This window comes from Aeromonas sp. R5-1 (assembly GCF_040908265.1).
GTDB classification, from domain to species: Bacteria; Pseudomonadota; Gammaproteobacteria; order Enterobacterales; family Aeromonadaceae; genus Aeromonas; species Aeromonas caviae.
Map to the genome: position 1 here is coordinate 1 of NZ_JBFODJ010000010.1, position 113593 is coordinate 113593.

A 113593-nucleotide genomic window follows, 5' to 3' on the forward strand; every position below is an offset into this window, starting at 1 on the left:
TGAAGCAGGAACCCGGTACTGCGCGAGCAGCTATCACCCAGTAATGGGAATCCCCCTCCTGTGACGCGAAGCGCTAAGGTGGGGGAGGATGTCAATGATTGAGATGACGGGTACGAGTGGCTGGGTTCATCGACGCTTCCTCTGGATTGACGGCCGCGAAGTCTACCTAAAAGTGGGGTTATTTGCAGCAAAGGGGGAACTGAATGCTGCTAATATCGTCAATCTGGCCACCCGGGAGCGGGAAAAGAGGTCAGACACAGGGGGGAGGGGCTAGGTCCTGCTGCCGCTCTGGGGTAACATGCGCGCCTGCATGACATAAATCGGCCCCGTCCTCTCTCATCCGACGGCGGCGATGCACCTCTATATGACGGGTCTTCCATGAGATGGGCCCATCCGGATATTGAAAGAAGAGATCACCATGTTACAGATTGGCAAGATGAACACCCTGACCGTCGTCGAGATCGAGGAGCGCGGCGCCTGGCTGGCGGCGGGGGAATACGGCGAGCTGCTGCTGCCCAGGCGCCAGTTGCCGGAAGGCGTCGCCGAGGAGAGCGAGGTGTCCGTCTTCCTCTATCTGGATGCGGATTGCGAGCCGGTGATCACCACCGACAAGCCCTTCGCCATGGTGGGGGACATCGTCGGTCTCAAGGTGGTCAACGCCAACAAGATTGGTGCCTTCCTCGACTGGGGCATGAAAAAGGATCTCTTCGTACCAAGCCGCGAGCAGAACAAGCCGATGCAGGTGGGCCATGTCTATCTGGTGCACCTGATGCTGGACAACGAAGGGCGCATGGTCGGCACCAGCCGTCTGGAGCGCTTCCTGCGCATCGACCCCCCTTTCAAGAGCGGTGACGAGGTGACGGTGCTGCCGGGGGAGCACACCCCCCTTGGCATCAAGGCCGTGGTCAATGGCCAGTACGCCGGCATGCTGTTCAAGAACGAGGTGTTCGGCCGCGTGATGACGGGCCGACCGCTGACCGCCTGGGTCAAGCAGGTGCGCGAAGATGGCAAGCTGGACCTGACCCTGCAAAAGCCGGGGCTGGCCCGGATGGATGACGCCGGTGCGCGCATCCTGCTGCGCCTGCAAAAGCAGGGGGGCAGCCTTGCGGTGGGAGACAAAAGCGATCCTGACGTCATCTACAAGATGTTCAGCATGAGCAAGGGCACCTTCAAGAAAGCGATCGGCGGCCTCTACAAGCAGGGCAAGATCGTCATCGAGGAGCACAGCATCCGCCTCGTGGGCTCCGACACGCCAGCAGGGGACGAATAAGGTGCCGAGTCCCTGCATCGGTGACTGCCGGGCCAAAGAGGGGCTCTGCCTCGGTTGTGGCCGCACCCTGACCGAGATAGGCCAGTGGTCCACCATGGACAGCGAGGCCCAGCTGGCCCGTATGGCCGAGCTCGATGGCTCGAAGAGCACCCATGCCTGCCCGGGCTGCGGCGAGCCGGCGTTCTGCGCCGTGTCGGCGGGGGAACCCATCGAGCGCTGTTGGTGCAACCAGCTTCCCGCGTTGCCCATGAGCGATGCCAGCGCCTGCTGGTGTCGCCGCTGTCTGGCCAAGGCCATCGCGGCACGCCCCTGACTCGGGCAGCGCAAAAAACGAAAAAGGCGCCTGGGGCGCCTTTTCTTATGCCTGTTGCTGGCGGTGCCAGCGGATATGCACGTCGTGCTCGCTCTGATCCCGGGGGAGCAGGAAGGTGGCGTAGATCACCTCGAACTCGTCCTGATGATCCAGCAAGCCGACCCAGACCTCGGCCCAACGTGCCATGTCCACCGGCTCGCCGAGTTCGGTTGACCAGTCGGCATTGGGCAGGGTTGCCTCCACCGCGCCACGTTGCTCGAACTCGAGGGTGATGTCGACGATTTGTTCGGGGGCCAGCATGTCGGCGGCCTGCTCCAGAAACTGATCATAGGCCCACTCGACCAGCTGATCCGGGCTACGTTGTTCCATGAAATCACTCCAGATACGTCCAGGTTCGCCACTTTAACAAGTATTGGGATGGGCAGCCAGCCCGGGGGCGGTGACGCCGTGCTGTCAAATGGCGGGATCAGGGGATAAGGTTAACAGAGCCGCCAGCAGGGGCGGCGTGACGGGGCGGCCTGGCAAGATGAAGCGACGACAGTACCGAAGGCAGATCAAGCGGCGGCGCGAAACCTGGTGGTGGCACTATCTGCCCCTTCATCGGGAAACCGTCGGCGGCCATCTGGGGCCCGCCTCTGATCCGCAGGATGGCGCTACTCTGTGCCGTGAACCCGGTTCAGGGTGACTTGCCCGAGTTGACCCATCTGACGACGGATCCAGGCCGAGCGCTGCTGCACATAGGGTGAGGGGGGCTTGACCCGATAACGCCAGGGATTGGGCAGGGCGGCGGCGAGCAGGGAGGCCTCGTAGCGGGTGAGGCGTATCGCCGGTTTGCCGAAGTAGTGCCTGGCGGCCGCCTCGGCGCCATAGATGCCGGGTCCGAACTCCACGATGTTGAGATAGACCTCGAGAATGCGGGACTTGTCCCAGCCCAGCTCCATCAACAGGGTGAACCAGGCCTCTATCCCCTTGCGCAGGAAGCTGCGATCGCTCCACATGAAGAGGTTCTTGGCGGTCTGCTGGCTGAGGGTGCTGGCACCGCGCACCCGCCCGCTTTGCTGGTTGTGCCTGAGGGCCGAGCTGATGGCGTCCATGTCAAAGCCGTGATGTTCGGCAAAGCGCTGATCCTCGGCGGCGATCACCGCCAGTTGCAGCTCCCGGGAAATCTGCTCAAGCGGCACCCAGTCGTGCTTCACCTCGGCCATCTTGGCAGGGGGAAACAGGGCGCGTTCGAGGCGCCAGGTCCACATGGGAGGGTCGATGAAGCGCAGCAGCGCGACCGAGACGATGGTGCTCGCAAAGGCGGCCAGCAGCAGCTTGCCGAGCCAGCCCAGCAGTCGCCGTTTGCGCGAAGGCCTCACGGGCGCGGGCCCGCCGTCCCAGTCATAGTGGCCAGGATCATCGGGATCCGGAATTATTGGGGCAGCCATTCGATGTGGCAGAACTTCTCGTCGACGCGGCGGGAGAGCAGCATGCGGGCAAACAGGTGCTCGTACTCTTCTTGTTCGTTGCCAAGGCCGACCCAGATCTCGGCATAGTCGGCGTCGCTCACCTCGAATCCCACGTCGGCCGCCCAGTCGTCGGCGGGATCGGTCTCCGCCAGCAGGCCGCGGTCGTTGAACTCCTGATTGAAGCGGACGATCTCCTGCTCGGGCAGGTTGTCGGAGGCCAGCTCCATGAAGAGTTCGAGGGCGGTGTCGAGCAGTTCCTCGACGCTGTGCATTTCGTCATTCAAAGACATAAGAGCCGTGTTCCAGATAAGGGGGGAGGGAAAGCCCGTCGGCAGCGCCTCGGGGTGCGCGGTATTCTAGCTGGCCCTGATGCCCTTGGCGAGATGCCGGGACGCCAGGCATTAAAAAACCGGATCCTGGGAAAGGATCCGGTCTTCATTGGGGGAAGGGGTCGCGCATGGTGCGTCAGCTCATCCCTTCTTCTGGTCGTCGGCAAAGGTGATGTTGAGCTCCAGCACCGACAACTCGTCACTCTTCTGATCAAGCTGGACGGTGATCTTGTCCGGGTCGATCTGCACGTATTTGCGGATCACGTCGAGGATGTCCTGCTTGAGCTGGGGCAGGTAATCCGGCCCCCCTCTGGATGAACGCTCGTGAGCCACGATGATCTGCAACCGCTCTTTGGCCAGTTGTGCGGTGTTCTGTTTCTTGTTGGAACGAAAATAATCCAATAATGACATGCTTAACTCCCGAACAGTCGGCTAAAGAAGCCCTTCTTCTCTTCTTCCAGAAAACGGAAATCCTTGGTGTCACCCAAGAGGCGGGCGACGGCGTCCTCGTAGGCCTGACCGGCATCGGATTCCTTGTCCAGAATGACCGGCTCGCCGGAGTTGGAGGCGCGCAGCACCGCCTGGGACTCCGGGATCACCCCGAGCAGTTTGATGGCCAGGATCTCCTGTACGTCCTGCACGCTCAGCATGTCGCCGCGGTTGACGCGGGTCGGGCAGTAGCGGGTCAGCAGCAGGTGCTCCTTGATGGGATCCTCACCGCGCTCGGCACGGCGGGACTTGGAGGCCAGGATACCGAGGATGCGATCCGAGTCACGCACGGAAGAGACTTCCGGGTTGGTGGTGACGATGGCCTCGTCGGCGAAATAGAGCGCCATCAGGGCGCCGGATTCGATACCGGCGGGGGAGTCGCAGACGATGTAGTCAAACTGCATCTCCGCCAGCTGATCCAGGATCTTCTCCACCCCTTCACGGGTCAGGGCATCCTTGTCCCGGGTCTGGGAGGCGGGCAGGATGAACAGGTTTTCGCAACGCTTGTCCTTGATGAGGGCCTGGTTGAGGTTGGCTTCCCCGTTGATGACGTTGACGAAGTCATAGACCACGCGCCGCTCGCAACCCATGATGAGGTCCAGGTTTCTCAGACCAATGTCAAAATCGATGACCACGGTCTTGTGGCCACGCTGGGCCAGACCGGTGCTCAGTGCCGCGCTGGTTGTCGTCTTGCCAACGCCACCCTTGCCCGATGTAACGACTATGATTCGCGCCATTCTCGCTTCCTTGTAACTCTATTTGATTCGGTCTATACGAAGTTGTTCATTGTCGAGCCGGATATGGACCGGCTCTTGTATCACGCCTGCAGGCAATGCATCGCTGAGCTGGAAGGTGCCCGCGATGGAGAGCAGCTCGGCCTGCAATTGCTGGCAATAAATGCGGGCCTTGGGATTGCCCTTGGCCCCTGCGATGGCTCGGCCACGCAGGGCACCATAAACATGGATGCTGTCATCGGCGATGACTTCGGCGCCAGGGCTCACCGAACCCAGCACCACCAACGAGGTGCCGGCTGCATAGATCTGCTGACCGGAGCGCACCGGGCCCACGTGGACCTTGCTTGCCTCCACGGGCGCTGGCACCGGGGGAACCGGTGCGGCCTCCACTGGCTTGGGCTCAGGCACTGGCGGCGTCGGCTCAGGTTCTGCCTTGCGGCTCTTGCCTGACACCATGACGGCGAGGCCTGCCGCCTTGGCGGCCGTCTTCATCGCCTCGTCCCGCGCCCCCGTGATCCCGACCAGCACGAAGTCTTCCGACTCGACCAGCTCCCTGAGCTGTTCGAAATCGGGGATCGCTTCGAGGCGTTCCACATTGAGGACGAGGGGGGCACAATTAAAAAACTGGGGGGCCTGCGCGACCTTGGCCTCCAGCAGTTGTCGGATCCGGGCCGGATTGCCATCGCTGAGATGCAACACAGAAATAGTGAAGGTGGTCCCTTTCAATTCGTTATCGCGTTCAACCATGAATCTTCCCCGAACCGAGACGGTAATACGTTATTGTTATTCAATTCCTGATGTTATAGTTTGCCACCACCAGAGGCAATAAACCCGTCGGATTATATCAATTTCCATGTTGTGTGCAGTCTATAAAAGTCGCAAAAAAGCCGAGACCTATCTCTTTATTGAACGAAGAGAGGACTTTTCCCGCGTTCCCGAGGTGCTGATGAGTACCTTCGGGCGTCCCGAACTGGTCCTGATGACCAAACTGGACCCGGCCAAGCCCCTGGGGCTGGCCTCCACGGAGCGGGTGATGGCCGCCCTGAAGAGCCAGGGCTTTTATCTGCAGGTGCCACCGCCACCGGAAAACCTGCTGGAGCAGCACAAGGCGCAATTAAAGGGCGCACGATGAGGGCGGGGCGGCTGGCACTGCTGTTGTCAGGCGCCCTGTCGGGATCGCCGGTGCAGGCTGGCCCCGATTTTGACCAGTACGTGGCGAGCCTCAAAGAGCAGGCGCTGGCGGCGGGCATGTTGCCCGAGACGGTGAGTGCGGCCTTTGCGGATGTACATCTTGTCGATGCCGCCATCAGGCACGACAAAAATCAGCCGGAATTCAAACTGACCCTGGACACATATATTCCCCGGGCGGTGCCGGAATGGAAAGTCAAGCAAGCTCAAACCTTATATCGCCAGCATTTGCCGCTGCTCACAAAAATAGGCCGGGAATATGGGGTACAGCCCCGCTTTATTGTTGCCTTGTGGGGAATTGAAACCAATTTCGGCAAAATAACCGGCCATTATCCCCTTATCTCTTCTCTCTCGACCCTGGCCTGGGACGGTCGCCGTGAAGCCTTCTTCAAAGGCGAGTTGTTCGATGCCCTGCGCATTCTGGAGCAGGGACATGTGAACCCCGCCAACTTCAAGGGATCCTGGGCGGGGGCCATGGGACAGGTGCAGTTCATGCCCTCGTCATTCCTGCGATACGCGGTGGATCAGGACGGGGACGGCAAGAAGGATCTCTGGGGCAATCTGGCGGATGTATTTGGATCGGCTGCCAATTATCTGAGCCAGAACGGCTGGCGCGAAGACCAGACCTGGGGACGGCGGGTGAGGGTGCCAGAACGCCTGGACCCCGCCTTGCTGGGGCTTGATACCCGCAAGTCCCTGGCGACCTGGCAGGCCCTCGGGGTTCGCCAGCAGGACGGCTCACCTCTGCCTGTGGTCGACATGCAGGCCTCCCTCATCCGCCCCGACGATATTCACGGGCGAAGCTACCTTGCCTATGACAATTACCGGGTACTGCGTCACTGGAATCGCTCCCCCTATTTCGTGGTGGCCGTCGGCACCCTGGCCGATCGCATCGTGAAATAGCTCTCCCCCATTCTCCTGTCACGGCGAACGGGTGGAGGTGATATGCCCGTCTCTTTTTATCCCTTGTCGGCCTCCCTTTATTCAGGAACGTCGCCCTTTAAATCGCGACCAAAAAAAAGCGGGAATATATCCCGCTTTTTTCATGTCATCGCGACTCGGCGTTAGTCGCAGGCAACCTGCATCACCTTGATGGCCAGGCCACCGCGGGAGGTCTCGCGGTACTTGGAGTCCATGTCCTTGCCGGTGATGTACATGGTCTCGATCACCTTGTCCAGCGACACGCGCGGCTTGGAGGTGCGACGCAGGGCCATGCGGGAGGCGTTGACCGCCTTCATGGCGGCGATGGCGTTGCGCTCGATGCAGGGTACCTGTACCTGGCCGGCCACCGGGTCGCAGGTCAGACCCAGGTTGTGTTCCATGCCGATCTCTGCGGCTTCACAGACGTGCTCGGGGCTGCCGCCCATCAGTTCGGTCAGGCCGGCGGCGGCCATGGAGCAGGAGACGCCCACTTCACCCTGGCAGCCCACTTCGGCGCCGGAGATGGACGCGTTCATCTTGTAGAGCATGCCGACGGCGGCAGCGGCCAGATAGAAGCGGGTGTACTCGTCGCGGCCCACCGGCTGGATGAACTTGTCGTAGTAGGCCAGCACGGCCGGGATGATCCCGGCGGCGCCGTTGGTCGGTGCGGTGACGACGCGGCCACCGGCGGCGTTCTCTTCACTCACCGCCAGGGCGAACATGTTGACCCAGTCCACGATGTTCATGGGATCGTTGGAGAGGTTCTCGTTGGTGGTCAGCTGGCGGTAGAGCGGCGCGGCGCGGCGCGGTACGCGCAGCGGGCCGGAGAGGACGCCCTCGGTGCGGCAGCCGCGCTCGATCCCTTCCCGCATGGTGGTCCAGATCTTGCCGAGCTTCTTGTAGATCTCTTCCGGGGTGTTGAAGCACTTCTCGTTTTCCATCATCAGGGCGGAGATGGAGAGACCGCTCTGGCTGCAGTGGGCGATGAGCTCGGCGGCACTCTTGAAGGGATAGCTGACGGACATGTCGCCGCTGTCACCCTTGCCAAAGTTCTCTTCGTCGACGATGAAGCCACCGCCAATGGAGTAGTAGGTCTTGCTGTAGACGGCGTCATCTTCGATGAAGGCGGTCAACCTCATGCCGTTTTCGTGCAGGGGCAAGGCCTCGTCATGGAAGATCATGGCGCCCTTGGGGAAGCTGACGGTGTGGCAGTGCAGGCCGATGGGCAGACGACCGGTCTGCTCCACGCGGGAAATGAATTCGGGGATGGCGTCGATGTCGACGTTCTCCGGCAGGTTGCCCGCCAGACCCATGATGATGGCGGTATCCGTGTGGTGGCCTTTGCCGGTCCAGGAGAGGGAGCCATAGACATCGACCTGGATCCGGGTGATGTCACGGATCTTGCCGCCAGCACGCAGTTCATCCACGAACTGTTTGGCTGCCTTCATGGGGCCGACAGTGTGGGAAGAGGAGGGGCCAACACCGATTTTGAAGATATCAAAAACGCTGATCATGTAACAATTACCTCAGGGTAGAAGGGGGCGCCATGCCCACTCGCAGAAAAGGGATCCATGGGACGGGTCTGTCGTCACAAAGGCCAGGGAACCGGATAACCACAGTGTAACGGTTCAATGCCTAAAAAAAGTTGAAACAGATCTATTTTTGTTGAATTCGTGGCGCGAGTATAAAATTTATTTTGATGGTTATCCATTTTGTTAAGCGCCAGACAAACGTTTTGCAAAAAAATACCCGGCGATGCCGGGTATTCGAGTGCCATATGCGGCTTTATCACAGCGGCTTAACACTCGGTGATGTTGACGGCAAGGCCGCCCCGGGCGGTCTCCTTGTACTTGGTCTTCATGTCGTTGCCGGTTTCCCACATGGTTCTGATCACCTTGTCCAGCGACACCTTGTGCTCGCCGGTGCCACGCAGGGCGAGGCGGGCAGCATTGATCGCCTTGACCGCGCCCATGGCGTTGCGCTCGATGCAGGGCACCTGCACCAGACCACCGACGGGATCACAGGTCAGCCCGAGATTGTGCTCCATGCCGATTTCGGCGGCGTTCTCGACGATGGCGGGGCTGGCGCCCAGCAGCTCGGCCAGGGCACCAGCGGCCATGGAGCAGGCCACGCCGACCTCGCCCTGACAGCCGACCTCGGCCCCCGAGAGGGAGGCATTCTTCTTGTAGAGGATGCCGATGGCGGCGGCGGTGAGGAAGTACTGCATCAGCAGCTCGTCATCCACCTTGCGCACGAAGCGATCGTAATAGTGCAACACCGCGGGGATGATGCCGGCGGCGCCGTTGGTCGGCGCCGTCACCACGCGGCCCCCGGCGGCGTTCTCCTCGTTGACGGCCAGCGCAAAGAGATCCACCCACTCCATCACCATCAGCGGATCCTTGTTGAAATTGGTCTCGCCACAGAGCTGGCGATAGAGGGCGGGAGCCCGGCGCTTGACCTTGAGACCGCCTGGCAGCACCCCCTCGCTCTTGCAGCCACGCTCCACACACCCCTGCATCGCCTGCCAGATCTTGCGAAGCCCGGCCTTGATCTCCGCTTCCGAGCGAAACACCTTCTCGTTGGCCAGCATCAGCCCCGGGATGGAGAGGCCGCTCTCCTGGCACTGGGCCAGCAGTTCGGCGCCGCTCTCGAAGGGATAGGGGATGGGGTGGGCGGCATCGAAGCGGGCCGCCTCTTCCCGGGCGTTGGCGAAGTGACTCTCCTCGATGATGAAACCGCCCCCGATGGAGTAGTAGGTCTGCTCGAACACAAGGGTGTCACCCTCATAGGCGCGCAGTGTCATGCCGTTGGAGTGGGCGGGAAGGGTCTTGCGTCGATTGAAGAGGATGGCGCCGATGCGGGGAAATTCGCTGGGTTGCTCGCCGCCAAGGCAGAGGGTCTGGGTCTGCTCTACCTGGGCGAGGAAGGAGGGAATGGCCTCGATGTCCACGGATTCGGGTTCAAATCCGGCCAATCCCAGGATGATGGCCTTGCCGGTGCCGTGCCCCTTGCCGGTCTGGCCCAGTGAGCCGTAGCACTCGACGACGACGCGTCCGGTACGGGAGAGGAGTGCGTTCGCTTTGAGGGTCTGGATGAAGGCGCAGGCGGCCCGCATCGGTCCCACGGTATGGGAGGAGGAGGGGCCTATCCCGATGGAAAACATGTCGAAGACACTGATCATGACGTACTCCAATTATGGATTTCGTCTAAACATTGTAAATTTTTTGTAGTCGTTGAAAAGGGGGGAGATAGCGGGGTGTGATGGCGGTAGGGAAATGGGCGCGGGAGAGACGCGCCATGGGGGAACCGCTCGGCATCCCATGGCGCCCGTGATACATCAGTCGAGGAACTCGCACAGATAGGCGGAGGCGATCTTCACTTCCAGCTTGAAGGAGGAGTGACCGGCCACGTCGAAGGATTCTCCCTGCTGGTAGGTGTGCCACTCATCTTCGTCGGCCAGCTGGATGGTGAGGGCGCCCTTGATCACCGTCATGCGCTCCGGGGCGGCGGTATTGAACAGGTACTCGCCCGCTTCCATCACACCAACGGTAGCTTTCTCACCTTTTTGCTCGAAACCGATGGATTTAACATTTCCGTCAAAATACTCGTTAACTTTCAGCATCTTTTCTTCCCTGTATGCACGTTTGCAGAGCCAACGTAGCACACTGTTTTGGATGTTGTCATGGTAAAAGGAGCAAAAACAGCCGTGTCTATTTTGAGGCTTTACTTTCTCATAAAGTTATCAATGCATTTCGTTAACGGATTCTGATGTAAAACGGGGAGCAAATATGAGATAAAGCGCACCGCCAGAGCAATGGAGAGGATTTGACGCTCTGGGTGGTCATTTACGCTGTAAAAGTGTGAGTAATTGCTAAATAAAGGAACATTCTGTGTTAACAAAAGGATTAATCAAAAACATCGGCTTCCAGGTAGTGGTGGCCATGGTGCTGGGCGCGCTGGTCGGGGCGCTCATGGGAGAGCAAGCCACGGTGTTTGCGCCGCTCGGCACCCTGTTTATCCAGCTGATCAAGATGCTGGTGATCCCGCTGGTGGCGGTGGCCATCCTGTCCGGGGCCGCCAACCTGGGGGCCAGCCCCGCTGCTGGCAAGATTGGCGTCACCACGCTCGCCTTCTTCCTCGGCACCTCCGCACTGGCGGTGTTCCTGGCGCTGGTGATGGGTCAGGTGTTCAAACCCGGTGTGGGCGTTGACTTTGGCGCCACCGCGGCCATGTTCTCCGGCGACTACGCCGACAAGGGTGCACTGCCCGATGCGGTGGCCACCCTGCTTGGCATGATCCCGACCAACGTGTTCAGCGCCTTGAACGAGGCCAACATCCTGCAGATCCTGGTGTTCTGCATGTTCCTCGGCATCGCCCTGGCCAAGCAGCCCCGCGAGCGCGCCAAGCCGCTGGTGGACGGGCTCAACACCCTGGTGGACGCCTTCGTCTGGATGATCAACAAGGTGATGCTGATCGCCCCCATCGGCGTCTTCGGCCTGATGGCCGACGCCATCGGCACCTACGGCTTCGACGTGCTGACCCTGGTGCTCAAGCTGTTCGTCGTCTATGTCGCCGCCATCCTCATCTTCGGCTTCGTGGTCTATCCGCTGCTGATCGCGTTCTTCTCCAACACACCGGTACGCAAGTACTTCTCCGCGATGAAGAAGCCGCAGATCGTGGCCTTCTCCACCGCCTCTTCCATGGCGACCCTGCCGGTCAACATGGAGACCTGCGAGCGCGATCTGAAGGTGACCAACGCCACCGCTTCCTTCGTGCTGCCGCTGGGCGCCACCATCAACATGAGCGGCAATGCCATCTATTACGGCCTGGTCGCCATCTTCTTCGCCCAGGTCTATAACATCGATCTTTCCATGGGTGCCTGGGCGGCGATCATCGTCACCTCCACCCTGGGTGCCATCGGTCAGGCCGGTGTACCGGGCCCGAGCTTCCTGGTGGTTGCCGTGCTGCTGGCGGCCGGGATTCCCATCGAGGGTCTGCCGCTGCTGTTCGCGCTGGATCGTCTGTTCGACATGATCCGCACCGCGCTGAACATCACCGGCGATGCGGCCTGTGCCATCATCGTCGATCGCTACAGCCCGGATTACGATCCGAACCGCTGGAGCAAGGAGGCCTGATATCGGTCGTCCACCATGCATGACAAGAGGGAGGCTTCAAGCCTCCCTCTTTCATTTGTGTCTATTTGCTGGCGGTGTTCCCCGCTCGCCTCGCCCGTCTGCGTGCCTCAGGGGGAGAGGTGTGCCAGGGCCTGGCGGCAGCGCTGTTCGGCCGCCTCCAGCTCCAGCAGGACCATCTGGATATCTTCCAGCTGTTGCTGCAGGGTCTCCCGCTTGTCGGCTACCAGCCCCAGCATGGTCTGCAACTGGGAGCGGCTGCTCTTGTCCGCATCGTAGAGATCGAACAGCTCCCGGATCTCTGCGAGGCTGAAGCCCAGACGCTTGCCACGCAGGGTCAGCTTGAGCCGCACCCTGTCCTGACGGCTGTAGATCCTGTGCTGTCCCTGGCGGGTCGGGTTGAGCAGGCCCTGATCCTCGTAGAAGCGGATGCTGCGGGTGGTCACATCGAACTCGCGAGCCAGTTCGCTGATGCTGAAGGTGCGGGTGTCGTCCCTGGATTTGGTCATGGGGCTGTCTTGGCTGCCATCTGGTTGTCAATGCAGGCTGGCACCTTACCCAAACGTCAACTTCCCCGCAAGTCTTGTTCCTGTCGCGGTCGCGGCATATGTTATCCCGATGTAACAAGGAGAGTGCTATCGATGGATATCGTGATTGTGGCGGCCAAACGTACCCCCATGGGGGCTTTCCAGGGGGCCCTGAGTGTGCTCGGGGCCCCCGAGCTTGGCGCCTGCGCCATCCGCGCCGCGCTGGCGCAGGCCGGGATGACGGGGGAGCAGGTCAATGAGGTCTATATGGGCAACGTGCTGAGCGCAGGGGCCGGCCAGGCGCCAGCCCGCCAGGCGGCGCTCAAGGGGGGGCTGCCGGACAGCGTGCCCTGCACCACCATCAACAAGGTATGCGGCTCCGGCATGAAGGCAGTGATGCTGGCGGCGGACAGCCTGCGTCTGGGGGAGGCCGAGGTCGTGGTGGCGGGGGGCATGGAGAGCATGAGCCGCGCCCCCTATCTGCTGGACAAGGCGCGCAGCGGTTTTCGCATGGGGCACCAGAGCGTGCTCGATCACATGTTCCTGGACGGCTTGCAGGATGCCTACGAAGGCCATCTCATGGGGCATTACGCCCAGTTGAGTGCTGATCGCAGCGGACTGATCCGGGCCGATATGGATGCCTTTGCCATCGCCTCCCTGGAGCGGGCGCTGACGGCGCAGCGCAGCGGTGCCTTTGCCGCGGAACTGGCTCCCGTCATGACCTCTGAGGATACCCTGCTGCTGGCCGAGGATGAGCAACCGGGCAAAGCCAGGCCCGACAAGATCCCCGGCCTCAAGCCGGCCTTCAGCAAGCACGGCACCATCACGGCGGCCAATGCCAGTTCCATCTCGGACGGGGCGGCAGCCCTGGTGCTGATGCGGGGGGAGACCGCTGCCCAGCTCGGATTGCCGGTGCTGGCCAGGGTAGTGGGTTACCAGAGTCACGCCGCCTTGCCGGCGGAGTTTACCAGTGCCCCCGTCGGCGCCATTGACAAGTTGCTGGCCCGGGTGGGCTGGTCGGTGGAGGAGGTGGACCTGTTCGAGGTGAACGAGGCATTCGCCATGGTGAGCATGCTGGCCATGGCCGGGTGCGGCATTCCCCATCACAAGTTGAACGTGAACGGCGGGGCCTGTGCGCTGGGGCACCCTCTTGGCGCCAGTGGCGCCCGCATCCTGGTGACCCTGATCCATGCCCTGCGTGCCCGCGGGCTCAGACGAGGGGTGGCGAGCCTGTGCATCGGGGGAGGGGAGGCAACGGCCATCGCCATCGAGGCAGGCTGAATGCGTGGGTGAGATTGCTGCGGGTTGATGAAATGACAACGTCCCTTCAAGAGGGACGTTGTCATGTCTGGCGGGAGTGGACCGGTTGCTCTTCCATGGCCTGAAGCTGCTGGTTGACCCAGGCGGTGGCGCTCAGATAGAGGTGGCTGACCTTCTCTTCGTTGAGGCCGAGCCGGACGGTGTTGGCGGCGACCCGCTGCCAGTCGGCTTTCTCGAAATCTTCACAGAACGCCAGGTAGAACCCGAGCTTGCCCTTGCGGGTGAGCAGGGCGGCACGAATGTCGTCGGTCAGGGGAATGGAGCCGAGCAGCTGATCCAGCGGTTCACCCATGAGCACGTCCAGCAGGGAGAAGAGGCCGGTGACAAAGGCTTGCTGTGCCTGCTCTGCGGGCGCATGGGTCTGGGCCAGCAGTTCGCAGAACCGGGCTCTGATGAGGGACATCTGGTGGAGTTCGGCGCTCTTTTCACTTCCCGCACTGGTGGCGGCGATCAGGGCGACGAAGCGCTTGAGCTGGGCGTGCCCCAGGGAACTTGCGGCCTGGCGAAACGAGGCGATGGGCTGGGGGAAACGCTTGAGGTGGTTGATGTAGCGCAGCAGCTTGAGGGAGAGGGTGAGATCCTGGTTGAGCAGTTTCTCAATCTTGTCCAGATCCGGTTCGGTCTGATTGACCACCTCGAGCAGCTGCATCACCACCAGCTGGGCCGGCGGTATGGTGGGCTGTTGCACCATCTGGGGGCGGCTGAAGAAAAATCCCTGGAACAGGGTGACGCCGAGCTGCTTCATCCGCTCGAACTCGGCCTGATCCTCGACTTTCTCGGCCAGATAGGTGAGGGGCAGGTGGCGATGATTCGCCATGAAGTGCTCTATGCAGGGTTGCGGCGTGCTGCGCAGGTCGAACTTGATGATATGGATGTAGGGGAGGAACCTGTCCCAGTCTGAGACCATGGTGAAGTCATCCAGCGCCAACCGATAGCCCAGCCCATAGAGCTGGATCACTTTTTCCAGCAGCGCATCGTCGGGCTCGGCATCCTCCAGGATCTCGATCACCACCTTGTCACGGGGGAGGCATTCGGCCAATCCATCCAGCAACAGGGAGTGGGGGAAATTGATGTAGCAGGGGTGATCTCCGATGAGATGGTCGATGTTCTGCTGCAAGAACTGCTCGGCAACCAGCCTGGAAGTGGCCTGCTGTGCGGAGACGGAGGGAAATACATTGTCCAGGCTGTCGCGAAACAGCAGCTCATAGGCTTGGGTGTTCAACTCCCGATCCAGAATGGGCTGCCTTGCTACATAGGAATACATGCGTCTCTCCACCATGGTTACAGGCTTGATTCTATGGTGAAGCGGATCACTATGCCAGTGCCGACCGGTCGGGAAGGTCAACAACTGGCATACTATTTGTCAGGAAACCCGGGGTGTCAGAACAGGTAGTTGAGCTGCAGGCCGGCGAGCCAGGCATCCCCTTCCGAGGTGCCATTGAAAGTGGAGGTGGTCTGGGGGATGCCGGGCCTGAGCTGCATGGTTTCGCTCACGTCCACCTTCTTGCCGTCGATCAGGGTCAGCCCCAGATCCAGCGAGAGGTGACGGTCAATCTGGTAGCCCACGCCAGCGCTGTACCAGACCCGATCCGAGTCGGGGATGGAGATGGTGCGGCGATCCGCCGGGACCGGGCTGCGGTCGTAGGCGATACCGGAGCGCAGTTGCCACTGGGGGGCCAGCTGGTAGGTCATCCCCAGCGCATAGCGCCAGCTGTCTTCCCAGTGCTCCTCTTTGATGTGCATGGTGCCGTGGTGGTCGAGCTCGGATTCGAGCTGCACGAACTTGCTCCAGTTGGTCCAGTTGATGCTCGAATGCAGCGCCAGGGCCGGGGTGAGTTGATGGAACAGGGCCAGCTCGGCGGTGGCGGGCAGAGGCAGATCCAAGCTGCCGGTATCGGTGAAGGGCTGGCCCTTCTGATCGATGCCGATGGCGTCACCAGAGAGGGTCAGGGTCACGTCGTGGCGATAGGAGAGACCGATGCGGGTTGCTTGCGACAACTCAAGCAGGGTGCCCAGGTTCCAGCCCATGGCCCAGCCATCCCCTTTCAGGTGCTTGGCTATCTGGTTGTTGGAGGGGAAAGTGCCGCCCACTTCCCCTTCCCCCTGAATGGCGGAGAGACCGGCCCCGACGGACCAGATGCGGTTGATGCGATAGGCCAGGGAGGCCCCCAGATCCATGGTCTTGATGTCGGAGACGTTGCCGAAGTGACCGGCGTTGTAGTTGTCCGGCATCTTGACCCCGAGTCCGTAATAGGAGGTGGCGGCAAGTCCGAGGCGCCATTGTTCGTTGAGGGGCACGATGAGATAGGCGTTGGGCACCCAGGCGTCACCCGCAATGTCGTGGGCTCCGGCATCCAGGCTGACCGGCCCCTGGGGGGTAGGCACCCGGGTGGTGCCCTCGATGTTGACGTCGGGGTGCACGTGGATGACGCCGCCGGAGAAGGCCAGGCTATCGAATCGGGTCATGGCGGCGGCATTGCGGGAGAGCACGCTGGCATTGTCGGCGATGGCGGCTTCACCCGCGAAGGCTCGCCCCATGCCGGTGGCGGATTGCTCCGCGAGCTGGAAGCCGGCAGCCTGCACCTGGCTCGACAGCAGCAAGAGGGCTATGAGGGAGGGTTTGATGGTCGGATGCATGGTCTTTCCTCGGGATGAACTGGGTGTTCATTCTGTTATTCGGTTGGGGCCGGGATTTTATATGGTATGACCAGCAAGGCAACGGGGAGAGGGGAACGTGCGGCAAAACGGGATTAAATGCTGGAAGAAATACCCATAACAGCTTGATAAAAAAAGAAAAGAGTACAGCTGTTTACTACAACTGTGCGCTCAGTTGGTGAAATTGGATAAAAAAAGAGCGCCCTGGGGCGCTCTCGATGATGATATGAAAATCAGAATTTCATGTTGAACTGGGCGGAAGCCAGCAGGGCGTTGCCGTGGGAGGTGCCCTTCCAGCGCAGGGCTTCATTTTTCTCGACCAGCTTCTCGTTGACGTCCACTTCCTTGCCGTCCAGGTAGGCCATGCCAAAATCGACGCTCATGTCCTGGTCGATGTGGTAGGTGGCACCGGCGCTGTACCAGACGCGGTCGGAGTCGGGGATGCTCAGGCTGCGGTATTCCGGCTCGATGGGGCTGTTGTCGTAGGCGAAGCCGATACGGGCTTCCCAGGACGGGTTGACGTACCAGGTGCCGCCGAGTGCATAGCGCATTGAGTCCTTGAACTTCTCTGGCTTGTTCAGGCATTGGCCTGGTGTTCCATCGTTACAGGCATTACCAGTAGCTTTTAGCTCCTGGAAGGCGCTCCAGTCGGTCCAGTTCACTGAGTAGTGCACCGCAAACTGCGGGTTCAGACGGTGGTAACCGGCGAATTCGGCCTGGGCCGGCAGATCCAGCTTCAGATTGCCGTCGACGGTCTGGAATGAAGAGGCAATGCCTTTGAAGTCACCGTCAAAACTCAAATCCACCTGGGAGCGGTAGGTCAGGGCGAGGCGGTGGTTCTCGTTGATCTCGTACAGGGTGCCGACGTTCCAGCCAAAGCCCCAGGTGTCGCCCTTGAGGTGGGCAATTGGGGTATCACTGTTAAGAGGTGCGCTGAATGCCAAGGCGCCAGCATAGCGGTTCAGTTCGGCCTGGGCATAGACGGCGTTGATACCGGCGCCGACGCTGAAGTTGGAGTTGATGCGATAGGCGATGTTGGGGTTGATGTTCAGGGTGACCAGCTCGGTGTCACCGGCAATCGGGCCTGCTAAGTTAGTGTGGGAGTACTCAGTGGAGAGACCGTAGTTGGAGAAGAGGCCGATACCCCAGGCCCACTGATCGTTCAGGGGCTGGATGAAGTAGCTGGCCGGCACGAAGGCATCGGGGGCGATGTCGCTCTCGCTAGCCGGAATAGCACCTGCAATTTTCCCCTCCACGTCCACGTCGGGCTTGATGTAGGTGCCGGATACAGACAGTGCCATCTTGTCAAAGGTGGTCATGGCCGCCGGGTTGCGGGACAGCACGGCCGCGTTGTCGGCGATGGCTGCTTCACCTGCGTAGGCGCGCCCCAGACCGGAGGCCGAGTGCTCGTTCAGCTGGAACGCGGCGGCGAAGGTCTGGGTGCTGGCCAGGGTCACGGCCGCAGCGATCAGGCTTTTCTTGAAAAAGGCAGTTGTCATAGTGTTCTCTCTTTGTAAGCAGATTTTCTGTCGACATCGCGGCTCTTTGGCGGCTATTGACGACATGATCTGTTGTTATGTCAGCTTCTTCCCATTCATTGCTGGCGTGATTCTATGGATCTGGTAGGAGGTAAGAAATCAGACCAGTGACAGCAGAATACATAAAAGTTTCCATTGTGTTAATCATTTGTTTTAACTTGCCGTTTTATTAGGCTGATTTATCTATTATTGGATAAATAAAGCACAAGTGGTGCCATTTGCGTCATTTAAAATAAATGGTAGAAATGTGACTTCGCGCAGGCAATAGGCGGGAACATGCGGGGATGTGGGGATGAACAGGCAGACAATGAGGATGTCTGCCTGTGATGTGGCTGAGGCGGAGGACGAGTCAGCCTGGATCAAGGTCTGTTAAATGGACCAGTGCAGACGTGACTCAAGCTGGCGGGCAACCGGGGCGAGGGGCTCCTGCATGTCTCCGATGAGCACCATGTTGGCCCCCTTGAGCGGCAGTATCTCCCCCTTGAGGGTCCCGTCTGCAAAATCGGACTGGATCGTCAGTGGCAGGTGCTTGGGGACGAGGAACAGGGTGACCGGTCCCATCTTGCCCTGCAGCACCATGTGCAGGGCCGGTCCCTGGTAGAAGGCGCAGTGGTTGACATAGGTTACCTTCATGCCCGGCATCTCGCTCAGGGTGGCGCCATATTTCTCCATTTTCGCGTTGATGGTGTGCAGGCTGACCCGCTCATCCACCGCATGAATGAAGGGCTCTTCCCCATAAACGTGGGACATGGCGACCTGAGCCAGCGACAGGGTGTCCGGTGCCACAGGCCAGCTGATCCAGCGGGTGCTCATGCCGAGCAGGAAGGCGACCGAGGCTGCGATAGCCAGAGCGCGCCATTGCGTGCGTGCAGGAGTGACGGGCAGCGGGACCACCTGCTCCTCTTCGGCTGCCATCGCCTGCCTGAGCAGGATCCGCTCCGCAAGACCGGCCGGTACGTCCACTTCCAGAGTGCTGCGCACCTGGCGCTCGAGCTGCTGCATCTCGTCCAGATGCTTGCGATTGGCCGGTGACGCCTCGGCGGCTTTCAGGAAGGCGGGATCCCTGTCCGAGGGGTGAGTGATGGCCCGGCGGCGAAATTCAAGCTCATCCATTGGTGTGTCCTCTCTGTTGTTTCGCAGACTCCATGGCCTCTTTTATCTGGTTGCGGGCGCGAAACAGCCTTGTCATGACGGTGTTCTTGTTCAGGCCGAGTTGCTCGGCGATCTCCTCCCCGCTGAATCCCCCCAGTACCTGCAGCAGCAGCGGCTCCTGATATTCGGCAGGCAGGCGGGCGATGTGGCGCCTGAGCCATTCGTGCTCCATCTCCTGCTCGCTTGGCAGGACACCCTGATCCCGCAGGGGGTGCTCGTCGAGGTCGACGAGATCGAACTGCTTTCGCTCAAAGCGGCGGGCATTCTCCCGCCGCAATATGGTGATGAGCCACGCCTTGGCAGCCTTGTCGTCCAGCAGGGTATCTATCGCCTTCCAGGCGCGCAGGAAAGTCTCCTGCACCAGATCCTCGGCGATTTGCGGATCCCGGCACAGCCAGTAGGCGTAGCGGTAGATGTCCCCGTGCAGGGCGTGCACCAGGGCTTCGTACTTGGTTTGTTTATCTGCCATCTCCCCATAGACCGGAGAAGCGCAGGGATCCTTTCCCGTGTCGGCCCTTTTTCTTCTGAAAAAACCTAACGCCATAAAGGGGTGTCCTGTTTCATGAGGGGCGCATCATGCACGCATCCACGCCAGTATTCGAAGACCATAGGCTATCGCAAAGCTCTCCCAGGTGCACAACTCCCTGGCGAGCGCCTGTCTGGGCAGGTGTTCGCCAGGGACTCGCTTGGGGGAAAAACAGGCCCGATCCAGGTCGTCCAGCAGCGCCCCCATGGCGGGGTCGCGGTGACAGGGCAGCCTGGCCAGATGAAGACAGGGGGTGTCCCAGCGCAGGACGGCCCAGGTCAGCAGGGTTTCCCTGGCCTCGTCAGGAGAGCCCGTGGCGAGGGCCCGTTGCAGGCGATAGAAGGCGCGCCAGCGCGGCCAGCGGCGCATGAATGCCCGCAGCAGGATGGCCAGGAGCACCCAATAGAGATACTGGACCCCTGGTGCGGGGGAGGCGGGAGTGGCGCTCTCCCTTGCCGTGAACACCAGAGGATGTGCGGGCAGGCGCGCCTCCTCGATGCGACCGCTCTGGGTGTTGAACCAGCGCAGGGTCTGGGGGGGCAGCACATAGCGCCCCGCCTCGTCGGCGGTCAGGGCCTGGCGCCACTGGCGCTCGAAGCGTAGCGCCCCCTCGGCCACGAATCGCTCCTGTTGCTGCTCGCCGTCCGGCTTCATGGAGAGGCCGGCGGGCAGGGGCGGGGCCGGCAAGGGGGGCAGGCGGTTGCCATCCCCCCCTTCCATCACCAGGGTGAGGGTGCGGATCACCGGCTCACCCACCCTGGCCTGGGCCGGGCTGAACTGCTGGCGCAACACCAGGCTGCTCGCCACCGGCTCCAGGGGGGCCTTGTCCACCTTGATGAAGAGGGTCGCCGCCCTGGCGGACAGCAGATCCCCCGCGTTGCCCGGCGCGGTCGCACCGGCCTGGTCCTGGGGCGGCAACCGCCCCTGAAAGCGGGGGGATTCGACGGGATGGAGCCCGGGTCCTTTGGCCTGCAGCAGCCATTTTCGCGTGAGACGCCCGGGCAGGCCGGGGCTGGTGGGAGAGTCCCAGCGGTCCTCGCCAAGGCGGCGAATGGTAAAGGCCGGGGTGATGGGCTCGCCGAGGTTGGGGGCCTCCAGGTTGGCAGGCAGCCAGAGGGTCAGCTCATAGATGAAGGGCTGGCCGGGGTAGAGATTCCCCTCATGGAGCACCCGGGCCTGCAGCTCGACCGGAGAGAATACCGGGTCTTGTGTCGGCATCAGGGTGCCGTCCAGGGAACGTGTCGGCACCGCCAGGGAGGGGGTGAGATCGGCGCCAAGGGGCAGGGAGGGCACCTGGCGCGGGCTGGTATCGAGCAGGTGCAGGGGGATCTGCCAGCGAGTCAGGCTGCGGCTCTGGGCACTGACCCGCTGGATGCTGACCCGCCCGACCGCAAACTGGCGCAGCAGCGGTTGCAGGTTGAGATCCTCATCGCGGTGCAGCCCGTCGGCCTCGATGATGAGCAGCCAGTCGCGCTCGCTCACCCCCGGCAACAGCTCGGCCTCGACAGGAGCGGCCTGCACCCGCATGGCGCACAGGGCGAGCAGCAGCCAGCAGCCGATCCGGGGGGAGAGTAAGCGCAGCACGAGGATCACCAGGGCTCCTCCACCTTGAGCAGGGGGCGGCGCAGGGCCTCCTTGCGAAGGCGCTGCTCCAGCAGCAGCACGGGGGGCGCCGGGGGGCGGGGAGCCTCTGAGGCGCGGGCGGGGTCGGGAGTGTCGGCCTGCGCCGGGGCATTTGCCGAGGGCGCCGACTGTGGCGGGTTGGCCCGCAGCAGGGCCAGGTTGTGCAAGGCATCCCTGTGCCCAGGTTCAAGGCGAAGGGCGCTCAGATAGGCCTGCTCCGCGGCGGCAAGATCCCCGAGCCAGACCAGGGCATTGCCCCTGTTGTAGTGGGCGGTGACGCTGTTTGCCCTGCCATAGGCGGCGACGGCCCTGGCGTAATCCCCGGATCTATACCAGGCGTTGCCTTGCCAGACCGGATCCTGGAAGGCGTTGGCCGCTTCCCGATAGTGTCCCTGGCGATAAGCCTGCCAGCCTGCTTCATCTTGTCGGGAGGCCGCCTGCAGGGAAGGGGGCGCGACGCCAATGACGAGGATCACCAGCAGCCAGTGGGCGCCGATCCGCGCCAGCAGCGCCAGGGGGAGCAAGGGGATGAGCAGCCAGGGGCCGAGATCCCGGGATTGCCCCTGCGTCAGGGCCTGGCCCATGGGCAGGGGGGCAAAGCGGGGCAGGCCGGAATCAAGCCAGGCCAGCCTGCCTCCGGTACTGGCGGCAAGGGCGGCCATGGCCTCCTCGTCGGGCGCCGGCAAGGTGTGGCCGATCGGGCTGCCGAGCTGCCAGCGCTCGGCAGCCACGCCGGGCAGCCGGGTCTCCTTGCCCCCGCTGGCCAGCAAGATGTCGAGCCGCGGGGCCGAGCCTGCCTTGCAGAACAGGTCGTTGAGGCAGGGCCAGAGGGCGGCGATGCGATCGCGCACTATCCCGGAGAGGCCGTCGGTCACGAGCAGCAGACGGGCGGACTGGCCTGGCGGGATCAGGGTGAGGGCCAGGGCCACGGCGCGCTCGGGGGCGCTGCCCTGGACAGGCATGATGGCCGGGCGCAGGTCCGGCAGCAGCAGGGCGATGGCCTGATGATCCCGGGTGGGAGGCATGGCGAGGTAGGCATCCCCGGCAAACAGGATGAGGGCGATGGGATGGGCCGCGTCCTGCCGCGCTATGTCGGCCAGCATCTCCTGCAATCCCAGCCTCACCCGGGTTGCCCGGTCCGGTGCCAGATCCTGTGCCAGCATGGAGTCGGATAGATCCAGCAGCCAGATATCGAGGGCCGGGCTCGGCATGGGGAGACTCTGCTGGCGCAGGGCGGGGCCCGAGAGCGCCAGGATCACCGGCAGACAGGCAAGCCAGCGCCAGGGGATGGCCCGATGGCGGCTCGGCAGCAGATAGGCCTGCATGGCCGGGGAGAGCAAGCCGGGATCGCGGCGGCGGCGCCACCCCTGCCACAGCCAGGGGAGCAGGGCCAGCAACCAGAGGGGGCGCAGCAAGATCAGCTCCATGGTGCCACCGTCATGACCTGCCTACTCATGGGATGGCCTGTGTGACAGGGGGATGTGCCAGCGGGCTGGCCAGCAGAGCAGCAGCCAGGCCAGGGCCAGTGGCCAGGGGTAGAGCTCCTGGTGGGGCCGGGAGAGGATCTGGGGCCGGGCGAGGGGCTCCAGGGTGTCGATGGCCTGGTTGATGGTGGCGAGATCGCCCCGGTTGCGGGCGCGAAAATAGCGGCCTCCTCCCAGCGTCGCCAGCTGCTGCAACAGGGCTTCATCCAGTTCGGCACTGGGATCGGCGTCCCCAGCGGGCCCGGCGAAGGTGTCGGGGTCGGCGCCCACCCCCAGGGTATAGAGACGGATGCCGGCTTTGGCGGCGAGCCTGGCCTCGGTCAGGGGATCCGCATTGCCCGAGGTATTGCGCCCGTCCGTCACCAGCAGCAGGGCGGTGGGGCGGGTGGGGTCGGCGTGCTGGCGTGCCAGCAGGATGGCTTCCCCCAGGGCCGTGGTGCGCCCCACCAGATCGAAGTCGAGCTCCCTGGCCAGGGTGAGCAGGGCCCCGGTCTCCTGGGTGAGGGGGGAGAGCAGATAGGCGTGATCGGCAAAGACGACGAGGGCGATGCGATCCCCCGGGCGGGAGGCGACAAGGTTGCTTATCTGCTGGCGCACCGCGGCAAGCCTGTCCGTTTGCTCTCCGTCATCCAGCATGTCCTGGGTGCGCATGCTGTCGGAGAGATCCACCGCCAGGATGAGGTCCCGGCTGCTCTGGTAGTGAATGATCGGGGGCTCCTGCCACTGGGGGCGGCACAGGGCCAGTACCAGGGCGCACCAGCAGATCATCATGCGCCACAAGGGCTGCCCCGCCTGGGGCTGGAGCAGGGGAAAACCTCCGTGAACGAGCCGGTTTCCTCCCTTGCGCCCCTTCATGGGAGGCAGGCCGAAGCGCACCAGCAGCGGCAAGGCGAGGGCGAGGGAAAACCAGGGCCAGGCGAGGATCATCGCGTACCCTCCGGGGGAGGTGCCCCTCGCTTGCTTGCCGGGAATCGCGGCGCACTGACGCAGCGTCGCCCCCAGGCGAGATAGGCGAGACGCAATCTTTTGCGCTGCGCCTCATCGGGCACGCTGCCCCCATAGAGCCAGAGTGGCCACTGGGCGGCAAACCGGGAAAAATCGCTCCCCCCCTTGCTGTCCAGCCAGGCGAGCCAGGCCTCCCCTTGCAGGGGGGCCGCCTCGGGCCAGCGGGCCATGGCCGCTTCTCGCAGGGCATCCTGCAGCCTGGGGACGAGATCGTCTGCCTGCCAGTCTATCCGGTGCGCCCAGCGGCGCTGGCGCAACAGGGTGAGGGCCGTCGTGGCGATCAGGCAAGCGGCGATCGCCGCGATCAGCAGCCCCCCGAGGGCCATCAGGCGAGGATCCTGTGCAGGCTCGAGAGCGGGGCCTTGGTGGATGTCACGCAGCTCGGCACGGATGGCTTGCAAGGACTCGCTGGACGAGGGCTGGCGATATGCATCCGGTGCGGGCACGCCCTGCTCCCCCCTCAAAACAGACGGCATCCGCCCTCCTGCCACTGGCGTTGCAGGGTGGCGCCGTTGTCGAGGCGATAGAGGCGCGTCACCAGGGGCAGCAACTGCTGGCGACAGGCCTCGGCCTGTTCGTCGGCCGCCCTCTGATAGCGGGCGCGAAAGCGGGGATCTTCTCCCGCGAGCCAACCGCTGTGTCTGCCTGCCTGCACTGCCAGCTGCCCCTGCTCGGGCAGGGCGGCTTCCAGGGGATCGCGGATTTGCCAGTAGTGGATATCGTGGCGCGGGCGAAGGCGTTGCAACTGCTGGCAGAGGGCCTTGTCCGGTGCCTGGTGATGGCTTATCAGGGTCAATCTGGCCCCGTGGGGCAGGGTGAGTCGTGCCAGGGTCTGGGCCAGCGTCCAGGGCGGGGGGGCGCGATCCAGCCCAGCCTCGTAATGGCGGCAGAGCGCTTCCAGCAGAGGCATGAGAGAGCCGCGCTGGTGCTCTGTGTGGGGGACTGCGCCTTGGCAGATCAAGGTATTGGCCTGTTTCTCCCCCTGCCAGAGCAGGGCGGCGGCCAGCTCGCAGCCAAGGCGGGCCTTGAGCTGGGCGCGGGAGCCAAAGTACATGGCGGGTGAGAGATCCAGCAGCAACCAGTGGGCCTGATCCTGCTCTTCCCCGTAGAGGCGGGTGTGGGGGCGGCCGAGGCGGGCGGTGACCCGCCAGTCGATGTGGCGTACCTCGTCACCGGCCTGATAGAGGCGAAGCTCCCTGAAATGGAGCCCGGGTTGGCGCCCGATACGCCCCTGGGCCGCCTGATGAATGCGGGCACGCTCGCCCTGGCGGGTCCAGAGGCGCACCGCCAGCAGCCGCTCGAGGGGGAGGGCGATGTCGGGGTGATCCCGGGGCTCGGCGACGGGGGTCATGGCGACAGGGCTGCCTGTGGGGGTCGGCTCAGGGGCATGGGATGGCATTCAGCAGCAGGGTGATGAGCGCCTCGCTATCGAGGTTGTCCGCCAGCGCCTGATAACTCGGGATGAGGCGGTGGCGCAGCACGGCAGGCGCCAGTTGCTGGATGTCTTCGGGCAGCACGAAGTCGCGCCCGACGAGCCAGGCCCGGGCCCGTGCGGCTCTTGCGAGGCCGATGCTGGCTCTGGGACTGGCCCCCACCGCGACCAGGGGGTCTAGCTCGGGGCACAGGCCGCTGCCGGGGCGGGTAGCGCACACCAGCTGCACCAGATAGTGCTCGAGGCGCCCCTGCATCTGTACCCCTTGAACGGCGGTGCGGGCTTCCAGCAGGTCGGACTGGCTGAGGGTGACCGGCGGCGTTGGCAGGGCGTCGCCGCGGGCGTTGAGCTGGAGGATGGCCAGCTCCATGGCGGGGCTGGGGTAATCCACCAGCAGCTTGAGCAAGAAGCGATCGAGCTGGGCCTCCGGCAGGGGATAGGTCCCTTCCTGCTCGATGGGGTTCTGGGTGGCGGCAACCATGAAGAGGGAGGGCAGGCGCCAGCTCTTCTTGCCCACGGTGATCTGGTGCTCGGCCATGGCCTCCAAGAGGGCGGATTGCACCTTGGCCGGCGACCGGTTGATCTCGTCCGCCAGCACCAGGTGATTGAACAGGGGGCCGGGTTGAAACACGAAACTCGCATCCTGGGGATGGAAGACCTCGCTGCCGGTGAGATCGGCAGGGAGCAGATCCGGGGTGAACTGGATACGGGCAAAGCGCCCCTCCACGGCACCGGCCAGCGCCTTGACCGCCCGGGTCTTGGCAAGACCGGGGGCCCCCTCGATCAGCACATGTCCTTCACATAACAGGGCGATCAGCAGCCCCTCGATGAGGGGGCCCTGTCCCAGGATCTGGCTGCCCAGATAGTCTCCAAGTGCTCTGAACTCGGCCGCTGCCATGCGATAAACCCGTTGTTTTTATGGAAGTTGATCTTTTTATACCCCAGTTGGCTCACAAGGGCGAGGGAGGGTGGCAAGATGGGGACAATTTAGTTTCAATCAGCCGTATGAAAGTTGTGATTGGATTGTTAAGATGTGGCGCAATGAGGTCAGACCTCTGCCTTTTTAACCCAAGGAGCCAGGATGAAACAGCCATTGAAACTGACGACTCGCCAGGGCGAACGGATAGCCGTCGTGGCGGGTCTGCGCACCCCCTTTGCCAAGCAGGCCACCGCTTTTCACGGCGTGCCTGCGGTGGATCTGGGCAAACTGGTGGTGAGCGAGATGCTCGCCCGCACCGATCTCGACCCCAAGCTCATCGACCAGCTGGTGTTCGGCCAGGTGGTGCAGATGCCGGAAGCGCCAAACATCGCCCGGGAGATCGTGCTTGGCACTGGCATGAGCGTCAGCACCGATGCCTATAGCGTGTCGCGCGCCTGCGCCACCAGTTTCCAGGCGGTGGCCAATGTCACCGAATCCATCATGGCCGGCACGGTGGACATCGCCATCGCCGGCGGTGCCGACTCCTCTTCCGTGCTGCCCATCGGGGTCAGCAAGTCTCTGGCCCGCGCCCTGGTGGATCTCAACAAGGCGCGCAACCTCCAGCAGCGTTTCAATATTCTGCGCCGTCTGCGCCTGAAGGACCTGCTGCCGGTGCCCCCGGCCGTGGCCGAGTACTCCACCGGTCTCTCCATGGGGCAGACCGCCGAGCAGATGGCCAAGACCCACCAGATCAGCCGCGAGGCGCAAGATGCGCTGGCCCACCGCTCCCACACCCTGGCGGCCGAAGCCTGGGCCCAGGGCAAATTGAGTGGCGAGGTGTTCACCGCCCACGTGCCCCCCTACAAGTCGCCGCTGGAACGGGACAACAACATCCGCGAAAGCTCCGATCTGGCGAGTTACGCCAAGCTCAAACCGGTGTTTGACCGGGCTCACGGCTCGGTGACCGCCGCCAACGCCACCCCGCTCACCGACGGCGCCGCCGCCGTGCTGATGATGCGTGAAGGGCGGGCCCGCGAGCTCGGTCTGGAACCGCTGGGTTACATCCGCAGCTTCGCGTTTTCCGCCATCGATGTCTGGCAGGACATGCTGATGGGCCCCTCCTATGCCACGCCGCTGGCGCTGGACCGTGCCGGCATCACCCTTGGGGATCTCACCCTCATCGACATGCACGAAGCTTTTGCTGCCCAGACGCTCGCCAACCTCAAGATGTTTGCAAGCGCCGAATTTGCCCGTGACAAGCTGGGCCGGGATCAGGCCATCGGCGAGGTGGACATGGAGAAGTTCAACGTGCTCGGCGGCTCGCTGGCCTTTGGTCACCCCTTTGCCGCCACCGGGGCGCGCATGATCACCCAGACCCTGCATGAACTGCGGCGCCGGGGTGGGGGATTGGGGCTCAACACCGCCTGTGCGGCGGGTGGGCTGGGTGTGGCCATGGTGCTGGAGGTGGAATGATGAGTGCCAAGACTTTTTCTCTGGATATTCGCAAAGACGGCATCGGCATCCTCACCATGGATGTGCCCGGTGAGAGCATGAACACCCTGAAGGCCTCCTTTGCGGACGAGATCCGCACTCTGCTGGCCGAGGTAAAGGGGAACGGGGATCTGATCGGTCTGGTGATCGTCTCGGGCAAGAAGGACTCCTTCGTTGCCGGGGCCGACATCGCCATGCTGGCGGCCTGCACCAGCGCCCAGGATGCCGAAGCGCTGTCCCGGGCCGGACAGGACGTGTTCGCCGAGATCGAAACCCTGGGGATCCCGGTGATCGCCGCCATTCACGGCCCCTGCCTTGGCGGCGGGCTGGAGCTGGCGCTCGCCTGTCATGGCCGGGTGGTGACCGATCACGGTAAAACCGTGCTGGGCCTGCCGGAAGTGCAGCTCGGCCTGCTGCCGGGCTCCGGCGGTACCCAGCGCCTGCCGCGCCTCATCGGGGTGGCCAAGGCACTGGATCTGATGCTGACCGGCAAGCAGGTGCGGGCCAAACAGGCCAGGAAGCTCGGGCTGGTGGATGACATGGTGCCCCCGTCCATTTTGCTGGAAGCCGCCATCAAGCTTGCCAAGAAGGGCAAGCCGCGCCACCACCTGAAACGGGATCTGCAGGGCAAGGTGCTGGAGACCAACAAATTTGGTCGCAAGGTGCTGTTCGATCAGGCCCGCAAGGGGGTCAAGGCCAAGACCCGGGGCAACTACCCGGCGCCGGAGCGCATCATCGAGGTGGTGCGCATCGGCGTGGAGGAGGGGATGCAGGCCGGCCTGCAGGCCGAGGCTCGCCACTTCGGCGAGCTGGTGATGACGCCGGAATCCGCCGCCCTGCGCTCCCTCTTCTTCGCCACCACGGAGATGAAAAAAGAGGTGAGCTATCAGGGGGCCGAGCCACGCAAGGTGGGTCATGCCGCCGTGCTGGGGGGCGGCCTGATGGGGGGCGGCATCGCCTTCGTCACCGCCACCAAGGCGGGGGTACCGGTGCGGATCAAGGATGTGGCGAACGCCGGCATCGGCAATGCCATGCGTTACAGCTACGACCTTCTCGCGAGGAAGCTCAAGCGTCGCCAACTGCTGCGCAGCGAGCTGGAGAAACAGATGAGCCTGCTCACCGGCACCCTGGACTATTCCGGTTTCCACCGGGTGGACATGGTGGTGGAAGCGGTATTCGAGGAGATCAACCTCAAGCACCAGATGGTGCAGGACGTGGAGCGCGAGTGCAGCGAGCACACCGTGTTTGCCTCCAACACCTCCTCCCTGCCCATCCACCAGATCGCCTCGGCGGCGACGCATCCGGAGCGGGTGGTAGGGCTGCACTACTTCAGCCCGGTGGACAAGATGCCGCTCGCCGAGATCATTCCCCACGCGGGTACCAGCGCCGAGACGGTGGCCACCACCCTGGCCTTCGCCCGGGCCCAGGGCAAGACCCCCATCGTGGTGAAGGACGAGGCGGGCTTCTACGTCAACCGCATCCTGGCGCCCTACATGAACGAGGCGGCGCGCCTGGTGCTGGAAGGGGAGCCGGTGGAGGTACTGGACGGCGCTCTGCTCGACTTCGGTTTCCCGGTCGGCCCCATCACCCTGCTGGACGAGGTGGGGATCGACGTGGGGGCCAAGATCTCCCCCATCCTCGAAAAAGAGCTGGGTGGCGAGCAGTTCCAGGCGCCCAAGGCCTTTGACAAGCTGCTGGAAGACGATCGCAAGGGGCGCAAGAACGGCAAGGGCTTCTACCTCTATGGCAAGGCTGCCCCGCGCAACAAGCTCACCGGCAAGGAGGGCAAGAAGACGGTGGACGCGAGCGTCTACGACGTGCTGGGCGTCAAGCCCCAGGCCAAGCTGGCCAGGCAGGAGATCGCCGAGCGCTGCGTGCTGCTGATGCTCAACGAAGCTGCCATGGCCCTGGATGGCGGCGTGGTGGCCTCGGCCCGGGATGGCGACATCGGCGCCATCTTCGGTATCGGCTTCCCCCCCTTCCTGGGCGGTCCGTTCCGCTACATGGACAGCCTCGGCATCGACTATCTGGTGGGGCGTCTTGAGCACCATCAGAAGCGCTTTGGCGACCGCTTCGCCCCCTGTGCGCGGCTGAAAGCGATGGCGGCGGAGCAGCAGACCTTCTACTGATGGCTCTCGACGGCATACATCGAGCGAGGCGACCCCAAGGTCGCCTCGCTTTTTGTTGGGCATACCTTTCCGGTTTGGGGCGGGGGCGCGAAGAAAAACGGGGCGGAGAGGGGTAAAACCTTGATCTGGCGCAAACAGGTGCCCCATTTATTACTTTGGTGGCATAGGACTCAGGCGCGGGTTGAGGTCAAATAGTCTTATCAGGAACGGGGGCGACCCCGTCACGAAAGGGACACCCATTTCACTGGATGAAGGACACACTATGAGTCTGCTTGAACACACCATCTGGACTGTATTGGGGTATGGGGCCATGCCCTTTATCTTCCTGAGCGGGTTCGTGGCAGTGGCAGTGACCTGCTGCCTGCTGCTCAATGCCTTCGGGGTCAAGTCCGCCGAGAAGTGAGTCACTCTCGTTCATGCCGCCAAATGCCAGTCTCACGACTGGCATTTGTTTTTTGTGTCTTCTGAAGCACTTGCCCGCCCCTGATGGGGTAAAGGGAGCGCAAGACGGTCGAACCCGGCGGCCATTTTGATTACACTGACGCCCGGCATGTCCGCCCCCTTCTCTTTTATCAGGTATTCACGACTTCTATGGCGCTCAAGGCAACCATCTTCAAGGCCCAGATCAGCTTGTCTGACATGGATCGCAATCTCTATCAGGACTTCTCCCTCACCCTGGCCCGTCACCCCTCCGAGACCGACGAGCGCATGATGATCCGCCTAGCGGCCTTCGCCTGGCATGCCGCCGAGCGGCTGGAGTTCACCAAGGGGCTCTCTGCCGACGACGAGCCCGAGCTCTGGTGCAAGAACTATTCCGATGAGATTGAACTCTGGATTGAGCTGGGTCAGCCGGACGAGCGCCGCCTCAAGAAGGCATGCAACCGCTCTCGCCAGGTGGTGCTCTACCTCTATGGCGGTCGTGGCACCAGCGTCTGGTGGAAGCAGAACCAGGGCAAGCTCGGTCTGCACGACAACCTGAGCGTCATCGAACTCTCCGACAGCCAGACCCTGCCCCTGGCGGCCATGGTGGAGCGCACCATGCAGCTCACCTGCACCATCTCCGACGGCCAGCTCTGGGTCAGCAACGGCAGCCAGGAGGTGACGCTGGACCCCGTGGTGCTGATGGGACGCCCGGCCCGCGAACTGTAAACGGGATACCCATGTTCAGCGCCCTGCTCAATATCGTCATTCCCGTGTTTGCGGTGGTGGGCCTTGGCGCCCTCTATGGACGGCTGCGACCGGGCGGGGCCCTGGGTTATGTCAACCGGGCCAATATCGAGCTCTTTACCCCGGCGCTGGTCTTCTCAGCCCTGGTGAAATACCCCCTGGATCTGGCGGCGCACCTGCCCCTTGTGGGGGCCGGTGCCCTGGTGATCCTGCTTCCCGGCTCGCTGCTCTCCCTGCTCAAACTCAAGGAGATAGAGCGGGCCGCACTGATCCTGCCCGCCATGTTTCGCAACACCGGCAACCTCGGCATTCCGCTGATGGTGCTCGCCTTTGGCGAGCAGCAGCTCGGCGCCATCGTCATCCTCTTTGTGCTCTCCAACCTGCTCCACTTCTCGGTGGGGATGTTCATCCTCTCCGCCAGCAGCTCCCGCTGGCTCTGGCTGAGAAGCCCCGTGCTCTGGGCCGCCTTCGCCGGGCTGCTGGTGGCCAACCTGCATATCCCGCTGCCGGAATACCTGGTGACCAGCGCCGCTCTGCTCGGCCAGATAGCGGTGCCCCTGATGCTGTTTGCCTTAGGCATCCGGCTGATGGAAGGGGAGCTGGATCATCTGGGGCTGGCCATCAAGTGCAACCTGCTCTACCTGTTGGCGGGGGGCCTCTCCCTGGGGCTCGCCGTCTGGCTGCTGCCCCTCGAACCTGACTGGATACCACTCCTGATGCTGTCGGTGGCGCTGCCCCCGGCGGTATTGAATTACATCCTGTGCGAGCAGTACCAGTGTCAGCCCGACAAGGTGGCCAGTATTGTGCTCGGCGGCAATGCGCTCTCGGTGGTGGTGATCCCGCTGGCGGTCTGGTTGGCGCTGCATCTGGGGAGTTGACCCTGCTCTGTCTTCCTCTTCAAGGACGCCCGATGGCGTCCTTTTTATTGCTATCGTGCATGTCCGATGTTGTTTTGCTCATCGAGTACAGCCGAGCTTGCTCGCGTATCTGACAAGGTTTTGAAGCCGGTTTAGCCGGATAAGGCAGAGAGTGGAAGGGGGAGAAAGGGAATAAAACCGGGCGGCCTTGGCCGCCCTGTTTATTGATGGGGAGCAGGCTGAACCTGGCCATCCTTGCGCAGTTGGGTATAGAGACCAAACCCCGCCAGCAGGCCGGCGAGGGCCAGCAGCCACCAGATGGCGGTGGCGGGGCGGCTGCCCGCATCCCCCAGCATAAAGCCGATGAGCAGGTTGCCAAAGAGCGCCATGCAGCCCCCGGCGCTGGCATAGAAGCCGTAGTAGCTGCCGAGCTGCTCAGGGGGCGCGTAGCGGGGCAGCTGGGCGGCGAAGAGCGGGAAGCAGAGGATGGAGCCCAGGGAAAGCAGGGCCACCTGCGTCAACACGCCTGCCGTCGGCCAGGGTGCCAGCAGGGGCAGGGCGAGATAGCTCAGGCCCATCATGCCTATCCCCAGCCCCATGGCGAGCGGTACTCCCAGGCGGCGCTCCACCAGGCGCGATGCCGGCAGCTGGAGCAGAACGCCGATCACCGCCGAGAGGGTGAAGACGCCGCCGAGCAGGTGGGTGGCGTCCGGCAGGCTCTGGATATGGGCGGGGAGGGCGAGGTAGAGCTGGTGGAACAGGATCTGGTAGCTGCCTGCCAGCAGGGTGAACCCCATGAAGGGGCGCTGGCGCACTATCTCCCCCCATTGGCGCAAGATGGCGCCAATGGGGCTCGGGTTGCTCACCGGGCGTTTAGGCAGCACCCGGTATTGCAGCACTCCGAGCAGGGCGAAGAGGCTCGCCGCCAGGATCCCCGTCAGGGTATAGCTCTGCTGGGTCAAGGTGAGGCCGACCAGGGGGCCGAGCAGCATGCCCGCCTCGCTGGCCAGATTGTGCAGGGCGAAGGCGCGCTGACGCTGGCTCGGGTTGTGGCATTCGCTGGCAAGGTAGGCCTGGGCGCAGGGGGTGAACAGAGCCCCCGCAAAGCCGGTGAGGGCGGCGGCCAGCAGCAGGATGGGCAGGGACTCGGCCCAGCCCAGCAGCACGAAGCCTAAAGATCGTACCAGGCAGCCCCAGACGATGGCGGGATGGTAGCCGATGCGATCCCCAAGGGTGCCGCCCAGCAGGAAGAGCCCCTGCTGGCTGAAGACCCGCATCCCCATGACGAGGCCACAGGCCCAGCCGGCCAGGCCGAGCCCGCTGCCCATGTGCTGGGCGAGGAAGGGCATCATCATGTAGAAGCCGAGGTTGAAGGCGAGCCCATTGGTGATGAGCAGGCGGGCGGCCGGGCTCATGCCCTGCCAGTCCCGCCAGTAGGAGGCGCCGTTCATGGTCGCCTCCCGCCAGTGCGTGGGGAGGTGGTCGCCGGGGTGGCGCAGGACTGTGTCATGATGTCTTTCGCAGGGTTCTGAGGAAGGGGATGCCGTGCTGATCGTGGCTTATCTCCACCGGCACCTGGTAGAGGCGCTCGATGAGGGCCGCGTCGAGCACCCGGGCGGGGGGGCCGAAGGCCTGCAGATCTCCCCCTGCCAGCACGATCAGCTGATCGGCAAACTGGGCGGCCAGGTTGAGATCGTGCAGCACCACCAGGGTGATCCACTGCTGCTCCCGGGTCTGCTGGCACAGGTGCTCCATCAGTTGCATCTGGTGGTGCAGGTCCAGGGCGCTGACCGGCTCGTCCAGCATCATGATGCGGGGGTCGCGCAGCAGCACCTGGGCGAAGAGCACCATCTGCCGCTGGCCGCCGCTCAAAGAGTAGAGGGGGCGATCCGCCAGATGGGCGATGCCAAGCGCCTGCAGGGCACGGCCGGCGGCCAGGATGTCCTCGTCCGCGAGGCGCATGGAGAGGCTGTCGAGGCGCCCCAGCACCACCACCTCGATGACGCTGAGATCCAGCTCCAGCTGGATGTTCTGGGGCATGTAGCCAAACTGCTGGCGCCACCTGGCCTGCGTCATCTGGCGGGCACTCTGGTCCCCGAGGCGAATGTCGCCACTGTCCGGGGTCAGTTCACCAAAGAGGGTGCGCATCAAGGAGGTCTTGCCGGTCCCGTTCGGGCCGATGATCACATGGACCTGACCCGGATGCAGAGTGAGGCTGAGATCCCGCAGCAAGGTCTGCTGGCCGAGGGAGAGGGAGAGTCGGGATATTTCAAGCACGTTTACGCCCCCTGCCGAGGATCAACCAGATGAAGAAGGGCACGCCAATGAGTGCGGTGACGATGCCGATGGGGAAGAGGGCCCCCGGAATGATGGACTTGGAGAGCACCGAGGCCGCCGAGAGCATGCAGGCGCCGCACAGGGCGGAGAGGGGGATCAAAAAGCGCTGATCTTCCCCCACCAGCATGCGGGCGATATGGGGGGCCACCAGGCCGACGAAGCCGATCACGCCGACGAAGCTGGTGGCGGTGGCGGTGAGCAGGGCGACCAGCACCAGGGTCTTCATGCGCAGTCTGTCGACATTGACCCCGAGGCTGCGGGCGCGGGCTTCCCCGAGGCGCAGGCTGGTGAGGGCCCAGGCATCCCGGTAGATGAGCAGGGTGCAGATCAGGGTGACGACGGCGGTGATGATCAGGGAGTCCCAGGTGGTGCGCATCAGGCTGCCAAACAGCCAGAACAGGATCTGCTGGTTGAGTTCGGGGGAGGAGAGGAACTGCAGCAGGGAGAGCAGGGACTGGAACAGGAACAGCAGGGCGATGCCCGCCAGGATCAGGGTCTGGCTGCTGACATGGCGCATCATGGCCAGACCAAACAGCAGGCAGGCGGCAAACATGCACACAATGAAGGCACCGGCCGGGATGGCCACCAGGGGAGGAAGCCCGAGGCCGCCGGTGTAGAGGGCCAGCGCCGCGCCCAGGCCCGCCGCCGCCGCGAGCCCGAGGGTATAGGGACTGGCGAGGGGGTTGTCCAGCAGGGTCTGCATCTGCACGCCGCCAAGACCGAGGGAGGCGCCGACCACCAGGGCCATGAGGGCGATGGGCAGGCGCATGTCGTGGACGATGGTGCGGGTCATGGGATCGGCCTGGGCGGGGGAAACCAGGGCATCGATCACGTCGTGCAGGGCCAGCAGGGAGGGGCCGGTGGCGATGTCGAGCACCAGGGTAATGCACAGGACCAGGGCGAGCAGCAGGAGCCAGTGCCAGCGACGGCGCTCCCGTTGCCGCTGCCGGGCGAGGGTCTGCTGCAGGGCAGCCAAATCATTCATGATGTCAATCCTGAAACGGGCGCCGCAAGAGGCGCCCACACAATCCAAGAGGGTTGCTGAAGAGGGGGTGGCCGAGGTGGGCCGCACCCGAAGTGCCGGGATTAGCTTGCGTCATCCTGCTTGATGCCCAGCATGAAGGTGCCCTGGGGACGGATGGGCAGGTAGTGCTGGTAGAACGCCTGATAGGTGGCCAGGGGGTCGAGATCCTGGAAGAGGTCCGGATAGAGGGCCTTGGCCATGAACTCGATGAGGGCGGCATCCATGATGCTGCGGGTGGCGCCGTGATAGACCGCGTAGAGGCGACCCTGCTTCACCGCAGGCAACTCGCGCCAGCCCGGACGGGCGGCAAAGCCCTGCAGGCGCTGGCGCACGGTCTTGGCCGACACATCCTGGCCCACCTGCATGGCGACAGCACTGCTCACGCTCTCGTAGCCCGCCATCAGGATCACCTCGGGCTTGCTCGCCAGCAGTTGTTCCGGGTGGATGGGGCCCCAGCGATCGACGAAGGGGGCGGCCACGTTCTCACCGCCCGCCAGCAGGGCCATAGCGCCCCACATGTCCTTGCCATAGGTGTAGCTGTACTCGGCCGGGCCCTTGTCACCCAGCTCGATGTAGACCCGGGGCGGCTTGCGCTTCGCGGCGGCGATGCGCGAGGTGATGGTGTCAATCTTGGCCTTGTACTCGTCGGCCATCTTCCGGGCACGGGCCTCCTGGCCGGTCAGCTTGCCAAGCAGCAGGGTGCTCGCCATGTGCTGTGCCAGGGTCTGGGCGTTGTAGTCGATGACCACCACCGGGATCCCCGCCTGCTCGAGGCGCGGCAGGTCCGCGGCCAGGGCCTCGTATTGCCACTTCGCCAGGATCACCAGATCGGGCTTGACCGCCAGGGTCTTCTCGATGGAGAAGCTCTGATCCTGCACGTTGCCAAGGTCCGGCACTTTGGCCAGTTGTGGCTGGCTGGCCACGTAGAGAGACCAGATGGCGGGACGGGACTTCATGAACCAGCTCAGGGACATGCCCACCAGGCGCTCGGCGCCGCCTTCACCGGCCACGGCCAGGTAATCTTCGGGATAGAAACCGAGCACGATGCGGCTGGCCGGAAGGCTCAGGGAGACCTTGCGGCCCATCACATCTTCCACTTCAACGGGGGGGGCGGCCTGCGCCATCCAGCTCGCCAGGACGAGCTGGCCGAGCAGCAGCAACTTTGCCAGGGGGTGACGAAACATCTTGTAGCACCTCGGGAATAGAGACGGTCAAAAAAAGAAAGTGAGAACTATTGCCATTCGCGAGCGCAAAAGCAACAAACCTTTGTGCCATCCCCTCTCTTGTTATTTATGTCACTACTGGAACCCATGCCACCGCGGCACAACACCCTGCTCCAATAGAAGCCCTCTCTCTGTTTGCATGGAAAAAGGGTGGCCCGTGGTGCCCATCTTGCCGCGTGTGGAGCAGGGTACTGGCCGCCGCACCTCTCGCGCTCTCAACCCTGGAGTCTGTCCGATGTCTAGTCTCCCTGGCATGGCACCGCCAGAGGTGGCGACGATTTCCTGCGCACCGATGACGGACACTGCCCATTCGGGTATTGCCCGTCACCTGCACGCAACATTTTGTTGTCATTGTTAGCCAGCTCCCAGCGGCTCCGCCGTCAAAGGGGCAGAGTAGGCCCGCCGCGGGATCATGGCACCGAATCGTCATGATCTCGCCGGCAACAAGGTGCTGCGGCCCGCCTTGCGCGGGGCGCCAATAACACGAACTGCAAATAAAAAAAGGAAACTGACCATGTCAGGAAGACATTCTCTCGTGGCGCTGGCCGTCGGGCTGGCGCTCGCTGGACAGGCGCAGGCGCAACTGCTTATCAGCGAATATCTGGAAGGATCCAGCAATAACAAGGCGGTGGAGCTGAGCAATGTGGGCTCCAGCGTCATCGATCTCTCCCAATACCGGCTGGCGCTCTATGCCAACGGCAAACCCCTCACCGAGGCCCCCACCAACAGCCTGGCGCTGCAGGGCACCCTGGCGCCGGGGGCCAGCCTGGTGCTAGCCAATCCCTCCGCCAGCAGCGAGATCCTGGCCAAGGCCAATCAGACCAGCGGCAACCTGGTGTTCAACGGTGACGACGCCCTGGTGCTCTATCGCGGCAGCGAGCTTGTGGACAGCTTCGGCCAGGTGGGGGTGGATCCGGGCACGGCCTGGGTCTCGGGCGGCGTCTCGACCCTGGACATGACCCTGCGCCGCAAGGCCACCGTCACCACGGGCCGGGTCGATGCGACCGCCCCTTTCGATCCGGCGCTCGAATATGTGGCTGCTCCCAAGGATGACGCCAGCGGTCTGGGTTGCAGCGGCGATGGTCCCTGCGATGGCACCCAGCCGCCCGCCTTCGTCTGCCCGGTGGATCAGTTGGTGCCCGTGCCCGCCATTCAGGGCCCGGGCAGCAGCAGCCCCCTGGTGCCGGCCGGCAAGTTTGAATCGGAACAGGCCTATGCTACTCGCGGCGTGGTAACCCAGGTGGTGAGCGGCCTCTACAAGGGCTTCTTCATTCAGGACGAGCAGGGGGACGGCGATCCGGCCACCTCCGACGGCCTCTTCGTTTACACCACCAAGGCCAACGCTGCCGTCGTGCCGGGGGCCGAGGTGTGCGTTTCGGGCAAGGTGAAGGAGTATTTCAACCAGACCCAGATCAATGCCGACGAGCTGGTGGTGACCCGGCCGCAAGGGGCCATCCCGGCTGCGGTGGATCTGCTGCCGGTGGCGGGGGAGAGCCTGAGCCAGCTGCTGGAGCGTCACGAGGGGATGCAGGTACGGCTGGTGCCGGGCTCCAGCCTGGTGGTGACCCGCAACTTCAGCTTCGATTACGACGGCAAGCGCAACAACCTGGTGCTCTCTTATGGTTCGCCGCTCATCAAGTCGACCCAGAAATTTGCCGCCATGAGCCAGGAGGCGAGCGACTGGGCCCTTCGCAACCAGCAGAACCAGCTGGTGGTGGAGACCGACGCCAAGGCGCCGGACGGCGTGCTGCCCTGGTTCCCCGGCTTCAACGCCGAGGACGGTTACCTGCGCATCGGCGACAAGCTCAACGGGCTGGAGGGGGCGCTTGGCTACTCCTACAACCTGTTCCGGCTGGTGGCCAGCAACCGCATCGACGCGAGCCAGATTGATCACAGCGGCTGGGATCGGGTGGAAACGCCGGAACTTGCCGAGGCGGGGGATCTGCGGGTCGCCAGCTTCAACGTGCTCAACTTCTTCACCACGGTGGTGGGGGGCGATGCCAACCCCACCGGCAGCAACCGGGGCGCCCTGACGGTGGCGGAGTTCGAGCTGCAGCGCACCAAGATCGTCAGCGCCATCACCCGCCTCAATGCCGACGTGGTGGGGCTGATGGAGATCGAGAACAACGGCTATGGTGACAACTCCGCCATCGCCAATCTGGTTGCGGCCTTGAACGCTGCCCAGCCGGATGAGGCGGATCACTACCGCTGGATTGCCTCGCCGGATGGCAAGCCCATCGGCACCGACGCCATCACGGTGGGGCTCATCTACCGACCCGCCAAGGTGACCCCGGAGGGGGTTGCCGGCCTCATCGCGCTGCCGGTGCAGCAGGCCGAGGCGGTGGACGCCAGCGGCAAGCCGGTGACCATCAACCAGGGGATGCGCGAGTCGCTGGTGCAGCGCTTCAGCTCGCCCAAGGGGGATGCGCCCCTGACCCTGGTGGTCAACCACCTCAAGTCCAAGGGCTCCGCCTGCTTCGAGGATTACCCCGACTACGCCACTGCCGATCCGCTGGATGGCCAGGGCCACTGCAACGCGCTGCGGGTCTCCGCCGCCAAGGTGCTGGGGGAACATCTCAAGGAGCTGGCCGGGGATCTGCTGCTCATCGGCGACATGAACGCCTATGGCATGGAAGATCCCATCCGGGTGCTGACCGACTATGATCCGGCCGCCCAGGCGCGCCAGATCATGAGCGCCTCCTTTACCACTCTGGCGGGCCAGCCCTTCGAGGAGAGCGGCAGCGCCCTGGGCAAGGGGTATGGGTTTGTGAACCTCAACACCCGCTTCCACGGCACCGACACCTACTCCTACAGCTACGAAGGGGAGCTCGGCAACCTGGATCACGCCCTGGCAAACCCGAGCCTTGCGGCCAAGGTGATCGGCATCGAGGATTGGCACATCAACTCCGCCGAGAGCAACTTCTTCGAGTACGGCAGCAAGTACAGCGGCCAGCTGGCGAAATCCGAAGGGCCCTTCAGCGCCTCGGATCACGATCCGGTGCTGGTGGCCATCCAGTATCCGCTGCCGCCTGCCGGGGTATTGAGCCTCGAGAGCGCCGCTGCGAGCGTGGAGGAGGGCAACACTCTGGTCTTGAGCGTGGCGCGCCGCGATGGCAGCCATGGGGAGGCGAGCGTGAGTTATCGCATCGTCCATGGCAGCGCGGACGCAGGCGACGTGGCACCCCTCACTGGCACCCTGCACTGGGCTGCCGGGCAAAGCGAGCCCCAGACCATCAGCATTCCGGTGAAGAGCGACACCCTGCACGAGGGGGACGAGACCTTTACTCTGGAGCTGTTTGACCCGAGCGGCGCGACCCTGGGGGATCAGCACCAGACCCTGGTGACCATCAAGGACAAGCTGGCGCCGTCCACCATCTCGCTGGCTCAGGCCAGTATCACGGTGAACGAGGGGCAGTGGTTTGCCGAGATCCCCCTGGTGCGAAGCGGCGATCTGAGCAAGCCGGCCCGGGCCCGGGTGGCCCTTGACGGGGTCACGGCGCGCTGGGGGCTGGATTTCCTGCCTTGGTTCGGTCAGTCGGTGAGCTGGGCTTCGGGCGAGGGGGGCAGCAAGTCGGTCAAGGTGCTGATCATCGATGACTGGTTCGTCGAGCCCACCGAGCAGTTCAGGGTGAGCCTCGATCGGGTGGAAGGGGGCCAGCCCGGCGCCCTGCAGCAGACCCGGGTCGACATCCAGGACAACGACAAGCCCTGGTGGCCCTTCGGTCGCCACTGAGAATGACTTCTCAATATAAAAAGGGGCCTGTGGGCCCCTTTCTTAGTTGGGAAAACGTTTGTTGGGAAGACCTGTTGCAGACAGGTGGGGTTGCGAAGATGAAAAAGGCCCACCGTCATGGTGGGCCTTCCTCATGGCAGGGCGCTCCTAACGGAGTATCAACCCTGCGCGTTGCTCAGTACCAGCTTGCCATCCTTGACCGGAATGGTGGGGCCGGGCTGCTTCTCCATGCGTACCACCCCTTCCTGGCCGGCGAGGCGGTAGGTGACGTCATAGCCGATGGTGCGGGTGCTGCTCTCCTGCACCGTCTTGCAGCGCTGCTCCGTGGTGGTGTAGGTATCACCCGCCTGCATGTTGCCCTGCACCTGATTCCCGGCATAACCCCCTGCCACGGCACCGGCGGCGGTGGCCACCTTCTTGCCGCTGCCACCGCCAAACTGGTGGCCGACCACGCCGCCCAGGGCTGCGCCAACCACGGTACCCAGGATCTTGTGCTCGTCCTGCACCGGCTTACGGTGGGTCAGGGTGACGTTGCGGCACTCCTGACGTGGCGTCTTGATGGTCTCGGTCACCGGCTTGCTGGCCAGCACCTCGGCAAACTGGGGCTCTGATGAAAACAGGGATCCGCTGGCGACCGCCGACAATGCCAGCGCAGAGGCCACACCGATCCCGACACCTGCCAACATGGATTTGTTCATCACTCTTCTCCTCGTACTCATACCCGTTGAGGGCTTGGGATCATTCTTGGCATTTTGCACCGCAGGCTCAAGGCAAGGGCCACGGGATCGCGACAGGGGCTGACTGCGCAAAAAGTGACCGCACAAAAATAGCGTCGGCGATTGGCGACAAAGAAGAGACCTATGTGGAGGGATTGAGGTTGACGGGTTGCGGCAACATGGGTTGATAACTGCCCAGTGCGCCCATGTCCAGGATGGTGTAGTCCGCCAGATCCGGCGTGGCAGGGTCACGCTTGAGGCTCAATTTGAGGGTGTCCAGCATGAGCGTCTCCAGTGCAAGGCGGTACTCCATGAACTCGGCTTCGGTCAGCCGAAGCCGGGCGGTGATGAGATAGGCCTGACGATCGCGGGGCGTCAGGTGCTGGACGCGTGCCTGCAACCCTTCGATGACTTGATTCTTGAAGCGCAGGGGGAAGCGTGCCGAGTCCCGAAATGCCACGTGCCGGGGCACCAGCAGACGAAAGCTGAGTCCGCTCTGCAGCGCCACGAGTCCGAGCTGCTCGAGCTCGCGCAGATACAGATAAAGCGAGGGGGCATTGAGCCCGAAGTGCTGGCACAGCGCATCGGGATCCGTGCCCTGTTGCAGGATCTGCAGCAACAGGCTGTAGAGCTCGGGGCGCTGGCAGAAGGCGGCATCCTGCTGCGGCGTGAAGTGGACGACGCTTGCGGCCAACTGCTCTGCCTCCGTCAGGATCTGGGAGAGGGGAACGCCGAGGAGCGTGGCAATCGCCAGCATGCGGTCCAGAGTGAAGGGTTGAGTCTGATTGAGCAGTCGTTTGACACTGGCTTCCGACATGCTCAACTCTCCCGCCAGCGCCTTGTACGAGATGCCGGCGCGCTTGAGGTGGCGCTTGAACAACTGGCACATGGCGTGATCGATGCTTTCTCTGTCCCGAGGGAGGGTCCTCTCTCTATCCATTTGGTATCTCCTGGTGACCATTCATTTGTATTTATGGCCTTGATGTGGTCTTGGCGTGATGCTTTGCTCTCTTTTAGCACATGGAGAGGTAGTCATGTATCGCGATCAGATGAGGGGCGGTGTTCAGTGGATAGACAGGAGTGAGCACAGCCTGTGGGTGAGTGGGGGGCTCAGGGGACTGGCGCTGCCCCCCGTAGTCAACGTACTGGCGTGCCTTCTGGTTTGTCTGATGTTTGTGCTGGCGGCATTGATTTGAGGCTCGTTCATGCTCCTTGGCAAGGTGGTCGGTGGGGGCATGTGTCATCTCCTCACCACCCTAAGACGTTTCGCTAATACCTGGGCTCGGCCCCCCTTGATACCCTTTCATCCGGTTCCCGCCGGCGTCCTGGCTCCGTATAAGGGCGCAATGCCGGTCGTGGTGAACCGCGAGAGCCACCCCGTTTTGTGCCCCTGTGAGGAAGGATCCGATGACAGAGCAGAACATGTACGACGCCGGCCTTGGCAAGACGCCCGCCAATTTCGAGGCGCTGACCCCCTTGAGCTTTCTGGGGCGGGCCGCCCGTGTCTATCCCGACTATCCGGCGCTGATCCACGGCCCCCTGCGCCAGAGCTGGGCCCAGACCGAGCGGCGCTGCCGCCAGCTCGCCTCGGCCCTGCGCCGTCACGGCATTGGCGAGGGGGACACCGTCTCCATCGTCGCCCCCAATGTGCCGGCCATGTTCGAGGCGCACTTCGGGGTGCCCATGAGCGGCGCCGTGCTCAACACCATCAACACCCGGCTCGATGCGGACGCCATGGCCTTCATCTTCCAGCACGCCCAGAGCAAGGTGGTGCTGGTGGATCGGGAGTTCGGCGCCCTGGTGCGAAAGGCGCTCTCTCTCATTGACAGCCAGCCCCTGGTGATCGCCATCGACGATCCCCTCTACCGGGAAGGGGAGCTGGTCGGCGAGCTCGACTACGAGGGGTTCATCGCCCTGGGGGACGGGGACGAACCCGGCTGGCTGCCGGCGGACGAGTGGCAGGCCATTTCCCTCAACTACACCTCCGGCACCACGGGGAACCCCAAGGGGGTGGTCTATCACCATCGCGGCGCCCACCTCAATGCGGTCAACAATGCCCTCTCCTGGGAGCTGCCCAAGCACCCGGTCTACCTCTGGACCCTGCCGATGTTTCACTGCAATGGCTGGTGCTTCCCCTGGACCCTGGCGGCCACCGCCGGGGTGAGCGTCTGTCTGCGCCACGTGCAGGCGGCGGCCATCTACGGGGCGCTGCGCGAACACAAGGTGAGCCATTTCTGCGCCGCCCCCATCGTGCTCAATATGCTCAACAATGCCGATCCGGCCCTCAAGCAGGGACTCGACCACCCCGTCAAGGCGATGACGGCGGGGGCAGCGCCGCCCGCCACCGTGATCGCCGGCATGGAGGCCATGGGGATCGCCGTGACCCATGTCTATGGCCTCACCGAAACCTATGGCCCCTGCGTGGTGTGCGAGCCGCAAAGACGCTGGCAGGGGCAGGATGCCACCACGCTCTCCCGTCTCAAGGCGCGCCAAGGGGTGGCCTCCCCCCTGCAAGGGGAGATGCGGGTCATCAACCCCGTCAGCGGCGAGCCGGTCCCCATGGATGGCAAAACCCTGGGAGAGATAGTGCTGCGGGGCAACATCGTCATGAAGGGCTACCTCAAGAACTCGGCGGCGAGCGAAGAGGCGATGGCACAGGGATGGTTTCGAAGCGGGGATCTCGCGGTCTGGCACCCGGACGGCTATGTGGAGATCAAGGACAGATCCAAGGACATCATCATTTCCGGCGGGGAGAACATCTCCAGCCTGGAGGTGGAGGACGTGCTCTATCGCCACCCCGATGTGGAAGAAGCCGCGGTGATCGCCATGCCGGACGAGACCTGGGGGGAGGTGCCCTGCGCCTTCGTCAAGCTCAAGGAGGGGCGCGAGCTCACCCAGGCCGAGCTCATTGCGTTCTGCCGCGAGCAGATGGCCCACTTCAAGGCCCCCAAGCGCATCATCTTCACCCCGCTGCCCAAGACCTCCACCGGCAAGGTGCAAAAATTCATGCTGCGCAAGCAGTTGGTGTGACGACAAAGGCGCCGCGCCATCAACGGGCCTGCGGGCCCGTTTTGTGTTGCGTGATGCAAAGAAGCAGGGCCTCGCCGGTAGCGGTCGCCAGCCAACAAGACGTGCCTTTCGAGCCCGTCCCGGCTTACCATGGCCGCCATGTCCCGCCAGCCTGAGGATGCCTGTGAGAAAATCGGACCGACTGTTTCAACTGACCAACCTGCTGCGGGCGCATCAACCCCTGACCGCCCGGGATCTGGCGACGCGCCTGTGCGTGTCGGAGCGCACCATCTACCGCTATATCGACGATCTCTCTTTGGCGGGCATTCCGGTTTACGGGGAAGCCGGGCTGGGCTATCGGCTGAGCGAGGGGTTCGAAATGGCCCCGTTGCAACTGAGTGCGGCCGAGCTGGAGGCCCTCATCACCGGGGTGAACCTGGTGGCGGTGCTGACGGGCAAGGGGATGGCCGATCCGGCCCGCGCCCTGCTCGCCAAGATTGAGGCGGCCCTGCCCGCCAAGGAGGCCCGGGCACCTCGCGTCCCCGTGGTGCGGGTGCCGGACTATTCCACGGCGCAGCCTGCATACGCTCGCTGGGACAGGTTGCACGACGCCATCACGGCCGGTCACTGGCTGCACATTGGCTACCGGGATGCCAGCGCCAGCAGGACGGAACGTCAGCTCTTTCCCCTCGGGCTCTTCTACTGGGGCGGATGCTGGACGCTCGGCGCCTGGTGTGCGCTGCGCCGGGCCTACCGGGATTTCAGGGTGGATCGCATCGACACCCTGGCGTCGTGCCGACCGGGAGAAGGGGCGCCATCTGGCGCGACCCTGGCCGATTACCTTGCCCTGCGCCAGTCGGACGCGTTTCCCCCTGGGCGCAGTGGCGCCGAAAAGGTCATTCAGGACTGACACAAGGCTGTCAGTAGCCCTTCGTTATGCTGGGTTCTCCAGACCATCCACAACGGAGAAAACGAGATGATCATCAAGGGTGACATGCAAGAGGCAGGGGGCGTCGAATTTGCTACCTTCAGGCTCAGGGAAGGGGTGACGGAGGCTGATTTGCTCGCCCTGTCACGGCGGGTCGAGTCCGAGTTTCTTGTCCAGCAATCCGGGCTCATCATGCACTGCCTGCTGCGCGGCGCCGACGGCCTTTATGCGGACGTGGTGATGGCCCCCAGCCAGTCGCTGGTGGAAGCCTACTGCCAGCAGTGGCTGCACAACGACGTGGCAGGGGAGTACCTGACCCTGCTTGACCATCACTCGGTCAACATGAGCTTCTGGACCCGTATCGGCTGAGGGCGGCGCGGGGCCTGCCATCCCCCGGCGAGGGGACAATCATGAAATGAAACGGGCCCATAGGGCCCGTTTTGTTGAACAGAATTCAATAATTACTTCGTGTGGCGCTCATGCAGGCGCTGCACCACATCCTTCAAACCCAAGCCTTCGTTTTGCAGCAAGACGGTCAGGTGGTAGAGCAGGTCAGCGGATTCGTTGATGAGCTCTTCTCTGTCTTTCGCCATGGCGGCCAGGGCCACTTCCACCCCCTCTTCACCCACCTTCTGGGCGATGCGCTTGGTGCCTTTGCCATAGAGGCTGGCGGTGTAGCTGGTGGCGGGATCTGCCCCTTTGCGTGATGCCAGGATCTGTTCGAGCTCGGCCAGGAAGCCGAGCGGCGGCACGGGGTGGCCGTCGAAGCAGGAGGGGTTGCCCAGATGGCAGGTGGGGCCGACCGGGTCGGCGGCAATGAGCAGGGAGTCCTGATCACAGTCGGTGGTGATGGCGACGAGCTTGAGCACATGGCCCGAGCTCTCGCCCTTGGTCCACAGGCGCTGCTTGCTGCGGCTGAAGAAGGTGACCTGGCCGGTGGTCTGGGTCTTTTCCAGCGCCTCGCGGGTCATGAAGCCCTGCATCAGCACTTCGCCGCTGAGGGAATGCTGGACGATGGCGGGGATCATGCCCTCACACTTGGCCCAGTCCAGGCGCTCGGCCAGCGGCAATGCATTGTCTACTGCTTGATTATTCACGGATGGCGACTCCTTCGTTTTTCAGCCAGCGTTTCAATTCGGGAATGGGAATGAGGCCCTTGTGGAACACGGAGGCGGCCAGCGCCCCGTCCACGTCGGCCAGGGTAAAGGCATCGCGAAAGTGCGCCATGGCCCCGGCGCCGCCGGAGGCGATGAGGGGCACCTTGCACACGGCGCGCACCAGCTTGAGCTGCTCAAGGTCGTATCCCTGACGCATGCCGTCCTGGTTCATCACGTTGAGCACTATCTCCCCCGCGCCCCGGCGCTGCACTTCCTGTACCCACTCCAGGGTGGTCCAGGTGGTGGTGCGGGTGCGGCTCTCGTCGCCGGTAAACTGTTTGACCTGATATTGACCGAGGGCGGCATCGAAGTAGGAGTCGATACCCACCACCACGCACTGCACGCCGAAGCGCTCGGCGAGCCGGGTGATCAGGGTGGGATCGGCCAGGGCGGGGGAGTTGATGGAGACCTTGTCGGCACCGAATTCCAGGATCTGGCGGGCATCCTCCACGCTTTTGATGCCGCCGGCGACGCAGAAGGGGATGTCGATGACTTCCGCCACCCGGCTTACCCAGCTCTTGTCTACTACCCGTTCGTCGCTCGAGGCGGTGATGTCATAGAAGACCAGCTCATCGGCGCCCTCGGCGGCGTAGCGGCGGGCGAGGTCGACAATGCCGCCCATCACCTCGTGGTTGCGAAACTGCACGCCCTTGACCACCACGCCATCTTTGACGTCGAGGCAGGGGATAATACGCTTTGACAACATGCTCATTGCTCCATGTAAAGCACGGTTAAAGAAACGTCGTTCTGCCGCCGGCGTTGGCCCGGGCGGCGGACGGGAACAGGGTTGGCATGCCTTGAACGGGGGCCCCTGACGGGGGAAACGACAGGCCCGGCAGGCCGTCTCGTCGCCTCTGGGCACCCCACTATATGCATGACTTTATTCAGTGATTCAACCCTTTGTCGCCCTTCACCTGTCCCGGATGGCAGGCTGGCGCCTCGGGGAGGGGAGCCCGATCGTCCGGGTGGGTCTCGTCCGTTGCCATATGCTGGCGCAGGGTGAGCAGGGCGGCATCAAAATCAAACGCCTTCAGCTGCCTGGTCAGGGTGTCGCTGCGAGACCCCAGCATGAGGCGAAGGGGACCGGCATACTGCTCGTAGAGGGGGATCACGGCGGTGTCGCTTTGCACCAGCAGGGCTTCCATCTGGCCCAGCAGTTGCTGGCGCCACTGATCCCCCAGAGGCACCAGATCGGTGGTCGGGGCGGCGAGATCGTCCCCGAGCAGAGCGCAAAGGGCGGCGATCTCTTCATCGATGGATGACATGAGTCCGGTGGGCTCAGTGTTGCCGTCCGCGATGGCCTGCTCCAGGGCCAGGCAGTGGCGCGACAGCTCATGTGCCCCCAGGGTGCTCGCCACGCCGCGCAGGCTGTGGACCATGCGGGTTGCATCGCTGTGCTCCCCGGCCTGCAAGTGGCGGTGCAGCCGGGTCATGTCCTGGCCATGCTCATGGATGAAGTAGCGAAGCAGGGCCAGGTATTTCTCCTGATTGCCGTTGAGGGCCGCCAGCCCCTGGTCGAGATCCAGACCCGGGTGTGCCTGCAGGCGGGCAAGGGGGCCTGTCACGGGATGGCGAGTGCTGTCATCCGGGGCAAGCTCGGGGACCTTGCCCTGGGGCAGCCAGCGCTGCAGGGCTTCAAACAGCTTGGCGGGGGTGACGGGCTTGGCAATGAAATCGTTCATGCCGGCCGATGCGCTCGCCTTTCTGTCCTCCTCGAAGGCGCTGGCGGTGAGCGCCAGGATGGGCAGCCTGTCCATGCCGGGCAGGGCCCGGATGGCGCGGGTGGCGCTGTAGCCATCCATCACCGGCATCTGTATGTCCATCAGGATGAGGTCGAAGGGATGCTGGTTGACGAGGGCCAGGGCCTCCTGGCCGTTGACGGCCGTCTCGATGACGAGGCCGCTGTGGCACAGGAGCTCGAGCACCACTTCCCGGTTGATGGCGTTGTCTTCCACCAGCAGGATCCGGGCGTGGCGAGGGAAGCTGAAGGCCTGTTGGTTCCCCTGCTCGGACGGGATCCGGGAAGGGGCGTCCTCCTTTGCCTTGAACAGCCTGGCGGTAAACCAGAAGCAGCTTCCCTCGCCTGGCTCGCTGGTGACTCCGACCTCACCCCCCATCAGGGCGGCGATCCGGCTGGTGATTGCAAGGCCAAGGCCAGTGCCGCCATATCTGCGAGTGGTGGAGACATCCGCCTGTTCGAACGCTTGGAACAGCTTCTCGCGCTGTGCAGGGGTGATGCCGATGCCGGTGTCTTCCACCTCGAAGCGCAGCAGGTAGCCGGTGGTGAGGGGGCGGGCCAGCCTGACGCGCAGGGTGACGGTTCCCTGCTCGGTGAACTTGATGGCGTTGGTCGCATAGTTGAGCAGGGCCTGGCGCAGGCGGGTGATGTCGCCGTGCACCCAGGCGGGGGTATCGCCGATGTCCGTCACTATGGTGAGCCCCTTGGCCCTGGCCTGGTCGTTCATCAGGGCGCGGACGTTGTCCAGCATGGCGGTGAGGGAGAAATCGGTCAGCTCCAGCGTCATCTTGCCCGCATCGATCTTGGAGAGATCCAGGATGTCGTTGAGGATGCTGAGCAGGTGCTGGGCGGCAGTGTCTATCTTGGTCAGCCGTTCGAGGTCGGTGGGATCCCGGGTGTCGCGCTTGAGCAGATAGGTGAGCCCCAGGATGGCATTCATGGGGGTGCGGATCTCGTGGCTCATGTTGGCAAGAAAGGCGCTCTTGGCGTGGTTGGCACTTTCGGCCCGCTGGTGGGCCTGGGCCAGCTGCCGAGTGCGCTCGTTGACCATCTCCTCCAGGTGGTAACGATACTGGTCCAGCTCCTCGCCGAGCTGCTTCTTCTCGGTGATATCGGCCTGGACCGTGACGTAGTGGGTGATTTCACCGCTCTCCTGGCGGATCGGCGACACCGTGGCCAGCACCTGGTAGTGGGAGCCATCCTTGCGCTGGTTGATGAATTCGCCATGCCAGCGCTGGCCGTGGTTGATGGCATCCCACAGGGCGACATAGCTGGCATCCGGGGTGAGGCCCGAGCGCAGCAGGGACGGGGTCCGGCCTATCACTTCGTGCTGCTGGTAACCGCTGGCGGCGAGGAAGGCGGGGTTGACGTACTCGATGCGCGCCCGGGTGTCGGTGATGAAGACGCCGTCAGGGCTCTGTTCGAGGGCCAGGGACAACTGGCGCAACTGCTGCTCGGCCAGCTTGCTCTGGGTGATGTCCAGATGGATGCCAAGGAGGCGCACGGGTCGCTGCTGGGCGTCCCGATAGACGCTCCCTTTGCTCACCAGCCAGCGGATGACGCCATCTGGCAGCAGGATCCTGAACTCCAGCTCGACGGGGGCGCCGCTGACCGCCCGCTCCGCCAGCAACTGCTCGATGCGGGGCCTGTCATCCGGATGCAGGCAGGCCTGCCAGGCGGCCAGCTCGCCGAGCACCTCGGCACTGCGGCCATAGAGGCGGGCGCATTCCGGCGAGAAGAAGAGACGGTTGCTGACCATGTCCCATTCCCAGATGCCGACATGGGCCCCTTCCTGGGCCATCAGCAGGCGCTGCTCGCTCTCGCGCAGGGCGCTGCTGACGGTTTCGGCGCGCACCCGTGCACTGATGGCGTCGTCCATCAGGTTCAGGGCTGCGAGGCGAGCACGACGCTGGGTATCGAGCGCCATCTGCTGATTGTGTTGCAGGCGCTGCTCCGCGAGCTTGCGCTCTGTGATGTCCTGCACGGTGCCGTAGAGCTCGAGTATGGTGCCATCCCTGTCCCTGAGCGCCGCCCCGCGGGCAATGACCCAGGCGGTCTCCCCCTGCTCCGTGATCACTTCGGCATCGCACTCGTAGGGCTGCCCGTCCATCCTGCAGCGCTCGACGGCCTGGGCCACCGTGTGCCACCCCTCCTGAGTGAAGTATTTTCTGACCTCGGGATAGACGGCGGGGGGGAGGGCCGGATCCCGGCCATAGATGCGATAGATCTCCGGTGACCAGAAGTGGCTGTCATCGGCCACGCGCCAGCGCCAGTTCCCTATCTTGGCGAGACGCTGGGACTCGCGCAGTATGGCTTCGTTGCGGCGCAGCGCCTCCTCGGTCTCCTTGTTCTGCCGGTTGTCCTCGATGATGGAGATGAAGTAGTCGGGATTGCCTTCGGCGTCGCGCACCAGGGCCACCGTCAGAGTGGTCCAGATGATCTCGCCCCCCTTGTGCAGGTAGCGCTTCTCCAGGGTGTAGTGGGGGATTGTCCCCGCCAGCACCCGGGCGACGTGGACCTCATCGAGGTAGAGATCGTCCGGGTGGGTCAACTGCTGGAATGTCATCCCGGTGAGCTCGTCGGCCCGGTAGCCCAGGATGTGGCACAGTCGCTGATTGACACGCAGCCAGTGTCCATCGGGGGAGACCAGGGCGATGCCGACCGCAGCCTGTTCGAAGGTGACCTGGAAGCGGTTCTCGCTCTGCTGCAACTGGTTCTGGGTGTTCATCAGCTCCTGCCAGCGCAGGACCTCTCTGGCCCGGGCGCGATGAAAGGCGGCACTGAGCACGCTGATGAGCAGACCGTTGGCGATGAGCAGGCACCATTGCACCAGATCCTGGCCAGCCTCGACACTCAGTGAATAAATGGGGGGGAGCATGAAATAGCTGGTGACCAGGGCGGTGATCAGGGTGCAGAGCAGACCTGGCAACAAGCCCCCCAACAGGGCGCAAATGATGATGGGCAACATGAAGAGAACCAGCAGCGGTCGCTCGCCAAAGGCGATGGGCAGCTGGACCCGGATTTGCAACATCAGAACGGGCAGCAGCACGGCCAGTAGGGAGATCCCCCAGCGCTGGGTGGAGGGGCGCACATGCCACAGGGGTGACCAGCTCATCATGGGAGATCCTCCGGTGGCATGGGGGCCTGGGGATAGGGGGGCGGCACTCCGAGCTGACGGGAGAGCCCGTTGATCTGGTGCTTGAGGGCCAGCATGGCGAGCTCCCTGTCCACCATCACCTTGTTGAACCGCTCCAGCTCATGGTTCTGCTGGCGCAGCTCGCTGGCCTGGCGGGTCAGGGCCTGTTCAACCTGCTCCCGTTCGGTGACGTCGAGCAGAATGCCGATGATGGCGGGCTGGCCGAGGTAGTCGACGCGCCGCCCGTACAGCTCGACCTCCAGGGATTCCCCGTGCTGATGCAGGGCACTGAAGCGGGTGTGGATATCGCGCGCGTCCTGCTCGCACGCGTGCACCAGCTCGGCGACCCTGGTGCTGTCCCTGGGAGCGGCAAGGGCGTGTAACTGGCCAACGGCGATCAGCGCCCCCGGGGTGTCATAGCCAAACAGTCGGGCAAAACAGGGGTTGATGTAGCAGAGCCGACCCTGCTGGATGATGTAGATCCCGGCAAGGGATTGCTCCACCAGTGCACGGAACAGTCCCTCGCGCTCTCGCAAGTCGGCCTCGGCCCGTTTGAAGTCCGTGATGTCCCGAGAGATGCCGAAGATCCCGATCACCTGCCCCTCGCTGTCTTGCAAGGGGCCTTTGGTTGCGAGAAACACATGCTCGCCATCGGGCAGGGTCAGGTACTCCTCCTCGGTCTGCACCCGGTTGCGCTCTATGACCTGGCGCCCGGATGCCATCAGCATCTGCGCCTGCTGCGGCGGGAAGAGCGTCAGATCATCCTGGCCCAGCACCTCGTCAACCGGCTTGCCGACAAACTGGCTGGCGGCCCGGTTGAAGAGGATGTATCTGCCCTCCTTGTTCTTGGCGAAGATGGCGTCTTCCGAGCTGTCGGCGATGGTGGAGAGCAGTTGCAACGCCTCCAGCCGCTGGGACTGGGAATGCTGAAGCTGCTCGGCCATCTGCAGCCGGGTGTGCTGGCGCAGCAGGATGATGCCGGCGTTGGTGACAAAGAGCACCAGCAGGCCGATGAGACCGATCCAGACGCTCTCCTTGAAGGTGGCCTGGTAGAGTTCCGCCTTGTCGATCTTGGCCAGCAGGTACCAGTCCGTGTTCATGACCGGATAGACAACCCCGAAGACCTCGCTGCCCCGGTAATCCTGGCCATAGAGTACCTGGGGCACGCCGCGTTCGGCGAGCCGCAAATACTGGGCAGCCAGCAGGGTGGGGTGGGTGACGGGATAGTGCAGAGTGAGAGCCGGTTCCGGGCGATAGCGCAGGCTACTCAGATAGTGGACCTGATCCCCCTGCTGGCGAAACAGAATGGCTTCTCCGCTGCTGTCTGGGACGGGCCAGGCCCCCAGGATCTGATCGAGCCAGCGATTTGCGCTTATCTGCATCACCAGCACGGGGGCAGGTCCTGCAGCAACCTCCAGATTGACCAGAAAGTCCAGCCTGGCGTGACCGCGATCATCGAGATAGGGACCAAGACGCATGACGTTGCCCTGCTCGAGCCGTGGCAGGGCGTCACGCAACGTGGCATTCATGGTGTCGCCACCCGGGGTATGCCACAGGGGCTGTCCGGCAGGATTGAACACGGCCGCACCGTGAAATCCGCGTACCGAGATGAATTCGAGTAGCCTTGCCAGTGGTGGCGTGATCGCTTCGGGTGAGGATGGTGCTTGTCCGGGACGATAGAAATCAGTACTGCTCAGACCCTTTATGAGCTGGTGAATATCCTGCTCGTGGGTTCCGAGCCACTCGGTGACGCGCTGGCTCTTGAGATCCGCGATGGCTTCGAGACGAGCCACCTCCTTGTTGCGTGCCAGTTCGATGTTGCGGGCGATGGCCATGGCGGTCAGGGCCAAAATGAGCCCGTTGAGCAACAGGAAGGGGATCCATTGACGCCTCGTAAAGACAGGTGTGCTGCCGGTGGTGTCAATGCGACGACGCAGCATGGCATAAAGCATGAGGGCCGTGATGAGGATGAAGAGCCAGCCCTTGATGGTGCTTGCCATGGCGAACTGGGCAGGGGTGCTGAACAGCCACTCCACCGCCTTGTCGGAGAGCAGGATCCACAGGCTTGCCACGGCGGCATAGGTGAGCACGACGTTGAGCACATGTGCCCGGGTCAGGGGTGCCTCAGCCATCCACGGCCTCGCTGCCATCCTGGTAGCGTTCGGCAATGGTGACGAACGCGTCGAAATGGCGATCGAAGGCGGTCACGACATCGGGATCGAAATGGTGGCCACTGCCGGAGAGGATGAGGGCGCGAGCCTCGTCGTAGCTCATGGCCGGCTTGTAGACCCTGGCGCAGATGAGGGCGTCAAACACGTCTGCCAGCGCCATCAGGCGGGCCGAGAGGGGTATGGCGTCCCCTTGCAAGCCATCCGGGTAGCCGCTGCCATCCCACTTCTCGTGGTGCCAGTGGGCGATCTCCTTGGCCAGGGTGAGGAAGGCCAGGGGCTGCTCCATGTCCTGTTCGGCCTCCTCGATGGCATCGCTGCCGAGCTTGGCGTGGGTGCGCATGATCTGCCACTCCTCCGGGGTCAGCTTGCCCGGCTTGAGCAGGATGTGGTCGGGAATGCCCACCTTGCCGATATCATGAAGCGGTGCGGAGCGGCTCAGCAGGTCGATGTAACCCGGGGTCAGGGTATCGGCGAAACGGGGGTGATCAGCCAGGGCGCTCGCCAGCAGACGCACGTAGCCCTGGGTGCGCAGGATATGGTTGCCGGTTTCGGGGTCGCGGATCTCCGCCAGATGGGCGAGTGCGCGGATGGAGACCTGCTGGATCAGGTCGTTTTCCGCCATTCGCCGCGCGACCTCGGCTTCCAGCGCCGCATTCTGGTTTTGCAGGCCGTCACGGGCCTGCTTGGCCTCCAGCTGGGTGCGCACCCGGGCCTGAACGACCACCGGCTTGATGGGCTTGGTGATGTAATCGGCAGCGCCGAGGGAGAGGCCGAACTCCTCGCTCTGGGGGTCGGCGAGGGCGGTGAGCAGAACGACGGGAATACGGCTGCTGATCGGGGACTGACGCAATTGCCTGAGCACTTCATAACCATCCATGCCGGGCATCATCACATCCAGCAGGATGAGGTCAGGCTTTGGATCCGCGCTGACGATGCGCAGGCATTTTTCCCCGCTCTGCGCAGCCAGCACGCGGTAATGAGGCGAAAGCAATTCGGTCAGTACCATCAGATTTTCGGGTGAGTCGTCGACGATCAGGATGGTGGCGTTGTGAGGTGTCAACATATGTCTTCCATGACGCTATCCCTGTGAGGTCGAGTATAGAGCCAATTGCTGCCAAATCATAAGGTTCGCCCCCATCGGGGAGAAAGAGGCCTGCCCGGATGGGCAGGCTGTCTGATGCCGGAAAGGGGCGCGTCACGCAGCGCGGCCGTCACCCCAGCAGCGAATGGCTTCTGCCACGTCAAACTTGCCCTCCAGCAGGGCACGGCCGAGGATGATCCCCTTGACGCCGGTTCCCTTGAGCGCCTCGATATCCGCCAGACCGCCGATACCGCCGGAGGCCTGGAAGCCGACGCTCGGGTAGCGGGCACAGAGATCCCGGTAGAGTTCGACGTTGGTGCCCGCCAGGGTACCGTCACGGCTGATGTCGGTGCAGAGCACGTGTCTGAGTCCGGCGGGGAGGAAGCGCTCGATCAGCGCCTCGATGGAGATGCCGCTGTTCTCCTGCCAGCCAGCTACTGCGATGTGGCGGTTGCCCTGTTCATCGATGTTGACATCCAGCGCCAGCACGATGCGCTCGGGGCCATATTTCTCCATCCAGCTGGCCACCAGATCCGGGGATTTGACGGCGGTGGAGCCGATCACCACCCGGCTGGCGCCGGCCGCCAGCAAGTCGGCCACGTCCTGTTCGTTGCGCACGCCGCCGCCGACCTGCACCGGTGCCTCGGTGGCGGACAGCAGCTGGGCGATGAGGGCCAACTGGCGTGCCTTGGCATCCTTGGCGCCGTCCAGATCCACCAGGTGCAGCTGCGCCGCCCCCTGGCTGACATAGTCATCGAAGCGGGCCTGCGGGTTGTCGCTGTAGGCGGTTTTCTGGCCGTAGTCGCCCTGGTAGAGGCGCACGACCTGACCGTTGATAAGGTCGATTGCGGGAATAATCATGCCTGTCATAGCTCCAGAAAGTTTTGCAGTAGGCGGGCACCGGCCTGGCCGGATCGCTCCGGGTGGAATTGGGCGCCAAAGAAGTTGTCCCGCCCGACGATGGCGGTAAAGGGCAGGCCGTAGTCGCAGGTCGCCAGGGTCGCGTCGGTCACCTCCAGCGCATAGGAGTGGACAAAGTAGAAGTAGCTGCCGCTGGGGATGCCTTTGAGTAGCGGGTGGGTCTCGTCGTGTTCAATCTGGTTCCAGCCCATGTGGGGCAGGCGCAGGTTGCCCACCTCCATCAGGCGGATCCTGCCAGGCACGATGCCGAGGCAGTCGATGAGCGCTCCTTCGCTGCCATCGGCGCTCATGTTCTCTTCCGAGGCCTGTGCCAGCATCTGCATGCCGAGGCAAAAACCGAGCAGCGGCTGCTTGGCGGCGCGAATGAGGGGCACCAGTTCCCGCTCATTGAGGTTCTTCATGGCGGCGATGGCGGTGCCGACGCCGGGCAGGATCAGCTTGTCCGCCTGCTCGATGTCGGCGGCCTTGCAGCTCACCCTGGGCTGCACGCCGAGGCGCTCGAACGCCATGCGCACCGAGGCGAGGTTCGCGCAGCCGGTGTCGATGATGACCAGGTTCTGTTTCCCCATCACAGCACCCCCTTGCTGGAGGGAAGCTCGCTCCCTTCCACGCGAATGGCCTGGCGCAGAGCGCGGCCAAAGCCTTTGAACAGCGCCTCCACCTGATGGTGGGTGTTGCCGCTGCCCACCTTCATCTGCAAGGTGATGGCCATGGCGTCAGAGAGGGAGCGGAAGAAGTGGGGCACCATCTCGGTGGCCATCTCTCCCACGCTGTCTCGACCAAAGCCGCTCGGGCAGTCGAACACGAAGTAGGGACGGCCGCTCAGATCCAGCGCCGTGGCCACGTCCAGCTCGGTCAGCGAGGTGTTGTCAGCCTCCTGGCGGGGACGCCCGTCGATCACCGCTTGCACCTCGTCCATCGCCAGCACGAAGCCGAAGCGGCCGATGCCGCGCTTGTTGCCAAGGGCCTGGCGCAGGGCTTGACCCAGCGCCAATCCCACATCTTCCACCGTGTGGTGATCGTCGATATGCAGATCGCCGCTCACTTTGAGCTTGAGGCGAAAGCCCGCGTGGGTCGCTATCTGATCCAGCATGTGATCGAAGAATCCGATGCCGGTGGCGATCTGGTTGCCACCGCTCTTGTCGAGATCCACCGCCACCTGGATGCGGGTCTCCTTGGTGTAGCGCTCCACCTCGGCCACGCGCCCCTTGGAGAGCAGCTGATCACGAATGGCAGTCCAGCCGTGATCTTGCGGGTGGTAGCGTATGCCGCGGATGCCCATGTTCTCGGCAAGCTGGATGTCGGTCTGTCTGTCGCCAATCACGAAGGAGTTGGCAAAGTCGATGCGGCCCGAGGCGAGATACTCCTTCACCAGCCCAAGGTGAGGCTTGCGGCAGCTGCAACCGTCGGTGGGGAAGTGGGGACAGATCAGCACTTGCTCCCAGGTGACGCCCTGGGATTCGAAGAGGTGCATCATCAGGTCGTGGGGCGGCTGGAAGTTTTCAAGGGGCAGGCTGGCGGTGCCGAGCCCATCCTGGTTGGTCACCATCACCAGCACGTAGCCGGCGGCCTGGAGCTCACGCAGCACAGGTATCACCATGGGCTCGAAGCGCAGCTTCGCAAGGCTGTCCACCTGCTTGTCGGTGACCGGCTCCTCGATCAGGGTGCCGTCACGGTCGATAAACAAAAACGGGGTTTTCATCGCTACATCCTTGCTTGTCTTACAGAGAGGGTGGGGGCAGGTCACGCAGCACGGCCAGCACGGCGTCCATTTCGCCCTGATAGCCGATGGTGATGCGGATGCTGTTGTCAAGGCCAGGCTTGCTGGAGAAATCACGCAAGATGATGCCGGCGGCCTTCATGGCGGCGAACACGGCGGCGCCATCCACGAAGCGCACCAGCACGAAGTTGCCCTTGTCCTCGAACACTTCCTTGACGCAGGACAGACGAAGCAGCTCCGCCTTGATGAGCGCCTTTTGCTTGTTGAGCTCCTGCACCCGCTCCTGCATCAGTTCCAGCCCCATGGGAGAGAGCGCCTGAGCGGCAATCTGGGCGATGGGGTCGGGAATGGGGTAGGGCGCGATCACCTTGGCCAGCATGGCAATCACCTCGGGATCCCCCAGGGTAAAGCCGCAGCGGATCCCTGCCAGGGCGAAGGCCTTGGAGAGGGTGCGGGTCACCACCAGGTTCGGGTATTGGGCGAGCAGGTCCACCACGGAGGCCTCCGGGCAGAACTCGATGTAGGCCTCGTCCACGACGATGATGGCGCGGTCCCGGGCCTTCTCCAGCAGGGCGACGAGTCCCTTGCGGCCCACCAGATCCCCGGTGGGATTGTTGGGGGAGCAGAGGAACACCAGCTTCACGTCAGAGAGGCGATCGGCGATGGCGGGCCAGTCCGGCTGACGGCTGGCGGTCAATGGCTGCTCGACAATCCCCACGCCACAGGTCTCGGCGCTGATGGCGTACATGCCGTAGGTGGGGGGGCAGATGAGGATCTGATCTTCCCCAGCCTCGCAGAAGGTGCGGATCAAGAGCTCGATGGCCTCGTCGGCGCCGCGGCTCACCAGCACCTGATCCGGATTGACCCCGGCGTAGGCGGCATAGCCATTCACCACCTCGGCCGGCTGGCACTCGGGATAGCGGTTGAGACGGCTCCCCTCGACGGTGAAGGGGTAGGCCAGGGGGGCCTCGTTGGCATTGAGCCAGACGTGGCCCTGGCCGCCGATGCGGCGCGCGGACTGGTAGGGAGTGAGAGCCCGCACGACGCGACGGGCCAGATTGACGATGCTCATGACAAATCCTTCTGCTGTGCTGTTTGTTGGGGCTCGGCGGCCAGGGCGTTCAACCTGAGGGTGACGGCATGCTTGTGGGCATCGAGCCCCTCGGCCTGGGCGATGCGCTGGACGATGGGGCCAAGGCCGCGAATGCCGTCTGCAGTGAGCTCTTGAACCGTGTAGCGGCGCTGATAGTCGGCAAGTCCCAGGCTCGAGCAGGTGCGGGCATAGCCGTAGGTGGGCAGGGTGTGGTTGGTGCCGCTGGCGTAATCACCGACCGACTCCGGTGTCCATGCCCCGAGGAAGATGGAGCCCGCGTTCTCGAGCTTGTCCAGCAGATCCCGGGGGGCCCGGGTCTGCACGATGAGGTGTTCCGGGGCATAGGCGTTGGAGATGGCGCAGGCCTCCTCCAGGTTGTCGCAGAGGATCACCAGGCTTGCCTTCAGGGCTTGCTCGGCGATGTCGCGGCGGCTGAGGTCGGCGAGCTGCACCTGGAGCTCGCTGCCGATGGCATCGGCCAGGGAAGCGGAGGTGGTGACTAGCACCACCTGGCTGTCGGGGCCGTGCTCGGCCTGGGAGAGCAGATCCGATGCCACGAAGGCCGGGTTGGCGCTCTCGTCTGCGATCACCAGCACCTCGGAGGGGCCGGCTGGCATGTCGATGGCGGCGCCCCGCCAGTCACGGGAAACCTGGCCCTTGGCTTCGGTCACATAGGCGTTGCCCGGGCCGAAGATCTTGTCCACCTTGGGGATGGTCTGCGTGCCATAGGCCATGGCCGCGATGGCCTGGGCGCCGCCGATGGCGAACACCTGGCGAACGCCACAGGCGCGGGCGGCAAACAGGATCTCGTCGCTCGCCGGAGACGGGGTGCAGAGCACCACCTCACGGCAACCGGCCAGGCTTGCCGGAATGGCCAGCATCATCACGGTGGAGGGGAGCGGCGCGCTGCCTCCCGGGACATAGAGACCGACCCGGCTGATGGGTTGGGTGCGCAGCTCGCACAGCACCCCGGGCTGGGTCTCGACGCGCACGACGGGCTGCACCTGGGCGGCGTGGAAGGTACGGATATTGGCGATGGCGGCCTCGATGGCGCCCTTGATGTCATCACCGAGTCGAGTGCAGGCGGCATCCACCTCCGCGTCGCTCACCCGAAGCTGTTCGCGGGGCGCGCGTTCGAAACGCTGGCTCAGCTCGCGCAGGGCCTCATCGCCCCGGCTGCGTACCGCGGCAATGATGTCTCGCACCACGGTACCGATGTCGGCTTCGTCGCCAAGGGCGGGCCGGGTCAGGACCTCGGCTTGCCGGGCGGGGGAGAGGGTCTTCCAGATCAGGGTCTGCATGATGTGTCTTCCTTATTCCATCTCTCTCGGCTTATTCCATCATCTTTTCAATGGGCAGCACCAGGATGGAGCTGGCACCCAGGGCCTTGAGCTGTTCCATGGTCTCCCAGAACAGGGTTTCGCTGGAGACGACGTGCAGGGCCACCTGGTTGGTGTCACCGGCGAGCTGCATGATGGTGGGACGCTCCGCCCCCGGCAGCAGATCGGTGATGGCATCGAGCTTGTCTTTGGGGGCGTGCAGCATGATGTATTTGCTTTCGCGCGCCTGTTGCATCCCCTGGATGCGGGGCAGCAGCTTGTCAATGAGCTTCTGCTTGGCATCGTTCAGGGGGTTGGGGGCCTGCACCAGCACGGCCTTGGAGCGGTAGATCACCTCGACCTCTTTCAGGCCGTTGGCTTCCAGGGTTGCGCCGGTGGAGACCAGATCGCAGATGGCATCGGCCAGACCCGCGCGGGGGGCCACTTCCACCGAGCCGCCCAGCATCACGCTCTTGAAGCCCAGGCCCTTCTCGTCGAAGAAGCGCTTGAGCAGACCGGGGTAGGAGGTGGCGATGCGCTTGCCGGCCAGGCTCTCGGGTCCTGTGTAGTTGACATCGTCCGGCACCGCCAGAGAGAGGCGGCAGCCGCCGAAGTCGAGCTGTTTGAGGGTCTTCACCGCAAAGGGCTGCCCCTGGGCTGCGCGGATGAGCTGCACCTCTTCGAGAACGTTCTCGCCGATGATGCCAAGATCGACCACCCCTTCCATCACCAGACCCGGGATGTCGTCATCACGCACTCGCAGAATGTCGATGGGCATGTTCTCGACATGGGCGATGAGGCGCTGTTCCCGCAGGTTGATCTTGAGGCCGCAGCTCTTGAAGAGGGCCTGGGAATCCTGGCTCAGACGACCGGATTTTTGCATGGCGATGCGCAGACGTTGTGTTTCCATTGCTCGATTTCCTTCTAGTCAAAAACGAAAAAACCCTCGGAAGTATGTGCTTCCGAGGGTTTATGAATCTTGCGGTCCTTTTGGAAGTCACCAGTTAAGTGTCTTCCAGCAGTCAACCTCCTGAAAGACTATTCGGGATGATGATGGTGATGATGAGTCTTCAGGGTGGTGAACTTCATGATGTAATCAATCCTTTACAAATCAGATGCCGTTGTTGACGCCCGGTTTAAACTACCTGCCTTGACAGAAAATGCAACCGAAAAATGTGATCCGGACGATTAAAGTTGAGAAAACGGTTTTCCGGTCGATAACTAGACAATGAGATGCCAAAGGAGGCGACATCATGCCCAGCCAGGACCTGCTATTTCCCATCCTGCCCCGAGCACCCTCGACACCGAGCCCGGATGACATCAAGCGGGAGGTGACCCAGATCAGCCAGAAACATCAGCTGCGCAAGATAGGCACCGACAATGGCGGCGGTGGCCAGCATCACCAGCAGAGAGAGCAGCCGCCAAAGCCTGATCAACCAGCGGTGCAGGATGATGATCACAAACCGGATCCGGACCACCGGATTGATCTCTTCGTCTGAACGCATTATCAGTCCCGCTTTTTCCGCGCTTTTGGCATAATGCCCGCTTTTGCAGCGGGACATGCCTTTGACCATCATCCAGACCCTGTTCAAGCCAGACGGCCCCCTGGCCCGCCACATCGAGGGCTTCAAGGCCCGCGCGCCGCAACTGGAGATGGCCGAGGCGGTGGCGCGCGCCATCCGGCACGGCGATCGCCTGCTGGTGGAGGCGGGCACGGGCACCGGCAAGACCTACGCCTACCTGGTGCCGGCGCTGGAGTCCGGCAAGCGGATCGTCATCAGCACGGGCTCCAAGAACCTGCAGGAGCAGCTCTTCTACCGGGATCTCCCCACCATCACGGGGGCGCTCGACTACACGCGGCCTGTGGCCCTGCTCAAGGGGCGCAGCAACTACCTGTGCATCGAGCGAATGAACCGCCTGCTCGCCGAATCCCACCTGCAAAAGCCCGACGTGCTCAATGATCTGGTCAAGGTGAAGTCCTGGTCCACCACCACGGACAATGGCGATGTGGGGGACATTCCGGGGCTGCAGGAGAATGCCGAGATCCTCCCCCATGTCACCAGCACCAACGAGAACTGCCTGGGCCGCGACTGTCCCTACTATGACGACTGCCACCTGGTGGTGGCCCGCCGCCGCGCCATGGAGGCCCAGGTGGTGGTGATCAACCATCACCTCTTTTTCGCCGACATGGCGGTGAAAGACACCGGCTTTGGCGAGCTGGTGCCCGAGGCGCAGGTCTATGTGTTCGACGAGGCGCACCAACTGCCCGAGATCGCCAGCCACTACTTCGGCAAGTCCGTGGGCAGCCGCACCATCCAGGATCTGGCCCAGGACATCCAGTTGGCTTATCGGGCCGAGGCTCACGACATGGCCCAGCTCGGCAAGGCGGCGGACCGGCTCGCCATCGCCAGCCAGGATCTGCGTCTGGCCTTCGGCGTGGAGGGGGGGCGCGGCAACACCCGAGACCTGCTGCGCCAGCCGCTCTGGGCCCAGGCGCTGGCTCGCCTCAACGACGCGCTCGGGCTCTGCTACGAGGTGCTGAAACTGGCGCTCGGGCGTGGCGAGCAGCTGGATCACTGTTTCGAGCGCATCAGCGAGCTGCGTACTCGCCTTGGGGAGGTGCTGGCGGTCAACCAGACCGGTTTCTCCTACTGGTATGACTGTTCGCGTCTGCACTTTACCCTCAATCTGACGCCGCTGTCGGTCGCCGAGCGCTTCGGTGCCGAGGTGCAGCGCCCCGAGGTGGCCTGGGTCTTCACCTCGGCCACCTTGACGGTGGACAATCGCTTCGCCCACTTCGTCGCCGAGATGGGGCTGGCCGGCAGCGCCGAACTCATTCTCGACAGTCCGTTCGATTACGCCGAGCAGGCGCGCCTGTGCGTACCCCGTTTCTTGCCAGAGCCCAATGCCTTCGGGCGCGGGGAGCAGCTGGCGACCCTGATGATCCCCCTCATCAACAAGACGCCGGGGGGATGTTTTTTCCTCTGCACCAGCCATCAGGTGATGCGCCAGGTGGCTGAGGTGCTGCGCCGGGAAATCGGCCGCACCGTCCTGCTGCAAGGGGAAGACAACAAGCAGCGGCTGCTCAAGACCTTCGTGGAGAACGGTCGGGCCGTGCTGGTAGCCACCAGCAGTTTCTGGGAGGGGATAGACGTGCGGGGGGCGGCATTGTCCTGTGTTATCATCGACAAGCTGCCCTTTGCGAGCCCGGACGATCCCCAGCTCAAGGCACGGGTGGAGGATTGCAAGCTCAAGGGGGGGGATCCCTTTGCCGAGCTGCAGTTGCCCAAGGCGGTGATTGCCCTCAAGCAGGGGGTGGGGCGGCTCATCCGTGATCGCAGTGATCACGGCGTACTGGTTATTTGTGATCCTCGGGTGGTCAACAAGCCCTATGGCGCCACCTTCATCAAGAGCCTGCCTGCCATTCCACGGACCCGGGAGCTGGCGACCCTGGGAGAATTTTTCGGACCACGGGAGTGAGTCCGCCGCGCCGGGGCTGATTGCCCCCGGCCATGCATGACGGCAGGCCTTGGCCATGCTGACGATTTAACTGACTGATGTGAAGAGAATAAAAAGAATGGATGAGTTGAAGATCCTGGCCGTGGATACCGCCACCGAAGCCTGCTCCGCAGCCCTCTTGGTGGGCGATACCCTCTTTTCCCGCTGGGAAGAGGCGCCCCGTGACCATACCCGCAAGATCCTGCCCATGGTTCAGGCTCTGTTGGATGAAGCCGGTCTATCGTTGGATGAGCTCGACGCCATCGCCTTCGGTCGTGGGCCTGGCTCCTTCACCGGGGTACGGATCGGGATCAGCGTGGCCCAGGGGCTCGCCTTTGGTGCCGGCGTGCCGATGATCGGTGTCTCCACCCTGGCGGCCATGGCCCAGGGGGCCCATAAGCTGGAAGGGGCCGAGCAGGTGCTTGCCGCCATCGATGCGCGCATGGACGAGGTCTATTTCGGCCACTACGCCTTGGTGGACGGGGTGATGACGCTGGTGGGCGAGGAGGTGGTGAGCGAGCCAGCCGCACTGGTGCAGGCCCGTGACAAGCTGACTGGCGCGGTGAGCTGCGTTGGCACCGGTTTTGAAACCTATGGCGAGACTCTGGACGGCCTGGCAGATGTGCTGACCCCAAGCCAGGTGCGTTTCCCGGCGGCCGCCGACATGCTGCCTCTGGCACGCCAGGCCTGGCTTGCGGGTGAGGCGGTGCCGGTAGAGCAGGCCACCCCTGTCTATCTGCGTGACAAGGTGACCTGGAAGAAACTGCCGGGTCGCGAATAGGCGGCAACAGCTGCCCCGGGCTGCTTTGTCGGACGATGAAGGAGAGACGAATGAGAAAATCCGTGATCATGCTGGGATTGGTGGGGCTGCTGCTGGGCGGTTGCAGCACGGTGCCCAAAGAGCTTGCCTATGAGCCTGCGGATCAGCTAGTGGCCTATCAACCCGCCCTGCAGGGGATGGAAAGCAAGCCGGCCCGCTGGAGCGGTGTCATCTCGGCGGTCCACAACAAGGCGGATCAGAGTGTCATCGAGGTGGTCTATCTGCCCCTCAAGTCCAACGGGGTGCCGGAGCAGACCGAGCAGAGCCCAGGTCGTTTTCTCGCCATCATGCAGGGGTTTGTCGACCCGACCCTCTATGCCAAGGGTCGCAGCCTGACGGTGCTCGGCACCCTCGACAAGCCGGTGGACAGCCAGATTGGCGAGCACAAGTATCGCTTCTCGGTACTCAAGGTGACGGGGAGCAAGCTGTGGCCACCGGTGAAGGAGGTGGAGATCCGCTACATGGATCCCTACTTTTACGATCCTTTCTATGATCCCTTCTGGCCCAGACGGCCCCTGCGCCGCTGAGGAGCCCGGATGACGGCGACATTGCAGGAGCGCAGGCTGCGCCTGGCGGACGGGCGGCACATCGCCCTGCTGGACAATGGTCAGGAGGGCAGACCGCTGCTGGTGGCCCTCCATGGCTGGCTCGACAACGGTGCCAGCTTTTTGCCTCTGGCCCCCTGGCTGGGAGCGTTTCATCTGGTCTGCGTCGATCTGCCGGGCCATGGTCACTCCGATCACAAGTCGACTCCCTATGTCTTCGTGGACTGGCTGGATGATCTCTACCAGATCACCCAGGCCGCGGGCTGGCAGCGTTTCATCCTGCTTGGTCACTCCCTAGGGGCGCTGATTGCCTCTGCCTATGCCGGCGTTTTTCCCGAACAAATCGAGCGGCTCATTCTGCTGGAGGGGCTCGGCCCCTTGAGCCAGCCCGACGAGGAGGTACCGGGGCAGCTGCGCCGCGCCATCCTCAACCGCACTCGTACCCGTGAGCGTGCAACCAGTGGATTTGCCACCCTCGAGGAGGCGGTGGCTGCCCGCTGCAAGGTGGCGGACATCCCCCCGAGTGCGGCACGCCTTATCTGCGAGCGACAACTGGAGGCGCGGGCAGGGCGCTGGTATTGGCGCAGTGATCCCCGTCTTCGCGATCTCTCGCCCCTGCGCATGAGCGAGGGGCAGGCCCAGGCCCTGATCCGGGCCATCGTCTGTCCGGTGCTCTTTATCCGGGGAGAGCAGGGCTTCCCCGGGCTCCTGGCACAGTGGCAGTTGCGGGAGGCGGTCTTTGGCCACATTGAACGGGTGACAGTGGCAGGAGGCCATCATTTTCATATGGAAAATTCATCAGAAACCGCCGTTTATATCGAAAACTTCGCTGAAATCCGGTAGGATCGGCGGCTTTGAATCATGTCAGGTTTGCTTTCTCCCTCACACTTCCCGTTGTTAATTCACTGTTAATTGATGTTGCCTTATGTAAATATGTGCGGCATTAGAGCATGAACTTAAAACAATTGATTGAAATGGATGTGACAGGGACGGAGGCAACACAGTGAGCGCACAGGTGCGAGTTATGCAGGAGAAGTTCGTGGAAAGAGTCTGGCTGAAGCGTTATCCAGAAGGGGTGCCCGCCGAGATCAATCCAGACCAATACGGCTCTCTGGTCGAGATGTTTGAAGAGTCGGTGAACCAGTTCGCCGATCAACCCGCCTTCGTCAACATGGGGCAGACCATTACCTACCGCCGGCTGGAGGAGCAGTCCCGAGCCTTCGCCGCCTACCTGCAAAACGAGCTGAAGCTCGGCAAGGGGGACAGGGTGGCCGTGATGATGCCGAACCTGCTGCAATACCCCATCGCGGTATTCGGCATCCTGCGGGCCGGCATGACGGTGGTGAACGTCAACCCCCTCTATACCCCGCGCGAGCTGGAGCATCAGTTGAAAGACTCCGGCGCCAAGGCCATCGTCATCGTCTCCAACTTTGCCCACACCCTGGAAAAAGTGGTGTATGACACCCCGGTCAAGCATGTGATCCTGACCCGGATGGGGGACAACCTGGGGCTGGCCAAGGGGACCCTGGTCAACTTCGTGGTCAAATACGTCAAGAAGCTGGTGCCCAAGTACAACTTGCCCCATGCCAGCACCATGCGCCAGGCCCTCGCCAAGGGGCGCTACCTGCAGTACATCAAACCCGAGATCAGCAACCAGGACATCGCCTTCCTGCAATACACCGGCGGGACCACCGGCCTCTCCAAGGGGGCCATGCTGACTCATCGCAACATGATCGCCAACGTCGAGCAGTGCCTCGGTGTCTATGGCCCCGTGCTGGAGCGCGGCAAGGAGTTTGTGGTCACGGCGCTGCCGCTCTATCACGTCTTCGCCCTGACAGTGAACTGCCTGCTGTTCATGCGTCTGGGGGGCTACAACCTGCTCATCAGCAACCCCCGCGACATCCCGGGCTTTGTCAAAGAGATCAAGAAGTATCCTTTCACCTGCATCACCGGGGTCAATACCCTGTTCAACGCCCTGGTCAACAACGACGAGTTCAAGGGCATGGATTTTGCCAAGCTCAAGCTCACCATCGGTGGCGGCATGGCGGTGCAACGGGCGGTGGCCGAGCAGTGGAAGGGGCTGACCGGCACCCCGCTGCTGGAGGGCTATGGCCTGACCGAGTGCTCGCCCCTGGTGAGCGTCTGCCCCTATGATCTGGTGGATTACAACGGCTCCATCGGTCTGCCGGTCTGTTCCACCGAGATCCGTCTGGTGGATGACGAGGGGAACCAGGTCACCGAACGGGGTGCCCCCGGCGAGATGCAGGTGCGCGGTCCTCAGGTGATGACCGGCTACTGGCAGCGCCCGGAGGCGACCGCCGAGGTGATGCAGGATGGCTGGCTCTGCACCGGCGACATTGCGGTATGCGACGAGCAGGGTTTCTTCAAGATCGTCGATCGCAAGAAGGACATGATCCTGGTCTCCGGCTTCAACGTCTACCCGAACGAGATAGAAGACGTGGTGGCCCTGCATCCCAAGGTGCTGGAGGTGGCCGCCGTCGGCGTACCCAACCCGGTGTCCGGCGAGCAGGTGAAGATCTTCGTGGTCAAGAAAGATGCAAAGCTGGCGGAAGAGGAGATAATTGCCCACTGCCGCAAACATCTGACTGCCTATAAGGTGCCGAAACTGGTAGAATTTCGCGACGAACTTCCCAAGACCAACGTGGGCAAGATCCTGCGCCGCGTGTTGCGCGACGAGGAGATTGCCAAGCAGTAACCGGCATGCACTGCTTTGCAGTCCAGCGCTGTCGTTATGCAAAACCGTGGGACATCCACGGTTTTTTCTTTCTGGATCCGACCAACGTGCAGGCAACGATGCAATATCAACTCATTTCACAGCAAGCCGAACTGGATCAGTATCTCGCTTCTCTGGCCGACGTTCCCCTGGCCATCGATACCGAATTCGTTCGCACCCGTACCTACTATCCCCAGCTCGGTCTGTTCCAGATCTACGATGGCAAGCAGCTTGCCCTGCTCGATCCCCTGACCCTGGATCTCTCCGGTTTGTGGCAGCGCCTCGGTCGGGCCGGACAGATTGCCATCCTGCACGCCTCCGGTGAGGATCTGGAACTTATCCAGCATCAGGCGGGTCACCTGCCCAACCAGATGCACGATACCCAGCTGGCGGCAGCCTTCCTGGGTCATGGTGTGTCGGTGGGGTTTGGCGCCTTGGTCAACGAATTCCTCGGGGTCGAGCTTGAGAAGGATCAGGCCCGTACCGACTGGCTGGCGCGCCCCCTTACCCCTCGTCAGCTGGAATATGCCGCGGCGGATGTCTTCTACCTCATGCCCCTCTACGAGAAGGTGATGGCCAGACTGCGCGAGAGCGGCAAGTTCCCCTGGTTCGAACAGGAGTGCCAGAACCACTCCGCCCGCAAGACCCAGGGCAGCGATCCCCGTCAGGCCTACCTCGAGATAGTCAACGCCTGGCAACTGGGTCGCCGTGAGCTGGCCATCCTGCGCGAGCTGGCCGCCTGGCGCCAGCAGGAAGCGGTACGCCGGGATCTCGCCCTCAACTTCGTGGTCAAAGAGCTGCACCTGTTCAAGGTGGCGGAGCGTCGTCCCGCTTCGCTGCGGGATCTCAACGAGCTGGGCCTCTCGCCCATCGAGATCAAGATCCACGGCAAGCGGATGCTGGACATCGTCGCCGCCGCCCAGCAGAGCGACCCTGCTAGCTGGCCCGATCCCATCCGCCGTCTGGTGGACTTCCCCCAGTACAAGGCCGAGCTCAAGCGCATCAAGGCCATGGTGGAGGAGAAGGCCAAGGCCAGCAACATTCCGCCGGAGCTGGTGGCGAGCAAGAAGATCATCCACCAGTACTTCACCTGGAGCTGGCGCATGAGTGCCGAGGAGCGGGCCAGGGCTGACAAGCCCATGCTGCTGCAAGGGTGGCGTCATGAGCTGGTAGGCCACCTGCTGGCCCAGTGACGAGTACGCAGTACGAGAAGGGGAGTCCATGACTCCCCTTTTTCATGCCTGTGCGGCTGCCCCCGGGGTTGCCGGGATCGTCGCGCCAGGGGGTTGGTCATGTTGGGAAGCGAGAAGGGGGGGAGGAGGAAAATGGCGGGCACAAAGGGTGCCCCCATCAGAGTTCGTGAGCGTGGAACCCCTTGCGGTAGCGGGCCTCGCAGCGCGGGCAGCGTTGCAGGGTCGGATCCTGTTCCAGCTGTTCAGGGAGCAGCGGCTCCTCACAATCGGAGCAGAAGCCATAGAGCCCCAGATCCATCTGGCAGAGCGCCGCGTCGAGCCGCTTGAGGCGTGCCACGCTGTGTTCCACCCCGGGCAGATCGAGACGGCTGGTCAGATCAACCAGTTGATCTCGCTCGCAGCGCTCCACCTTCTGTGCCCAGTCATCTTGTCGACAGGCCTTGAGCTGACGGATCAGCTCCTCTCTTGTTTGCGCCCAGTCGGTCAGAAGGCGCTCATGCCATTCGGCCAACCGGGCTTGCGTCACTTCACACACTGCAGCCCCCAAAGACGAGTCATAAAACCCGGCCAGTATAGGGAAAGATGCAGTTTATCAAGATGACATGAGTCAAGTTAACCGTGCTTTGGCGCGTTTTTCCGGCTGCGGTTGCGGCTTGCCGGTGATGACGTAGAGCACCCCCGCCACCAGACAGACGACACCCACCAGGGTACTCATGGGGGGCATGATCCCGCGCAGCATAAAGGCGTGCAAGAGCCCCGAAAGAGTCTCGAACACAATGAGCGGCCCGACCAGCACGGTCGGCAGGCGCTGGCTCGCTTCGTTCCAGCACAGGGTGCCGAGCCAGGAGCAGAAGAGCCCCACCGCCCCCATCAGCAGCACGAAGCGCAGGGGCGTCGGCCCGAAGGGCAGGGGAAAGTCCGGTGCGCTCAGGGCAAGATGGCCGAGGCTGCCGAGATAGGCAATGAGCGCTACCGGTAGGGTCACCAGCCCCTGGGCGGTGGCCCAGACGGCCGGACTGCGGCCCGGGTGCTCGCGCAGCCAGCGGGCGTTGCGCAGGGGATACCAGGTCCAGCACAGCACGGCGCCCACCGCCAGGGCGAGCCCAAGCAGTTGTTCGGTGCGCGCCTCGGTGTGCCAGATCAGCTCGGCGCTGTTGACCAGATAGAGGCCGGCCCCCATCAGCACCAGGGACGGGTAGAGCCGGGTGCGGGAGAGGCGACCGTCCCGTGCGCCATAGAGGCGGTTGGCGGCCAGGGCCGTCACCACCGGCAGGGTGCCGATAAACATGGCCGCCAGGGGCGAGCCGATGCGCAAGATGGCCCCCGACAGGCAGAAGTAGTAGAGGAGGTTCCCCACCAGAGTAAGGGCGAGGGCCTCTCGCCAGTCGCTGGCCGAGAGGGCCGCCAGGTGTTTGCGGGCCTGCCAGGCGAGCGGCAGCACGATGAGGCCGAAGGCGAGGTAGCGGCCGCTCGCGAGCAGGGCGGGGGGGTAGCCGTCCACCAAGAGGGGGGCGACGAAGATGAGCCCCCACATCAGGCCGGCCAGCAGGGCAAACAGGACTCCGATCAACATGTTTCATATCCGGTAAAGAAGAAGGAGGCCAGCCTAGCAGGGGGGAAGGGGGGCGTATTGAACCAGATTGCGCTTTAGCGGCCAGCCTGCACCTGTTTCTGGTAGCGGACCGGGGTGGTGCCATAGCGGCGCAGGAAGGCACGGTTGAGGTGGGATTGATCGGCCAGACCACAGGTGGCGGCCACCTCGGCAGCAGGCAGGCCTGCGGCCAGCCACCCCTTGGCGCGCTGCAGGCGGATGGCCATCAACATCTGCTGGGGGGTGACGTGAAAGCGGGCCTTGAAGCTGCGCTGGAAGTGGTAGGGGCTGAGATTCACTGCACCGGCCAGCTCGGCCAGGGTAATGGGGCGGGCGAAACAGGCCTGCATATAGTCGATGGCGCGGCCCAGAGGGTGGGCCGCTTCGCGCGGGGCCGCCAGGGCCCGGGCATGGGGGCGCAGGGTCTCGCACACCCTTAGCAGCAGGCCGTCGGCGGCGAGCTCGCTGTCACAGTGCCAGAGGGCATCCAGGGCCGCCTGCAGGACGGGGGCAGTGCGCGGATCGCTTCGCACGGCATCGGTGAAATGCCAGTCGCGCTCGCCGCTGATGGCCTCGAGCCGATCGGCGGGCAGGTAGAGCATGCGATAGCGCCACCCTTGCTCGCAGGCTGACTCGCCCGTGTGCAGCTCATCGGGGTTCATCAGCACCAGGCTGCCGGGACCGGCCAGGAGCTGGCTGCCGCGATAGCGAAAGCGCTCGGCACCGCACTCGATGACACCGAGGCCAAACCCCTCGTGACTATGGGGATCGAAGATGTGGTGCTGGATGTGGGCGCGATAGAGCTCGGTCGCAGGCTGCCCCGGCAGGGCGCGAAAATCGGCCCTGTCGTGCTGATGGGTAAAGTTGACCGGTACTCCCTGCATCCTGACCTCCTGTCAATGAGCCTTCATCATAGGGCGCCGCGGGGTGGCGGCCAAGTCTAGGCCTGTGAGGCGCACTCGCGCTCGAGGGCGGTGCGGATCTCCTCTGCGGTCTTGATGGTGCGGATACGGCGAAACAGCTCGTCGGCCTGGGGGTATTCCCGCACTATGTAGGAGAACCACTGCTTGATGCGGCTCGGGTAGTAGTCGGCCTTGTCGCTCGCCAGATCCTGCTCGGTGTAGGTCACCATCAGTTGCAGTACCTCGGCCCAGCTCATGTGGGCACACCCCGTCTTCATCACGTTGGCCAGGTTGGGCAGGGAGATGGCGCCCCGGCCCACCATGAGGGCATCGCAACCGGACACCCGGGCACAGGTCAGGGCATCGGCATGGTTCCAGATCTCGCCGTTGGCGGTGACGGGGATGGGCAGGGCGCGGCGGATGGCGTCCACGTACTCCCAGTGTGCCGGCGCCTTGTAGCCTTCGCGCTTGGTGCGGGCATGCACCGCCAGCTCGTTGGCCCCCCCCTGATAGACGGCCTGGGCGTTGTCCAGATAGAGATCCTTGTCATCGTATCCCAGACGGATCTTGGCGCTCACCGGCAGGTGGGCAGGCACGGCCTCCCGCACCGCCTTGACGATGCGATAGATGGTCTCGGGCTCCTTGAGCAGCACGGCGCCCCCCTTGCTCTTGTTGACCGTGGGGGCAGGGCAGCCGAAGTTGAGATCGACCCCGGGAGAGCCGAGCTCGATGGCCCGTATGGCATTTTCTGCCAGCCACTCCGGATGTTGTCCCAGCAGTTGCACCCGTACCGGGGTCCCCGCACGGGTCTTGCCATCCTGTTTCAGCTCGGGGCAGAGGCGATGGAAGACCTTGGCGGGCAGCAGTTGATCGACCACCCGGATGAATTCACTGACGCAGAGGTCGTAATCATTGACGGAGGTGAGGACCTCCCGCATCAGGTGATCCAGCACCCCCTGCATGGGGGCCAAAATAACGCGCATAGCTGCTTCCGAAGACAAGGGGAGAAAAAAGAGCGCAGATTGTAGTGGCAATGGCCGGGATTGTCAGCCGTCTGCCCACTCGATGACCCCAATCGACGGCCGCCGACTGGGCCAGGCTGTCAGCTTCCGGGCCAACTCTGTTAGGCTAAAGGCAGAGATACATGCAGAGGAGTACCCATGAAACGCTGGTGTCTGATGGCCCTGGGCTGGCTTGCCTTCGCCACCGGGATAGTCGGGATAGTCCTGCCCCTGCTGCCGACCACCCCTTTCATGTTGCTGGCGGCGGCGCTGTTTGCGCGCTCCTCCCCCCGCTTTCATGGCTGGTTGCTGGCGCATCCCTGGTTTGGCCCCCCCATCCTCGACTGGCAGCAGTATCGCGGCATTCGCCGTCACGCGAGACGCCGCGCCATCATCTTTATCCTGATCTCGTTCTCGGTATCGCTGCTGGTGGTGCCGTTGCCCTGGGTGAGGTGGCTGCTGGTTGTCATAATGGTGATCCTGCTCACCTGGTTGATGCGTCTGCCGGTGCTGGAGCCGGTTGCAATGAAGAAGTGAAATCCCTAAGCTATCGCGGCAATAATGCTATGGAGTCGGCTCGTCATTTTTGCGTGACGGGCCTTTTTATTGCCCCCAGGCGGAGACCCCGTGCGCCGCCATGGCAGGGCTCAAAAAATAAGCGGTCAAATAATGAATCCGGAAACCCTGAAGTTTATCGAAGCGAGCATCAAGACCATTCCCGACTATCCGAAGCCGGGCATTCTGTTTCGCGACATCACCAGCCTGATCGAGAATGCCGAGGCCTTCAAGGCCACCATCGATCTGCTGGCCGATCATTACCGTGATCAAGGCATCACCAAGATTGTCGGCACCGAGGCCCGTGGCTTCATCTTCGGCGCCCCGGTTGCCTACGCCATGGGGCTGGGGTTCGTGCCGGTGCGCAAGCCGGGCAAGCTGCCCCGCGCCGTCATCGAGGAGTCCTACGCCCTGGAGTACGGCACCGACACCCTGCAACTGCACACCGATGCCATCGTGCCCGGTGACAAGGTGCTGGTGGTGGACGATCTGCTGGCCACCGGCGGCACCGTCGATGCCACCGTCAAGCTCATCCGCCGCGCCGGCGGTGAGGTAGCGGATGCCGCCTTCATCATCTCCCTGCCGTCCCTGGGCGGTGATGCCCGCCTGACCGCCGCCGGCGTCAAGGTGGTCTCTCTGGTGGAACTCGCGGGGGCGTAAATCGCCCCTTCGCGCGGCAGGCCTCGTCACCCTGCTTTCTGCCGCAAACCGGTGCCTGAACGGGCACCGGTTTGAAATTCAAGCGATCCCTCCCAAGGCGGCGCATCCCCCATACAGCCAGCCCTCCATTTGTGTTAGCATCCAGCCTCAATGCCTCGTTTCCCAGCATCGAGATCTATGAGCTATCAGGTTTTGGCGCGCAAATGGCGCCCCCATACGTTTGAACAAGTGGTCGGCCAGCAACATGTGCTGACTGCCCTGACCAATGCCCTGGATCAGGGACGGCTTCACCATGCCTACCTGCTGAGCGGGACCCGCGGGGTGGGCAAGACCACCATCGCCCGCATTCTGGCCAAGAGCCTCAACTGCGAGCAGGGGATCAGCAGCCATCCGTGCGGTGTGTGCGATACCTGCCGCGAGATCGATCAGGGCAATTTCGTCGATCTGCTGGAAATCGATGCGGCGTCCCGCACCAAGGTGGAAGACACCCGCGAACTGCTCGACAACGTCCAGTACCGTCCGGCCCGTGGTCGTTTCAAGGTGTACCTCATCGATGAAGTGCATATGCTGTCGCGCCACAGCTTCAATGCGCTGCTCAAAACCCTGGAAGAGCCGCCCCCCTATGTGAAATTCCTGCTGGCCACCACGGATCCGCAGAAGCTCCCCATCACCATCCTCTCGCGCTGCCTGCAGTTTCATCTGAAGAGTCTGGATCAGACCCAGATTGCCAGGCAGCTCGAATGGGTGCTGGATCAGGAGGGACAACCCTTCGAGCCTCGCGCCCTGCTGGCCCTGGCCAAGGCGGCCGATGGCAGCATGCGCGATGCCCTGAGCCTCACCGATCAGGCATTGGCCCACGGCAACGGCAGCGTGCGCCTGGAGAGCGTGCTCGCCATGCTGGGGACCCTCGATCATCACCACCTGCACCAGTTGCTGGAGGCAGTGCTGCGCCAGGATGCACCCGCTACCATGGCCAAGATCACCGAGATTGCTACCCTGGGGCCGGATTTCGATCAGCTTCACGCCGAGCTGGAAGCCTTGCTCCACCGGGTGGCCATGGCGCAACTGCTGCCTGCGAGCGTGCAGGAGCAGGGGGCGGATGCCGATGCCTTGCTGCAGCTCGCCGGAGCCATGAGCCCGGAAGAGGTGCAGCTCTGCTATCAAATCGTGCTGGGGGGGCGCAAGGATCTGCCCTGGGCCCCTGACGGGCGCACCGCACTGGAGATGACCTGTCTGCGGATGCTGGCCTTCTCTCCCCGGCGCGAGGTGGTCCATCCCGCCAACCTGGCGGCCCAACCTCTCATGACAGGGCACTCCGGCGTGATGGCGGCTGCGAGGGAAAGCGCGCCGCTCCTGCCGGGAAAGCCCCAGGGGGCTGAGCCGGCCCCGGCTGCCAGCGCAGCACCACAGGCTCCCGCCGCGCCAGCATCGGTCCTTGAGGCCGAGCACGTCGCCCCCGCACCCAAGGCGGAGGAGGGCGCAGTGCTGGATCCGCTCTTTGCCGAGCAGGATGAGCTGCTGCGTGAGGCCGAACGGATGGGCTACGAGGCCGTGGTGCCCGCCAGTCCGCCTGCAGCAGAGCCAGCCTCTGCGCCGTTGGCGGCGGATGACGCCGGGCAGACGCAGCAGGTTGAGGTCCAAGGGGAAGACGTCGCCATCTCTTCGACCTCCAGCATGCAGAGCCTGCTTGGCAAGCGCAATTTGCTGCGAAGCCGCCTGCGTGGCGAGCAGAGTGCAAACGCCGCGCCTGCCCGGGTCACTCCCGTCAAACCGGTGGTCGCGACCAAACCGGCCCCGATGCCTGCCGTCGCGACTTCGCCCCAGGCCGAGGTGCAACCAGCGGCGCGGCCCGAGATGCCGGGGCAGGGATCTGCCATGCAAACGGGGTATGACGACCTGCCCCCTCTGGATGCCTATGAAGAGGGGGCCAGTGACTACGAAGAGTATCTGAGTCAGGGGTTTGACGAGGGGTTTGCCAGTGCCCCGTTGCCCACGCGGGCAGTGACTTCCGCCCAGCCAGCTCCCGCCACCATGGATCCTCCTTCGCAGGAGGATCTGCCGCCCTGGGATCTGGGCGCTGACGTCGGCAGCGCGGATGCGGCGGCACCTGCTGTTGCCGCTATGGTGCCTGCCGCGCCTCCAGTGGCCGCCAGCGAGCTTCAGCCCGCCATTGCATTGATGGAGACCATCGACTGGGATGCCCTGGAGAGCGACGCCCAGCCCGAGGAGGAGGGAGAGGTCGCCCGTCTGATCCCCTCGTCCTTGCTGGTCAATTGCGGGGACGCCTGGGCCGAGCTCATCGCCCGCACCGGGGTGGGGGGTCGGCTGCGTCAACTGGCCATCAACGCGGTGATGACCCGGGAAGGCAATCGGGTCTCCCTGCTGCTCAAACCCGAGCAGCGCCATCTGGTGAGCGACAAGGCCCGCGCCGATCTGGCCGAGATCATCAGTCCCGAGCTGGGCGGCCCGGTTCACATCGATGTGACCCTGGGCTCGGATCCCGCGCGGGAGACGCCGCTCGAGATAGAGCACCGTCTCTATCTCGGGGTGCGTGAACAGGTGAGCCGGGATCTGGCGGCGGATCCCAACGTACAATTCTTGCAGCAGCGTTTCGGCGCCGTGCTTCATCCCGAGAGCATCGAACCCCTGAGTCGCTGAATTGCGGTGAAAAAACCGTGCCGGGGTTTGTCCCCGGTTGAAAAGACCTTTGGCTGCCCCCATTTAGGGCAGATGAACCCACAGCCCGGCGCTGGATGCCGGATTTCAAGACGAGAGACGATCTATGTTTGGTAAAGGTGGAATGGGTAACCTGATGAAACAGGCCCAACAGATGCAAGAGCGCATGCAGAAGATGCAAGAGCAGCTGGCCCAGATGGAAGTGGTCGGCGAGGCGGGCGCAGGCATGGTCAAGGTGACCATGGCCGGCAGCCACAGCGTGCGTCGTATCGAGATCGATCCCAGCCTGATGGAAGATGACAAGGAGATGCTGGAAGATCTGGTCGCCGCCGCCGTCAATGACGCCGTGCGCCGCGTGGAAGAGCAGAACAAGGCCAAGATGGGCGAGCTGACCGGCGGCATGCAACTGCCCCCGGGCTTCAAGATGCCCTTCTGAGGATACTGCCCGTATCCGTTTCCCCTCCTCTGGGAAGGGGAAAAATGAAAAGGCCAGAGCCAAGCTCTGGCCTTTTGCATGTCAGCACACCCGGGAACGGCCATGCACAGATCATGGCGGGGGCGGCGTACTTGCCTGCCCCAGGGGGGAGAAGCCCTCGACCAGATGATCGATGAGGGCGCGGATGGCAGGCAGCAGACCGCGGCGTGAGGGGAAGACCGCGTGGATCACCTCCTGGCGCGGTGCCCAATCGGGGAGCAGACGCACCAGCCGGCCATCGGCCAGGGGCTCATTCATCATCATGGTGGGCAGTTGCACGACCCCGAGCCCGTCGATCGCCCCCTGACGCAATGTCTGCATGTCGGTGGTGGCAAAGCGGGGGCTGTGGTGCTGTTTGACTCGGGCCCCATCGGGGCCCAGCAGGGTCCAGTGATGGCCTTCCAGGCTGGCGCCATGACCGAGGCTCGGCCATGACAGCAGATCTGCGGGGGCCCGGGGCATGCCGAGTGACGCGACAAGGGCCGGGCTTGCCACCAGACACTGGGTTGCATAACCCAGCACCCGCATGGCGAGATCGCTGTCCTCCAGGGGCAGTGGCCGCACCCTGAGCGCCATGTCCAACCCCTCCGCGACCAGATCCACCGCCCGGTTGACCCCGACGAGCTGCACCTTGACGCTGGGATGGGCCAGGGCGAAGGAGACCAGCATCCTCCCTACGTGGGCGTGCAGCAGATCGATGGGGCAGGCGATGCGCACCAGACCGCAAGGCTCGCTCTGGGTCGCGGCGATGAGATCCTGCGCCGCATCGGCTTCCACCAGCATGGCCCGGCAACGGGTGTAATAAGCCTGCCCGAGTTCGGTGACGGTGAAGCTGCGGGTGGAACGCTGGATAAGACGCACTCCGAGTCGCTCCTCCAGCATGGCGATGCGGCGGCTGAGCCTGGATTTGGGCATGCCGAGGGCCCTGCCGGCCTGGGCAAAGCCCCCGTGATCCACCACCTGGACATAGAAATAGAGGTCGTTGAGATCCTGTTGCATGGGTTTATCGTTCACAAAATAGGACGCTGATGGCAAATTTTACGTCTACCGGACGCAGCGTTCCTGACTCACAATGCGAGCAACGACACATCCCGTGACGATCACCCAGGAGAGCATCATGAAAAGAGTCATCGGTATTTACAGCGCCCCTCGACAACACTGGGTCGGCGACGGATTCCCGGTTCGCTCGCTGTTCTCGTATCAGACCCATGGCCGCGCCTTGAGCCCCTTCCTGCTGCTGGACAGGGCTGGCCCGGCACATTTCGAGCCCGCCGATCATGCCAGGGGCGTGGGGGAACACCCGCACCGTGGTTTTGAGACGGTCACTATCGTCTATGAAGGGGAGGTCGCCCATCGCGACTCGACCGGCCAGGGGGGGATCATCGGTCCGGGAGACGTGCAGTGGATGACGGCCGCCGCCGGCATCATGCACGACGAGTTCCACTCCCAGGGGTTCACCCGTCGTGGTGGCACCCTCGACATGGTGCAGCTCTGGGTCAACCTGCCCGCCAAACACAAGATGTCGACGCCCGGTTATCAGGGCATCACTAGCGACACCATCCCGCAACTGAGCCTCAAGGAGGGCGACGTGCGGGTGCGCATCATCGCCGGGAACGATGCCGGGTTGCAACAAGGCGAGGTAGCGGGGCCCGCCCGCACCTTCTCGCCCATGAACATCTGGGATCTGCGGCTCAAAGGCGGGGCCAGCGTGGTGCTGCCAGCGGTAGCGGGATGGAACAGCGCCTTGGTGGTGCTCAAGGGCTCTCTCATTATCAACGGTCAGGAGCGCGCGGGCGAAGCACAACTGGTGCTGCTCGATCCCAACGGGGAGGAGTTCATGCTGGAGGCGGAGGGCGAGGCCAGCTTGTTGCTGCTGAGTGGCGAGCCCATCGATGAACCCATCGTGGGTTATGGCCCCTTTGTCATGAACAGCGAGGCAGAGATCCATCAGGCGATAGATGATTTCAACAGCGGCCGGTTCGCCGTCATCGCCCCCTGAGACAATCCCGATAAAAACAAAGCGCCTGATGGCGCTTTGTTTTTTTATGAGCCCTGGTCAACCGAGCCAGCCGAGGGCCAGCGCCAGCCTGCCGCACAAGGCAGCCAGCAGGATGCCAAGCAGGGTGCGCAGCAGCCAGATCACCACCAGCTGTCCCACGCTCACCGGGATCCGGGTGGCCAGAATGCAGGGGATGGAGGCAGAGAAGAAGAGCACCGAGCTGACCGAAACCACGGCCGCGACATAGCGCACCAGCAGGTCGGCATCCTTGAGCAGGATGGCGGGCAGGAACATCTCGGCCAGACCGGCCGAGAGGGCCTTGGCGGTGGCGAGCGGCTCGCCGAGATCCAGCAGCCAGGTCAGTGGCCAGAGCAGCCAGCCCAGCAGATCGAACAGGGGAGTGTGCTTTGCCAGCAGCAGGCCCAGCAGACCGACGGACAGTATGGTGGGCACCACGGCAGCGGCCATGTGAAGACCGTCCCTGAGGTTGTCCTTCAATTGCCGCAACAGGGGATCGGCCTGGTGAGACTGGGTCAGGCCGCAGGTGAGGGCCGCCTGCCAGCGACTCATGCCAGCCGGTAGCGGCTCGTCGGTCTCCCCATGGTGAGCCAGGCGGCTGATGGGAGGAACACGCGCCAGGATGGCTGTGATGACGAAAGTGATTACCAGGGTGGACCAAAAGTAGAAGTTCCAGTGTCCCATCAGGTTGAGGGTCTTGGCCACGATGATCATGAAGGCGGCCGAGACGGTGGAGAAGCCGGTGGCGATGATGACGGCTTCTCGCACCGTGTACTTGCCTGCGAGGAAGACCCGGTTGGTGATGAGCAGGCCCACCGAGTAGCTGCCGACGAAAGAAGCGACCGCATCGATGGCGGAGTGACCCGGCGTGCGCCACAAGGGGCGCATCACGGGTTGCATCAGCACCCCGATGAATTCCAGCAGGCCGAAACCGAGCAGGAAGGTCAGGGCCATGGCGCCGATAGGCACGATGAGACCCACAGACATGGCCAGTTTATCGAACAGGAAGGGGAGGCGATCCGGGGTCATCAACCAGGCAGGGCCCCAGTCTGTGACATACAAAATGGCCAGGGCCAGCCCGAGCAGCTTGAACAGGCTCAGTACCCTGTCGATGGGACGGGCGCGCCAGCGGCCATCCAGCAAGGGGGTGATGGCGCCATAGGCGATGAGCAAGAGAATGAGGGTCAGGGCAAGGGGGCGCTGGGCAATCAGAAAGCCGGCCAGGTGATCCACCACTATGGTGCTGCGCCCGCCAAGCTCGAAGGGAACAAAAAAGATGGCGATGCCAAGCAGACTGGCCAGCAGCAGCTTGATGCCGGCCCCTGATCCTGCCGGTGCAGTGAGCGTGTGTTCAGGTTCCATTTTCTCTCCTTGTGATCCGCATGGTTCAATTCCGTTGAGGGGATGATTTGTATATACAATATCGTCCAACGCTCAAAATGGAAACACCAAAGTCACCAAAATGCAACATGTGAATCGGTGTGGATGCAGATGACCCCAAGGTTGAAAAGCGTGATCTCGGGGGGAAAGAGGGGCCGGGATGGCGAGTGGGTGGTGAGGCATCAAGAGGCAAAACAGGGGGGAAAGCGACCAGCGCCAGGAAAAACATGAGCGGCTATTTACCCTTTCTGGTCATATTCATTCATGGGCCTATATTCATGACTATTTATGAATAAATCATAAACCCTTTGTTCATTTGACTACTTTTCGACTATCCCATTGCAGAGTAAGATGCCTCTTCAATAAAAATAAGAATTAGGAGTTCGGGTGTGAAGGCATTAGAGAAAGAAAGGATATCGCCCTATATCAGCCAGTTATACGAGTGCGGTATTAATGATTCTGACATTAAGCTTGTCGTGGACCAATTTCGTGCCGACGTTTCCTGCAGTTCATCCCTGTTTTTATTGCGGGATGATGACAAGAGCGACGGAATAAAGCTTTTTTCCAGCGGTCTGACCGAGGCCCAGCAGCAGTTTTACCTGCAACATCATCGCCAGGATGTGTGGTTCAACCATTATCTGGATAAAGGGTGCAAGGGGATCGTCAGCGCCAACAGCATTTCAAGCTCGGTGGGCCTGCTGGCAAGTTTCGGCGCCCAATTCGCCGCCGGCGGCGTCTGCCAGGTCAAAGGGCGTGGGCTGAGCAGCCTGTGCAGTTACCGTGGTGCAGCGCAAGATGATTTCAGCAGTCGCGACCTCACCTCGCTCTCGGAAATCTATTCCGGACTGGCGGCCTGGAGCCACCATTATTGGAACTTGCTGGCCCTGGAAACCCAGAACTATCAGTTGCAACAGCTGGTGAAAAACCATAATAAGCCCAGCGCCATCATAGACGACAAGGGGCATATTCATTATTCCAATGTGGCCTTCAACCGTATCGCCGATGAAAATGTGGAATTGCGGGCCATCAATGGCATTTTCTCTTTGCAGAATAAGGAGCAGCAACGTCAGCTCAAGGAGATCCTCAATGGCTTTGCCTATTTGCTGCCCGGCGCCAGCGCCTATATGTCCATTCCCCGTCAGCCTAACCTGCGCCCGCTGCTGGTCCAATGCACCCTGATGAGCGGACTCAGCCGCTTTGAACGCTATGTGGAAGTGGTGCTGCGTGACCCCGAGCACGCCTTCAATCCTGACATCGAAGCGCTGGCCAGCCTCTATCCCCTCACCATTGGCGAGAAGGAGCTGCTGGTGCTGATGAGCAAGGGTTACAGCAGCAACGACATCGCGGAGCTGCGCGGTGTCAAGGTGGAAACCGTGCGCTCCACCCTGAAAGGGGTGTTCAAGAAGACCGGCTGCCACAGCCAGAACGAGCTCTTGCTCTTGCTGCAATCCATCTCCTGATCCACGCGGACTATGCTTGGAGTGAGCTGGACATAGTGCCCGGCTCTTGCCTCCCCTCGGGAGGCTCGTTGGGGGAAAGCGTCATGGAATCACTCAAGGCAAAGGACTACATGCAGACCAAGCCCATCATCTTCAGCGCAGAGATGATGGTACAGGCGGCGGTGGAAAAATTTCTCAACAGTCATCAGTTGGGCGGCCCCGTAGTGGACAGCCAGGGACATCTGATTGGCTGGGTCTCCGAGCAGGATTGCATTGCCGTCATGTTGAAAGAGGCCTACCACTGTGAACAGGTGGCCCAGGTCAGGGATGTGATGCGCAAGGAGGTGCTGGCAGTCGGCCCCGACACCAGCATCCTGGATCTGGCGGAGATGATGATGGGTCAAAAGCCCAAGATCTATCCTGTGGTGGAGGAGGGGCGCCTGCTCGGGGTCATCAACCGCCACAATGTGATGCAGGCCATCCACGCCCAGCTTGGCACCTGTTTCGTGCATCAGGCCAGAGTCTGAATGGTGTTGTCTGGTTGTTTTCAAAGAGCAGGCTCCGGCCTGCTCTTTTCATCCGTGACGGTCATGACGCCTCCGGCTTGATGTGCTGGCGCGGCGCTTTAAGGCTTGCACCGCCCAGCCTCGCTCTTTAGGATCTCCCCCAGCTATCGATATGGCCCTTGATGGGCACTCTTTTAAGGAATTCGTACCTTGTCTCTCTCTATCGAGGCGCTGCGCCGCCGTCTTACCGCCTGCATGAATCTCGACGCCCGCCGTCTCTCCAGTCGACTGCACGGGGTCAAGAAGCTGCCGGAAGCCAAGCAGGCTGCCGTGCTCGAAACCATCGCCGCTGACCTGGATGTGGCACAGACGCGCTATCAGTCCCGTCTGGCGGGCGTGCCTAAGGTCACCTATCCGGACAATCTGCCAGTCAGCCAGAAGCAAGGGGAGATCGCCAAAGCCATTGAAGAGCATCAAGTGGTGATCATCGCCGGCGAAACCGGTTCGGGCAAAACCACCCAGATCCCCAAGATCTGTCTGGCGCTCGGGCGTGGGGTCAAGGGCTTCATCGGCCACACCCAGCCGCGCCGTCTGGCGGCCCGTACCGTCGCGGCCCGTATTGCCGAGGAGATGGAGTCCGAGCTTGGCCACTACGTGGGTTACAAGGTGCGCTTTACCGATCAGGTGAGTGAGCAGACCCACATCAAGCTGATGACCGACGGTATCCTGCTGGCCGAGATCCAGAACGACCGGATGCTGACCCAGTACGACACCATCATCATCGATGAGGCCCACGAGCGCAGCCTCAACATCGACTTCATCCTGGGCTATCTCAAACAGCTGCTGCCAAAGCGCCCCGATCTCAAGGTGATCATCACCTCGGCCACCATTGACCCCCAGCGTTTCTCTCGTCATTTCAACAAGGCGCCGGTGATCGAGGTCTCCGGTCGCACCTATCCGGTGGAGGTGCGTTACCGCCCACTGTTTGTTGATAAAAAAAGCAATGACAAGAGCGAAGGGCTGGAGGAGCGCGACGAGCTGCAGGGGATCTTTGATGCGGTGGAAGAGCTGGCCCGCGAGGGGCTCGGGGACATCCTCATCTTCATGAACGGCGAGCGGGAGATCCGCGATACCGCCGATGCCCTGCGCAAGCTCAACCTGCGCGATACCGAGGTGCTGCCGCTCTACGCCCGCCTCTCCAACGCCGAGCAGAACAAGGTGTTCCAGCCACACGCCGGACGGCGCATCGTACTGGCCACCAACGTGGCGGAGACCTCGCTGACGGTGCCGGGCATTCGCTACGTCATCGATCCGGGCACCGCCCGCATCAGCCGCTATTCCTGGCGCACCAAGGTGCAGCGCCTGCCCATCGAGCCGGTCTCCCAGGCCAGCGCCAACCAGCGTAAAGGGCGTTGCGGTCGGGTGGCGGACGGTATCTGTATCCGTCTCTACTCGGAGGAGGATTTCAATAGCCGCCCCGCCTTTACCGACCCCGAGATCCTGCGCACCAACCTGGCATCGGTCATCCTGCAGATGCTGGCGCTCGGCCTTGGCAATATGGAGGCGTTCCCCTTCGTCGAGCCACCCGAGTCGCGCCATATCAAGGACGGTCTGACCCTCTTGAAAGAGCTGGAGGCGGTGCGCGAGCTGCCCGCCACCGGCGATCGCGAAGCCAAACTGCAGCTGACCGAGATCGGTCGCCAGCTCTCGCGCATTCCCCTTGATCCGCGTCTGGCGAAGATGGTGATCAGTGCGGCGCAGACCGGCTGCCTGAGTGAGGTGATGGTGATCACCGCCGCCCTCAGCATTCAGGATCCCCGCGAGCGGCCCATGGAGAAAAAGCAGGCCGCCGACGAGCAGCACAGACGCTTTGAAGACAAGGATTCCGACTTCCTCGCTTTTGTTAACCTCTGGAACTATCTGAAAGAGCAGCAGGATGCCCTTGGCAGCAACCCGTTTCGCCGCATGTGCCAGAAGGAGTTTCTCTCCTACCTGCGGGTGCGCGAGTGGCAGGACATTCACTTCCAGCTGCGTCAGACGGTCAAGGAGCTGGGTTTTAAAGCCAATCAGGAACCGGCAGATTTCAAGACGGTGCACTGCGCCCTGCTGACCGGCCTCTTGAGCCATATCGGCAACAAGGATCTGGAGAAGCCCGAGTTCCTCGGCGCCCGCAATGGCCGTTTCCACCTCTTCCCGGCCTCGGGTCTGTTCAAGAAACCGCCCAAGTGGGTGATGGCCGCAGAATTGGTGGAGACCTCGCGCCTCTACGCCCGCATCAACGCCAAGATTGAACCGGAGTGGGTGGAGCCGCTGGCAGGTCACCTCATCAAGCTGCACCACAGCGACCCTCACTGGTCGAAGAAAAACGGCGCCGTGATGGCCAAGGAGAAGGTGACCCTCTATGGTCTGACTTTGGTCAACGAGCGCACCATCAACTTCAGCCGCATCGATCCGGCCCTGTGCCGCGAGCTCTTCATCCGCCGCGCGCTGGTGGAGGGGGATTTCGAGACCCGTCACCGTTTCTTCAGCGATAACCGCAAGCTCCTGGCCGAGGTAGAGGCGCTGGAGCACAAGTCGCGGCGTCGCGACATCCTGGTGGATGACGAGGACTTGTTCCGCTTCTACGATGCCCGTTTGCCGGAGGAGGTGATATCAAGCCGTCACTTCGACAAGTGGTGGAAGGAGGCGCAAAAGCAGGACGCCGAGCTGCTCAACTTCGAAAAAGAGATGTTGATGAAGGGGGACGCGGCCCACATCAGCGATCTCGACTACCCCAACTTCTGGCAGCAGGGGCGTCTCAAGCTCAAGCTAACCTATCAGTTCGAGCCGGGGGAGGCCGCCGATGGCGTGACCCTGCATATCCCGCTGCCGCTCCTGAATCAGGTGGAGGTGAAGGGGTTCGAGTGGTTGATCCCGGGGCTTCGTCACGAGCTGTTGGTCGCCCTCATCAAGTCGATGCCAAAACCGATGCGCAAGAACTTCGTGCCGGCCCCCAATTATGCCGATGCGCTGCTCGCCAGCATCAACCCTGAACAGGGGCCGCTCTTGGACGAGATGGAGCGCCAGCTGCGCCGCATGACCGGTGTGACCGTGCCCCGTGAATCCTGGGACTGGGCTGCGGTGCCCGATCACCTGAAACTCACCTTCCGGGTGGTGGACGACAAACACAAGAAGGTGGCGGAAGGCAAGGATCTGGAGGCCTTGAAAGAGTCCCTGCGTGGCAAGGTGCAGGAGACCCTGTCACAAGTGGCGGACGATGACATCGAGCAGTCTGGCCTCACCCTGTGGAGCTTTGGCGAGTTGCCCCAGGAGTACAGTCAGAAGCGGGGCGGTTTCGAGGTGAAAGCCTATCCGGCCCTGGTGGATCAGAAGGATTCGGTCGCCATCCAGCTGGTGGAAAGTCCTGTGGTGCAGCAGCAGCTGATGTGGGCTGGCCAGCGTCGGCTGGTGCTGCTCAACGTGCCATCTCCCATCAAGTACCTGCAGGAAAAGCTGCCCAACAAGGCCAAGCTCGGGCTCTATTTCAACCCGTTTGGCAAGGTGGCCGAGCTTATCGATGACTGCATCGCCTGCGGCTGTGACAAGCTGATTGAGCAGCACGGCGGCATGGCCTGGGACGAGGCCGGTTTCGAGGCGCTCAAGGAGTTTGTCCGCGCCGAGCTCAACGATGCGGTGGTGGAGGTGGCCAAGCAGGTGGAAGGCGTGCTGACGCTATCCCACGAGATCAAGAAGCGGCTCAAGGGCAAGATGCAGCTCGACACCGCCTTTGCCATGTCCGACATCCAGCAGCAGCTCGGCAACCTAATCCACAAGGGCTTTGTCACCGAGACCGGCTGGCAGCGGCTGCCTGACTTGCTGCGCTACCTGCGGGCCATCGAGCGTCGTCTCGAGAAGCTCGCCATCGATCCCAACCGGGATCGGGTCTACATGCTCAAGGTGCACAGCGTGGAGTCGGAGTACAAGGCGCTGCTGGCCAAGATCCCCAAATCCCAGCTTATTCCCACCGAGGTGGCCAATATTCGCTGGATGATCGAGGAGCTGCGAGTCTCCTTCTTCGCCCAGCAACTGGGGACGCCATACCCCATCTCGGATAAACGGGTGCAGAGCGCCATTGCCCAGTGCTAAGCTGCTATCTATCTGTTTTCTGAGCCATAGTGTGAAAGCAACGGGACGCCAAAGGGAAGGGAGGCCGTCATATGCTGGGGATCTGGTTGGGGGTGGCACTGGTCAACATCAGCGGGTATCAACCCATTGCGGAACAAACCTGGGTGCAGCTCAACCCGGAGTACTATCCGGTGCAGCGCCCCGTGCCGCCCATTTTTGCGGCCTGGCGGGGCAATCAGTTTCCCCCTCTTGAACAGAGAAAGAAGAACGGCCGCTGGCAGATCCTCTTTCCTGCCCGGCTGGTGCCCCCCTTCGATCTGTTCGAAGGGGAGGCCCAGCTCTCCAAGGCTTACCTGGCCAGGCTAAAGCGCATCGATGAGATGGCCTATGGCATGGCGCCCCACCAATCAGTACTGCAAGCCGCCTCCTCGACCCCCTCGTTCGAAGTCCCGGGCGCTGTCGCCTTTGTCGCCGAGTTCTCCCTGCCTCGGGAGAGGAAGGCACGGATGCCCCTGGGGGAGCCCTTGCTCGCACGGCTGGGGGGGCAGGGAGTCGCCATCCAGGCCTTGGCAAGACAGGGAGATGCACAGCCCATGGCCACCGCAGATTCTGCCCCTGAGCAGGCGACCCTGACTCTTTCCGCCACGGCGGCAGGGGAGGCATCGCGGGTTTGTCATCAGGTGGCGGCGGGAGAGACCCTGTGGCGTATCGCAAGCCAGCTTCAGTCAAAAGAGGCCGGCGGTTCGGATACTTACAGCTATCTGCTGGCGCTGGTGCAGGAAAATCGTGACAGGATGGCCAAAGGGATCCAGGTGCAGGCCGGGCTGCGCCTCTATTGCCCCACAGCGCAGACCCTGGCGCAATTCGATGCCCTGAGCCCGGCCCAGCGACAGCAGCAGTTTGCCCGTCTGGAGCAGGGGCGTTAGGGGATGGCGAGAGGCGTGGTGGAGTGCCTTTTGCCTAGAGAAGAGTGCCGCGGGTTCTTTCCTTGTATCCCCTCCGGGCCCGTGCTAGTATTCGCGCTCGTTTTGCGAGGTGCTGACCGGTCGCAGTCAACACCATACATTCATCTTAAAAGAGATAATCACTATGTCTTTCGTATTCCAAGCTGAAGTCCGTTCTGACCTGGGGAAAGGTGCGAGCCGCCGCCTGCGTCATGCTGACCTGGTTCCTGCCATCGTTTACGGTGCAGGCAAAGAAGCCGTGTCCGTTACCCTGGACCACAAAAAGCTGATCCTGGCCCAAGAGAAGCCGGAGTTCTACTCCTCCGAGCTGACCCTGGTCATCAACGGTGAAGAAGTCAAAGTGAACGTGAAGGCTATCCAGCGTCACCCGGTTCGCTACAAGCTGGTTCACCTGGATTTCGTTCGCGTCTAATCGACAACGAACTTTCCTGTGAAGAGGCCACCCAATCGGGTGGCCTCTTTGTTTTTACAGCATTTTTTCCGGGAAAATAAAATACTCAAACAGCACTATTGGTCTTTACTTGTAGGCATGATTGACAGCAGGACACGTGTTGTGGTGCTCTGATGTTCAAGAGGTACTCGGACAAGTCCATTTTTCGGGGCGATGTTGACCGTTATGAAGGGAATCGTACGGACATATATCCTGCTGTTTTCACCTATTCTGCGCTGGTCCTGGCGGGTGGCTATTTGCTGGGCAATGCACTGATCGAACGCGAGCTCTATCGCGTTCGCAGTGATGAGAGCACCTTCCTGGCGCTTGCCAGCGGCCGCCTTGACGGCGAGCTGGCGGTGCCACTGCGCCATGTGCGCAGCATGTCGGAAGAACCCATCCTGCTCGAAGCGGCGGCTCGCAATGACCGTGAGACCCTGGCCGTCCAGTTCACCATCCTGATGAACCGCAATCCCGACTATGCCCAGGTGCGTTGGCTTGCCCCGGATGGCATGGAGCTAGTGCGCATCGATCGTCAGGGTCCGCGTCTGTGGCGGGTAGCGGACGACCAGTTGCAGAACAAGGGGGAGCGTTACTACTTTCGTGATGCCATGGCGCTGCCCTGGGAGCGGGTCTACGTCTCGCCGCTCGATCTCAACGTTGAACACGGGGTGATCGATCGCCCCTTCAACCCCATGATCCGCATTGCCAAGCGTCTGCGCCTTGGGGGGCGTGATCTTGGTTTGCTGCTTATCAACGTCCAGGCCGCCCGTATGCTCAAGGAGTTTGCCGACAGCAGCGGCAAGGCAGCCAATCACACCATGCTGTTCAACCAGGACGGATACTGGCTGCGCAGCCCGGACCCATCCCGGGAGTGGGGCTTCATGCTCGAGCGCCCGGATCTGACTCTGAAGCAGACTTCACCCCAGGCTTGGCAGGCGTTCTGGGACGCATCAAACGGCCAGATGGAGTCTGCCGACGGACTCTGGAGCTGGACCACCCTGTACCCGGCACAGAATCATGATCAGCTGATCTGGAAAGCCGCGTCCCTGGTGCCGCACAGCGAGCTGCAGGCCATTCGCACTCATATCTGGGGGATCATCTTGGCCGCCAGCGCCATGCTGCTGCTGTTGTTTGGTGCCGGTGTGGCTGCACTGGTGCGCAGCAGGCACAAGGAGCAACTGGCCCAGCAGGAAGCGGCCAGGTTGGCACAGGTCAAAGGTGATTTCATCGCCAACATGAGCCACGAGATCCGCACCCCCATGAACGCTATCATGGGGCTGACCTACCTGCTTGAACAGGGAAGGCTCGACGATGGTCAGCATGCCCTGGTGCGCAAAATCCACCAGGCCGGGCAGGCGCTGCTCGGGATCATCAACGACATCCTTGATTTCTCAAAGATTGAGTCGGGTCGGCTTGAGCTTGAGCGGGTGCCATTCAGTCTGGAAGAGGTGCTCGATCACGTGGCGGCCATCATGTCCACCTGCGTTGGCCAGAAGCACCTCGAACTGGTGGTGAGCAGTGCCCCCGAGCCGGTTTCCCATCTGATTGGGGACGCCCTGCGCCTCGAGCAGGTGCTGCTCAACCTGACCGGCAATGCCATCAAGTTTACCGAACGCGGCGAGGTGGAGGTCAAGGTCGTGCTGGAAGCAGAGCAAGACGGCATGGCCACCTTGCTGTTTCGGGTGCGCGACACCGGGATCGGCATTCCCCCCGAGCAGCAGGCCAACATTTTCAATGCCTTCTCCCAGGCAGACTCCTCCACCAGCCGCCGCTTCGGGGGTACCGGGCTTGGTCTGACCATCAGTCGCCGTCTGGTGAACCTGATGGGGGGGGGACATCGGCGTCACCAGCGAGCTTGGCAAGGGGAGCGAATTCTGGTTCCGCGTCCGGCTGGAGCAGGTGGAGCGGCCCGTGGCCTTGAACGAGCGTCTGCAGCACATCTCGCTGCTCATCGCCGACGACAATCAGGTGACCCGCGACGCCCTGTCGATGACGGTGGGTTCCCTCGGATGGCAGTCGCGGGTGGTGGAGTCCGGTGAGCAGGCGCTGCATCATCTGCTGCGCCAGGGGGAGCGTTCCGACGTGATCCTGCTCGACTGGATCATGCCGGGCATGGACGGGCTCGAGACCTGCCTAGCCATTCGCCGCGCCTTCGAGCAGCAGGAGCGTTCACCCATCATCATCATGGCGACCGCCTATTCCCAGGATGAACTGATGCTCCGCCCCGGCTCGGATCAGGTGGATCTGGTACTGCACAAACCGGTCACCGGCTCCAGTCTTTACAATGCGGTGGCGCGTCTCATCCACGAGAAGCGCGAGCATGTGGAGCCCCTTGAGAGTGGCCAGCGCCGTCTGCGCCTGCCGGGCGTGCACATACTGCTGGTGGATGACAGCGACATCAACCTTGAGGTGGCGACCCGCTTGCTGCAACGGGAGGGGGCCGAGGTGATCACCGCCATCGACGGGGAGCGAGCCCTGGCCTGCCTGGCAGATCCGGCCCGGCGCATCGATCTGGTGCTCATGGATGTGCAGATGCCGGTGATGGATGGCTACGAGGCGACCCGTCGCCTGCGCCTGCTGCCGGGGCGGGAGGAGACTCCCGTGCTGGCTCTCACCGCAGGGGTATTCAAGGATCAGCGGGAGGCGGCATTGGCCTCTGGCATGAACGACTTCATCGCCAAGCCGCTCGATGTGGAGCAGCTCATCGCGACCTTGCTGCGTTATCTGCCGGACTGCGTCCTGCCGCTCACTGTGAGCGACGAACTACTCCCCCACGAGCCGGTGGCCGGCATCGATATCGATACCGGACTGCGCAACTGGGGTGAAGCCTCGGTCTATCTTAAATACCTGCGGCGTTTTCGCGATGATTACATGACGGTCGGTACCGTGTTGCCGGGTTACATCGCCCAGCACGAGACCGATGCTGCCGCGAGCCTGACCCATAAGCTCAAGGGGGTGGCGGGCAGTCTGTCGCTCACCGATGTGGCGCGTATCAGTGCCGAGTTGAACGAGGCCATCGAGCAGGGGAGCGACACCAGCCAGCTTATCGCGCCCTTCCTTGAGGCCCTGGAGCGGGCACAACACTCCATTGATACCTATGCCGGGCGCGAGCCGGGCGCGGTCAGCTCCCCGCTGGCCCAGGAGGAGGCGCGGGAGGTCTGCCTGCACGCCCTGCATCAGGCCCTGGTGAGCGAGGATCTGGATCTGATTGAGCCTGCGCTGAGCCAGGCAAGGAGTCACTTGCCTTGCGAGCTGGTGAGCGAGATAAGCGCAGCCCTGGAGCTGTTCGACATCCCGTTCGCCACCCGCAAGCTGGAGGATTATCTGGAGGATCGGGAGGAACCTGCGCCATGAGTCGACCGCGCGTGCTGATCATCGACGACGAGCCGAGCAACCTCGGGTTGCTGCGGCAAATCCTCAAGGAAGAGTACAACCTCTTCTTTGCCAAAGGGGGAGAGGAGGGGTTGGCCGCCGTGGGGCGTCACGAGCCGGCACTTATCCTGCTGGACGTGCGCATGCCCGACATGGATGGTTACGAGGTGTGCCGCCGGCTCAAGGCCGATCCGGCTCATGCCGGGATCCCGGTGCTCTTTATCACCGCGAGCGACAACGCAGACAGCGAGAGCCAGGGGTTCGAGGCGGGCGGAGTGGATTATATCTACAAGCCGGTCTGTCCGAGCACGGTGCGTGCCCGGGTGCGCAATCATCTCTCTCTGGTGCGCCTCGATCAGCTCGAGTGCAGCTATCGCACCGCCATCGTCATGCTGAGCGAGGCGGGCCACTACAACGACACCGACACCGGGGTGCATATCTGGCGCATGGCCGCATACGCCCGGGCCCTGGCTGATGCGGCGGGCTGGAGCCCGGAGCAGTCGGATCTGCTGGAGCTGGCGGCCCCCATGCACGACATGGGCAAGATTGGTATCCCCGATCACATCCTCAAGAAGCCCGGCCCCCTCACCGAGGAGGAGTGGGTCATCATGCGCAGTCACCCGCGTATCGGTTACGAGATCCTGAGGCGATCCGATGCCCCCATCTTTCGCATGGCGGCGGAGATTGCCCTGCACCACCACGAGAAATGGGACGGCTCGGGCTACCCCGCCGGCGAGACCGGCGAGGGGATCCCCGAGGCGTCGCGGATCGTGGCCATCGCCGACGTCTTTGACGCCCTGAGCGTGCGTCGTCCCTACAAGGAGCCCTGGCCCCTGGACCGGGTGCTGGCTACCATGCGCGATGGTGCAGGCCAGCACTTCGATCCCCGGCTGCTCTCCCGTTTTCTCGAGATCATGCCGGAGATCTTGCGCCTCAAGGCGCAATGGGATGCCCGCGAGGAGCGGGGGGATTACCAGATGGGCTGTGTCAGATAGGGATTGCTGGCCCGTTCGTGACCAAAGGTGGAGCTCGGGCCATGGCCCGGAATAAAGACGATCTCATCCCCGAGCGGCAGCAGGGTCTCGGTGATCGACTTGATCAGCGTCCCGTGATCCCCGCGCGGGAAATCGGTGCGGCCTATGCTGCCGGCAAAGAGCACATCCCCCACCCATGCGAGGCGTTCAGCCTGGCAGAGCAGCACGATGTGGCCCGGAGTGTGGCCCGGGCAGAAATAGACCTCCAGCTCGCATTTGCCAACCTGTACTTTGTCACCCTGTTCGAGCCAGCTATCCGGTGTAAAGGCCGGAGTATGGGCAAAGCCGAACATCTGGCTCTGCTGGGGCAGGATATCGAGCCAGAAGGCATCCTCCTTGTGGGGGCCGGTAATGGCGACACCGGTTCTCTCGCGCAGCTCGGCGGCGGCGCCCACATGATCCAGATGGCCGTGGGTCAGCAGGAGATGGGTGAGGGTCAGCCCCCGTTTGGCTATGGCGGCCAGCAGCTTGTCCGCCTCACCACCGGGATCGACGAGGGCAGCCTGGCGGGTCTCGTCACACCAGATAAGGGAACAATTCTGGGCGAACTGGGTGACCGGGATCACCTCGAACTTCAACATGTGGGACTCTCCTGAGGGGTCTGAAGGGGGGAGCGTTTGGCGAAGAAGGCGAGGCAGGCCTCCTTGTCACCACGAAACAGGATCCGCTCGCGCTTGTTGTCCAGCTGATAGCGGTACATGGGGTCATAGTAGCGAGTCAGCAGCAGCCTGATCCAGACCAGATGGGCGCGGGTGTCCCCGCTCTGGGCCTGTTCCCTGAGGGCGGCCTGCAACAGCCCATCGAGTTCGCGATAATCCTTGTCCCCGAGTCGGCGCTTGAGCCTGGCCATGGCGTCGGTGAGGTAGCCGGCAAACAGCGGCCAGCCTGCATCTGGCCCATGGAACTCCAGATAGCGCAGCCAGAGATCCTGCACGTAATCGGTGCGGATCTGCTCGGCCCGTGCCTCCTGCGGCACCTCCACCACCACCAGAGGAGCCCGGCACATGGCCTCATAAAGGTTGAGTGGCAGGGCGCAGCGACCGATGAGACGGCTCTCGTCTTCCAGCACAAACTGTGATTCCCCCCGGTTGCGACGCTGAAGCAGCTCGATGGCAAGCCGGTTTTCGAAGTCGATGTTGCCGGGTTGCCCACCCGGCAGCTGGCCAAACGACGACCCCCTGTGACGGGCGTGCCCTTCCAGATCCACCGCCTGGGTGATGTGCGCCAGCATGTGGGTCTTGCCGGAGCCGGTCATGCCGGTCAGCACGGTCCAGTCGCACTCTGCACTGGCCTTCTCCTGGGTCTCGATGAGAAAGTGGCGCAGCGCCTTGTAGCCGCCCGCGACCCGGGGGCGGGTGATGCCGGCCTCGGCCAGCCACTGCTGCACTGTCTGGGAGCGCAGGCCGCCGCGAAAACAGTAGAGCAGGGCGTCGGGTTGCTGGCGCAACCTTGCCAGCCAGCCTTCCATGCGCGCGGCGCGCACCGCGCCACCCACCAGTTGATGGCCCAGGGTGATGGCTGCGGCCTGTCCCTCCTGCTTGTAACAGGTACCGACCCGGGCACGCTCCTCGTCCGTCATCAGCGGCAGGCTGACGGCGGTGGGAAAGGCCCCTTCCTTGAACTCGACGGGGGCACGCAGATCGATGAGTGGAACCTCATCCAAAAAGATCTGGGCGTAATCCGTGGCCAGTGGCAGGGCACTCATTGGACAACCTCGATGAACTGGTTGCCGGTGCTGGCCTGCAACTGGCCGATGGGAGAGAGGGTCAGCCCTGCCTGTGCGGCAATGGCAAGGAGCTCGGCTTCACTTTCTTTACCGACGGCCACCAGCAGGCCGCCGCTGGTCTGCGGGTCACACAGGATGTTGCGGGTGCGATCATCCATGGCACCCAGCTTGTCACCATAGGAGTCGAAGTTGCGCAGGGTACCGCCCGGTACGCAGCCCTCACTCAGGTAGTAATCCACCTCGTCAAGCAGCGGCAGCGCCTTGAAGTCCAGGCGGGCACTGACGCTGGAACCTTCGCACATCTCCAACAGGTGGCCTGCCAGTCCAAAACCGGTCACGTCGGTCATGGCGTGTACGCCGGGTAAGGCGGCGAAGCGCTGGCCAATCTTGTTGAGGGTGCACATGGCATCCGGGGCCAGTTGCTCATGCTCGGGCTTGAGCTTGCCCTTCTTCTGGGCTGTGGTGAGGATGCCGATGCCAAGCGGCTTGGTCAGATAGAGGGTGTCGCCCACCTGGGCGGTGTTATTCTGCTTGATGGCGTTGAGTGGCACGATACCGGTCACCGCAAGACCGAAGATGGGCTCGGGGGCGTCGATGCTGTGACCGCCTGCCAGAGAAATGCCCGCCTCGTGACACACCTGGCGACCCCCGTCGATCACCTTCTGGGCCACTTCAGGTGCGAGTATGTTGACGGGCCAGCCGAGGATGGCGATGGCGACGATGGGCTTGCCGCCCATGGCGTAGATATCGCTGATGGCGTTGGTGGCGGCGATGCGGCCGAAGGTGAAGGGATCGTCGACGATGGGCATGAAGAAGTCGGTGGTGGAGACGATGCCCTGACCGTTACCGATGTCCACCACGGCGGCGTCATCTTTGCTGCTGTTGCCGACCACCAGGGTGGGGTCGTCAAAGCCCGGGATCTGGCTCTTCAAGATGGTGTCGAGCACCTTGGGGGAGATTTTGCAACCGCAGCCAGCGCCGTGGCTGTATTGGGTCAGACGAATGGAAGACATGCTTTCCCCTTGTGTGGGCAGACTTGCGTGTGCCAATAACTGCTGTGGCACCGTCAAATGTGCGCGCAAAAATAGGGTGGCCCTGGCGGCCTGTGAACACAGTGATGTCAGGCTGCCTGGCAGGACGGGAGGAGGGCAAGGATGCGCCGGCGAAGCCCCGCCGAGGACCACAGGACGGGCCATTATGCCACAGACGGCCCTCTTGATTCGAACTGGAATTCACACAAAGCGCAGGGGATTGTCGGGTTCAAAAAGAGCCGTACTCTTCGCCTTGCTCAGGCTAGTCCCACTTTGAGCCGCCCCGACGGCGTGCCGGTCTTGCATCGGGGCAGCATGTGGCGACGGAAACTAGCCAGCTTGCTCCATCACTGGTTGGGGCGCCTTGCCTAGCCGGCGCAGTCGCCGTTGCAGCGGCCGCTCCAGCAGGGTGTAGCTCAGCGCCGAGAGCCCGATCAGCACGGCGAGCATCAACAGGGTGGCCAGCACCCCCAGCAAGGGGTTGGTCTGGGCGTACCACCACGCGGTGAGCCCCGGCGCCAGAGAGTGGACAAGCTCGCAGCCGGTGAGCAACACCAGGGCGTGGAGCAGGTAGATGGAGTAGGAGAGATCCCCCAGCCAGTTGGTGAAGCGGTTGTCCAGGAGGCGCAGCAGCGGGCTCTGGCGATCGCCCTGGCAGGCGGCAATCCAGATCAGCAACACGTAGGCGCTGATCAGCAGCAGGGTCAGCTGCGGCGTCATGGTGAACTGCATCAGCGCGAAGGGGATCAAAAAGGCGAGCAGCAGCGGCAGATCCCGCTGCATCATGGGCCACTGGCGGGCAGCCTTCACCTTCGGCAGCAGCCAGAGGCCGAGCACGAATTCACTCACCCCGCGCCCGATGGCCAGCGCCCCGCTGGTGACATCCAGGGTACCGCGACTGTGCACGATAAAGGCCAGCACCGTCAGGGCCATCAAAGGGGCGAGGTTGCTCCAGCGGCTGCGGGTGACGGCGAGGGGAATGAGCAGCGGAAACAGCAGATAGCTAATCCACTCCACGCTGAGCGACCAGGCGGCGAAGTTCCAGGTCAATCCGTGATCGGTCACCACCTGCAGCAGCAACAGGCTGCTTGGCAGCGCCTCGGCGGGGGTAAAGGGTGAGCCGAACGGAGGCATTCCTTCCCACTCCCACATCTTGAACAGGGGGCCGGCGTAGAAGCCAATCCCGTGGTGGGCCTTGTAGAGCTCCCAGCCTACCAGCAGCAGCAGGGTCACCAGGTAGAGGGGATACACCCGGGTCAGCCGCAGCCAGAGGAAGCGGCCATAACCGATGGTGCGGGGCGTGCGGGCGAAGGCCTCCCCGTAGACGTGGGCCAGCACCAGCCCGCTCAAAATAAAGAAGAGATCGACCCAGAGGTAGCCGTTCTCGATGAGTTGGGTGTGGCCTGCGATCGACTCCATCCACTGGGGAAAGAGCAGCAAGCGGGCATGGAACAGCACCACCATCAGGGCAGCGATGCCCCGCAGCGGCGTCAACAGCGGCAATGATTGATTCATGACGGGATCCTTGATGATGTTCAGCTTGGCCTGACATCAATTTTTGTTGTGGTGCCGCTCATCAACCCTGATGAGTCGGCTGCCCCGGCTTGGCGGCCACAGGCGGGATCACCCTACCTAAAAGAGAGTCATACGAGTGTGATTGCCGTCATGAATGGGCGTTTATCATCCTAAAACCAGCATGGGATAGGGACGCATCGAAAATAGAGAGGGGATCTAGACTAGGGAAGTCATCCCTCTGAGCGTCAGGAACATCCCCATGAAACTCTATGCCCACCCCTTTTCTTCCTACAGCCAGAAAGTGCTGATCGCTCTCTACGAGAATGCCACCCCGTTCGAGTACCGGAATCTCGAAGAGCCGGAGGCGAGCGCCGAACTTGCCGCCCTCTGGCCACTCAAGCGCTTCCCGATGTTGCTGGATGATGGTCGCTGCATCCTCGAGAGCAGCACCATCGTCGCCCATCTGCAGGCGCACCATCCGGGCCCCGTCAGCCTGATCCCGCCTGGCGATGCGGGTCTGGAGGTGCATATGCTGGATCGCGTCTTCGACAACTATGTGATGACGCCGATGCAAAAAGTGGTGCTGGATGCAATGCGCCCGGCCGCTGATCGCGACCGCTATGGCGTAGTGGAGGCCCGCGAGCTGCTCAATCAGATCTACCCCTGGCTTGATCAGCGACTGGAAGGACGCCACTGGATTGCCGGCGCAGACTTTACGCTGGCCGATTGCGCCGCAGCCCCCTCGCTCTTCTACGCCGACTGGGCCCACGAGATCCCGGCTGGCTATGGCCGTCTGCGTGCCTATCGCGCCCGTCTGCTCAATCATCCCTCCATCGTGCGGGTGGTAGAGGAGGCGAGGCCATTTCGACACTACTTCCCGCTGGGCGCGCCAGCGCGTGATTGAGCGGGATGACTTGTGGTGGGCGAGTATTGTCGCCCCAGGCAATGTGCGAGGCGGACAGGGGCATGGCGTGATCCATTGCAGGGGAAAACAGCAATATTCATTCAAATGAGTGGGTATGCGTTTATGGCTGATATTTCCCCGAGGATTTTTTAATGTTGATGCGTAATATTTCATGCTTTTGCATAAAACAAATGCCGGGCATGTCTCTGCTGGTGGGTTGTGTAGTGAAAGAGAGATGAGAATCGGGTTAACGATGCGGCAACCTTTGATTGAGGATGGCTGTCGTCAGTCGAAGAGGAGGGATGGGGGCAGCAATCGCTGTTGGTGGCAAAGTCGGGGGGGAGGTTGTCTCTTTGGCGGCCGCATAAAAAAAGCCCGCTACGATCGCGGGCTTCTTGATGGCTTGCCGGACCCGGAACTGGAACCGGGGACAAGGGGGGCAGCGCAGGTCTGATCGGCTTAACGGGCGCGTACCACCAGCCCCTTGAGGTAGAAGCCTTCCGGATAGGCGGTGCCGATGGGGTGATCGGATGCCTGGGAGAGGAGCTCCAGGATCTGGGCGTCGCGGCCGGCATCGAGGGCCGCATCGGCCACTATCTTCTGGAACAGGCTCTGCTCCATCAGGCCGGAACAGGAGTAGGTCAAGAGCACGCCACCCGGTGCCAGCAGCTGGAAGGCCAGCATGTTGATGTCCTTGTAGCCGCGGCAGGCGCCCAGCAGCTGGGCCTTGCTCTCGGCAAACTTGGGCGGATCCAGCACGATGACATCGAACTTCTCGCCCTTCTCGCGATATTCGCGCAAGAGATTGAAGACGTCGTGACGCACGAACTGGGTGTTGCTGGTATCGAGACCGTTCAGTTCGGCGTTCTGGCGGGCGATGTCCAGCGCATTCTGGGATAGATCGACGTTGACTACCTCCTTGGCACCGCCCTGGAGGGCATAGACCCCGAAACCGCCGGTGTAGCAGAAGCAGTTGAGCACCCGCTTGCCTTCAGTGTATTTCGCTGCGGCAAGGCGGTTATCCCGCTGATCCAGATAGAAACCCGTCTTGTGACCGTTGCGAATATCTACCAGGATCTTGACGCCGCCATTCTCCTCGATGACCACGGGGTCGGTCGGGGTCTCGCCATGGATGACGCCGGTGCGCTCCTTCAGCCCTTCCTTCTTGCGCACGGCCACGTCGGAGCGCTCATAGATGCTGCACTCGGGGTAGAGGGTACGCAGGGCTTGCGTGATCAGCTCGCGCTGGAACTCGGCACCGGCGGAGAGGATCTGGCACACCAGGAAGTCGGCGTAGCGGTCGATGGTGAGGCCCGGCAGACCGTCGGATTCGGCGGCGCAGAGGCGATAGCCGGTGAGGCCCTGACGCTTGATGAGCCCGTCACGGGACTCCTGCGCATATTTGAGGCGACGGATGAAGAAGTCGAGATCGACGCTCTCATCCTTATCGAAGGTCCAGACCCGGGCACGGATCTGGGAGCTGCCGGACCAGGCGCCACGGGCGAGCCATTTGCCGTCATGGGTGAAGATCTCGACGGTATCGCCGTCAACGGGGTTGCCCTGCACCCGCTCAATGCCCTTGGAGAAGATCCAGGGGTGGCGACGCAGCAGGGATTTTTCGCGGCCTTTGACGAGATAGATGGAAGCGCTCATGGGTAGTTGCCGATGGTAGAAAAGAAGGGGGCATATAGTAGGGGCTGTGAGGGTAGGCACGCAAGCCGCGTCTACCGGGATCCGTGCATCCACACGCGGTCAGGGTCGAACGGGCTGTTTAGCACGTCCCCAGCGCCTGGCCCAGACATGGCAGGCCATCTGGACGATGGCCTGCCGGAGTGGTCAGATCCGCAGGCCGGTGAGCGCCTGACCGAGTTCGCTGGCGGTTCCCTTGAGGCCGGTGGTGCCGGCGACCGCCGCGCTGGCGGACTCCTCCACCCGGCTTGCCTCGTGGCGCACCTTGTCGAGGTTGCGGGTGATCTCTTCGGCCACCGAACTCTGCTCTTCGCTGGAGGTGGCGATCTGGGTGCTCATCTCCAGCACCGCATCGCTGTGGTTGCTGAGCCGCTCGATGTCCATGCCCACCTCGGTGATGAGCTGCTGGCTGTCGGTCGCGCGCCCCACCGTCTTCTCCATGATGTCGTTCAGCGCCCCGGTACCGGCCTGGAGCTCCTCGATCATCTGCTGGATCTCCACCGTGGCCTGCTGAGTGCGACTGGCGAGGGTGCGCACCTCGTCGGCCACCACCGCAAAGCCGCGTCCCTGTTCACCAGCCCGGGCGGCCTCGATGGCGGCATTGAGGGCCAGCAGGTTGGTTTGCTGGGAGATGGCGTTGATGACGTTGACCACTTCGTTGATGCGATTGGCGTTGTGAGTCAGCCGCTCGACCGCGCCCGATGCATTGCCAATCTCGTCTGCCAGGGTGCGGATGGCGGTGATGGTGCGTGCCACCCGTTGTGCCCCGTGAGTCGCCTCGTCGCTGGACTGGCGGGTTTGCAGCAGGGTGTCGTTGGCGTTGCGGGCCACTTCCCGGATGGCGGCGGACATCTGCTCCATGGCGGCGGCCAGGGAGTCCATGTGCTGTCGCTGGGCGCGGGCAAGCTGCTCGCCGTCGCTGGCATGCTCGCGAAATTCGTCTGCGGCCAGGGTAAGGGCATCGGCGGACTCTTCCACCAGTTGCACTATCTTGTGCTGGCGGTCGGTGAAGGTGTCGATGCTGCCCGCCAGAATGGAGAACTCGTCGCGCACCGGGAAGAAATTGAGCCGGAAGGTGAGATCGCCGTTCGCTACCGTCTGCAATGCCTTGTTGGTGGAGTAGAGGGCCCCCGAGACAAAGGTCATCAGATAGTGGGTGATGAGGGCCAGCAGGGCGGCCAGCACTGCGATGATGGTCAGGGTAGTGCCCTGGCCATCCCAGAGGGCGTAGTGACTCGTATCCAGGGTGCCGGAGACGACGCCCGCCTGACCTGCGCTGGCGCCATAGCGATAGACGTTCCCCTGCTGGCTAAGGCCGGTGGCGGCGCCAGGCGTGAGTACGAGATCCGCGGGCAGGGTAAGGGTCGGCTGCTGGCTCACCAGCTGGGCCGTGGTCTCGACCCGCCCTTTTAGCTGATCCACTCTGAGCTGCATCGCCTGATCATGGCCGTCGGCCAGCAGATACCAGGTGAGGAAGGCGATGAACACCAGGGGGCACCAGAAGGTGATGAGAAATTTCTCGCTGATCGTGAGGTGAATGAGATAACGGTCAACCCACCGAAACTTTACTTCTTTCATAATGGTATTGCGTCCTGCAAGGGGAAGAGAGTGTCGCGCTCATTATCGCCCCGGGGAAAAATTACTTAAGGGAAAGGTGTGATAAATGGGAGAGCAATCGTTTGTCGTGCGGGTGTGGGGTCAGGTTCAGGGGGTGGGGTTTCGCTACTTCACCCGGGAGCGGGCGCTGCAACTGGGGCTGCGGGGGCATGCCTACAACCTGGAAGATGGTTCGGTGGAAATCCTGATTGCCGGTCCCGAACAGAAGGTACAGATGATGCTGGGCTGGCTTGAGCACGGGCCCCGAACCGCCACCGTCACCCGAATGGAGTGCACCCAGGCGTTGCCACCCACTGGAACCGGTTTTCATACCAACTAGCCGGGAGGGTTCATGGGGGAGAGCGGGATTGCGCAGGCCAACCGGCTCGTTGGGCAATATCGGGGGGCGGCCCTGGCACTGCGCCAGCACAAGGGGATGGAAGAGGTGCATGCCTACCGGATCGCGGCCCGTCGCCTGCTGGCGCTGCTCGCCCTGTGGCGACCCCTCATTCATGAGCCCGAGCTGGAGCTGCGATTGACCCGTGCCGTCGGTACGCTCTCCGCCCTGCGCGATGCCCAGGTCTATGCGCAGCATCATGGTGGCTCGCTTCGGCAGAGCCGCTTGCCACGGGTCCCCCTGTTGACCGGCCCGCTGGCCCGTTGGCTGGCCCGACTGGAAGAGGTACCCGTCGGTGTCGATCTCTTGCCGCTGTTTCGGCTGCATCTGGCGCTGTCACTGTCGGATGCACTGGCGAAGACCACCTCCCTTCCTGTGGGCATCAGGGCGAAACTTCGGTGCTGGCACCGGCTGCGTCTGGTGCTGAAACAGGCGCGCTACGGGATGGAGCTGCTGACGGCACAGGGGGGAGGGGATCCGGCCTGGTTGTCCATGCTGGTGAGCTGGCAGGAGCGGCTTGGGCAATTGCAGGACAGGCGCCAATGGCTAAGACGCCTTGGGGGCGAAACGGGGCGAGGCCAGCAACGGCGAGCCCTGAAAACAGAGATCCGCTGCCAACTACTGCAACTGGATTGCCATCAGGCGGAGCTGGTCGGCCTTCGCATGGCATTGCTGCAGAGCGGGCAGTAAGCACCCCACAAGGTAAAAAAAGAGAGGCCATTGGCCTCTCTTTTTATTGGGACTGTCCGGGAAGAGGCGTATTACTTCACGCGCATGCCCGGCTGGGCACCTTCCTGGGGCTCGAGGATCCAGAGATCCTTGCCACCTGGACCTGCCGCCAGCACCATGCCTTCGGACATGCCAAAGCGCATCTTGCGCGGGGCCAGGTTGGCCACCATCACGGTCAGCTTGCCTTCCAGATCTTCCGGGTTGTAGGCAGACTTGATACCGGCAAACACCTGACGGGTTTCGCCGCCGATGTCCAGCTGCAACTTCAGCAGCTTCTCGGCTTCCGGCACCGCTTCGGCCTTTTTGATCAGCGCCACCCGCAGGTCAATCTTGGCAAAGTCGTCGTAGGTGATGGTCTCGCTGATGGGATCGTCCACCAGGGGGCCTGCCGGTTTCTTGCTCTGCTCCTTGGCGAGATCTTCCTTGGACGCTTCCACCATGGCATCCACCTTGGCGGACTCGATGCGGGAGAAGAGCGCCTTGAAGGGAGCGACGCCGTGGTCGACCAGAGGGGCGGCGATGCCGTCCCAGGTCAGGGTCTCGCCGAGGAAGGCTTCGGCGCGCTCGGCCAGTTGCGGCATGACGGGCTTCAAGTAGGCCATCAGCACGCGGAACAGGTTGATGCCGACGGAGCAGACGGCTTGCAGCTCGGCATCCGCCCCTTCCTGCTTGGCGATGACCCAGGGAGCCTTGTCGTCCACATAGCGGTTGGCCTTGTCGGCCAGGGCCATGATCTCGCGGATGGCTCGGCTGAATTCGCGCGCTTCATAGGCTTCGGCGATGCTGGCGCTGGCGTTGGCAAACTCGGCGTAGAGTGCGGGCTCGGCGCAGGTGGCGGCCAGCTTGCCGTCAAAACGCTTGGCGATAAAGCCGGCGTTGCGAGAGGCCAGGTTGACCAGCTTGTTGACCACATCGGCGTTGACGCGGGAGACGAAGTCTTCGAGGTTCAAGTCCAGATCGTCGATGCGGCTGTTGAGCTTGGCGGCGTAGTAGTAACGCAGGCACTCCGGATCTAGGTGCTTGAGATAGGTGGACGCCTTGATGAAGGTGCCCTTGGACTTGGACATCTTGGCGCCGTTGACGGTCACATAGCCGTGCACGTTGACCTTGGTCGGCTTGCGGAAGTTCGCGCCTTCCAGCATGGCCGGCCAGAACAGGCAGTGGAAGTAGGCGATGTCCTTGCCGATGAAGTGATAGAGCTCGGCGTCGGAGTCCGCTTTCCAGTAGCTGTCGAAGTCGATGTCGCCGCGCTTGTTGCACAGGTTCTTGAACGACGCCATGTAGCCGATGGGGGCGTCCAGCCAGACATAGAAGTACTTGCCGGGGGCACCGGGAATTTCGAAGCCGAAGTAGGGGGCGTCACGGGTGATGTCCCACTGCTGCAGGCCGCTTTCGAACCACTCTTGCATCTTGTTGGCCATCTCTTCCTGGATGGCGCCGGAGCCGCGTACCCAGTCGGCGAGCCAGGCTTCGAACTGGGGCAGGTCGAAGAAGTAGTGTTCTGAGTCCTTCATCACCGGGGTCGCACCGGAGACGGCGGATTTCGGATCAATCAGCTCGGTCGGGCTGTAGGTGGCGCCGCACGCGTCGCAGTTGTCACCGTACTGATCGGGGGACTTGCACTTGGGGCAGGTGCCCTTGACGAAGCGATCCGGCAGGAACATGGATTTTTCCGGATCGAACAGTTGGGAGATGGTGCGGATCTTGATTTTGCCGGACTCTTTGAGGCGGCCATAGATCACGCCCGCCAGCTCGCGGTTCTCGTCGCTGTGGGTGGAGTGGTAGTTGTCGAAGCTGATGTTGAAACCGGCAAAATCCCCCTGGTGCTCCTGGGAGACGGCGGCAATCATCTCTTCCGGCGAGATCCCCATCTGCTGAGCCTTGAGCATGATGGGCGTACCGTGGGCATCGTCGGCACAGACGAAATGCACCTGATGGCCACGCATTCGCTGATAACGAACCCAGATATCGGCCTGGATGTGTTCCAGCATGTGGCCGAGATGGATGGAGCCGTTGGCATAGGGGAGGGCGCAGGTTACCAGCATTCTACGAGGATCAGTTGCCATAATACGTTCTTTATGTGCCTGTTGGGATGATACAGTGCCGTGCATGTTACCCGAATTGGGGGCGGCCTGCCTAGGGTTGTGGCCCCCGGTGCCCTGACTGGCGGCATCACGATGACGTCGGCAAGCCACTGATTTTTGTGCGGTAACCGTTCACCTCAGCATAACGACAACATAATGGGGAGTTAATGGTGATTGATTCAGTAAAACAGATCCTGGCCGAATTTAAGCCGGCAGGATGGGGCAAGGATCTGGTCGCGGCCGGTTTTGTGCGTTCCGTCGAGCGGCACGAACAGACCCTGGCCATCACGCTGGTGCTGCCCTTTGCCGGCCAGTCCCTGTTTGAACAGATCAAAGAGGAGTTCGATGCCCGGCTGCGCAGCGCAACCGGTGCGACCCGCATCGACTGGACGGGGGAGATAGACGTGGCCAGCATGCCCCGCGCGCAGCAACTGGCGGCGGTGCAGGGGATCCGCAATATCCTGGTGGTTGCCTCCGGCAAGGGAGGGGTGGGCAAGTCCACTACCGCGGTCAACCTGGCGCTGGCGCTGCAAAAAGAGGGGGCGCGGGTCGCCCTGCTGGATGCGGACATCTATGGCCCCTCCATCCCGACCATGACGGGGACCCTCAAGGAGCGCCCTGTCAGCTTTGATGGCAAGCTGATGGAGCCGGTGATGGCCTGCGGCATCAAGAGCAACAGCATCGGTTATCTGGTGGCCGAGCAGGATGCCACCATCTGGCGCGGTCCCATGGCGAGCAAGGCACTCGGGCAGATCCTGCACGAGACCCGCTGGGGCGAGGTGGACTACCTGGTGGTGGACATGCCCCCGGGCACTGGCGATATCCAGCTGACGTTGGCCCAGCAGGTGCCCACCACGGCGGCGGTGATCGTCACGACGCCCCAGGATGTGGCGCTGGCAGATGCCCGCAAAGGGATTGCTATGTTCAACAAGGTCAATGTGCCTGTGCTTGGCATCGTCGAGAACATGAGTTACCACGTCTGCAGCGCCTGCGGGCATCACGAGCCGTTGTTCGGTACCGGCGGTGGCCAGAAGATGGCGGAGCAGTATCACGTGGCGCTGCTTGGTCAGTTGCCGCTGCATATCGACATTCGCCAGCACATGGATGACGGCTGCCCCACCGTGTTCGGTGCGCCGGATGGCGAGCTGTCACAGACTTACCTGAAACTGGCTCGCCGGGTAGGGGCCGAGCTCTATTTCAGTGCAAAACCGATTGCGACCCCGCTCTACACGGTGGCGCTGGACGAATAATCGGCGTTCGGCCAATGGGGACGGATTTGGGGTGGGCATGGCCACCCCTTTTTCATATAATGGATCGGTTTAAACAATCCCCAGTGCTCTTCTCTTTAGGTATTTTCAATGTCTGATACTCAACATTCCTGCGTGATCATCGGTATTGCTGGTGCATCCGCGTCCGGCAAGAGTCTTATCGCCCAAACCATCTATGAAGAGCTGGTGGCCGAGCTGGGAGCGGGTCAGATTGGTGTGATCACCGAGGATTGCTACTACCGTGATCAGACCCACCTGACCATGGAAGAGCGGGTCAAGACCAACTATGACCACCCCAATGCCCTGGATCACGATCTGCTGGTGCAGCATCTGACCCAGCTGACGCAAGGGGAGGCGGTCAACATCCCCCAGTACTCCTATACCGAGCACACGCGCATGACCGAGGTCACTACCTTTGCACCGCGCCGTGTCATCATCCTCGAAGGGATACTGCTGTTGACTGACAGCCGCCTGCGCGAACTGATGGACGCCTCCATCTTCATGGATACCCCGCTCGACATCTGTTTGCTGCGCCGTCTGGTGCGCGATGTGCAGGAGCGCGGTCGTACCATGGACTCCGTGCTCAAGCAGTATCAGAAGACTGTGCGTCCCATGTTCATGCAGTTCATCGACCCGTCCAAGCAGTATGCTGACGTGATCGTGCCCCGTGGCGGCAAGAACCGCATCGCCATCGACATGCTCAAGGCGCGTATCCGCCATATGTTGATTGGTTGAGAGAAAACAAGCCGGGTGATGCCCGGCTTTTTTTAATGAATCTTTTGTCAGGAGAGTCGCAGAATGCGTCTTTGTGATACCGATATCGAACGGCACCTGGATGAAGGCAAGATCGTCATCGAGCCGAGGCCCGGTGTTGAGCGGATCAGCGGCGTCAGCGTCGATGTGCTGCTGGGCAACGAGTTTCGGGTGTTTCGCGATCATACCGCGCCTTATATCGACCTTGGCGGTACCAGTGCCGAGATGGCCGATGCCATCGAGCTGGTGATGAGCGAGGAGATCCACGTGCCGGACGGTGAAGCCTTCTATCTGCACCCGGGTCAGCTGGCGCTGGCGGTGACCTATGAATCGGTTACCTTGCCCGCCGATATCGTCGGCTGGCTGGATGGTCGCTCCTCCCTGGCGCGCCTCGGCCTCATGGTACACGTCACCGCCCACCGCATCGATCCGGGCTGGTCCGGTCGCATCGTGCTGGAGTTTTACAACGGCGGCAAGTTGCCTCTGGCCCTGCGTCCCAAGATGAAGATCGGTGCCCTGAACTTCGAGATGCTGTCAGGTACTGCGGCTCGCCCGTACAACAAACGGGAAAATGCCAAATACAAGAGTCAGCAAGGGGCTGTGGCCAGCCGGATCAACCAGGATTGACCCCCGCACCGTGCGGCTTGTCTATCGAGGAGGGTGCCAGGGCACCCTCTTTTATATCTGACAAAAGGAAACGGACGTGCCGAGCGGGTTGAAAGCGGCCTTTTTCGGGACATCGAGCTATGCTTAGGCTTTGATTGACGCCTATCCACAGCAATGGAATGGACTTAAATTAATCCTCGACAAGCCCCGTTCCTACAGGCCATAAGACATTTTCTGACGGAATGCCCTTTTTTTTTTTTGCTGAAATATTTCAACAACGGGTATGGCGCATCGAGCCTTCTGGCATAATCCGCCGCAACTCATAAACAGGTTCGTTTTTATGTTTGAAATGTTTAGTGGTTTGGGTTTGTGGTGGTCAATCGGTTTGGTATTGGCCGTTTTTTTTGTGCTGGCCTATGAATTCATCAACGGCTTTCACGATACCGCCAACGCGGTAGCAACGGTTATCTATACCAAGGCGATGCCGGCTCATATGGCGGTGGTGGCTTCCGGTCTGTTCAATTTCGCCGGTGTCATGCTGGGTGGATTGGGGGTGGCCTATGCCATCGTTCACCTGCTGCCCATCGATCTGCTGCTTGGCATGGACTCTACCCAGGGTCTGATCATGGTGTTCTCCCTGCTGTTCTCGGCCATCGTCTGGAACCTGGGAACCTGGTACTTCGGTATTCCGGCATCCAGCTCCCACACCCTGATCGGTTCCATCCTGGGGGTAGGCGGCGCCTATGCCCTGATCAGCCATCAACCCCTGAAAGAGGGTATCAACGTCGGCAAAGCCATCGACATCATGCTCTCTCTCATCATCTCTCCCACCGTGGGCTTCATCATTGCCGCCCTGCTGCTGTTCGCCATGAAGCGCGTATGGCTTGGCAGCAAGATCCACAAGACCCCGGAAGAGCGCCTGCTGGTGGACGGCAAGAAGCATCCACCGTTCTGGGCACGTGTCACTCTGATTTGTTCCGCAATGGGGGTGAGCTTCGTGCACGGCTCCAACGATGGTCAGAAAGGCATCGGTCTGGTGATGCTGGTGCTGATCTGCATGGCGCCTGCCTATTTTGCGCTGGACATGAACAGCCGCTCCTATGATCTGGACAGAACCCAGGATGCCAACCAGCGCATTATGGAGATCTACCAGCGTAACCAGGATCAGGTCTCCCATCTGGTGAACTTCAGTGTCCCTGCCAAAGCCCAGGAGGAGCTGATGAGCCACTGTGCGGCAGGGGAGGCCCTGCAGGCCATGGCGACCCTCGACAAGCGTCTGGGCCAAGTGCGCACCTACGAGGAGATGAATCTGGTGGATCGCCGCGAGGTGCGTCGTCTGCTGCTGTGCATCGACGACACTGCCCGCAAGGTCTCCAAATTGCCGCTGCCGGCCAAGGAGTTGACCGATCTTGCCAAATGGCGCAAGGATCTGACCGCCACGGCCGAATATGCGCCGACCTGGGTCATCGTGTCCATCGCGCTGGCGCTCGGTTGCGGCACCATGGTGGGCTGGCGTCGTATCGTCTACACGGTAGGGGAGAAGATTGGTTCCTCCGGCATGACCTACAGCCAGGGCATTGCAGCCCAGATCACGGCCGCCGCGTCCATCGGGATTGCGAGTCTGACCGGGATGCCGGTGTCCACCACCCACATTCTCTCCTCCGCGGTGGCGGGGACCATGGTGGCCAACAAGTCCGGCCTGCAGAGCCAGACCATCAAGACCATTCTGCTGGCCTGGGTGCTGACGTTGCCGCTCACCATGCTGCTCTCCGGCGGTCTCTTCCTGCTGAACAACCATCTCTTTGGCGGATAAGCGCGACAGTCATTGGAAATGAAACAAGGGCCTTCGGGCCCTTTTTTGTTGCCTGGTGAATGTCACGTCATGCGGCAATAGTTCAATGAGTAATAGCTATATGCCATCAGACAAGAAGTTGAATGACATTATCTATCACCTCTTTAGCTTCTCTACATCCCTCAACCACTCGTTGTGCACAGTGAGGGGAACCTGCCTGTGTGACGCCTTGTTACGAGCCGACCCTTGCACGTGAAGCTGAAGGGAGGGCGTTCAACGGGTCTATGATCCTCACCAGAAATGATGAGAGTGAAGAGTGCCACAGGTTGCCCTATGTCTGGCATTCCCGTTCAACCTGGGTTGTCTCAGCCACCACTGAACACACCGACTGTGCTACCAAAGGGGAACGCTGCCAGACTGTTTGCCAATGGCTTCATATGCTGTCAATGCACGGACCCTGTCGACAAAGCAGGGCATGTCGTGATGTTTTGACAGAGATGAATCCTCTGTCTGGTGTGTTATTCACGTCTTGCTTGGACTGAGTGTGTGTGGCCGCTGAACATCGTGAAAGCGGCGGATATCGAACGGGCAGGGAGGGAGAGCAAGGCGATGTCAGCCCCAATAAAGAGACAAAAAAAGAGCCACACGATGTGTGGCTCTTCATTCAGACTAACGAGTCTGCTCAGGGGCGACCGGCCGGGCTGGTTGCAACGTTGCTGGCAGCGGTGCTGCCACCGTGGCGACCGGAGGTCACGACTTCACTGCGTACCAGGGGAGCGTACTCCACGGGTTCACGGGGTGTCGGGGCAGGAGCTGCAGCCGGCGTTGCCATGGGGGCATAAGCCTTGCGGGCACGGGCCAATACACCGGCACCCTTGCTGACCTTCACTTCGGGGCTGGTTGCTGGCTCGGTTTGCACCACGGCAGCCGGCATCTCGACGACCTCCGCCTCGGCGGTGGCCGTCTCCTCAGCGATCACGACAGGTGCCGCTTCAGCAACCGGTGCAACCTCTTCTGGAATGGCCTCAACTTGTTGGGTCTGCTCGACAGCGTCGATCACGGCGACAGGTTCGTCATGAGAGGCGGTGTTGACGATAGGTTCGACCATCTCGGGTTCGACAACTGCCACTTCGGCGACGGGTTCAGCGTCTGCTTGCGCAGCCTGCTCAACTTCGTCAGTGGAGGGCGCATCCACAGCCTGGGCTGCCAGTGCTTGCTCTGCCGCTTCCTCAGCAACGGCTTCAGCCACCACGTGTTCGGTTAGTGCGGCGGAGGCCTGCAGGGCGGCAGCAACCGCTTCTGCGCTCGGAATGGTGATGACAGGCACAACCGGTTCTTCCACCTTCACCTGAGCCGCATCGGCCTGGGCCGCGGTAGTCAGCTGCACTTCACCTTGTGCTTCCTCTTCACGCTGGCCACGAGCCTCTTCGTTGATGCGCTTGCGACGTTGCCCTTCGATGCGCTGATTGCGCGGGGTACGGCGGGAACGACGCTGACCTTCGCCTTGCTCTTCTTGTTGCTCAGCAGCGGCGGCTTGCACGTCGGCGACATCGGTGATTTGCTCGTCAGTCGGCAGGGCAGGGGTGTCGGTCGCGGCGACATCGACACGGATCTGCTTGCGCAGTTGGCGACGTTCGCGGCGCTCGGCCACTTTTTGCTCTTTTTCCTGACGCGGTTCAGCGCTGGCGACCGCAGTATCAACGGTATCAACCGCCTCGACGATCACCTCGGCACGGGGTTCGCGGGGGGCGCGAGGTTCACGAGCCGGACGCGGGGCACGAGGTTCGCGCTCCTGGCGGGGTTCGCGAGGCTCACGCTCCATGCGCTGTTCGGTGCGCACTTCGCCACGGGGTTCCCGCTCTTGACGAGGCTCACGCTCTTTGCGCGGGCGACGATTGCGATCACTGCTCTCGCGGCTGGCTGCGCCTTCACGCTTCTCGCCGGCCTCGGCATTGCGACTGCCGCGGTTGTCATCGCGACGGCCACGTTGACCACGGCTGCGGGATTCATCGCGCTGGTGACGGTGCCCGTCATCCTTGCGAGCTTCGCGCTGGGCGGCCGGTTTGTCGGCAGGCGCCTTCACCTCGGCCGGAGCCGCATCGGAGGAGGCACCAAACAGGCCGGAGAAGGCCTTGGCCAGCTTGCCAAAGAAGCCAACCTGTTCTGCAACCGGAGCGGGAGTCGCAACAGGAGCCGGGGCGGCGGGCGCAACCGGCTGAGGAGCAGGGGCAAACCCTTGCAGCAGCGGTTGTTCACGCTCGACTACCTGAGCCTGGCGCGGCTGGTAGACCGGCTTGGCAATCTCGGTTTTGAGCTCGTAGCTGGCCGCTTCCGGGATCTCGTTCTGACGGATGCGGGTCACTTCGTAGTGCGGGGTTTCCAGATGCTGGTTCGGAATGATGTAGACACGTACATCATTGCGCTGTTCCAGATTGGCGATGGAGGTACGCTTCTCGTTGAGCAGATAGGCGGCCACATCGACCGGCACCTGGGCATGCACCTGCTCGGTATTGTCCTTCATGGCCTCTTCTTCGATGAGACGCAGGATGGACAGGGCGAGGGATTCATTGTCACGGATGACCCCCTGACCCTGGCAACGGGGGCAGATATGGCTGCTGGACTCGTTGAGGGAGGGACGCAGACGCTGGCGAGACATCTCCAGCAGACCGAAACGGGAGATACGGCCCAGCTGGATGCGGGCACGATCCTGATGCACAGCTTCACGCAGACGGTTTTCCACTTCGCGCTGATTGCGAACCGGGGTCATGTCGATGAAGTCGATGACAATCAGGCCACCCAGGTCACGCAGGCGCAGCTGGCGGGCGATCTCGTCGGCCGCTTCCAGGTTGGTCTGCAGGGCGGTCTCTTCGATATCGCCGCCCTTGGTGGCGCGGGAGGAGTTGATATCGATGGAGGTCAGTGCTTCAGTCGGGTCGATGACGATGCTGCCGCCGGAGGGCAGGCGCACTTCGCGCTGGAAGGCCGATTCGATCTGGCTCTCGATCTGGAAGTGGTTGAACAGGGCGACATCGCCCTTGTACAGCTTCACGCGATTGAGGAAATCGGGGCGGACCAGCTCGATATGCGACTTGGCGCGCTCGAAGATGACCGGGTTGTCGATCAGGATCTCGCCCACATCGCGACGCAGATAGTCACGGATGGCGCGCACGATGACGTTGCTCTCCTGGTGAATGAGCACCGGAGCGGAACGTTGTTGTGACGCCTTGTGGATGGAGTCCCAGTGATTGAGCAGAACGTTCAGATCCCACTCCAGCTCTTCCGGGGACTTGCCCACACCGGCAGTGCGCACGATGAGGCCCATGCCGTCCGGCACGGTCAGTCCGCTCAGGGCTTCCTTCAGCTCGGTCCGCTCGTCACCCTCGATGCGACGGGAGATGCCGCCGGCACGGGGGTTGTTCGGCATCAGCACCAGGTAGCTGCCAGCCAGACTGATGAAGGTGGTGAGGGCTGCACCCTTGGTACCACGCTCTTCCTTGTCGATCTGGACAATCACTTCCTGGCCTTCGCGGACCACTTCTTTGATATTGGGACGACCCTGATAGGAGTAACCGGAGGGGAAGTAATTGCGGGCGATTTCCTTTAACGGCAGGAAACCGTGGCGTTCGGCGCCATAGTCAACAAAAGCAGCTTCGAGACTGGGTTCTACTCGGGTGATCTTGCCCTTGTAAATGTTCGCTTTTTTCTGCTCGTGTCCCGGACTTTCAATATCCAAATCGTAGAGCTGTTGTCCGTCAACCAGCGCTACGCGCAACTCTTCTTCCTGAGTCGCGTTGATTAGCATTCTTTTCATTGAGTTCTCATTATTTTGTCATTTTGATTCCTCCACTGGGTCCTGCCGGCGCCGGCCTCGGGTCTTCAGCATGCTGGGGCAACCTCCCGGTTGGGGTATGCATGAGGCGCAAACTAAGGGCACTCTGGTTCAGCCTTCTCGAGAGGGCGTGAATTAAGGATACCGATGTGGAGACAATTTACGTCGGCTCTGTTTGTGTTCTCCATGCGTTGTACCTCGCACCCGGGAACCGTCATGTTCTTGTATACACGGTGTTTCGGGATTGGGTGGCATACATTTTGGCCACTTAGTACAAGGCTTGAACACAATGACAAAACCTTGTTTATTATCCCATTTAAACCACTTTTATAGCAAGACGCCATTTTTTAACAAAGCATGCAGCCAAGGGCTGTCGGCGGTGTTAAAATCCGCGCCATGACACAGATACATCAACAAGTGCAGCTGCTCACCATCGAAGCTGAGCATGACGGGCAGCGCATCGACAATTTTCTCAAGACTCAGTTAAAGGGCGTCCCCAAGAGCCTGATTTATCGCATCCTTCGAAAAGGGGAGGTGCGGGTCAACAAGAAGCGCATCAAACCGGAATACAAGCTTTGTGCCGGTGACGAGGTGCGGGTGCCCCCCGTGCGTGTGGCCGAGAAGAATGAGTTGCCTTCTGCCAACCTCGGCAGCATCCAGCGTCTGGAGAGCCAGATCCTGTTTGAAGACGACGCCATGATAGTGCTCAACAAGCCGTCCGGCATGGCAGTGCACGGCGGCAGCGGCCTCAGTTTTGGCGTCATCGAAGGGCTGCGTGCCCTGCGCCCCGAAGCCCGTTTCCTCGAACTGGTGCACCGGCTGGATCGCGACACCTCCGGCGTACTGCTGGTTGCCAAGAAGCGCAGTGCTCTGCGCAGCCTGCACGAGCAGCTGCGGGTCAAGACCATGCGCAAGCAGTATCTGGCGCTGGTGCGCGGCCAGTGGCAACCCCACGTCAAGGTGGTCAATGCGCCACTTCGCAAAAATGATCTGCAATCCGGCGAGCGGGTGGTACGGGTCAGCAGCGATGGCAAGCCCTCCGAGACCCGGTTCCGGATTGCACGTCAGTTTGCCGAGGCGACCCTGGTCGAGTGCAGCCCCATCACTGGCCGTACTCACCAGATCCGTGTCCACACCCAGCACGCCGGCCATCCCATCGCCTGCGATGACAAATATGGTGAGGCCGGTTTTGATGAAAAGATGCGAGGGCAGGGGCTAAAGCGTCTGTTCCTGCACGCCTGGAAGCTCACCTTTACTCATCCGGTGGATGATCGGGAGATCCAGGTGGAAGCACCATTGTCACCGGAACTTGAGGCGTTTCTCGCCAAGCTGCCACGCTGACAGCCATGAAAAACGGGAGCCTTGGCTCCCGTTTTTCATGGCAGAGTTCTTGTTATGGCAGAGCCAGGCCGTGGCGACCCAGGAGATCAACCAAGCCTATCAGGGGAAGACCGACAAGGGTATTGGGATCGCGCCCCTCCAGCGCCTTGAACAAGACGATGCCCATTCCCTCGCATTTGAAGCTGCCGGCACAATCCAGAGGACGTTCGACCTCCACATAGCGACGGATAGCGGCTTCGTCGAGCGAGCGAAAATGCACGGTGAAAGGCTCGACGAGCTGCTCGGCATGGCCATTCGCAGCATTGATCACGCACAGCCCGGTGTAAAAGATGACGCGCTTGCCTTGGGCCTGCAGCAACTGCTCGACCGCCTTTTCCGCCGTGCCGGGCTTGCCGAGGATCTGCCCGTCACAGACGCACACCTGATCTGAACCGATGATCAATCCTTGATCACGATCAGCAGCAACCGCACTCGCCTTGGCAAACGCCAATCTGCTGACCAGGGCTTCCGCGGTCTCTCCGTGTCGCGCTGTCTCATCGACTTGAGGCGCAGCACAGTGAAATGGCTGACCGAGTTTTTCCAGCAAGGTCTTGCGGTAGGACGAGGTGGACGCGAGGATCAAGGAAGGCTGCATGTTTTGATGATATCCATTTATAAATCAATTGGTTGATTCTATCTGTGCAGATGGGGCCACGCAAACAGGAGATGTCTAGAGCGGGACTCGCCTAATTAGCGGGAAGCATGCATGCTGATGGAACCACAGCACAAACACAAGAGATCGGAATTGAGCGTGATGACACGATATGCGGCCTTGGTCATGGCACTGATCTCCTTCGCCAGCTGGGCAGGAACATGGCAACTTCGTCAGGGGGATGAGGGGGTGATGCTTTGGACCCAGCCACATCCTCCGACCTCTTTTCAGGCCTTACGTCTGGAGATGCGCGTGAATGCCGATCCTGGCACGCTGATAACGGTGCTGCGCAACACGGCGCGCCATGAAGAGTGGTTGCCCCAGAGCCGTGAAGTCAGGGTGCTGGCCAGATCGGGTCCCGACGATGATCTGGTCTATACCCGCCTGGCGTCTCCCTGGCCGGTGCAAGACAGGGAGCTCATCACCCGCTCCCATTTGAGTCGACGCATCGATTGCGGCCTGACTCTCGAGGTGTGGGCAGAGCCGAATGCCCTGCCATTGCATGCAGGGCTGTTCCGGATCCAGGAAAGCGCCGGACGGTGGGAGGCGCTACCCCAACGGGATGGCAGCACACTCGTTCGGCTCGAAACCTATACCAACCCGGGCAACAACTTGCCGGGCTGGCTGGTCAATCCCATTGCCATCAAGGCTGCCGTGGGCAGTTTCAAAGCCATACGCCGACTGATGGAAGCCGAGCCCAGAGTGGCTGCGACATCAGGCCTGCTGGGGAGCGACCCGCGCTGTTCTGCCACCTGATGAGACACCAAGGAGCACATCCGGTGGA

Annotated in this window: 95 protein-coding genes, 1 pseudogene and 1 other annotated feature; of the genes and pseudogenes, 43 read left to right on the forward strand and 53 right to left on the reverse strand. The window is 62.6% G+C overall.

Translation table 11 applies throughout. The features are described 5' to 3' along the window. The first annotated feature begins 400 nt into the window (after nucleotides 1-400). Nucleotides 401-1270 carry a S1 RNA-binding domain-containing protein gene (locus tag AB5Y64_RS01020; protein ID WP_042014378.1) on the forward strand — a complete coding sequence of 290 codons (870 nt, stop codon included), beginning with the start codon at nucleotides 401-403 and terminating at the stop codon, nucleotides 1268-1270. Between the two features lies 1 nt (nucleotide 1271). After that, nucleotides 1272-1583, forward strand: coding sequence for a DUF1289 domain-containing protein (locus tag AB5Y64_RS01025; protein ID WP_039039099.1), 312 nt, complete (start codon nucleotides 1272-1274; stop codon nucleotides 1581-1583). Nucleotides 1584-1628: 45 nt separating this feature from the next. On the opposite strand, the gene AB5Y64_RS01030 is transcribed toward AB5Y64_RS01025, so the two are convergent. The 6 genes from AB5Y64_RS01030 to minC all read right to left on the reverse strand — a co-directional run bounded on the left by AB5Y64_RS01030 (nucleotide 1629) and on the right by minC (nucleotide 5333). Then, complete coding sequence (locus AB5Y64_RS01030) at nucleotides 1629-1952, reverse strand: HI1450 family dsDNA-mimic protein (RefSeq protein WP_010674643.1); 324 nt, start codon at nucleotides 1950-1952, stop codon at nucleotides 1629-1631. Between the two features lie 284 nt (nucleotides 1953-2236). After that, nucleotides 2237-2944 carry a monofunctional biosynthetic peptidoglycan transglycosylase gene (gene mtgA, locus AB5Y64_RS01035; RefSeq protein ID WP_253585593.1) on the reverse strand — a complete coding sequence of 236 codons (708 nt, stop codon included), beginning with the start codon at nucleotides 2942-2944 and terminating at the stop codon, nucleotides 2237-2239. Between the two features lie 53 nt (nucleotides 2945-2997). Then, complete coding sequence (locus AB5Y64_RS01040) at nucleotides 2998-3324, reverse strand: HI1450 family dsDNA-mimic protein (RefSeq protein WP_029314491.1); 327 nt, start codon at nucleotides 3322-3324, stop codon at nucleotides 2998-3000. A gap of 180 nt (nucleotides 3325-3504) precedes the next feature. After that, complete coding sequence (gene minE, locus AB5Y64_RS01045) at nucleotides 3505-3774, reverse strand: cell division topological specificity factor MinE (protein WP_010674646.1); 270 nt, start codon at nucleotides 3772-3774, stop codon at nucleotides 3505-3507. A 2-nt stretch (nucleotides 3775-3776) separates the two neighbouring features. After that, nucleotides 3777-4589, reverse strand: coding sequence for a septum site-determining protein MinD (gene minD, locus AB5Y64_RS01050; RefSeq protein WP_010674647.1), 813 nt, complete (start codon nucleotides 4587-4589; stop codon nucleotides 3777-3779). A gap of 18 nt (nucleotides 4590-4607) precedes the next feature. Next, entirely contained in the window at nucleotides 4608-5333 is a 726-nt protein-coding gene (gene minC / locus AB5Y64_RS01055) for a septum site-determining protein MinC (RefSeq protein WP_039039101.1), read from the reverse strand. Nucleotides 5334-5439: 106 nt separating this feature from the next. Here minC and AB5Y64_RS01060 point away from each other — a divergent pair, with 106 nt between their 5' ends. Both AB5Y64_RS01060 and AB5Y64_RS01065 read left to right on the forward strand, forming a co-directional pair. Further along, nucleotides 5440-5718 (forward strand): YcgL domain-containing protein, encoded by a 279-nt coding sequence (locus AB5Y64_RS01060; protein WP_029314494.1) that lies wholly within the window; start codon nucleotides 5440-5442, stop codon nucleotides 5716-5718. Continuing rightward, a complete protein-coding gene (locus AB5Y64_RS01065) occupies nucleotides 5715-6677 on the forward strand; it encodes a lytic transglycosylase domain-containing protein (protein ID WP_052816494.1) in 963 nt (320 codons plus the stop codon). The genes AB5Y64_RS01060 and AB5Y64_RS01065 overlap by 4 nt, the downstream gene beginning before the upstream one ends. 161 nt (nucleotides 6678-6838) lie before the next feature. Here AB5Y64_RS01065 and AB5Y64_RS01070 read toward each other — a convergent pair whose 3' ends face one another. From AB5Y64_RS01070 to AB5Y64_RS01080, 3 genes are all read right to left on the reverse strand, one after another. Beyond that, on the reverse strand, nucleotides 6839-8209 hold the full coding sequence (locus tag AB5Y64_RS01070) for an L-serine ammonia-lyase (protein ID WP_039039104.1): 1371 nt from the start codon (nucleotides 8207-8209) through the stop codon (nucleotides 6839-6841). A 284-nt stretch (nucleotides 8210-8493) separates the two neighbouring features. Next, nucleotides 8494-9876 (reverse strand): L-serine ammonia-lyase, encoded by a 1383-nt coding sequence (locus tag AB5Y64_RS01075; RefSeq protein WP_368203077.1) that lies wholly within the window; start codon nucleotides 9874-9876, stop codon nucleotides 8494-8496. 156 nt (nucleotides 9877-10032) lie between these two features. Next, a complete protein-coding gene (locus AB5Y64_RS01080; protein ID WP_010674653.1) occupies nucleotides 10033-10317 on the reverse strand; it encodes a pyrimidine/purine nucleoside phosphorylase in 285 nt (94 codons plus the stop codon). 268 nt (nucleotides 10318-10585) lie between these two features. Here AB5Y64_RS01080 and AB5Y64_RS01085 point away from each other — a divergent pair, with 268 nt between their 5' ends. After that, nucleotides 10586-11830, forward strand: a complete 1245-nt coding sequence (locus AB5Y64_RS01085) for a dicarboxylate/amino acid:cation symporter (protein ID WP_041215213.1) — start codon at nucleotides 10586-10588, stop codon at nucleotides 11828-11830. A gap of 107 nt (nucleotides 11831-11937) precedes the next feature. Here the strand turns inward: AB5Y64_RS01085 and AB5Y64_RS01090 are convergent, their stop codons facing one another. Further along, nucleotides 11938-12336 (reverse strand): MerR family DNA-binding transcriptional regulator, encoded by a 399-nt coding sequence (locus AB5Y64_RS01090; protein ID WP_010674655.1) that lies wholly within the window; start codon nucleotides 12334-12336, stop codon nucleotides 11938-11940. 132 nt (nucleotides 12337-12468) lie between these two features. Between AB5Y64_RS01090 and AB5Y64_RS01095 the strand changes: the two genes are divergently transcribed. Next, nucleotides 12469-13635 carry an acetyl-CoA C-acyltransferase gene (locus AB5Y64_RS01095; protein ID WP_210556022.1) on the forward strand — a complete coding sequence of 389 codons (1167 nt, stop codon included), beginning with the start codon at nucleotides 12469-12471 and terminating at the stop codon, nucleotides 13633-13635. A 61-nt stretch (nucleotides 13636-13696) separates the two neighbouring features. Here AB5Y64_RS01095 and AB5Y64_RS01100 read toward each other — a convergent pair whose 3' ends face one another. From AB5Y64_RS01100 to AB5Y64_RS01150, 11 genes are all read right to left on the reverse strand, one after another. Beyond that, entirely contained in the window at nucleotides 13697-14938 is a 1242-nt protein-coding gene (locus tag AB5Y64_RS01100) for an EAL and HDOD domain-containing protein (RefSeq protein ID WP_270805191.1), read from the reverse strand. Nucleotides 14939-15054: 116 nt separating this feature from the next. Continuing rightward, nucleotides 15055-16311: an outer membrane protein transport protein gene (locus AB5Y64_RS01105; RefSeq protein ID WP_368203078.1), complete on the reverse strand. Its 1257-nt coding sequence runs from the start codon at nucleotides 16309-16311 to the stop codon at nucleotides 15055-15057. A 251-nt stretch (nucleotides 16312-16562) separates the two neighbouring features. Continuing rightward, nucleotides 16563-17828, reverse strand: a complete 1266-nt coding sequence (locus AB5Y64_RS01110) for an outer membrane protein transport protein (RefSeq protein ID WP_201872708.1) — start codon at nucleotides 17826-17828, stop codon at nucleotides 16563-16565. Between the two features lie 408 nt (nucleotides 17829-18236). After that, nucleotides 18237-18980 (reverse strand): DUF3379 domain-containing protein, encoded by a 744-nt coding sequence (locus AB5Y64_RS01115; protein ID WP_041215209.1) that lies wholly within the window; start codon nucleotides 18978-18980, stop codon nucleotides 18237-18239. Further along, nucleotides 18973-19563, reverse strand: a complete 591-nt coding sequence (locus AB5Y64_RS01120; RefSeq protein WP_080769901.1) for a sigma-70 family RNA polymerase sigma factor — start codon at nucleotides 19561-19563, stop codon at nucleotides 18973-18975. Before AB5Y64_RS01120 ends, AB5Y64_RS01115 begins: the two co-directional genes overlap by 8 nt. Before the next feature lie 30 nt (nucleotides 19564-19593). Then, entirely contained in the window at nucleotides 19594-21072 is a 1479-nt protein-coding gene (locus AB5Y64_RS01125; protein ID WP_202211920.1) for a BatD family protein, read from the reverse strand. A gap of 62 nt (nucleotides 21073-21134) precedes the next feature. Next, a complete protein-coding gene (locus AB5Y64_RS01130) occupies nucleotides 21135-22595 on the reverse strand; it encodes a tetratricopeptide repeat protein (RefSeq protein ID WP_279956148.1) in 1461 nt (486 codons plus the stop codon). 21 nt (nucleotides 22596-22616) lie between these two features. Further along, a complete protein-coding gene (locus AB5Y64_RS01135; protein ID WP_270835819.1) occupies nucleotides 22617-23579 on the reverse strand; it encodes a VWA domain-containing protein in 963 nt (320 codons plus the stop codon). Beyond that, nucleotides 23576-24133 carry a DUF4381 family protein gene (locus tag AB5Y64_RS01140; protein WP_109422669.1) on the reverse strand — a complete coding sequence of 186 codons (558 nt, stop codon included), beginning with the start codon at nucleotides 24131-24133 and terminating at the stop codon, nucleotides 23576-23578. The genes AB5Y64_RS01135 and AB5Y64_RS01140 overlap by 4 nt, the downstream gene beginning before the upstream one ends. Beyond that, a complete protein-coding gene (locus tag AB5Y64_RS01145) occupies nucleotides 24118-25008 on the reverse strand; it encodes a DUF58 domain-containing protein (protein WP_010674666.1) in 891 nt (296 codons plus the stop codon). Before AB5Y64_RS01145 ends, AB5Y64_RS01140 begins: the two co-directional genes overlap by 16 nt. Before the next feature lie 28 nt (nucleotides 25009-25036). Then, entirely contained in the window at nucleotides 25037-25987 is a 951-nt protein-coding gene (locus AB5Y64_RS01150) for a MoxR family ATPase (protein WP_010674667.1), read from the reverse strand. 183 nt (nucleotides 25988-26170) lie between these two features. Here AB5Y64_RS01150 and fadI point away from each other — a divergent pair, with 183 nt between their 5' ends. The 5 genes from fadI to AB5Y64_RS01175 all read left to right on the forward strand — a co-directional run bounded on the left by fadI (nucleotide 26171) and on the right by AB5Y64_RS01175 (nucleotide 31673). Then, nucleotides 26171-27481, forward strand: coding sequence for an acetyl-CoA C-acyltransferase FadI (gene fadI / locus AB5Y64_RS01155; protein ID WP_010674668.1), 1311 nt, complete (start codon nucleotides 26171-26173; stop codon nucleotides 27479-27481). Then, entirely contained in the window at nucleotides 27481-29628 is a 2148-nt protein-coding gene (fadJ, locus tag AB5Y64_RS01160) for a fatty acid oxidation complex subunit alpha FadJ (protein WP_113978620.1), read from the forward strand. Before fadI ends, fadJ begins: the two co-directional genes overlap by 1 nt. A 262-nt stretch (nucleotides 29629-29890) precedes the next feature. Beyond that, nucleotides 29891-30031 carry a TIGR02808 family protein gene (locus AB5Y64_RS01165; RefSeq protein WP_010674670.1) on the forward strand — a complete coding sequence of 47 codons (141 nt, stop codon included), beginning with the start codon at nucleotides 29891-29893 and terminating at the stop codon, nucleotides 30029-30031. 188 nt (nucleotides 30032-30219) lie between these two features. Then, nucleotides 30220-30777 (forward strand): YaeQ family protein, encoded by a 558-nt coding sequence (locus AB5Y64_RS01170; protein WP_010674671.1) that lies wholly within the window; start codon nucleotides 30220-30222, stop codon nucleotides 30775-30777. Nucleotides 30778-30788: 11 nt separating this feature from the next. After that, nucleotides 30789-31673 carry an AEC family transporter gene (locus AB5Y64_RS01175; protein ID WP_010674672.1) on the forward strand — a complete coding sequence of 295 codons (885 nt, stop codon included), beginning with the start codon at nucleotides 30789-30791 and terminating at the stop codon, nucleotides 31671-31673. A 200-nt stretch (nucleotides 31674-31873) separates the two neighbouring features. Here the strand turns inward: AB5Y64_RS01175 and AB5Y64_RS01180 are convergent, their stop codons facing one another. The 4 genes from AB5Y64_RS01180 to AB5Y64_RS01195 form a co-directional block, all read right to left on the reverse strand. After that, nucleotides 31874-33103: an MFS transporter gene (locus tag AB5Y64_RS01180; protein WP_368203081.1), complete on the reverse strand. Its 1230-nt coding sequence runs from the start codon at nucleotides 33101-33103 to the stop codon at nucleotides 31874-31876. Nucleotides 33104-33158: 55 nt separating this feature from the next. Beyond that, nucleotides 33159-33929: an ABC transporter ATP-binding protein gene (locus tag AB5Y64_RS01185; RefSeq protein WP_010674674.1), complete on the reverse strand. Its 771-nt coding sequence runs from the start codon at nucleotides 33927-33929 to the stop codon at nucleotides 33159-33161. Further along, on the reverse strand, nucleotides 33922-34974 hold the full coding sequence (locus AB5Y64_RS01190; protein ID WP_010674675.1) for an iron ABC transporter permease: 1053 nt from the start codon (nucleotides 34972-34974) through the stop codon (nucleotides 33922-33924). The genes AB5Y64_RS01185 and AB5Y64_RS01190 overlap by 8 nt, the downstream gene beginning before the upstream one ends. A 101-nt stretch (nucleotides 34975-35075) precedes the next feature. Further along, nucleotides 35076-36197 carry an ABC transporter substrate-binding protein gene (locus tag AB5Y64_RS01195; protein ID WP_010674676.1) on the reverse strand — a complete coding sequence of 374 codons (1122 nt, stop codon included), beginning with the start codon at nucleotides 36195-36197 and terminating at the stop codon, nucleotides 35076-35078. 553 nt (nucleotides 36198-36750) lie between these two features. On the opposite strand from AB5Y64_RS01195, the gene AB5Y64_RS01200 reads away from it, so the two are divergent. Then, nucleotides 36751-39969 carry an ExeM/NucH family extracellular endonuclease gene (locus tag AB5Y64_RS01200; protein WP_368203084.1) on the forward strand — a complete coding sequence of 1073 codons (3219 nt, stop codon included), beginning with the start codon at nucleotides 36751-36753 and terminating at the stop codon, nucleotides 39967-39969. A 158-nt stretch (nucleotides 39970-40127) separates the two neighbouring features. Here AB5Y64_RS01200 and AB5Y64_RS01205 read toward each other — a convergent pair whose 3' ends face one another. Beyond that, entirely contained in the window at nucleotides 40128-40667 is a 540-nt protein-coding gene (locus AB5Y64_RS01205; protein WP_010674678.1) for a glycine zipper 2TM domain-containing protein, read from the reverse strand. Nucleotides 40668-40827: 160 nt separating this feature from the next. Then, a complete protein-coding gene (locus AB5Y64_RS01210) occupies nucleotides 40828-41625 on the reverse strand; it encodes a helix-turn-helix transcriptional regulator (protein ID WP_171865392.1) in 798 nt (265 codons plus the stop codon). A gap of 467 nt (nucleotides 41626-42092) precedes the next feature. Here AB5Y64_RS01210 and AB5Y64_RS01215 point away from each other — a divergent pair, with 467 nt between their 5' ends. From AB5Y64_RS01215 to AB5Y64_RS01225, 3 genes are all read left to right on the forward strand, one after another. Beyond that, nucleotides 42093-43715: an acyl-CoA synthetase gene (locus AB5Y64_RS01215; protein WP_171865391.1), complete on the forward strand. Its 1623-nt coding sequence runs from the start codon at nucleotides 42093-42095 to the stop codon at nucleotides 43713-43715. A gap of 190 nt (nucleotides 43716-43905) precedes the next feature. Continuing rightward, on the forward strand, nucleotides 43906-44604 hold the full coding sequence (locus AB5Y64_RS01220; RefSeq protein WP_368182011.1) for a helix-turn-helix transcriptional regulator: 699 nt from the start codon (nucleotides 43906-43908) through the stop codon (nucleotides 44602-44604). A 66-nt stretch (nucleotides 44605-44670) separates the two neighbouring features. Next, nucleotides 44671-44991, forward strand: a complete 321-nt coding sequence (locus AB5Y64_RS01225) for a hypothetical protein (protein ID WP_042881380.1) — start codon at nucleotides 44671-44673, stop codon at nucleotides 44989-44991. Nucleotides 44992-45083: 92 nt separating this feature from the next. Here the strand turns inward: AB5Y64_RS01225 and hisIE are convergent, their stop codons facing one another. The 11 genes from hisIE to hisG all read right to left on the reverse strand — a co-directional run bounded on the left by hisIE (nucleotide 45084) and on the right by hisG (nucleotide 59868). After that, on the reverse strand, nucleotides 45084-45719 hold the full coding sequence (hisIE, locus tag AB5Y64_RS01230; RefSeq protein ID WP_029314506.1) for a bifunctional phosphoribosyl-AMP cyclohydrolase/phosphoribosyl-ATP diphosphatase HisIE: 636 nt from the start codon (nucleotides 45717-45719) through the stop codon (nucleotides 45084-45086). Then, nucleotides 45712-46485 (reverse strand): imidazole glycerol phosphate synthase subunit HisF, encoded by a 774-nt coding sequence (gene hisF / locus AB5Y64_RS01235; RefSeq protein ID WP_010674684.1) that lies wholly within the window; start codon nucleotides 46483-46485, stop codon nucleotides 45712-45714. Before hisF ends, hisIE begins: the two co-directional genes overlap by 8 nt. Nucleotides 46486-46663: 178 nt before the next feature. Continuing rightward, nucleotides 46664-50635 carry a PAS domain S-box protein gene (locus AB5Y64_RS01240; RefSeq protein ID WP_368203087.1) on the reverse strand — a complete coding sequence of 1324 codons (3972 nt, stop codon included), beginning with the start codon at nucleotides 50633-50635 and terminating at the stop codon, nucleotides 46664-46666. Continuing rightward, nucleotides 50632-52785, reverse strand: a complete 2154-nt coding sequence (locus AB5Y64_RS01245; RefSeq protein ID WP_262512563.1) for a PAS domain S-box protein — start codon at nucleotides 52783-52785, stop codon at nucleotides 50632-50634. Before AB5Y64_RS01245 ends, AB5Y64_RS01240 begins: the two co-directional genes overlap by 4 nt. After that, the gene (locus AB5Y64_RS01250; protein WP_010674688.1) at nucleotides 52778-53887 is read right to left on the reverse strand and encodes a two-component system response regulator; all 1110 of its coding nucleotides are present in this window, start codon (nucleotides 53885-53887) and stop codon (nucleotides 52778-52780) included. The genes AB5Y64_RS01245 and AB5Y64_RS01250 overlap by 8 nt, the downstream gene beginning before the upstream one ends. 132 nt (nucleotides 53888-54019) lie before the next feature. After that, nucleotides 54020-54766: a 1-(5-phosphoribosyl)-5-[(5-phosphoribosylamino)methylideneamino]imidazole-4-carboxamide isomerase gene (hisA, locus tag AB5Y64_RS01255; RefSeq protein ID WP_319893494.1), complete on the reverse strand. Its 747-nt coding sequence runs from the start codon at nucleotides 54764-54766 to the stop codon at nucleotides 54020-54022. A 5-nt stretch (nucleotides 54767-54771) separates the two neighbouring features. After that, nucleotides 54772-55395 (reverse strand): imidazole glycerol phosphate synthase subunit HisH, encoded by a 624-nt coding sequence (gene hisH, locus AB5Y64_RS01260; RefSeq protein ID WP_323897154.1) that lies wholly within the window; start codon nucleotides 55393-55395, stop codon nucleotides 54772-54774. Then, a complete protein-coding gene (hisB, locus tag AB5Y64_RS01265; protein ID WP_042017604.1) occupies nucleotides 55395-56528 on the reverse strand; it encodes a bifunctional histidinol-phosphatase/imidazoleglycerol-phosphate dehydratase HisB in 1134 nt (377 codons plus the stop codon). Before hisB ends, hisH begins: the two co-directional genes overlap by 1 nt. Before the next feature lie 19 nt (nucleotides 56529-56547). Beyond that, entirely contained in the window at nucleotides 56548-57618 is a 1071-nt protein-coding gene (gene hisC / locus AB5Y64_RS01270; RefSeq protein ID WP_171865386.1) for a histidinol-phosphate transaminase, read from the reverse strand. Then, nucleotides 57615-58940 (reverse strand): histidinol dehydrogenase, encoded by a 1326-nt coding sequence (gene hisD / locus AB5Y64_RS01275; protein ID WP_171865385.1) that lies wholly within the window; start codon nucleotides 58938-58940, stop codon nucleotides 57615-57617. Before hisD ends, hisC begins: the two co-directional genes overlap by 4 nt. 31 nt (nucleotides 58941-58971) lie before the next feature. After that, a complete protein-coding gene (gene hisG, locus AB5Y64_RS01280; RefSeq protein ID WP_010674694.1) occupies nucleotides 58972-59868 on the reverse strand; it encodes an ATP phosphoribosyltransferase in 897 nt (298 codons plus the stop codon). A 28-nt stretch (nucleotides 59869-59896) separates the two neighbouring features. After that, nucleotides 59897-60021: a sequence feature (His leader region), on the reverse strand. Nucleotides 60022-60211: 190 nt separating this feature from the next. Between hisG and AB5Y64_RS01285 the strand changes: the two genes are divergently transcribed. The 7 genes from AB5Y64_RS01285 to rnd all read left to right on the forward strand — a co-directional run bounded on the left by AB5Y64_RS01285 (nucleotide 60212) and on the right by rnd (nucleotide 67748). Then, nucleotides 60212-60457, forward strand: coding sequence for a hypothetical protein (locus tag AB5Y64_RS01285; RefSeq protein ID WP_010674695.1), 246 nt, complete (start codon nucleotides 60212-60214; stop codon nucleotides 60455-60457). A gap of 61 nt (nucleotides 60458-60518) precedes the next feature. After that, entirely contained in the window at nucleotides 60519-62438 is a 1920-nt protein-coding gene (locus tag AB5Y64_RS01290) for an ATP-dependent DNA helicase (protein ID WP_114522874.1), read from the forward strand. 97 nt (nucleotides 62439-62535) lie between these two features. Further along, a complete protein-coding gene (gene tsaB, locus AB5Y64_RS01295) occupies nucleotides 62536-63237 on the forward strand; it encodes a tRNA (adenosine(37)-N6)-threonylcarbamoyltransferase complex dimerization subunit type 1 TsaB (RefSeq protein WP_161469920.1) in 702 nt (233 codons plus the stop codon). Nucleotides 63238-63287: 50 nt separating this feature from the next. Further along, nucleotides 63288-63803: a Slp family lipoprotein gene (locus tag AB5Y64_RS01300; RefSeq protein ID WP_113978450.1), complete on the forward strand. Its 516-nt coding sequence runs from the start codon at nucleotides 63288-63290 to the stop codon at nucleotides 63801-63803. 9 nt (nucleotides 63804-63812) lie between these two features. Beyond that, nucleotides 63813-64664: an alpha/beta fold hydrolase gene (locus tag AB5Y64_RS01305; RefSeq protein ID WP_200164853.1), complete on the forward strand. Its 852-nt coding sequence runs from the start codon at nucleotides 63813-63815 to the stop codon at nucleotides 64662-64664. Between the two features lie 196 nt (nucleotides 64665-64860). Next, nucleotides 64861-66537 carry a long-chain-fatty-acid--CoA ligase FadD gene (gene fadD / locus AB5Y64_RS01310; RefSeq protein ID WP_010674700.1) on the forward strand — a complete coding sequence of 559 codons (1677 nt, stop codon included), beginning with the start codon at nucleotides 64861-64863 and terminating at the stop codon, nucleotides 66535-66537. 98 nt (nucleotides 66538-66635) lie between these two features. Beyond that, nucleotides 66636-67748: a ribonuclease D gene (rnd, locus tag AB5Y64_RS01315; protein ID WP_039039174.1), complete on the forward strand. Its 1113-nt coding sequence runs from the start codon at nucleotides 66636-66638 to the stop codon at nucleotides 67746-67748. Nucleotides 67749-67905: 157 nt separating this feature from the next. Here the strand turns inward: rnd and AB5Y64_RS01320 are convergent, their stop codons facing one another. The 4 genes from AB5Y64_RS01320 to dusC form a co-directional block, all read right to left on the reverse strand. After that, a complete protein-coding gene (locus tag AB5Y64_RS01320) occupies nucleotides 67906-68274 on the reverse strand; it encodes a TraR/DksA family transcriptional regulator (RefSeq protein WP_368203119.1) in 369 nt (122 codons plus the stop codon). Nucleotides 68275-68355: 81 nt separating this feature from the next. Beyond that, the gene (locus tag AB5Y64_RS01325; protein WP_113978446.1) at nucleotides 68356-69321 is read right to left on the reverse strand and encodes a DMT family transporter; all 966 of its coding nucleotides are present in this window, start codon (nucleotides 69319-69321) and stop codon (nucleotides 68356-68358) included. A gap of 74 nt (nucleotides 69322-69395) precedes the next feature. After that, nucleotides 69396-70223 carry an AraC family transcriptional regulator gene (locus AB5Y64_RS01330; RefSeq protein ID WP_113978445.1) on the reverse strand — a complete coding sequence of 276 codons (828 nt, stop codon included), beginning with the start codon at nucleotides 70221-70223 and terminating at the stop codon, nucleotides 69396-69398. 56 nt (nucleotides 70224-70279) lie between these two features. Continuing rightward, a complete protein-coding gene (dusC, locus tag AB5Y64_RS01335) occupies nucleotides 70280-71224 on the reverse strand; it encodes a tRNA dihydrouridine(16) synthase DusC (RefSeq protein WP_113978443.1) in 945 nt (314 codons plus the stop codon). Nucleotides 71225-71401: 177 nt separating this feature from the next. On the opposite strand from dusC, the gene AB5Y64_RS01340 reads away from it, so the two are divergent. From AB5Y64_RS01340 to AB5Y64_RS01355, 4 genes are all read left to right on the forward strand, one after another. Next, nucleotides 71402-71779: a YbaN family protein gene (locus AB5Y64_RS01340; protein ID WP_039039141.1), complete on the forward strand. Its 378-nt coding sequence runs from the start codon at nucleotides 71402-71404 to the stop codon at nucleotides 71777-71779. Nucleotides 71780-71911: 132 nt separating this feature from the next. After that, nucleotides 71912-72457, forward strand: a complete 546-nt coding sequence (apt, locus tag AB5Y64_RS01345) for an adenine phosphoribosyltransferase (RefSeq protein WP_010674707.1) — start codon at nucleotides 71912-71914, stop codon at nucleotides 72455-72457. A 177-nt stretch (nucleotides 72458-72634) separates the two neighbouring features. Further along, nucleotides 72635-75115 carry a DNA polymerase III subunit gamma/tau gene (gene dnaX / locus AB5Y64_RS01350; protein ID WP_368203097.1) on the forward strand — a complete coding sequence of 827 codons (2481 nt, stop codon included), beginning with the start codon at nucleotides 72635-72637 and terminating at the stop codon, nucleotides 75113-75115. A 124-nt stretch (nucleotides 75116-75239) separates the two neighbouring features. Then, nucleotides 75240-75569: a YbaB/EbfC family nucleoid-associated protein gene (locus AB5Y64_RS01355; protein WP_005301028.1), complete on the forward strand. Its 330-nt coding sequence runs from the start codon at nucleotides 75240-75242 to the stop codon at nucleotides 75567-75569. 111 nt (nucleotides 75570-75680) lie between these two features. Here the strand turns inward: AB5Y64_RS01355 and AB5Y64_RS01360 are convergent, their stop codons facing one another. Beyond that, on the reverse strand, nucleotides 75681-76607 hold the full coding sequence (locus tag AB5Y64_RS01360; protein ID WP_010674710.1) for a LysR family transcriptional regulator: 927 nt from the start codon (nucleotides 76605-76607) through the stop codon (nucleotides 75681-75683). Nucleotides 76608-76725: 118 nt separating this feature from the next. Between AB5Y64_RS01360 and AB5Y64_RS01365 the strand changes: the two genes are divergently transcribed. Then, nucleotides 76726-77607, forward strand: a complete 882-nt coding sequence (locus AB5Y64_RS01365) for a pirin family protein (RefSeq protein ID WP_010674711.1) — start codon at nucleotides 76726-76728, stop codon at nucleotides 77605-77607. Nucleotides 77608-77664: 57 nt separating this feature from the next. Here the strand turns inward: AB5Y64_RS01365 and AB5Y64_RS01370 are convergent, their stop codons facing one another. Further along, nucleotides 77665-78987 (reverse strand): YjiH family protein, encoded by a 1323-nt coding sequence (locus tag AB5Y64_RS01370; protein ID WP_010674712.1) that lies wholly within the window; start codon nucleotides 78985-78987, stop codon nucleotides 77665-77667. A gap of 407 nt (nucleotides 78988-79394) precedes the next feature. Between AB5Y64_RS01370 and AB5Y64_RS01375 the strand changes: the two genes are divergently transcribed. The 7 genes and pseudogenes from AB5Y64_RS01375 to AB5Y64_RS01405 all read left to right on the forward strand — a co-directional run bounded on the left by AB5Y64_RS01375 (nucleotide 79395) and on the right by AB5Y64_RS01405 (nucleotide 90819). Continuing rightward, nucleotides 79395-80465 carry a transcriptional regulator gene (locus tag AB5Y64_RS01375; protein ID WP_043152694.1) on the forward strand — a complete coding sequence of 357 codons (1071 nt, stop codon included), beginning with the start codon at nucleotides 79395-79397 and terminating at the stop codon, nucleotides 80463-80465. 83 nt (nucleotides 80466-80548) lie between these two features. After that, on the forward strand, nucleotides 80549-80971 hold the full coding sequence (locus AB5Y64_RS01380) for a CBS domain-containing protein (protein WP_043152696.1): 423 nt from the start codon (nucleotides 80549-80551) through the stop codon (nucleotides 80969-80971). A 189-nt stretch (nucleotides 80972-81160) separates the two neighbouring features. Beyond that, nucleotides 81161-85075: an ATP-dependent RNA helicase HrpA gene (gene hrpA / locus AB5Y64_RS01385; RefSeq protein WP_368203100.1), complete on the forward strand. Its 3915-nt coding sequence runs from the start codon at nucleotides 81161-81163 to the stop codon at nucleotides 85073-85075. A 71-nt stretch (nucleotides 85076-85146) separates the two neighbouring features. Next, complete coding sequence (locus AB5Y64_RS01390; RefSeq protein ID WP_113978433.1) at nucleotides 85147-85980, forward strand: hypothetical protein; 834 nt, start codon at nucleotides 85147-85149, stop codon at nucleotides 85978-85980. Between the two features lie 163 nt (nucleotides 85981-86143). After that, complete coding sequence (gene rplY, locus AB5Y64_RS01395; RefSeq protein WP_010674717.1) at nucleotides 86144-86431, forward strand: 50S ribosomal protein L25; 288 nt, start codon at nucleotides 86144-86146, stop codon at nucleotides 86429-86431. Nucleotides 86432-86635: 204 nt separating this feature from the next. Beyond that, nucleotides 86636-89806, forward strand: a pseudogene (locus AB5Y64_RS01400) (response regulator). Continuing rightward, complete coding sequence (locus AB5Y64_RS01405) at nucleotides 89803-90819, forward strand: HD domain-containing phosphohydrolase (protein WP_039039149.1); 1017 nt, start codon at nucleotides 89803-89805, stop codon at nucleotides 90817-90819. Before AB5Y64_RS01400 ends, AB5Y64_RS01405 begins: the two are co-directional and overlap by 4 nt. Here the strand turns inward: AB5Y64_RS01405 and AB5Y64_RS01410 are convergent. The 4 genes from AB5Y64_RS01410 to AB5Y64_RS01425 form a co-directional block, all read right to left on the reverse strand. Further along, a complete protein-coding gene (locus tag AB5Y64_RS01410; RefSeq protein ID WP_124243830.1) occupies nucleotides 90795-91439 on the reverse strand; it encodes an MBL fold metallo-hydrolase in 645 nt (214 codons plus the stop codon). The genes AB5Y64_RS01405 and AB5Y64_RS01410 overlap by 25 nt on opposite strands. Further along, complete coding sequence (gene mnmH, locus AB5Y64_RS01415) at nucleotides 91433-92563, reverse strand: tRNA 2-selenouridine(34) synthase MnmH (protein ID WP_113978925.1); 1131 nt, start codon at nucleotides 92561-92563, stop codon at nucleotides 91433-91435. The genes AB5Y64_RS01410 and mnmH overlap by 7 nt, the downstream gene beginning before the upstream one ends. Then, a complete protein-coding gene (gene selD, locus AB5Y64_RS01420) occupies nucleotides 92560-93597 on the reverse strand; it encodes a selenide, water dikinase SelD (RefSeq protein ID WP_113978927.1) in 1038 nt (345 codons plus the stop codon). Before selD ends, mnmH begins: the two co-directional genes overlap by 4 nt. Nucleotides 93598-93945: 348 nt before the next feature. Next, the gene (locus tag AB5Y64_RS01425) at nucleotides 93946-95130 is read right to left on the reverse strand and encodes an acyltransferase (RefSeq protein WP_128312996.1); all 1185 of its coding nucleotides are present in this window, start codon (nucleotides 95128-95130) and stop codon (nucleotides 93946-93948) included. 259 nt (nucleotides 95131-95389) lie between these two features. Between AB5Y64_RS01425 and AB5Y64_RS01430 the strand changes: the two genes are divergently transcribed. Beyond that, on the forward strand, nucleotides 95390-96034 hold the full coding sequence (locus AB5Y64_RS01430) for a glutathione S-transferase family protein (protein WP_368203104.1): 645 nt from the start codon (nucleotides 95390-95392) through the stop codon (nucleotides 96032-96034). 459 nt (nucleotides 96035-96493) lie between these two features. On the opposite strand, the gene AB5Y64_RS01435 is transcribed toward AB5Y64_RS01430, so the two are convergent. Together AB5Y64_RS01435 and AB5Y64_RS01440 are read right to left on the reverse strand one after the other, a co-directional pair. Continuing rightward, the gene (locus AB5Y64_RS01435; protein ID WP_128312994.1) at nucleotides 96494-97687 is read right to left on the reverse strand and encodes a class I SAM-dependent methyltransferase; all 1194 of its coding nucleotides are present in this window, start codon (nucleotides 97685-97687) and stop codon (nucleotides 96494-96496) included. Between the two features lie 183 nt (nucleotides 97688-97870). Continuing rightward, nucleotides 97871-99301 (reverse strand): methyl-accepting chemotaxis protein, encoded by a 1431-nt coding sequence (locus AB5Y64_RS01440; RefSeq protein ID WP_128312993.1) that lies wholly within the window; start codon nucleotides 99299-99301, stop codon nucleotides 97871-97873. A gap of 85 nt (nucleotides 99302-99386) precedes the next feature. Here AB5Y64_RS01440 and AB5Y64_RS01445 point away from each other — a divergent pair, with 85 nt between their 5' ends. Both AB5Y64_RS01445 and AB5Y64_RS01450 read left to right on the forward strand, forming a co-directional pair. Further along, nucleotides 99387-99659, forward strand: coding sequence for an acylphosphatase (locus AB5Y64_RS01445; RefSeq protein ID WP_010674727.1), 273 nt, complete (start codon nucleotides 99387-99389; stop codon nucleotides 99657-99659). A 12-nt stretch (nucleotides 99660-99671) separates the two neighbouring features. Further along, on the forward strand, nucleotides 99672-100406 hold the full coding sequence (locus AB5Y64_RS01450; protein WP_128313222.1) for a CHAD domain-containing protein: 735 nt from the start codon (nucleotides 99672-99674) through the stop codon (nucleotides 100404-100406). A gap of 71 nt (nucleotides 100407-100477) precedes the next feature. Here the strand turns inward: AB5Y64_RS01450 and metG are convergent, their stop codons facing one another. Further along, nucleotides 100478-102511 carry a methionine--tRNA ligase gene (metG, locus tag AB5Y64_RS01455; protein WP_041215171.1) on the reverse strand — a complete coding sequence of 678 codons (2034 nt, stop codon included), beginning with the start codon at nucleotides 102509-102511 and terminating at the stop codon, nucleotides 100478-100480. A 185-nt stretch (nucleotides 102512-102696) separates the two neighbouring features. Between metG and apbC the strand changes: the two genes are divergently transcribed. The 4 genes from apbC (at nucleotide 102697) to AB5Y64_RS01475 (ending at nucleotide 106969) form a co-directional block, all read left to right on the forward strand. Next, nucleotides 102697-103779, forward strand: a complete 1083-nt coding sequence (gene apbC / locus AB5Y64_RS01460) for an iron-sulfur cluster carrier protein ApbC (protein WP_103243127.1) — start codon at nucleotides 102697-102699, stop codon at nucleotides 103777-103779. 108 nt (nucleotides 103780-103887) lie between these two features. Continuing rightward, complete coding sequence (gene udk, locus AB5Y64_RS01465) at nucleotides 103888-104532, forward strand: uridine kinase (protein WP_010674731.1); 645 nt, start codon at nucleotides 103888-103890, stop codon at nucleotides 104530-104532. Nucleotides 104533-104595: 63 nt separating this feature from the next. Further along, nucleotides 104596-105177: a dCTP deaminase gene (dcd, locus tag AB5Y64_RS01470; RefSeq protein ID WP_216986952.1), complete on the forward strand. Its 582-nt coding sequence runs from the start codon at nucleotides 104596-104598 to the stop codon at nucleotides 105175-105177. A 319-nt stretch (nucleotides 105178-105496) separates the two neighbouring features. After that, the gene (locus AB5Y64_RS01475) at nucleotides 105497-106969 is read left to right on the forward strand and encodes an inorganic phosphate transporter (protein WP_029314527.1); all 1473 of its coding nucleotides are present in this window, start codon (nucleotides 105497-105499) and stop codon (nucleotides 106967-106969) included. A gap of 661 nt (nucleotides 106970-107630) precedes the next feature. On the opposite strand, the gene rne is transcribed toward AB5Y64_RS01475, so the two are convergent. After that, a complete protein-coding gene (rne, locus tag AB5Y64_RS01480; RefSeq protein ID WP_368203109.1) occupies nucleotides 107631-110759 on the reverse strand; it encodes a ribonuclease E in 3129 nt (1042 codons plus the stop codon). A gap of 414 nt (nucleotides 110760-111173) precedes the next feature. On the opposite strand from rne, the gene rluC reads away from it, so the two are divergent. Beyond that, a complete protein-coding gene (gene rluC / locus AB5Y64_RS01485; RefSeq protein WP_204509413.1) occupies nucleotides 111174-112118 on the forward strand; it encodes a 23S rRNA pseudouridine(955/2504/2580) synthase RluC in 945 nt (314 codons plus the stop codon). A gap of 52 nt (nucleotides 112119-112170) precedes the next feature. On the opposite strand, the gene AB5Y64_RS01490 is transcribed toward rluC, so the two are convergent. Further along, nucleotides 112171-112752 carry a nucleoside triphosphate pyrophosphatase gene (locus tag AB5Y64_RS01490; RefSeq protein WP_113978916.1) on the reverse strand — a complete coding sequence of 194 codons (582 nt, stop codon included), beginning with the start codon at nucleotides 112750-112752 and terminating at the stop codon, nucleotides 112171-112173. A 183-nt stretch (nucleotides 112753-112935) separates the two neighbouring features. Here AB5Y64_RS01490 and AB5Y64_RS01495 point away from each other — a divergent pair, with 183 nt between their 5' ends. Then, a complete protein-coding gene (locus tag AB5Y64_RS01495) occupies nucleotides 112936-113565 on the forward strand; it encodes an START domain-containing protein (protein WP_333563587.1) in 630 nt (209 codons plus the stop codon). Nucleotides 113566-113593 lie beyond the last annotated feature (28 nt).

What these genes read in the sequence shown, in the direction of transcription:
- AB5Y64_RS01105 (WP_368203078.1), bottom strand. Translation starts at nt 16,311, where the DNA reads ATGCATCCGACCATCAAACCCTCCCTCATAGCCCTCTTGCTGCTGTCG.
- AB5Y64_RS01200 (WP_368203084.1), top strand. Translation starts at nt 36,751, where the DNA reads ATGTCAGGAAGACATTCTCTCGTGGCGCTGGCCGTCGGGCTGGCGCTC.
- dnaX (WP_368203097.1), top strand. Translation starts at nt 72,635, where the DNA reads ATGAGCTATCAGGTTTTGGCGCGCAAATGGCGCCCCCATACGTTTGAA.
- AB5Y64_RS01475 (WP_029314527.1), top strand. Translation starts at nt 105,497, where the DNA reads ATGTTTGAAATGTTTAGTGGTTTGGGTTTGTGGTGGTCAATCGGTTTG.
- AB5Y64_RS01330 (WP_113978445.1), bottom strand. Translation starts at nt 70,223, where the DNA reads ATGCAGGGAGTACCGGTCAACTTTACCCATCAGCACGACAGGGCCGAT.
- AB5Y64_RS01435 (WP_128312994.1), bottom strand. Translation starts at nt 97,687, where the DNA reads ATGAGCGCTTCCATCTATCTCGTCAAAGGCCGCGAAAAATCCCTGCTG.
- rnd (WP_039039174.1), top strand. Translation starts at nt 66,636, where the DNA reads ATGCAATATCAACTCATTTCACAGCAAGCCGAACTGGATCAGTATCTC.
- hisG (WP_010674694.1), bottom strand. Translation starts at nt 59,868, where the DNA reads ATGGAAACACAACGTCTGCGCATCGCCATGCAAAAATCCGGTCGTCTG.
- hisA (WP_319893494.1), bottom strand. Translation starts at nt 54,766, where the DNA reads ATGATTATTCCCGCAATCGACCTTATCAACGGTCAGGTCGTGCGCCTC.
- hisH (WP_323897154.1), bottom strand. Translation starts at nt 55,395, where the DNA reads ATGGGGAAACAGAACCTGGTCATCATCGACACCGGCTGCGCGAACCTC.
- AB5Y64_RS01380 (WP_043152696.1), top strand. Translation starts at nt 80,549, where the DNA reads ATGGAATCACTCAAGGCAAAGGACTACATGCAGACCAAGCCCATCATC.
- hisB (WP_042017604.1), bottom strand. Translation starts at nt 56,528, where the DNA reads ATGAAAACCCCGTTTTTGTTTATCGACCGTGACGGCACCCTGATCGAG.
- dusC (WP_113978443.1), bottom strand. Translation starts at nt 71,224, where the DNA reads ATGCGCGTTATTTTGGCCCCCATGCAGGGGGTGCTGGATCACCTGATG.
- AB5Y64_RS01225 (WP_042881380.1), top strand. Translation starts at nt 44,671, where the DNA reads ATGATCATCAAGGGTGACATGCAAGAGGCAGGGGGCGTCGAATTTGCT.
- hisD (WP_171865385.1), bottom strand. Translation starts at nt 58,940, where the DNA reads ATGCAGACCCTGATCTGGAAGACCCTCTCCCCCGCCCGGCAAGCCGAG.
- minC (WP_039039101.1), bottom strand. Translation starts at nt 5,333, where the DNA reads ATGGTTGAACGCGATAACGAATTGAAAGGGACCACCTTCACTATTTCT.
- AB5Y64_RS01060 (WP_029314494.1), top strand. Translation starts at nt 5,440, where the DNA reads ATGTTGTGTGCAGTCTATAAAAGTCGCAAAAAAGCCGAGACCTATCTC.
- AB5Y64_RS01450 (WP_128313222.1), top strand. Translation starts at nt 99,672, where the DNA reads ATGGGGGAGAGCGGGATTGCGCAGGCCAACCGGCTCGTTGGGCAATAT.
- AB5Y64_RS01075 (WP_368203077.1), bottom strand. Translation starts at nt 9,876, where the DNA reads ATGATCAGTGTCTTCGACATGTTTTCCATCGGGATAGGCCCCTCCTCC.
- minD (WP_010674647.1), bottom strand. Translation starts at nt 4,589, where the DNA reads ATGGCGCGAATCATAGTCGTTACATCGGGCAAGGGTGGCGTTGGCAAG.
- AB5Y64_RS01120 (WP_080769901.1), bottom strand. Translation starts at nt 19,563, where the DNA reads ATGGCGTTAGGTTTTTTCAGAAGAAAAAGGGCCGACACGGGAAAGGAT.
- hisC (WP_171865386.1), bottom strand. Translation starts at nt 57,618, where the DNA reads ATGAGCATCGTCAATCTGGCCCGTCGCGTCGTGCGGGCTCTCACTCCC.
- AB5Y64_RS01195 (WP_010674676.1), bottom strand. Translation starts at nt 36,197, where the DNA reads ATGTTTCGTCACCCCCTGGCAAAGTTGCTGCTGCTCGGCCAGCTCGTC.
- mnmH (WP_113978925.1), bottom strand. Translation starts at nt 92,563, where the DNA reads ATGAGTGCCCTGCCACTGGCCACGGATTACGCCCAGATCTTTTTGGAT.
- AB5Y64_RS01205 (WP_010674678.1), bottom strand. Translation starts at nt 40,667, where the DNA reads ATGAACAAATCCATGTTGGCAGGTGTCGGGATCGGTGTGGCCTCTGCG.
- AB5Y64_RS01115 (WP_041215209.1), bottom strand. Translation starts at nt 18,980, where the DNA reads ATGGATGAGCTTGAATTTCGCCGCCGGGCCATCACTCACCCCTCGGAC.
- AB5Y64_RS01110 (WP_201872708.1), bottom strand. Translation starts at nt 17,828, where the DNA reads ATGACAACTGCCTTTTTCAAGAAAAGCCTGATCGCTGCGGCCGTGACC.
- AB5Y64_RS01425 (WP_128312996.1), bottom strand. Translation starts at nt 95,130, where the DNA reads ATGAATCAATCATTGCCGCTGTTGACGCCGCTGCGGGGCATCGCTGCC.
- minE (WP_010674646.1), bottom strand. Translation starts at nt 3,774, where the DNA reads ATGTCATTATTGGATTATTTTCGTTCCAACAAGAAACAGAACACCGCA.
- tsaB (WP_161469920.1), top strand. Translation starts at nt 62,536, where the DNA reads ATGGATGAGTTGAAGATCCTGGCCGTGGATACCGCCACCGAAGCCTGC.
- AB5Y64_RS01095 (WP_210556022.1), top strand. Translation starts at nt 12,469, where the DNA reads ATGGATATCGTGATTGTGGCGGCCAAACGTACCCCCATGGGGGCTTTC.
- AB5Y64_RS01125 (WP_202211920.1), bottom strand. Translation starts at nt 21,072, where the DNA reads ATGCGGGTGCAGGCCGCTCCTGTCGAGGCCGAGCTGTTGCCGGGGGTG.
- udk (WP_010674731.1), top strand. Translation starts at nt 103,888, where the DNA reads ATGTCTGATACTCAACATTCCTGCGTGATCATCGGTATTGCTGGTGCA.
- fadJ (WP_113978620.1), top strand. Translation starts at nt 27,481, where the DNA reads ATGAGTGCCAAGACTTTTTCTCTGGATATTCGCAAAGACGGCATCGGC.
- AB5Y64_RS01135 (WP_270835819.1), bottom strand. Translation starts at nt 23,579, where the DNA reads ATGATCCTCGCCTGGCCCTGGTTTTCCCTCGCCCTCGCCTTGCCGCTG.
- apbC (WP_103243127.1), top strand. Translation starts at nt 102,697, where the DNA reads ATGGTGATTGATTCAGTAAAACAGATCCTGGCCGAATTTAAGCCGGCA.
- AB5Y64_RS01495 (WP_333563587.1), top strand. Translation starts at nt 112,936, where the DNA reads ATGGCACTGATCTCCTTCGCCAGCTGGGCAGGAACATGGCAACTTCGT.
- hisF (WP_010674684.1), bottom strand. Translation starts at nt 46,485, where the DNA reads ATGTTGTCAAAGCGTATTATCCCCTGCCTCGACGTCAAAGATGGCGTG.
- AB5Y64_RS01430 (WP_368203104.1), top strand. Translation starts at nt 95,390, where the DNA reads ATGAAACTCTATGCCCACCCCTTTTCTTCCTACAGCCAGAAAGTGCTG.
- AB5Y64_RS01245 (WP_262512563.1), bottom strand. Translation starts at nt 52,785, where the DNA reads ATGGCTGAGGCACCCCTGACCCGGGCACATGTGCTCAACGTCGTGCTC.
- AB5Y64_RS01145 (WP_010674666.1), bottom strand. Translation starts at nt 25,008, where the DNA reads ATGACCCCCGTCGCCGAGCCCCGGGATCACCCCGACATCGCCCTCCCC.
- AB5Y64_RS01130 (WP_279956148.1), bottom strand. Translation starts at nt 22,595, where the DNA reads ATGGAGCTGATCTTGCTGCGCCCCCTCTGGTTGCTGGCCCTGCTCCCC.
- AB5Y64_RS01170 (WP_010674671.1), top strand. Translation starts at nt 30,220, where the DNA reads ATGGCGCTCAAGGCAACCATCTTCAAGGCCCAGATCAGCTTGTCTGAC.
- AB5Y64_RS01410 (WP_124243830.1), bottom strand. Translation starts at nt 91,439, where the DNA reads ATGTTGAAGTTCGAGGTGATCCCGGTCACCCAGTTCGCCCAGAATTGT.
- AB5Y64_RS01250 (WP_010674688.1), bottom strand. Translation starts at nt 53,887, where the DNA reads ATGTTGACACCTCACAACGCCACCATCCTGATCGTCGACGACTCACCC.
- AB5Y64_RS01210 (WP_171865392.1), bottom strand. Translation starts at nt 41,625, where the DNA reads ATGGATAGAGAGAGGACCCTCCCTCGGGACAGAGAAAGCATCGATCAC.
- AB5Y64_RS01190 (WP_010674675.1), bottom strand. Translation starts at nt 34,974, where the DNA reads ATGAATGATTTGGCTGCCCTGCAGCAGACCCTCGCCCGGCAGCGGCAA.
- AB5Y64_RS01365 (WP_010674711.1), top strand. Translation starts at nt 76,726, where the DNA reads ATGAAAAGAGTCATCGGTATTTACAGCGCCCCTCGACAACACTGGGTC.
- AB5Y64_RS01445 (WP_010674727.1), top strand. Translation starts at nt 99,387, where the DNA reads ATGGGAGAGCAATCGTTTGTCGTGCGGGTGTGGGGTCAGGTTCAGGGG.
- AB5Y64_RS01175 (WP_010674672.1), top strand. Translation starts at nt 30,789, where the DNA reads ATGTTCAGCGCCCTGCTCAATATCGTCATTCCCGTGTTTGCGGTGGTG.
- AB5Y64_RS01165 (WP_010674670.1), top strand. Translation starts at nt 29,891, where the DNA reads ATGAGTCTGCTTGAACACACCATCTGGACTGTATTGGGGTATGGGGCC.
- AB5Y64_RS01080 (WP_010674653.1), bottom strand. Translation starts at nt 10,317, where the DNA reads ATGCTGAAAGTTAACGAGTATTTTGACGGAAATGTTAAATCCATCGGT.
- apt (WP_010674707.1), top strand. Translation starts at nt 71,912, where the DNA reads ATGAATCCGGAAACCCTGAAGTTTATCGAAGCGAGCATCAAGACCATT.
- rluC (WP_204509413.1), top strand. Translation starts at nt 111,174, where the DNA reads ATGACACAGATACATCAACAAGTGCAGCTGCTCACCATCGAAGCTGAG.
- AB5Y64_RS01285 (WP_010674695.1), top strand. Translation starts at nt 60,212, where the DNA reads ATGCCCAGCCAGGACCTGCTATTTCCCATCCTGCCCCGAGCACCCTCG.
- AB5Y64_RS01215 (WP_171865391.1), top strand. Translation starts at nt 42,093, where the DNA reads ATGACAGAGCAGAACATGTACGACGCCGGCCTTGGCAAGACGCCCGCC.
- AB5Y64_RS01065 (WP_052816494.1), top strand. Translation starts at nt 5,715, where the DNA reads ATGAGGGCGGGGCGGCTGGCACTGCTGTTGTCAGGCGCCCTGTCGGGA.
- AB5Y64_RS01490 (WP_113978916.1), bottom strand. Translation starts at nt 112,752, where the DNA reads ATGCAGCCTTCCTTGATCCTCGCGTCCACCTCGTCCTACCGCAAGACC.
- AB5Y64_RS01405 (WP_039039149.1), top strand. Translation starts at nt 89,803, where the DNA reads ATGAGTCGACCGCGCGTGCTGATCATCGACGACGAGCCGAGCAACCTC.
- AB5Y64_RS01090 (WP_010674655.1), bottom strand. Translation starts at nt 12,336, where the DNA reads ATGACCAAATCCAGGGACGACACCCGCACCTTCAGCATCAGCGAACTG.
- selD (WP_113978927.1), bottom strand. Translation starts at nt 93,597, where the DNA reads ATGTCTTCCATTCGTCTGACCCAATACAGCCACGGCGCTGGCTGCGGT.
- AB5Y64_RS01180 (WP_368203081.1), bottom strand. Translation starts at nt 33,103, where the DNA reads ATGAACGGCGCCTCCTACTGGCGGGACTGGCAGGGCATGAGCCCGGCC.
- AB5Y64_RS01070 (WP_039039104.1), bottom strand. Translation starts at nt 8,209, where the DNA reads ATGATCAGCGTTTTTGATATCTTCAAAATCGGTGTTGGCCCCTCCTCT.
- AB5Y64_RS01030 (WP_010674643.1), bottom strand. Translation starts at nt 1,952, where the DNA reads ATGGAACAACGTAGCCCGGATCAGCTGGTCGAGTGGGCCTATGATCAG.
- AB5Y64_RS01390 (WP_113978433.1), top strand. Translation starts at nt 85,147, where the DNA reads ATGCTGGGGATCTGGTTGGGGGTGGCACTGGTCAACATCAGCGGGTAT.
- AB5Y64_RS01150 (WP_010674667.1), bottom strand. Translation starts at nt 25,987, where the DNA reads ATGGCAGCGGCCGAGTTCAGAGCACTTGGAGACTATCTGGGCAGCCAG.
- AB5Y64_RS01305 (WP_200164853.1), top strand. Translation starts at nt 63,813, where the DNA reads ATGACGGCGACATTGCAGGAGCGCAGGCTGCGCCTGGCGGACGGGCGG.
- AB5Y64_RS01100 (WP_270805191.1), bottom strand. Translation starts at nt 14,938, where the DNA reads ATGTATTCCTATGTAGCAAGGCAGCCCATTCTGGATCGGGAGTTGAAC.
- rplY (WP_010674717.1), top strand. Translation starts at nt 86,144, where the DNA reads ATGTCTTTCGTATTCCAAGCTGAAGTCCGTTCTGACCTGGGGAAAGGT.
- AB5Y64_RS01140 (WP_109422669.1), bottom strand. Translation starts at nt 24,133, where the DNA reads ATGCCGTCTGTTTTGAGGGGGGAGCAGGGCGTGCCCGCACCGGATGCA.
- AB5Y64_RS01355 (WP_005301028.1), top strand. Translation starts at nt 75,240, where the DNA reads ATGTTTGGTAAAGGTGGAATGGGTAACCTGATGAAACAGGCCCAACAG.
- dcd (WP_216986952.1), top strand. Translation starts at nt 104,596, where the DNA reads ATGCGTCTTTGTGATACCGATATCGAACGGCACCTGGATGAAGGCAAG.
- AB5Y64_RS01290 (WP_114522874.1), top strand. Translation starts at nt 60,519, where the DNA reads ATGCCTTTGACCATCATCCAGACCCTGTTCAAGCCAGACGGCCCCCTG.
- AB5Y64_RS01325 (WP_113978446.1), bottom strand. Translation starts at nt 69,321, where the DNA reads ATGTTGATCGGAGTCCTGTTTGCCCTGCTGGCCGGCCTGATGTGGGGG.
- AB5Y64_RS01300 (WP_113978450.1), top strand. Translation starts at nt 63,288, where the DNA reads ATGAGAAAATCCGTGATCATGCTGGGATTGGTGGGGCTGCTGCTGGGC.
- AB5Y64_RS01440 (WP_128312993.1), bottom strand. Translation starts at nt 99,301, where the DNA reads ATGAAAGAAGTAAAGTTTCGGTGGGTTGACCGTTATCTCATTCACCTC.
- rne (WP_368203109.1), bottom strand. Translation starts at nt 110,759, where the DNA reads ATGAAAAGAATGCTAATCAACGCGACTCAGGAAGAAGAGTTGCGCGTA.
- AB5Y64_RS01040 (WP_029314491.1), bottom strand. Translation starts at nt 3,324, where the DNA reads ATGTCTTTGAATGACGAAATGCACAGCGTCGAGGAACTGCTCGACACC.
- fadI (WP_010674668.1), top strand. Translation starts at nt 26,171, where the DNA reads ATGAAACAGCCATTGAAACTGACGACTCGCCAGGGCGAACGGATAGCC.
- AB5Y64_RS01360 (WP_010674710.1), bottom strand. Translation starts at nt 76,607, where the DNA reads ATGCAACAGGATCTCAACGACCTCTATTTCTATGTCCAGGTGGTGGAT.
- AB5Y64_RS01340 (WP_039039141.1), top strand. Translation starts at nt 71,402, where the DNA reads ATGAAACGCTGGTGTCTGATGGCCCTGGGCTGGCTTGCCTTCGCCACC.
- AB5Y64_RS01370 (WP_010674712.1), bottom strand. Translation starts at nt 78,987, where the DNA reads ATGGAACCTGAACACACGCTCACTGCACCGGCAGGATCAGGGGCCGGC.
- AB5Y64_RS01240 (WP_368203087.1), bottom strand. Translation starts at nt 50,635, where the DNA reads ATGATGAGCTGGTCACCCCTGTGGCATGTGCGCCCCTCCACCCAGCGC.
- metG (WP_041215171.1), bottom strand. Translation starts at nt 102,511, where the DNA reads ATGGCAACTGATCCTCGTAGAATGCTGGTAACCTGCGCCCTCCCCTAT.